Genomic DNA, 103,873 nt, shown 5'->3' on the forward strand with positions numbered 1-103,873 from the left:
CAACGATGGCCATCCGGAAATGGTGCTGTAAAACAGTCTGCTCCGCAGTCGGATTGCACATTCACAAAGCCGCCGCCATCCAGCACAATGTTTCGATCGGAACAAGGAGACACCATGAGTCACGTGCAGCTGGACATTGCCACCCTCGACGACTTGCCGCAGATCGTCGCCATCTACAACAGCACCATCGCCGGGCGCATGGTGACCGCCGATCTGGAACCGGTCAGCGTCGACAGCCGCCTGCCATGGTTCCATGCCCACAACGCCGAACGCCGCCCGCTGTGGGTGGTGCGCGAACAGGGAGCTGTCATCGCGTGGATCAGCCTGTCCGATTTCTACGGCCGTCCCGCCTACAACGGCACCGCCGAGGTCAGCATCTATCTGGCGGAAAGCTGTCGCGGGCGCGGCATGGGCAGCCGCCTGCTGCAGCAGGTACTGGACATCGCGCCGCAGTACGGCGTGGAAAACCTGCTCGGCTTCGTGTTCGGTCATAACCTGCCCAGCCTCGCGCTGTTCCAGCGCCACGGCTTTGCGCAGTGGGCGCACTTCCCGCGCGTGGCAGTGCTGGACGGCGTGCACCGCGACCTGATCATCTTCGGCAAGGCGCTGGCCTGAGAACGAGTTCGCGATCTCGCACGCTCACGCGAGGCTAGGCGAAAACGGCTGAGGAAGCGGCGTTTATCCGGATAAGCATGCCGCAGCCGTTTTCAACGCCGTATCGCCCCGAGAGATCAAGCCGCGGCAGATCGTAAACCGGTACCGAGCCGCTCACACCGCGCCCGCAAGCCTCTGATAATGCAGTCTTTATAGCAGGAGCCAATGATGCTGACCCCGGACCAAATTGTCGCTTTTCTCGCCGCCGCCATGCTGATCACGCTGTCGCCGGGGCCGGACAACCTGATGGTGCTGAGCCTCGGCATCGCGCGCGGGCGGCGTCACGGCATGGTGTTCGGGCTGGGCTGCGCGCTGGGTTGCCTCAGCCATACCCTGCTGGCCGCGGCCGGCATCAGTGCGCTGCTGGCGGCGTCGGCCACCGCTTTCCTGGCGCTGAAGCTCGCCGGCGGGCTGTATCTGGTATGGCTGGGGGTGCAGGCGCTGCGCAGCCACGGCCGGCAGTGGCAGGGCGGCGGCCAGGGCCAGCAGGACGGGCTGGCGGCGCTGTTCGGCAAGGGGCTGCTGGCCAATGCCATCAACCCCAAGGTGGTGCTGTTCTTCCTCGCCTTCCTGCCGCAGTTCATCGTCGCCGACGGCGGCGCCATCGCCTGGCAGACGCTGCAGCTGGGGGTGCTGTTCACGCTGCAGGCGGCGCTGCTGTTCGGCCTGCTCGGCTATTTTTCCGGCTACGCCGGCCAATGGCTGATGACCACGCCGCGGCGCGGCATGTGGCTGGACCGCATCGCCGGCACCGTGTTCGTCGCCCTCGGCCTGCGCCTGATCTTCAGCCGCTGAGCGCAAAAGCAATGCGGCCAACCTTGTTGCAAGGTTGGCCGCATTGCTTTTGGCGTGCCGTCACGTGCGCCACGACGGCTACTCACCGTCCGCGAAAATCAAGAAAAAACACCAACACAAGCCGGTGTTGGCGCAAAAAGACGCCTGTTGGCGACATTTTCCACGCCGATGCGTCGTGACGCGGCAGGCCGCGCCGGCTAGTCGTGATCGGAAGGCGCCGCATCCACGGCGTGGCGCTGGCTACGGAACCACTGCGCGGCACTGCCCGTCCACGCCAAGTACAGCGCCAGCGCGTCCAGCAGCAACACCAGCGCATCGGCACCGTGCTGCCACCACGGCAGCGCCGTCGCCAGCTGGCTCAGCCACGCGAACAGCGACAGCAGCAGCCAGCCGCTGAGTGCCAGCCGCGCCCACGGCCGGCCGCGCGCCAGCTCCCACACCACCCACGCCGACAGGCCGTAGGCCAGCACCACGAAGGCCAGCAGCCGCGCCAGCTCCACCAGCGGCAAGGCACTACCCAGCCACAGCCGCTCGCCCAGCTGCGTCACCGCACCCAGCAGCAGCGACAGCCACAATAACTGCGCGCTGCAGCGCAAACGCAGCGGTATTTCGGCAAACCCGAACCGGTATTCCATGACATAGACTCACTCAAACCCGAAGCGCGCATTACAACGCGTTGCGCCCGCCGCTGCAAATCGTCATGCGGCGGCGCAAAACTTCATGCGAGAATCCCTTATCGCGACTTCGTCACCGAGCGTATGCCCACCGTCCCGCGCTTTTCCCTGTCCAGCCTCACCGCCAAGACGCTACTGCTCAGTGCCGCGCTGTGCCTGCTGCTGCTCGGCCTCGGCGCGCTGGAGCTGGCCTCCTCCTACCGCAGCGCGCTGAAGCAGGGCTTCAACCAGGCCCGCGTCACCAACCTGCTGCTGGCGGAATGGATCCAGCGCGAATTCCGCGAAATCGACCTGATCCAGAGCGCGCTGGCCAAGCAGCTCGGCGCCGCCGACTTTGCCGCCACCAGCGACAGCCCGGCGCGCAGCGCGCTGGAGACGCGGCTGGTACGTGCAATGCACGGCATGCCGCAAGCCTACGACCTGATTCTGGTCGACCGCGACTGCAAGCTGGTGCTGTCCTTCAAGGTATCGCCCGGCTTTGACGCCAGCGAGCGCAGCTACTGCAAGGCGATGCTGGCCAACAACCGCGACGACCGCTTCGTCAGCGAACGCTTCCACACCATCGCCGGCGACGACGTGGTGCTGGCTACGCAGCGGGTGCGCGGCGACGACGGCAAGGTGATCGGCCTGATCGGCAGCGCGGTACGCGTCGAGCACTTCCAGACCCAGATCAACCGCGCCATGATCGGCAACCGCTACGACGTGCTGGTCTTTGCCGACAAGCGGCGCCAGCTGCTGGCGCGCCAGCCGATGCTGCCGAAACTGCCGACGCAGCCGGTGCCGGACCCGGAAGCCGAGGCGATGATCCGCAACCAGCTGAGCGAGGCGCAGTACGAGGCGACCTCGCCCTTCGACGGCCGCCGCCGCCTGCACGCCACGCGCCAGATCGAACACCTGCCGGTGATCGTGTCGGTCGGCATCGACAAGGAAACCCTGCTCGAGCCGTGGTGGAGCAAGCTGGTGCTGTTCCTTAGCAGCTGGCTGGTGATGGTGCTGCTGATCGTGTACGCCACCCGCCGTTACCTGCACAACGTGGCGCTGAGCGAGGCGCTGTCGATCCGCAGCGCGGCGATCGACTACGCCGCCGAGGCCATCGCCATCGCCGACGGCAACGGCGTGGTGCAGTACATCAACCCGGCGTTCAGCAGCCTGACCGGCTACCGCCTCGACGAGGTGCGCGGCCAGCGCCAGCTGGCGCAGTTGCTGCTGGAACAGCAACCCGAGCTGCACGAGCAGCTGGCGCAGGCGATCCACGACGGCAAGCACTGGCGCGGCGAGCTGACCAGCACCCACCGCGACGGCCACACCTATGTCGAGACGGTGTCGGTGGCGCCGGTGCGCGACCAGTACAACGAGCTGATCCACATCGTCGCCATCAAGTACGACATCAGCGCCGCCAAGAAGCTGCAGGCCGACCTGGAACGCCTCGCCAACACCGACGAGCTGACCGGGCTGTACAACCGCCGCCAGTTCCTGCAACGCGCGCAGGAGGAAATCGCGCGCGGCCAGCGCTGGCAACGGCCGCTGTCGCTGGCGATGCTGGACCTCGACTTCTTCAAGCGCCTCAACGACCGCTTCGGTCACGGCTTCGGCGACGAGGTGCTGCGCCGCTTCGCCTCCTGCATCCAGTTCAACGTGCGGCTGGAGGATGTCTGCGGCCGCCTGGGCGGCGAGGAGTTCGCCATCCTGCTGCCGGATACCGACCGCTACAACGCCAGCCTGATCATGCAGCGGGTGCGCGAGGCGGTGGAGCAGATCAGCCTCGACAACCCGCTGGGCGGCGAGGCGGTGCGCTTCACCGTCAGCATCGGCATCAGCGAGCTGTACCCCGGCGAGGAAACGCCGACGCCGCTGATCGCGCGCGCCGACGCCGCGCTGTACCTCGCCAAGCAGGAAGGCCGCAACTGCGTGCGTACCGGCTGAGCACCGGTTCGCGCTCCGGGACCTGCGGCCAACCCTGGCCGCAGCGTTCCGTCTGATCCACGTCAAACCCCGTTGCCGCCGGCGCGGCTGTGTCCTGCCGATCGCGCCGCTCTGTGCCTGTTGCCACCGAGGCACGCCGCCTAAGCTCGGGCATCGTTTCTCTTTGGGTCCGCATCATGGCAACGCCCCTGCACTTCGTCTCCAGCAAAGTCTACCCGCGCCTCACCGGCGGCCGTTTCAACACCCTGCGCGTCGCCTTCGTGCTCGTCACCCAGCTGCTCTACTTCGGCCTGCCGTGGCTGAACTGGGACGGGCAGCAGGCGACGCGCTTCGATTTCGACAGCATGCGCCTGTACCTGTTCGGCCTCACCCTGCTGCCGCAGGACTTCATCTACCTGGCGGCGGCGCTGATCGTCGCGGCGCTGGGGCTGTTCCTGTGGACGATGCTGGCCGGGCGGCTGTGGTGCGGCTTTTCCTGTCCGCAAACGGTGTACACCGAGATCATGATCTGGATCGAACGCTGGGTGGAAGGCCCGCCCAACCAGCGCCGCAAGCGCGACGCCGCACCGTGGGGCGCGGAAAAAGTGCTGCGCAAGGGCGGCACGCAGCTGCTGATGGCCGCGTTCTCGCTGTGGACCGGCCTGACCCTGGTCGGCTATTTCACGCCGATGCGCGAGCTGGCGGCCAACCTTGGCACCGGCCACATCGGGGTGTGGGAGGCGCTGTTCGCGCTCAGCTACGGCGGCTTTACCTGGCTGCTGGCCGGCGTGCTGCGCGAGCAGGTGTGCAAGCACATGTGCCCGTACGCCCGCTTCCAGGGCGCGATGTTCGACCGCGACACGCTGCTGGTGGCCTACGACGACAAGCGCGGCGAACCGCGCGGCGCGCGCCGCAAGCAGCACGCCATCATCCCGATTGCGGCCAACGTTGGCCGCGACGACAAGCCGCAGGGCGCCTGCGTCGATTGCGGGCTGTGCGTGCAGGTGTGCCCGACCGGCATCGACATCCGCGACGGCCTGCAGTACGAGTGCATCGGCTGTGCCGCCTGCATCGACGTCTGCGACGAGGTGATGGACAAGACCGGCCAAGCGCGCGGCCTGATCCGCTTCAGCACCCAGCACGCGATGGAACAGCAGCAGCCGCTGCCGTCGCTGCGGCAACGGCCGCGCGCGCTGGTCTACAGCGGCCTGCTGCTGGCCATCGTCGCGCTGTCGGCCACCGGCCTCGCGCTGCGGGTGCCGTTCAAGGTCGACATCCTGCGCGACCGCGCGGTGATGCAGCGCGAGAGCAACGACGGCTACATCGAGAACGTCTACAACGTGCGCATCATGAACACCGAGCGCGACAGCCGCCGATACCAGCTGCAGGTGGAAAGCGCCGGGCTGGTGCGGGTGGAGGCACCCCCGCTGCAGGTGGCCGGCGACAGCGTCACCAGCTTCAACGTCGCACTGGTCGCCGATCCGGCACTGCTGCCCAGCGGCAGCCACACCGTCAGCGTGCGCATCGTCAACCTCGACGACCCGAGCCAGGTGCTGCACGAGGAAGCGCGACTGCTGATGCCATAGAACGTGTTCACGATCGCGCGCGCTCACGCGAGACAAGGCAAAAACGGCTGAGGAAGCGGCGTTTAGCTGGATATAAACCCGCACGCCGAAGCCGTACTCACCGTGTAACGTGTCACGAAGCGCAGCAGATCGTATACAGGTTCTAAAGCTTGGCCGCAGGCCGGCTCAGTGCTGGCGCAGCGCGCGCGCCAGCCAGTCCAGCGCCGCCTGCTGCCGCAGCGGATCGAAATAGCTGGCGTTCAGCCGCAGCGCGCGGCGGCCGGCCTCGCCCGGCAGGCACAGGGTGCCGGGTGCCAGCACGATGCCCTCACGCTCGGCGTCGGCCGCCAGCTGCACGCTGTCGCACGGCAGCGCATCCAGCCACACGAAATAGCCGCCCTCCGCCGCGCGCAGCACCACGCCGTCCGGCAGCCGCGGCTGCAACGCCGCCTCCAGTGCGCGCACCTTTTGCGCCAGCTGGCCGCGCAGGCGCGCCAGCAGCGGCAGGTGGCGACCGCCGGCCAGCAGCTCCGCCAGCGCCAGCTGGTTGGGCAGCGGCGAGGCCAGCGTGTGCGCCAGTTTCAGCCGGCGCACGATGTCGGCGTAGCGTCCCGGCGCCAGCCAGCCGACGCGGTAGCCCGGCGCCAGCGACTTGGAAAAGGTGCTGCACAACAGCACGCGGCCGTCGTGGTCGAGCGCCTTCAGCGGCTGCGGCACCGCATCGGCAAAACCGAGATGGCGGTAGGCGTCGTCCTCGATCAGCGGCACGTCGTACTGCTGCGCCAGCGCCAGCAGCGCCTGCTGGCTGGCCGCCGGCAACGAGCGGCCGTGCGGGTGGCAGAACGCGCTCATCAGCGCGATGGCGTGCACCTCGCCGGCGGCCAGCGCCTGCGCCAGTGTCGCCAGCGGCAGGCGGTCGTCGGCATCCGCCACCAGCGGCAGCACGCGCACGCCGTGCTCGCCCAGCCAGCCGAGCAGGCCGGGAAACGCCGGCAGCAGCACCGCGACGCAGGGGTCGGCGATGCCGTGGGTGACCGCGGCGATGGCCAGCGACAGCGCCTCCATGCCGCCGCAGGTCACCAGCACGTCGTCGGCCTGCAGCCGCCAGCCCTCGGCGTGCGCCTGCTGCGCGATCTGGCGCCGCAACGCCGGCAGCCCGGCCAGCGCCGGCTCGGCCAGCGCCTGGTCGTAGCGGCGCATGGCGCCGATGAAGGCGTGCGTCAGCGGCCGGGTGTCGTACAGCGCGGTGTCGATGAAGGGCGCGCCCAGCGGTGCGGCCAACCTGTCGGCGCCGTGCAGCGCGCCGGCGGCGACCACGTAACCGCTGCGGGCATGCGCCTCGACATAGCCCAGCCGTTCCAGCTCGTAGTAGGCGCGGCGCGCGGTATTGAGGCTGACGGCGTGCTGCGCCACCAGCTGGCGCAGCGAGGGCAGCGCATCGCCGGCCTGGTAGCTGCCGTGCTCGATGCTGTCGATGACCTGCTGGACGATGGTGCCGTATTTGCTCAAGAGGTGTGCTCGTTTGCCGGGGCTGAGCCGCCATTATGACGCTTTGCCGCCGTCGCGGGCAGCGCCGGCACCACGCCGCCGCGCTGGCGGAACACGCGCGGGGTGACGCCGGTGAGGCGGCGGAAGAAGCGGATGAAGTAGGCCGGCTCGGCAAAACCCAGCACATCGGCGATCTGGCTCACCGTCAGCACGGTGTAGATCAGGTTGCGCTTCGCCTCCAGCAGCTGACGCTGGTGCACGATCTGCAGCGCGCTGTGCCCGGTCAGGCGGCGGCAGACGCTGTTGAGATAGGCGCTGGTGACGCCCAGCTGCCGCGCGTAGCGGCTGACCGGCCAGTGCGCGGCGTAGTGCTGTTCCACCAGCGCCGAGAATTTCACCAGCTGCGGCTGGCCGCGGTCGGGCCGGTCTTCGCTGGCAACCGCCTGCGGCAGCTGCCGGCTGAGCAGCACCACCAGCGCGCACATCAGCGAGCGCAGCAGCACGTCGCGGCCGGCGGCGGGGGTCGCGTATTCGCGGGCGATGGCGAGGAACAGCGCGTCCAGCTCGGCATCGGCGGCGTAGCAGCCCGGCTGCTGCAGCAGCGGCGGGCAGTTGGCCAGGCACTCCTGCAGCCACGCCACCAGCGGCGCCGCCAGGGTGATGATGTAACCGTCGATGCTGTCGTGAAACTGGAAGCCGTGCACGCACATCGCCGGCACCACCTGGATCACCGGCACCGCCACCGGCGTGCAGTGCTCCTCGATGAACAGCGTGGCCGGGCCGCGGCGCACGTACAGCAGCTGGTACAGGTCGGCGTGGCGGTGCTGGTCGATCTCCCAGCCGTGGCGCTGGCTGCGGCTGGAGATGCTTTCACAGTGCAGCAGGTCCGGCGTCGGCCACGCCGCGCCCTCGCCATACAGCTTGAATACCGGAATGTCCCTGCTGGGCTGCAACATCATATTCCCCATGCGCTTCTGCGAAAAGTCCTGTTTTTTTACCTGAAATTGCCTGTTATGTCGCCCGCTGCTGACCAAAAATACCGTCACACCAGCCAGAGCGCTGGGCTATACACAGCAAAAAGCAACACAAGAGGAACGCGATCATGAAAACACAAGTCGCCATCATCGGCGCCGGCCCGTCCGGCCTGCTGCTGGGTCAATTGCTGCACAAGGCCGGCATCGACAACATCATCCTGGAACGCCAGACCCCGGATTACGTGCTGGGCCGCATCCGCGCCGGCGTGCTGGAGCAGGGCATGGTCAACATGATGCGCGAGGCCGGCGTCGCCGAGCGCATGGACCGCGAAGGCCTGGTGCACGACGGCATCGAGCTGATCTACAACGGCCGCCGCGACCGCATCGACCTGAAGGAACTGACCGGTGGCGATACCGTGGTGGTGTACGGCCAGACCGAAGTCACCCGCGACCTGATGGAAGCGCGCGCCGCCTGTGGCGCCACCACCATCTACCAGGCCGAGAATGTGCAGCCGCACGAGCTCAAGGGCGAAAAGCCCTACATCACCTTCGAGAAAAACGGCGAAACCGTGCGCCTGGACTGCGACTACATCGCCGGCTGCGACGGCTTCCACGGCGTGTCGCGCAAGAGCATTCCGGCCGAGGTGCTCAGCCACTACGAACGCGTGTACCCGTTCGGCTGGCTGGGCCTGCTGTCCGACACTCCGCCGGTGAACGACGAGCTGATCTACGCGCAGCACGAGCGCGGTTTCGTGCTGTGCAGCCAGCGCTCGGCAACCCGCAGCCGCTACTACCTGCAGGTGCCGCTGACCGACAAGGTGGAAGACTGGTCCGACGAACGCTTCTGGGACGAGCTGAAAACCCGGCTGCCGCAGGACGTGGCCGACAAGCTGGTGACCGGCCCGGCGCTGGAAAAGAGCATCGCGCCGTTGCGCAGTTACGTGGTGGAGCCGATGCAGTACGGCAAGCTGTTCCTGGTCGGCGACGCCGCCCACATCGTGCCGCCGACCGGCGCCAAGGGCCTGAACCTGGCCGCCTCCGACGTGTGCTACCTGTACCGCATCCTGGTGAAGGTATACAAGGAAGGCCGCACCGACCTGCTGGAGAAATACTCGGAGCTGGCGCTGCGCCGCATCTGGAAGGCCGAGCGCTTCTCCTGGTTCATGACCACGCTGCTGCACGACTTCCCGGACGCCGACGCCTTCGACAAGCGCATGCAGCGCACCGACTACGACTACTACACCAGCTCGCCGGCCGGGCTGAAGACCATTGCCGAGAACTACGTCGGCCTGCCGTTCGACGAAGTAGACTGAGCCGCCGGTGATTCCCCTCTGATGATGATTGCCAGCCCCGGCCCTGCCGGTGCTGGCTTTTTTTTACGCCGCGTTCCCTGATCCGGCGTGGCGCCGCCCTGGCGGGCCTGTTGTCCCGTCTGCGGCGACGCGCCTTGGTGCAGGTACGTGGCGAGGCCTTGTCCGCCGCACTGGACTGGCTCCGTGGCAGTGGCAGAAAGTGGCACTGGGCAAGGGGCCAGCCGGGCGGCAACATCAGGGCCGATCCCAAGCCCGGAGCCAGCCATGCCCTTGTACCAGCCCCCGTCCTTTGCCGCCGCGGCCAACGTTGGCCGCAATCTCGCCGCCGAGTTTCCGTTTGCCACGCTGCTGACCCAGCAGCACGACACGCCGTGGCTCAGCCACCTGGTGTTGCTGCCCGATCCGCACCACCCCGACTGCCTGCTCGGCCACCTCGCCGCCGCCAACGGCCACAGCGCCGCGCTGCTGAGCGCACCCAGCGTCGCCATCTTCCACGGCGAGCACGGCTATGTGTCGCCGCGCTGGTACGTCACCCCCGGCATGGTGCCGACCTGGAACTACCGCGTGGCGCATGCCCACGGCCAGGCCGAGGCGGTCAGCGGCGACGAGCTGGCCGCGCTGCTCACGCAACTGGCCGCGCGTTTCGAAGGCGCCGACGGCTGGACGCCGGCGGCGATACCGGCCGCGGCGCTGGCGGCGATGCAGCGCGCCATCGTCGGCTTCCGGCTGCGGGTCACGCGCTGGGAGATGAAGGAAAAACTGAGCCAGAACCGCAAGCCGGAAGACGTGGCCGCGGTGATCGCCGCGCTGCAGGCCGGCGACGGCGAACAGCGGCAGCTGGCGGCGCGCATGGCACAGCGGCAATAAGCGCCGCCAACAAAACCTCAGCGCACCCGAGCCAGGGCGCGCCAACGCAGACAGTACCCGTCGTACGGCAAGGAGGCGCAACGCAGGATCAGGGGTTTGCTTGGCGGCGCCAAGTCAGCCGACGCCGAGGCGGGCGTACACCTGCTGCCGCGTCTGCGTGACCAGCCGCGCCAGCTCGCCGCTGTCGCGCATTTTGCGCAGTTCGCGGTTGAAGCGGGCGATCAGCTCCGCCGCCTGCGGATGCTTGCGCGACACCACCACGCACAGCGGCGTGGTCCAGTACTCGCGTGCCTGCGGCACCAGCTGCCGCGCCTGCGACTGCCGCAGCGTGCTGCGTGCCAGCAGCTGCCCGGCCTCCCACTCCATCGGGAACAGGTCGATGCGGCCGGCCAGCAGCTTGCGCAGGTTGCTGCTGTCGTCGCTGGCGATGTCGACCTTGAGCACGCCCTGCTGCTGCAGGCTGCTGAAGGCATCGGAATAGAAATTGCCGGCGGTGATGCCGAAACGGTAGGGCGCGAGATCGGCCAGCGTCTGCCACGGATAGCTTTCGCCGGCGCGCTGGAACAGCACCATGCGGAACGGCATCACCGGCTCGGAAAACAGCAGGTCGCGCAGCCGCTCCTCGTTCGGCGTCCAGCCGAGGCTGCCGTCGACATCGCCGTTGCGCGCCAGCTGGATGGCACGATGGTTGGGATACCAGTCGTAGCGGACGCTGACATTGCCGCGGCGGAACACCTCGCTCACCACCGCCGACAGGATGCCGCCGCGCGGCAGCTGCTCGCCCATGAACGGCGGGTAGGCCTGGTTGGAAAAGCGCACCCGCAGTGGCGCGTCGCCGGCCAATGCCGGCAGCGACCATGCCAACAGCAGCAAGAGCATGAAATTGCGGAACAACGTCATATTCACCCCTGGCGGCGCCATTTTGCGTTGCATAGCAGCCTATCGTAAGCAGATGCTGTCGCCAAGCGGCAATAATACCCGCCGCCACGGGCGCTGGCGGGGCAAAAGCGGTACACTGCCGGCCTTGACCGAAACCTTCCCCAGCGAAAGCCCGCCATGGCACTGAAAGCCACCATCTACAAAGCCGATCTCACCATTTCCGACATGGATCGCGGCTATTACGACAGCCATAGCCTGACCATCGCGCAGCACCCGTCGGAAACCATCGAACGCATGATGCTGCGCATCGCGGTGTTCGCGCTGCACGCCGGCGAATACATGGCCTTCACCCGCGGCATCAGCGACGACGACGAGCCGGACCTGTGGCACAAGAATTTCAGCGACGAGATCGAGGAATGGATCGAGCTGGGCGAGCCGGACGAGAAGCGGCTGCGCAAGGCCTGCGGCCGCGCCGCCAAGGTGTGGCTGTATACCTACGGTGGCCGCGCCGCCGACATCTGGTGGCAGGGCATGGAAGGCAAGGTTGGCCGCTTCGACCACCTCAACATCTTCAGCATCACGCCGGAAACGCTGGCCGAGCTGGCCGCGCTGTGCGAGCGCAGCATGCAGCTCAACGCCACCATCCAGGACGGCACGCTGTGGCTGTCGTCGGAAAAAGGCAGCGTCGCGGTAACGCCGCAGCGGCTGTACGGCAGCGGCGAACGCTGAGCGGCACTCAGCCGGCTTGATGCATCGCCATCAGCCGCACAAAACCGCGCCGCGCCAGCGCCACGCCGTCGGCGCTGTCCAGCAGCTGCTGGTCGTGGTGCGCGCTCTGCACCAGCCCGAACAGCATGAAGGCCAGTAGCGCCACGTCGCAATCCGCCGCCAGCTCGCCGGCATCGCAGGCCTGCTGCAGCAGCCGCTGCAGCGTGTCGCGCTGCCAGCGCTGGCCGGCGACCAGCGCCTCGCGCACCGCGCCGGGCTGGTCGTCGAACTCGTAGGCTGCCGCCAGCAGCGGACAGCCGCCGGGATAGCGGCCCTGTTCCATGCGCGCCAGCCAGCCGTCGAACAGCGCCGTCAGCCGCGCCATGCCGCGTGGCAACGCCAGCGCCGGCTGCACCGTCTCGGCGACGAACTGCGCCTGCGCCGCCTGCACCACCGCCAGCTGCAGCGCCTCCTTGCTGCCGAAGTGGGCGAACAGCCCGCTTTTCGACAGGCCGCTGGCCGCCGCCAGACTGCCGATGGTCAGCCCGCTGACGCCAACCTGGCTGGCCAGCGCCAGTGCCTGTTGCAGAATTGCCTCTCTCGTTGCCGCCTTTTTCGTCATCGCTGCTTGCCTTGCCGCTGTCTTCGTGCAAAATAGCACGATCGTTCTATTTTAGGAATCACACTCATGACCGCATTCAGCAAAGTCGTCGAGGTCCGCTGGGCCGATATCGACGCCAACCAGCACATGCGCCACAGCGCCTACGCCGACCTGTGCACCCACACCCGGCTGGAGTGGCTGCAGGCGGCCGGCTTCGGCGCCGACGAGTTCAAACGCCAGGGCTTCGGCCCGGTACTGTTCCGCGAAAGCACCGATTATCGCCGCGAGGTGAACCTGGGGGAACGGCTGGACATCAATGTGCTGATCGCCGCCGCCAGCCCGGACAACAGCCGCTGGCACATTCGCCAGGAGATGCGCAAGGCGGACGGTACCCTGGCCGCTGTGTACGAGGTGGCCGGCGCCTGGCTGGACCTGCGCAGCCGCAAGCTGATCGCACCGCCGCCGGCACTGGCCGCCATCCTCGTCGCCTTGCCGCGCAGCGCCGATTTCGCCGCGCTGCCGTTGCCGCAAAGCGCCTGAACGGAGCCGCCATGACGCTCGCCGCCAGTATTGCCATCACCGTGGTCGCGCTGCTCCATGTCTACATCATGGTGCTGGAAATGTTCTTGTGGACGCGCCCGGCCGGGCGCCGCGCCTTCGGCCTGACGCCGGAGTTCGCCGCCGCCAGCCGCGTGCTGGCCGCCAACCAGGGGCTGTACAACGGCTTTCTCGCCGCCGGCCTGCTGTGGAGCCTGCTGCCGGGCAGTCCGGCCGCCATCGCGCCGTTCTTCCTCGGCTGCGTGATCGTCGCCGGCGTGTTCGGCGCCGCCACCGCCAGCCGCAAGATCCTGTACGTACAGGCCATGCCGGCGGCCGTGGCGCTGGCACTGTGGTGGCTGGCCTAGCGCGCAGCCAGGGTTGGCCGCAATGTGTGGCGGCGGGTTGCGGCGACGCCACACCGGCTGCGACAGCGGTGGGGTATCAGCGTACAATTCCGCCATTCTCGGCCGGGGCAAGATGACCACCGGCCGCACTTTTTTCAGGAATTGCGAGAAGCCATGTCCACACTGCTGCCCCTGCTGCAAGCCGCCGATGCCCAGCGCACCGCGCTGCTGGCGCAACTGCACGACGAAAACACCAATGCCTACCGCCTGTTTCACGGCAGCGTCGAAGGCCGCGACGGCCTCACCATCGACCGTTACGGCGATGTGCTGCTGATCCAGACCTTCCACACCCCGCTCAGCGACGAAGAGCACCAGACCATCCTCGACCACTACGCGCCGCTGGGCCTGCACGCGGTGTACAACGACCGCAGCGGCAGCAATTCGCGCATCGGCAACCCGCTGCCGGAAGCCGAACTGGCCGAGGCGCAACAGCCGCGCGTGATCAGCGAGCTGGGCGTCAACTACCACTTCGAGGCGCGTCACGACGGCCAGGACCCGTGGCTGTTCCTCGACCTGCGCGCCGGCCGCCGCCGCGTGATGCAGCTGGCCGAAGGCAAGAGTGTGCTCAACCTGTTCGCCTACACCGGCGGTGTCGGCGTCGCCGCTGCCAAGGCCGGTGCCAGCTTCGTGATGAACGTGGACTTCGCCGAATCCAGCCTGCGTGTGGCGCGCGGCAACGCCAAGCTCAACACCCTGGCCACCCGTCCGCGTTGCGTGCAGAGCGACTTCTTCCCGGCCATCCGCCAGCTGTCCGGCATCGGCCAGGCCAAGATGGTACGCGGCAAGAAAATGCCTCCGTTCCAGCCGCTGGAAGCGCGCCAGTTCGATCTGGTGTTCCTTGATCCGCCGCGTTACGCCAAGAGCCCGTTCGGCGTCGTCGACCTGATCAACGACTACGCGGCGTTGTTCAAGCCGTCGCTGCTGGCCACCGCCGAAGGCGGCATCATCATCTGCTGCAACAACGTGGCGCAGGTGGACGCCGATGCCTGGCTGGACCAGCTCAAGCGCAGCGCGGAAAAAGCCGGCCGCACCGTACGCGACGTGGAGTGGATCTCTCCGGAAGCCGACTTCCCGTCCTTTGACGGCAAGCCGCCACTGAAAATGGTGCTGCTGCACGTTTAAGCACGCCTTCGCCGCTATCCGACAGCGCCCGCCGGGCGCTGTCCCCGTTTCCACGCCCCGAGATCGAGCACTACCCTCATGAGCCAGCCGCTAAGCTATCTGCAAGCCTATCCCGCCGAACTGCTGGACAAGGTGCGCGCGCTGCTGGACCAGGGCCAGCTCGGCCAGTGGCTCGCCCGCCGCTATCCCGAGCGCCACGACGCCGGCACCGACCGCGCGCTGTACGACTACGTGATGGCACTGAAGCAGCGCTACCTGAAGAACGCGCCGCCGCTAGCCAAGGTGCAGTACGACAACAACATGCACCCGGTCAACGGTACGCTGGGCACCAACGCCTTCGTGTCGCGGGTACAGGGCGGCAAGCTGAAGTCGAAGAACGAGATCCGCATCGCCACCCTGTTCCGCGAGGCGCCGGAGCCCTTCCTGCAGATGATCGTGGTGCACGAGCTGGCGCACCTGAAAGAAAAGAACCACGACAAGGCGTTCTACCAGCTGTGCTGCCACATGCTGCCCGATTACCACCAGCTGGAATTCGACACCCGGCTATGGCTGACCGCGCGCGAGCTGGAACGCTGACGCGCAAGGTTGGCACGCAAGATGTGCGGTCAACCTTGCGGCTGACACCCACGCGCCGCGCGCCTACAATACGCACCCTGTTGATTTGACAACGATTTGCGGCACTACCCGCCGCCCATGAAAGCCCGATTATGTTGCGACTCGCCGAAATCAAGCTGCCGCTTGACCACCATGACTCCGCGCTGCGCGAGGCCGTCTGTGCCCGCCTCGGCGTGCCCGACAGCGCCATCCGCGCGCTCACCGTTTTCAAGCGCAGCTACGACGCGCGCCGCTCCTCGCAGCAGCTGATCTACATCGTCGATCTGGACATCGCCGGCGAAGACGCGCTGCTGAAAAAATTCCGCAATGACCCGCACGTCGGCGCCACGCCGGACATGAACTACTACTACGTCGGCCAGGCGCCGGCGACGCTGCCGTGCCGGCCGCTGGTGGTCGGTTTCGGCCCCTGCGGCATCTTCGCCGCGCTGATCCTGGCACAGATGGGCTTCAAGCCGATCGTGCTGGAGCGCGGCAAGGAAGTGCGACAGCGCACCAAGGACACCTGGGGCCTGTGGCGCAAGAACGTGCTGAACCCAGAATCCAACGTGCAGTACGGCGAGGGCGGTGCCGGCACCTTCTCCGACGGCAAGCTGTATAGCCAGATCAAGGACCCGCGCTACCTCGGCCGCAAGGTGATAGCCGAGTTCGTCAAGGCCGGCGCGCCGGAGGAGATCGTCTACGTCGCCAAGCCGCACATCGGCACCTTCAAGCTGGTGACGATGGTGGAGAAGATGCGTGCCACCATCATCGAGCTGGGCGGCGAGATCCGCTTCGAGCACAAGGTCACCGACATCCTGCTGGAGGGCGACGGCGAGCAGCGCCAGCTGCGCGGCGTGGTGCTGGAAAACGGCGAACAGCTGCTGTCCGACCACGTGGTGATGGCGCTGGGCCACAGCGCGCGCGACACCTTCGAGATGCTGCACGCGCGCGGCGTGTACATGGAGGCCAAGCCGTTCTCCATCGGCTGCCGCATCGAACACCCGCAGTCGCTGATCGACAAGGCGCGCCATGGCAAGCATGCCGGCCACCCTATCCTCGGCGCCGCCGACTACAAGCTGGTGCATCACGCCAAGAACGGCCGCGCGGTGTACAGCTTCTGCATGTGCCCGGGCGGCACCGTGGTCGCCGCCGCCTCCGAGCCGGGGCGCCTGGTCACCAACGGCATGAGCCAGTATTCGCGTAACGAGCGCAACGCCAACTCGGCGCTGGTGGTCAGCATCACGCCGGAAGACTACCCGGGCGACGGCCCGCTGGCCGGTATCGCGCTGCAGCGGCAGCTGGAAGAGCTGGCGTTCAAGCTCGGCGGCGAGAACTACGAGGCGCCGGCGCAGCTGGTCGGCGATTTCCTCGCCGGCAAGCCGTCCACGCAACTGGGTGAAGTCGAGCCGTCGTACAAGCCGGGCGTGAAGATGAGCGATCTCGCCAGCATCCTGCCGCCGTACGCGGTGGAGGCGATGCGCGAGGCGCTGCCGGCGTTCGACCGCCAGATCCGCGGCTACGCGATGCACGACGCGGTGCTGACCGGGCTGGAGACGCGCACCAGCTCGCCGCTGCGCATCACCCGTGGCGACGACCTGCAGAGCCTGAACGTACGCGGCCTGTATCCGGCCGGCGAAGGCGCCGGTTACGCCGGCGGCATCCTGTCGGCTGGCGTCGACGGCATCCGCATCGCCGAAGCGGTGGCGAAAAGCATGCTCGGCCTGCACTGAAGCAGCACAAGCCATTGCCATCGAAACGCGGCGCGCCAGCCTGGCGCGCCGCATTTTTTGCTGCGACCGCCTGGCGGCCGTGGTAAAACGCCCGTATGCACACGAGTCACGTCGCGGCAATTTTTAGTCGCACGTGCTAAAACCAAGGTTGGCCACAGGGCCACACACCGGTCCTTGCCACCAACCGGGTCATAACCAGCGCCCGGCACGTATCGGGCGCCCACCTGTTGAAACCCTTGCTTGCAAAGGAACTACCGTGAAGCTTTCCATCAAATCGCTGGCCATCGCCAGCCTCGCCGTCGCCGTTACCGGTTGTGCAGTCAATCCGCAAACCGGCCAGAATGAAATGAGCAAGACCGCCACCTACGGCCTCGGCGCCGCCGCTGCCTGCGGTATCGTCGGCGCGCTGACCCATGGCGGCAAAGGCGCACGCAACTCGGCACTGGCCTGCGGCGCACTGGGTGCCGGTGTCGGCGCCTACATGGACTACCAGGAAAAACTGCTGCGCGAAAAACTGGCCAACAGCCAGGTGCAGGTGCAGCGCGTCGGCGACCAGATCAAGCTGGTGATGCCGGAAAACATCACCTTTGCCACCGGCAGCGCCACGTTGGGCAGCGGCGCGGTGAAGACGCTGGGTGACGTAGCCGGCGTGCTGGCACAGTACGCCGACACCACCATGGTAGTGGCCGGCCATACCGACAGCACCGGCAGCCAGGCGCTGAACCAGAGCCTGTCCGAGCGCCGTGCCGCCGCCGTGGCCAGCGTGCTGCAGCAGCGTGGCGTCGCCGCCGCGCGCATCCGCAGCGTCGGCTACGCCGCAAGCCAGCCGGTAGCCGACAACGGCACTGCCGAAGGCCGCGCCAGGAACCGCCGCGTCGAAATCGCCATCGACCCGATCAAGCAGTAAGCCGTCAGCGCTACCACCACCGCCCCTGCCGCCCTGCGCCAGGGGCGGTTTTTTTGCGCTTAGCGTGGCGGAATGGAGTAGGTGCCGCTGACGTGCGCCACCGGCTCGGCGGCGCCGTCGGAGTACAGTAGCACCTCGCCCACCGCCAGCCGCTGCCCCAGCTTGAGGATGCGGCCTTCGGCGATGATGTCCGCCGGCGGCGGCTTGCGCAGGAAATTGATGTTGAGGCTGGTGGTCACCGCCAGCTCCACCGGGCCGATCATGCCCAGCACCACCGCGTACAGCGTGGCGTCGGCAATCGCCATCAGCGCCGGCCCGGCGACGGTGCCGCCGGGGCGGATCTGCGCCGGATTGAACTGCATGCGCAGCCGGGCCCGGCCGTAGCCGATGTGCTCGCAGCGGATGCCGAACAGCGCGCACAGCGGCAGCGCCTCGTCGATCAGTGCCTGAAAGGCCTGCGGGGTCATGCGTGCTGCCGTGTCGCCATGCATCATCTGCCATCCCTGACTACAGTGAAGTAAGCAGCTTAACAGCCGGCCACGTTGGCCGCAGGCTTTGCGGTATCATCGCCGTCCCTTTCCCTTATCCAGCGAGCCGAACATGAGCGACCTCACGCCCGTTACCCCCAAGCCCTGCCACAAGTGCGGCGCCCCCGCCGAGGTGGTCAAAGCCGGCTCGCGCCGTTTCTGGGTGCAGTGCTCGCGCTACGCCGGCCAGGGCACCTGCTCGGCGATCGGCTCGCAGGCCGACAATCGCAAGGAAGCGATCGCCAACTGGAACAAGATCCGCTGAACGCGGGCATTGTGCCGGCCATGGTCTAGCATGAAATCAGGATACGGTCGGAGATGCCTGTGCGCTTATTCCTGTTCTGCCTGCTGCTGAGTGCGGCACTGCCGGCGCTGGCCGGCGGCTGGCGCGTGGTCGGCGACGAGCAGTTCGCGCCGTACAGTTTCCAGTACGGCGAAGACCCGCAGCCGCGCGGGCTGGACGTGGAAGTGGTGCAGGCGGTGCTGCGCGAGGCCGGCATCGAGTACCAGCTGCGGCTGTACCCGTGGGCGCGGGTGAAGCAGATGCTGGCGCTGGGCGATGCCGAGATGGCATTCCAGTTCGCCGGCACCCCGGAGCGCAAGGCGCAGTACGAACTGGTCGGCCCGCTGCGCAGCGGCGCCACCGTGTTCATGACCACGCGCAAGCTGCCGCTGGCCGACTGGCGCCGGCTGGACGACCTGAGGCCGTATGTCGTCGGCCAGGTCAGCGGCTATGCCTACGAGGCCGCCTTTGACAGTTTCGAGCTGGTGCGCGACAGCAGCGCGCAGAATCCGCGCCAGCTGGTCGCCATGCTGCTGGCCGGCCGCATCGACATCATCGTCGGCGACCGCCTGCAGCTGATGCACTTCGTGCGCGAACAGCGGGCAGAGCAGCAGGTACGCATCCTGCCGCGCCCGCTGGTGGAAATGCCGCGCTATGTCGCCTTTGCCAAGGGCGACAGCGCGCGGGCACAACGCTTTGCCAGTGCGCTGCAGCGCCTGCAGCGCGCCGGCAAGCTGGACGCCATTTACCGGCGCTGGGGGCTGTAACAGCGTGTTCACGAGCTGGCGAGCGACGGCGCGACAGGGCGACAAGGGCTGAGCAAGCGGCGTTTGCCTGCTGGCAAACACGGCTGTCGCCACTGTTTGAACGCCGTGTCGCCCGCTGCGATCCGGTCGCAGCAGAATCGTGCGCCGCTGCCAAACGCACCCGTGTCCGGACAGGAAGGGGGACACCATGCGACACCTGTCTTTGCTGCTGTGCCTGATACTGGGCTCGACGCCAGCGTTGGCCGCAGAGCCGCCGGCGGTGCCCGGCTGGCAGGACTACCGCGACGGCAAGCTGGCCAGCGCGCGCCAGCACTTCGAGGAAGCGGCCGGCGCCGGCGACCGGGTCGCCGCCTTCAATCTGGCGATGCTGTACTGGCGCGGCGAGGCCGTCGCCACCAGCAAGCCCAAGGCGCTGTACTGGCTGCGCAAGGCAGCCGAGCAGCAGCTGCCGCAGGCTGAGCACGCGCTGGGCATCCTCTACGAGAACGGCGACGCGGTACCCAAGTCGCTGACGCGCGCCACCTACTGGTTCGACCGCGCCGCCAACCACGGCCTGATCGTGGCGCAGATCGACCTCGGCACCCAGTTTTTCCTCGGCCGCGGCGCGCCGCAGGACTACGCCCGCGCCGCCTACTGGTATGAAAAAGCCGCGGAACAGGGCGACGCCGGCGCGCAATACCTGATTGCCAGCATGTACGAGTACGGCCACGGCGTGCGCCGCGATCTGGAAAGCGCGATCCGCTGGTACGCCAAGGCCGGGGTGCAGGGCGATGTCGCCGCCACGCTGAAGGCAATCGAGCTGGCGAAACAGATCAGCGGCCAGGCGCTATAGCGCACAGCATGCAAAACGGCGGGGAAACCCCGCCGTTCTGGTCTGCGCCGCGCTCAACCCAAGCTCAACCCAGGCTGAGCGCCGTCTCGTCGTCCTCCGCCTCCTCGCCGAGGAAGCCGCCGCTCTGGTGCGCCCACAGCCGCGCGTACAGGCCGCCGCGCGCCAGCAGGCTGGCATGGTCGCCTTCCTCCACGATGCGGCCCTTGTCCAGCACGATCAGGCGGTCCATCGCCGCGATGGTCGACAGCCGGTGCGCGATGGCCACCACCGTCTTGCCCTCCATCAGCCGGTACAGGCTGCGCTGGATCGCCGCTTCCACCTCCGAATCCAGCGCGCTGGTGGCCTCGTCCAGCAACAGGATCGGCGCGTCCTTCAGCATCACCCGCGCGATGGCCACCCGCTGCCGCTGGCCGCCGGACAGCTTCACGCCGCGCTCGCCGACGTGGGCGTCGTAGCCGCTGCGCCCTTTCGGATCGGTCAGCGTCTGGATGAATTCGTGCGCCTCGGCGCGCTCGGCGGCGGCGATCATCTGCGCGTCGCTGGCGTCATTGCGGCCGTACAGCAGGTTGTCGCGCACCGAGCGGTGCAGCAGCGAGGTGTCCTGCGTCACCATGCCCACCTGCGCGCGCAGGCTGTCCTGCGTCACCTGCGCGACGTCCTGCCCGTCGATCAGGATGCGGCCGTGTTCCACGTCGTAGAAGCGCAGCAGCAGGTTGACGATGGTGGACTTGCCGGCACCGCTGCGGCCGACGAGGCCGATCTTCTCGCCGGGGCGGATGGTCAGCGACAGCTCGTCGATCACCGTGCGCGTGCCGCCGTAGCTGAAGCTGACCTGCTCGAAGCGCACCTCGCCGCGGCCAACCTTGAGCGGCTGCGCCTGCGGTGCGTCCTTGATCGCCACCGCGCGCGACAGGGTGTTGATGCCGTCCTGCACCGTGCCGATGTGCTCGAACAGGCTGGACATCTCCCACATGATCCAGTGCGAGATGCCGTTCAGGCGCAGCGCCATCGCGGTGGCCGCCGCCACCGCGCCGACGCCGACCGCGCCGCGCGTCCACAGCCACAGCGTGGCGCCGGCGGTGCTGGCGATCAGCAGCATGCTCAGCAGGTGGTTGACGATCTCGAAGCCGCTGACCAGGCGCATCTGGCGGTAGGCGGTGGCCAGGAATTCCTGCATCGCGCCGCGGGCAAAGCCGGCCTCGCGCTGGCCGTGCGAGAACAGCTTCACGGTGGCGATATTGGTGTAGGCGTCGGTGATGCGCCCGGTCATCAGGCTGCGGGCGTCGGCCTGCGCGCTGGCGGCCTTGCCCAGCCGCGGCACGAAGTAGGCCAGCGTCGCCACGTACAGCAGCAGCCAGCCGATGAACGGCCACAGCAACGCGGTATCGAAGCTGCCGACCACCGCGATCATGGTGACGAAGTAGATCACCACGAACACCAGGATGTCGGTGACGATCATCACCGTGTCGCGTACCGCCAGCGCGGTCTGCATCACCTTGGCCGACACGCGGCCGGCGAATTCGTCCTGGTAGAAGCTCATGCTCTGGCCGAGCAGGTGGCGGTGGTAGATCCAGCGCAGGCGCATCGGGAAGTTGCCGGCCAGGCCCTGGTATTTGCACATCGCCTGCAAGGCGATCAGCAACGGGCTGGCCAGCAGGATGCCGGCCAGGAGCAGCAGGTTGTGCTTTTGCTCCTGCCACAGCAGCGCCGGCGGCACCTTGCCCAGCCAGTCCACCACCGAGCCGAGCATGGAGAACAGCAGCGCCTCGAAGGCGCCGATGCAGGCGGTGAGCGTGGTCATCGCCAGGATCAGCGGCCGCGTGCCGGCGGTGGCCGCCCAGATGAAGGGGAAGAAGCCCTGCGGCGGTTGCGCGGGCGGGGTCTCCGGGTACGGATTCACCCGGCTTTCAAACCATGACAGCATAAAGAACACTCCTTTTCCCGACATAACAGCAAGGTTATGCCAGTACAGGTTATAAAACGGGCTAATGACAATAGCGTTAAGCGTATTAATGCGCAACATCTTTATCGCACTGTAGCGCAGCCGGCCAAGGTTGGCCGCAAACAAAAACGGCTGCCCGCGGGCAGCCGTTTTGCCTAGTCACGCCGGGCGTCAGGCGATCAGCGCTGCGCTGAGGCGGGTACGCTGCGCCGCCAGTGCCGGCGGCAGGCGGTCGGCCAGCTTGGCGAACCATTCGTCGTGCGCCGCCAGCTCGTGCTGCCAGGTGGCGTGGTCCAGCGCCATCAGCGCGGCAAAGCGCTCGGCAGTGACTTCGTCCAGCCCTTCCCAGTTCAGGTCGCCGTGTTCCGGCACCCAGCCCAGCGGGCCGGACACCGCCGCGGCGCGGCCCTGCACGCGGCCGACGATCCACTCCAGCACGCGCATGTTGTCGCCGAAGCCCGGCCACAGGAACTTGCCGTCCTTGTCGGTACGGAACCAGTTGACGCAGAAGATGCCCGGCGCCTGGCTGACGCGCTGGCCGATGTCCAGCCAGTGCTGGAAGTAGTCGCCCATGTGGTAGCCACAGAACGGCAGCATCGCGAACGGGTCGCGGCGGGTGACACCCTGCGCGCCAAAGGCGGCGGCGGTGGTTTCCGAACCCATGGTCGCCGCCATGTACACGCCCTCGGCCCAGCCGGCGGCCTGGAACACCAGCGGCACGGTGGAAGAGCGGCGGCCGCCGAAGATGAAGGCCGAGATCGGCACCCCGGCCGGGTCGTTCCACGCCGCGTCCAGCGACGGGCACTGGGTCGCGGCCACGGTGAAGCGCGCGTTCGGGTGTGCCGCCTTGCGCCCGGTCTGCTTGCCGATTTCCGGCGTCCAGTCCTGGCCCTGCCAGTCGGTGAGGTGTGCCGGCGCTTCCTTGCTCATGCCTTCCCACCACACGTCGCCGTCATCGGTCAGCGCCACGTTGGTGAAGATCACGTTCTCGTGCAGCATCGCCATCGCGTTGGGGTTGGATTTCACCGAGGTGCCCGGCGCCACGCCGAAGTAGCCGTTTTCCGGGTTGATCGCGTACAGCTTGCCGTCGGCACCCGGCTTGATCCAGGCGATGTCGTCGCCGACGGTGCTGACCTTCCAGCCGTTGTAGCTCTTGGGCGGAATCAGCATCGCGAAGTTGGTCTTGCCGCAGGCGCTGGGGAAGGCCGCCGCGACGTAGGACTTCTCGCCCTGCGGGCTTTCCACGCCCAGGATCAGCATGTGCTCGGCCAGCCAGCCCTGGTCGCGGCCCATGGTGGAGGCGATGCGCAGTGCGAAGCACTTCTTGCCCAACAGCGCGTTGCCGCCGTAGCCGGAGCCGTAGGACCAGATCTCGCGCGATTCCGGGAAGTGCACGATGTACTTGGTGTCCGGGTTGCACGGCCACGGCTTGTCGGCTTGACCGGCGGCCAGCGGCGCGCCGACGCTATGCACGCACGGCACGAAGGCGCCATCCTTGCCCAGCACCTCGTACACCGCACGGCCCATGCGCGTCATGATGCGCATTGACGCCACCACGTACGGCGAATCGGTGATCTCGATGCCGATGTGCGCGATCGGGCTGCCCAGCGGGCCCATGCTGAACGGAATCACGTACATGGTGCGGCCGGTCATGCAGCCGTCGAACAGGCCGTTCAGCGTGCCGCGCATCTCGTCCGGCGCCATCCAGTTATTGTTGGGGCCGGCGTCGGCCTTGTGCGCGCTGCAGACATAGGTGCGGTCTTCCACCCGCGCCACGTCGGACGGATCGGAGAAGGCGGCGTAGGAATTGGCACGCTTGGCCGGGTTGAGGCGGGTCAGGGTACCGGCCTTGACCATTTGCGCCAGCAACTGCTCGTTTTCTTCTGCCGAACCATCCACCCAGTGAATGGCGGCCGGTTTGGTCAGGGCAGCCACTTGGGCAACCCAGGCGATGAGTTCGGAATGCTGAATATAGGACGGTGCTTGCAGCGACATGACAAACCTCGACAACAGGGATGGACAGAGGGGGACAGCTGAGTCCGCCATTGTCGCCGATTTGTAGTCGGCGAGGTTCATCCCGACCTGCCAAAACGCAAACAACACCAAGTTTTTGCGCGGCAAACAGGGATTTGTTGCACGAAAAACAAAAAAATCCGGTAACACTGGTGACGTAAGCCTCAAGTTACGTAAGCGTAAAACTACATCATCCTGCGCCGCACAAGCTTGGCCGCAACCGCCTGCGCAGTCCGTGTCGCGGCCGCCGGCAGCGACAACGCTTGCCGGCGGCGGCCATCGCGTGTTCAATGCAATGACAATGACAAGCCACCAAGGAGCAGACATGGCCTTTGACGAAGCAGTGCACCCCGATCACTTCAGCACCCTGCGCCGCACCCCGTTTCCGCACACACTGATCGAACAGCAGCTGATGCAGATGGGCGGCGGCGGTGTCGCCGGCAGTACCTTCCGCAAGCAGGTGCTGCTGGCCGCCGGCTGGCCGCACGATGGCCTGGTGCCGTTTGCCAAGCACCCGCAGCTGGCCAGCACCACCTTCAACCGCATCCGCCTGCTGCTGGACGGCCACAGCCAGCCGGACACGCTGCTGGCGGCACTGGCCGCTTAAGCCGCCGGCCAGCCATAAAAAAAACCGCCTGTGCATCAGGCGGTTTTTTCATGGCCGGCAACGATCAGCCGGCGCTGACCGAGGCACTCTTCAGGATCACGTACAGCTCGTCCTTCAGCTGCAGCTTTTCCTTTTTCAGGGTCTCGATCTCCAGCGGCGTGGCCGGGGTGATGTGCGCTTCCATGTTCTTGATCTGCTGGTCAAGCTCGTTGTGCTTGTCGAACAGACGGCTGAAGCGGCTGTCTTCGGTTTTCAGCTGGGAAATCAGGTCGCGGAATTCTGGAAACATGGGCAGGCTCCTTGTGGGTGGGTCGTTGCCTGAAACAGGCGGTCGATTTCATGCTACGCCGGCCAGCCCCCCCCGATTTGATCCAGCGCAAGCAAGGTCAATGCCCAATGCATGGTGGTGCCGGCAGGCCGGCGCCCGCCATCTCAGAGCCAGTCCACGATCTCGCACGCTCACGCGAGACAAGGCGAAAACGGCTGAGGAAGCGGCGTTTATCCAGATATAAACCAGCATGCCGAAGCCGTACTCACCGCGCAACGTTTCACGAAGCGCAGCAGATCGTGAGCAGGCGCTCAGGCGCCCTTGAGCAGCGCCAGCAACGCGTCGGCATCCAGCCGCGCGCTGACGTCGCCGCCTTCCAGCAGGCTGTCGGCAAGGTCGCGCTTGGCGGCGTGCAGCGCCACGATCTGCTCCTCGATGGTGTGCTCCGCCACCAGCCGGTAGATGGTCACCGGCCGCTGCTGGCCCATGCGGTAGGCGCGGTCGGAGGCCTGGTCTTCCACCGCCGGGTTCCACCACGGGTCGAGGTGGATCACGTAATCCGCGGCAGTCAGGTTGAGGCCGGTGCCGCCCGCTTTCAGGCTGATCAGGAAGATGTCGCCCTCGCCGCGCTGGAAGGCGTCGACGCGCTCCTTGCGCGCCTTGGCCGGGGTGGTGCCGTCCAGGTACTGGTAGGCGACACCGCGCGCGTCCAGATGCTGGCGCACCAGCGACAGGTGGTCGACAAACTGGCTGAACACCAGCGCCTTGTGGCCGTTTTCCAGCAGTTCGTCGGCGATGTCGGCAAACGCCGCCAGCTTGCTGCCGGCGATGGTGCTGTCCTTCAGCACCAGCTGCGGATGGCAGCAGAAACGGCGCAGCTTGGTGATCTCGGCCAGCACCTGCATCTGCTTGCCGTCGGCACCCTTCAGTTCGTCCAGCTTGGCCACCGCCTGCTGGCGCATCGCCTCGTACAGGTGCAGCTCGTCGGCCGACAGCGGCACCTTGCGCGTGATCTCGGTGCGCGGCGGCAGCTCATCCAGCACCTGGGTCTTGGTGCGGCGCAGGATGAAGGGCTGGATCAGCGCCTTGAGCGCCTTTTTCGCGCCCTTGTCGCCGCGCTCGATCGGGTTGCCGAAGCGCTGCGCGAAGCGTTCCTGGCTGCCGAGCAGGCCGGGGTTGAGGAAGCGGAACAGGCTCCACAGCTCGCCGAGGTGGTTTTCCACCGGCGTGCCGCTGGCCGCCAGGCGGAAGCCGGCCTGCAGGTCCATCACCGCCTGCGCGCGCTTGGTGCCGGCGTTCTTGATCGCCTGCGCCTCGTCCAGCACCACGCTTTGCCATTCGATGGCGGCAAAGGCGGCGGCGTCCTGCTGCAGCAGGCCGTAGCTGACCACCACCAGATCCAGCGGCCCGAGATCGACCAGCGAGCGGAACTGGTGATACGGGCGCACCTTCAGCGTCGGCGCAAAACGCGCCGCTTCCGACAGCCAGTTCAGCGCCACCGAGGTCGGTGCCACCACCAGCTGCGGCCCGCCCGGCGCGCGCGCTAGCAGCAGCGCCAGCGTCTGCACCGTCTTGCCCAGGCCCATGTCGTCGGCGAGACAGGCGCCGACACCCCAGTGCGCCAGCCGTGCCATCCAGTCGTAGCCGTCGCGCTGGTAGTCGCGCAGCTCGGCCTGCAGCGTGGACGGCAGCTGCGGCTGGAACGCCTGCAGCGACTGCAGGCGCTCGGCCTGGCCCTGCCACGCGTCGTCGGCGTCGAAGTCGCCGACCTCGCCGGCCAGATCGCCCAGCTGTGAAGCCGCCAGCGGCGACAGGTGCAGGCCGTCGCGGCCAACGTGGTCGGCCAGCAGCGCCAGCTCTTCCAGCCGCTTTTTCATCACGTCGGTCAATGCCAGCCAGTCGTCGTCGCCGAGCTTGAGGAAGCGCCCCGGCGTGTCGCGCATCAGCTCCAGCAGGTCGCGCAGTTGCAGCACGCGGCCGTCGTCCAGCTGCAGCGCGCCGTTCAGCACGAACCAGTCGCCCTGCTGCTTGATGCCCAGGCTCAGCTGCGTCAGGCCGCGGCGCGACTTGATGCGCAGGCGCTCGCCTTCCGGCCACACGCACTCCAGCAGCGCGCTGTCCAGCGCCTGCAGTTCGGACAGCACTTCCAGCGCCGCCTGCGGCTCGGCCAGCAGCCACTCCTGGCCATCGTTGTCGCTGGCGGCCAACAGTGGACAGGCGGCCAGCACGCTCTTCAGCGCCTTCTGTTCCTTTTTCAGGTTGCGACGGGTCTGGATCGCCTTGCCGTCGCTGTCGCCGACGATGTTCTCCAGCCCGGCACCGGGCTTGCACCAGTTGCCGCCCGGCAGCGGCCGCACCAAGAGCTGCAGGCGCAGCCCCTCGCTCAGCGGCAGCAGGTGCGCGTAGATGCGGCCGTCGGCCGGCACGCTGTCGATGTGCGCCGCCAGCTCCGGCATGTCGGTGTGCACCGGCACCAGCGGCGCGATGTCGCGCACCGCCTCCAGCAGCTGCGCCTTGGCCGCGCGCGGCACGGTCAGCTCCTTGCCGAGAATGGTGGCGATCTGGCGCACCTCCTTGCTGATGCTGTACACCGCCAGCCGCGTCGGCGTCGCCTTGTCCCACACGATCTCGCTGTCCGGCGCGATCTTGCCCGGCACCAGCTTGATGCGGATCAGTTCACCGCTTTCCTGCAGCTGCAGCGCCACGCTGCCGGCGACGATGTCGATGCCGACATCCGGCGCATCGCTCCAGTACACCGCCGGATGGCCGATCAGCTGTGGCAGCGCCTTTTCGGCATCGATCTCGTAGATGCTGCTGGCGTGGTAGTGGTGCTCGTGCTGCGCGCGCAGCACCTTGATGATCTGCTGGTCCTGCGACAGCAGGTAGTCGAGGCTGTCATCGCCGTCGAACAGGCGGCGCCACGACACGGTGCGGCCGCGGCTCCACTGGTTCTTGGCCGAGCGCTTCTGCTCGCGCGCTTCCAGCATCACGCCGTGGGCGCCGGCGCTGAGCAGCCACGCCAGCCGCGTCTGGCCCTGCGCCGCCGCGCTGCGGCTCTCGCTCTTGTTGGGGCCGAGCTGGCGCAGCGCGTGCAGCGCCTGCTGCCACGCCTCCTGGCGCTGGAACGCCTCAAGCAGCGGCTTCAGCCGGTGCTGGCGGTGCCACTCCGGCTGCTGCCGCGGCTGGCCGAACTGCGCCGCCAGCAGCGCGTCCAGCTCGGCGGCCACCCACAGGTAGCCCTCGTCCTGCATCTGCTCGCGGAAATTCTGCAGCGCCGCCTGCCACTGCGGCGTGCGCGCCTGTTTCACGTCCAGCCAGTACATCGCCAGCGCCAGCAGCAGGCCGTCGACGCCGGCCAGCGTCGACGCGTCCGGCAGCGTCAGGTTATTGCTGATGGCGCCGCCCTCGTGCTGCAGCACCAGATGCTGCAACACGTAGTAGCTGTGGCCGAAGTGCTGGCGGATGCCGCTGCTGATCGCCTGCTTCAGCGCACTGCTGCGCTGCGGGCTGTCCGGGCTGCCCAACAGCGCGATGCAGTGGAAGGCGTTGAGATCGGCCGGCAGCTCGATCTTGCGTTTCTGCGTCTGCTCCTTCAGCTCGTCCAGCCACTGCTGCAGCGTGGACAGCGCCTCGCCGTAGCGGCCGGAGACGGTGTGCAAAAAGAACAGGCTGCTGATGGCGAAGCCCTCGCCGGCGGCGGCCTCCTGCAGCAGGCGCTGGATGTCGCCGCGCCACAGGAACTGCAGCATCAACAGGCTGGTGAGCTGGTCCCAGTCGCGGTAGCCGTCGTCCAGCCGCGACAGCGCGTAGCGGTAGCCCTCGCGGAAGGTGTCGAAGCGGTAGTTGGCCTCCGGCAGGTAGTCCAGCAGCAGCAACACCTGGATGTCGTCGACCAGCTGGTCGAACAGCTGGCGCCCGGCGGCGTTGGCGAACAGGCGCTTGAACGGCGCCTGCGGCAGGCTGCCGCTGTGCAGTGCCGCCGCCTGCTGGTAGCGCTGCAGCCAGTCCTGCGCCGCGCCGACCTGGCCGTGCAGGATCGCCAGCCACAGCCGCAGCTGGATCTGCGCCAGGTCCGGCTTGCCGCGCGCCGCCGGCGACATCGACAGGTGCTCGGTGAGCAGCTCGTCCCACGCGGTGCGCTCCTGGCGGTCGTGCAGCAGCTGCAGCAGCACGGTATTGCGCGCGCCCGCCGCGATGCGGTACGGCAGGCCGGCGGTGCGCACGATCCAGCCCTGGTGCTCCAGATCGCCGAGAATCTCGCCAAGCTTGTCATTGTTCACCGCCTTGCCCTGCTCGTCGCGGATCAGGTTCAGCTGCAGCAGCGTCAGCAGGTTGGGCCTGGATTCGCCGGCCGGCAGCAAGGCCAGCGCGTGCAGCACGGCCAGATGCGCCGGTGCGAGTTGATCAATGGTGTGGGCGGCAAACAAATCGGTCATTGGCGGCGATCGGGAAATACAAAAACAAAAAAGCCGCACACCCGGTCAAGGGCATGCGGCCAACCTTGGGCAGGGCAAGATTATACGCGGCTCAGCGCACGGCGTGCGGCGGAGATGGTCTGCTCCACCAGCTCGTCGGTGTGGGCGATGGAGATGAAACCGGCCTCGTACGCCGATGGCGCCAGGTACACGCCCTCGTCCAGCATCGCGTGGAAGAAGGCCTTGAAGCGGGTGATGTCGCAGCGCGTCGCCTCGGCGTAGCTGGCCGGCACCGTGTCGCTGAAGTAGAAGCCGAACATGCCGCCGACGCTGTCGGTGGTCATGGCGATACCGGCGTCGCGCGCGGCGTCGGCGAGGCCTGCGGCCAACCTTGCGCTGCGGCGGCCGAGGGTGTCGTGGAAGCCCGGCTGCTGGATCAGGCGCAAGGTCGCGAGACCGGCGGCCACCGACAGCGGATTACCGGACAGCGTGCCGGCCTGGTACACATTCCCCAGCGGCGCGATCTTGCCCATGATGTCGGCACGGCCGCCGAAGGCCGCCAGCGGCATGCCGCCGCCGACCACCTTGCCCAGCGTGGTCAGGTCCGGCGTGATGCCGTGCAGAGATTGCGCGCAGCCCAGCGCCACGCGGAAGCCGGTCATCACCTCGTCGTAGATCAGCACCGCGCCGTACTGCTCGGTCAGCGCGCGCAGCGCCTGCACGAACTCGGCCGATGGCTTGATCAGGTTCATGTTGCCGGCGATCGGCTCCAGGATCACGCCGGCGATCTTGTCGCCCAGCTCCTTGAAGGTGTCGCTCAGCTGCTGCACATCGTTGTACTGCAGCACCAGCGTGTGCTTGGTGCAGTCGGCCGGCACGCCGCCGGAGGACGGGTTGCCGAAGGTGAGCAGGCCGGAGCCGGCTTTCACCAGCAGGCTGTCGGAGTGGCCGTGGTAGCAGCCCTCGAATTTCACGATCAGGTCGCGGCCGGTAAAGCCGCGCGCCAGACGGATCGCCGTCATCGTCGCCTCGGTGCCGGAGCTCACCAGCCGCACCTGCTCCACCGACGGCAGCAGCTTGCAGATTTCCTCGGCGATCTCGACCTCGCCCTCGGTCGGCGCGCCGAAGGACAGGCCACCGACGGCCGCATCCTGCACCGCCTTCACCACCTCGGGGTGGGCGTGGCCGAGAATGGCCGGGCCCCAGCTGCCGACATAATCCAGGTACTGCTTGTCGTCGGCGTCCCAGAAATAGGCGCCCTCGGCACGCTTGACGAAGCGCGGCGTACCGCCGACCTGACCAAAGGCACGCACCGGCGAATTGACGCCGCCGGGAATCACTTGCTTGCCACGTTCAAACAGTTCGAGATTGCGGGACATCGTTTTCCTTTCTGGCGGCATCACACACCGCGCTGGCTAAATGGGCAACGGGCCGCCCGTGGCAGCCCGGCAAAATCCTGTCGGTCACGATACGGCAGCGCGCGCGTCGCGGCGTTGACCTGTATCCAGAAGCGTGCGCCCTGCGCGGGCGTCTGTTATCGAGGCAGGATTGTCCGGCAAATCGCCGCGCAAGGCCACCACCGGGCAGAAACGCAGCGTTCGGCTGGCGTGATGGCGGCTGGCGGCCTGGATTTTTGCCACAGAAGTACACGGAAAGACACGGACAAAGACAACAACTTCTTTAGCCACGAAACCCACGAAAAGACTCGAAAATGAAAACGGAAAGGTTGGCCGCAAGCGATCTTCATTACTAGCCAACACCGATGCGACGCACCCGATCCCGTTGGTGCAAGCCGTGAAAACTGGCTCCAGCCCGGAAACAAGCCGCCCGCTTTTGAGCGCAGCGTATGGGCGGCGCCGGGATGGCGCCAGTTTTCACGGGAATTCTTGCGCCTCCGGGAAGAGCGGTCTGCGTGCGAATCTCTGATTCGCTCAGCGATGTGAAAAGGGGGATGCGGTATCCCCCCTTTCCCGCCGCCGCGCGGCAAGCGGCAGATAAGAAATATCCGCGCAGCGGATACACCAGACAGAACAAGGTTGGCCGCAAAACCCGACGCGGCTTGCGGCCAACGTTGGCGCGGCAAGCGGTCTTGGTTTTTGCCACGGAAGCACACGGAAGACACGGACAAGGGCAAAGGCGGCTTTGGCCACGAAACCCGCGAAAAAACACGAGGACAAGGTTGGCCGCAAAGCATGTCGATCGCCAGAACGATAGGGTGCGTCACCCGCAGGGCGACGCACCGTCAAAGGCGAGTCCGCGGCAGCGCCGCATCACAGCGCCAGCAGCGGCGCCACCTCGTCCACCGTCAGCGGCCGCACCACGCGGCCGAGCTCCACCCCGTCGCGCAGCAGGATCAGCGTCGGCCACAGCTTGACGCGGAAGCTGCGTCCCAGCCGCCGCCCGGCGCCGTCCTCCACCTTGATATGGGTCAGCGCCGGCTGCGCCGCCAGCGCCTGTTCGATCGCCGGCTGCGCCGCCTGGCAGTGCGGGCACCAGTCGACGCCGAACTCCAGCAGCAGCGTGCCGGTGTCGAGGCTGGCGCGCTCGGGTGCGGCGGCGGGGTAAGTGGCAACGTAGGGCATCGCGGGTTTCCTTCTGCTATCGGTCAGGCGGCGGTACCGGCCTGATGGCCGGCGGGCACCGCTCATGATAGCCGGAAACGCGCAACGGCCTGAACGCAGCCTGGCCGCAAACCCGGCACGGCTTGCGGCCAAGCTTGCCTGCTTGGTGCGGTGCGCTTCAGCCCGCGTGGCGCAGCGGCTCAGTCATGCGGCCGCTGGCCGCGCGCCACCGCCCAGAACACATGCGTGTACACGCGCCAACCGTGGCCGAAATCCTGCACATAGGTTTCCACCATGCCATCACGCTGGCTGCGCAACAGCCGGCCCCACTGCCCGGGGGTCGCCAGTTCCAGATTGGCCATCGCCGCCGGCATCGCCGCCAGCGTGGTGCTGTCGTCGTCGTGACTGTAAATCGCCTCCAGCTGCTCGTAGTCATGGCGATTGGGGTGCTGGTTGCTGTCCGGACTGCGGGTGTAGTCCATGCAGGAGCCGAGGTTTTCGTTATTGAAGTTCTCGTCCTGATGCCCCAGCCCGAAATTGTGGCCCACCTCCTGGCACATCACCAGCTGGCGCCAGGCCGGCGTGTTGTAGCTGGCGGTCTTGAAGTAGCTGTCGTTGAGCTTGGTGGTGCCCTGCACGATATGGCTGCCGCTGGCCCAAATCTGCGCCAGCCCCAGCCAGCCGTTATTGCCGTACGCCGAATTGCAGACCTCGACCCGACCGCTCGTCGGCCGGCAACGCTTGGCGGTGGTGCCACCGGCCACCATCTGCGTGTCCAGCACCGCGGAGCTGGTCCAGTCCGCCGCCGCCGTTTTGAAGAATTCCAGCCAGTTGCTGTCGACGTTATTGCCCAGCGGCACGGTAAACGGATTGCCGGTGCGCGCCCAGTGGTAATTGCCCCAGGCATGGCTGGCCTGCGCCAGCGGTGCCGCCAGCAAGGAAGCCAGCAGCGTGCCGGCCAGAAGCGTAGTGCGTGACATGATGCAAGCCCCCGTGAAGTGTCCCCTTCACAGTAATGACCAGCCGCAGCGCAAATACAAATGCCATCCAGGCAAAAATCTGTCTTTCATCATGCAATAAAATTAGGCGGGCATGCTGCACCGCCGGCCGGCCGCGCCAAGCGGGAAGCGGAAAGCGGAAAGCGGAAAGCGGAAAGCGGAAAGCGGAAAGCGCCGGATCAAGACATCCACGCAGCGGAGTCGCCAGACAAAACAAGGTTGGCCGCAAACCGGGCAAGGCTTGCGGCCAACCTTGATCACTCCATCGCGGTAAACGCTGGGCTTCGCCAGCTAGCACCAGCCTACATGCCCGACTTGCCGCGTTGCGGTTACACCAGCGTCTGGTGCGTCGCCCCTTCGGGGTGACGGCACCCTACACCCCGCCTCGTCCAATCGCCCGCCAGCATCGAACCGATGCGCCCGCTCCCGTTGGCGCAGGCCGTAAAAACGGCCGCCAGCCCGGAAACAAGCCGCCCCCTTTTGAGCGCAGCGGATGGGCGGCGCCGGGCTGGTTGCCATTTTTACGGGAATTCCTGCGCCGTCGGGAGAGCGGGGATTGAAAAGGGAGATGCGGTATCCCCCTTTCCCGCCGCCGCGCGGAAAGCGGCAGATAAAAAACATCCGCGCAGCGGATACCAAACCCAAAACAAGGTTGGCCGCAACACCACTACGGCGTGCGGCCAAGCTTTGCCACTCGCTCGCGGTAAACGCTGGGCTTCGCAGGCTCAGCACCAGCCTACGCGCCCGGCTCGCCGCATTCTCAAATTAAGAAAAGGGCAAGCCAGCCGGCTTGCCCTTGTCCACATCACCTTGCGGCCAACCTAGGCCGCCACCTCAGCCGCTCACCACGACCCAAACGGATTCTTCGACAAATAAGCATTGGTAAAGCGCCCGTCGAAGGTCACCTCCTCGCCGACCCATTCCGGCTTGTCGAAGGCGGTGTCTTCCGACGGCAGCTCGATCTCGGCCAGCACCAGGCCGGCGTTGGCGCCGAAGAACTCGTCCACCTCCCACACAAAGCCGCCGAAGCTGATGCGGTAGCGCAGCTTGTCGACCACCATCGGGCACATCGCGTCCATGATGGTCTGCGCCTCCGCTACCGGAATCAGGTATTCGAACTCGTGGCGGCTGATGTCGCTGATCTGGCCCTTGAGCGTCAGCCACGCCTGGTCACCGACCACGCGCACACGCACGGTACGTTCCTTTTCCACCGACAAATAGCCCTGGCGGTAGCGCACGCCCTCGGCCAGACCGCGCCAGGCGTCACCGTTTACCTTGAAGCGACGTTCAATTTCCACTGCCATCGTGTTTTTCCATTTCCTTGACGAGACGGGCCGGCGCTTTCAGGCGCCAGTCCGCGGGGCGATAGGGGTGCACGTCGTCCGGCCAGCGCGCGTCGGTCTGCCACACCGACCAGGCGCCGGGCACGGCGATGCGGCCGGCGCGGGCGCTGTCGACATAGTCGCTGCGCGCGGCGGTGACGTTGCAGTAGGCCTTGCGGCCGGCGTAGGAGCCGTCGGACGACAGCTGGCCGCGCGGGAAGCCGGCCGGCAGCTGGGCCGGGGTCATCTTGCCGGGCACGCTGGCGCCGGCGGCCAGGCCCTGGGCCAGCACGTAGACGTGGCCGTCGCAGTCTTGCTGGCAGCCGGTGAGCAGCGCGGCCAGCGCGAGGGGGAGCAGGAGCTTGATCAAAACGGTTTCACCACCACCAGGATCAGCACTGCCAGCAACAGCAGTACCGGTACTTCGTTGAAAAAACGGAACCAGACATGGCTCCGGCGATTGCGCTGCTGCACGAAATCCTGCAGCAGCTTGTAGCAGTAGCCGTGGTAGCCGACCAGCACCGTCACCAGCGCCAGCTTGGCGTGCAGCCAGCCGCCGCCGACGCCGTAGCCCAGCCACAGCAGCAGGCCGAGCGCCAGCGCCAGTAGCGCCAGCGGCGTCATGAAGCGGAACAGCTTGTACGCCATCAGCAGCAGGCGGTCGTATTCCTTGCCCGGCTCGGCCAGCGCCAGGTTGACGTACAGTCGGGGCAGGTAGAACAGGCCGGCAAACCAGGACACCACGAAGAACAGGTGGAAGGCCTTGATATAGAGGTAAGTCATTCAGAGTCCGTATTGCGCGCGGGTGGCTTTTGACAGCCGGGAAAGCACGATGAGTCGTGCTGCGGCCAACCTTGCCTCGACCTGCGCCACGCTGAAGCTCTGCAGCGTGTGCAGCTTGATCCAGCGGGCGCGGGCGAGGTAGGGCGCCGGGGTGACGCCGGGCAGGTCGCACAGCGCGAGGAAGTCGTCGGCGTCGACCTTGAACGCGACGCCGCCATCGTGGAAGGTGGCGAACATCTTGCCCTCGATCTGCAGCACGCGCACGCCGCCCCACTTGATGTCGAGCACCACGCCGGGCAGCGCCAGCGCGTGCTGCTCCAGCTGTTGCAGCAGCGCGGCATCAAGTGACGGCGACATCGCTCAGCGCGCCTTGCGGGCGGCGTTGTACAGCGGCAGCACGCGCGGGATCTGGCGTTGCAGTTCCTCGATGCGTGCCGGGCCGGACGGGTGGGTGGACAGGAAGCTCGGGCCGGTGCCGGCACCGGCCTGCATCATCTTCTGCCACAGCGTCACCGATGCGTTCGGGTTGTAGCCGGCGCGCGCCATCAGCTCCAGGCCGATGATGTCGGCCTCGGACTCCATGGTGCGGCTGTTGGGCTTGGTCAGCGCCACGTCGGTGGCGATGGCGGCCAGTTCCATCGAGCCTTGCGACAGGCCGGCGAGCTGGCCGACGATGCCGAGACCCATCTGCTGCGCGTAGGCCTGGCTCATGGTCTCGCGCGAGTGTTCGCGCAGCGCGTGCGAGATCTCGTGGCCGATGATGGCCGCCATCTCGTCGTCGCTGAGCTTGAGACGGTTGACGATGCCGCTGTAGACCATGATCTTGCCGCCGGCCATCGCGTAGGCGTTCAGGTCGTCGGACTGGGTGACGTTCACTTCCCACTTCCAGCTGCGCGCGTCGGCGCGGAACACCGGCACCTGCGCGATCAGGCGTTGCGACACGGCGCGCACGCGGGCGGTCAGCGCGGCGTCGGTATTGAGCTTGCCGGCGCTGCGCGCCTTGCCCACTTCCTGCACATAGGACTGCGCGGAGGCCTGCTCCACTTCCTGCGGCGACAGCAGCATCAGCTGCTTGCGGCTGGCACCTACGGCGCCGGTGGCGGTGGTGTTGACACAGCCGGCAACGGCCGCGGAAAGCATCAGGACACATCCGGTCCGGGTCAGCCAGTTAGCCATTTTTCTGTTTCCTCTTGCAGCGGCGTCACTCAGAACGCCATCATCTCGAAATCGTCTTTACGCGCGTCGCAATCCGGGCAGGTCCAGTTCATCGGCACGTCTTCCCACTTGGTGCCGGGCGGGATGCCGTCTTCCGGGCGACCCGCCGCTTCGTCGTAGATAAAGCCGCAGATCAGACACATCCAGGTTTGCATAGTGTTAAGCCTTCGCTCGGTTAAAATCCGTATTGTAAATCCTGTGAGACCAGAGAGGTTAAGCCTTGAGCCAAGACATCATTCTCCCGCCTATCGTGCTGACGCTGGCGGGAGCCGATCCCACCAGCGGTGCCGGCATCCAGGCCGACATCCTGACCCTGGCCAGCATGGGCTGCCATCCGCTGTCGGTGATCACCGCCATCACGGTGCAGGACACCCGCGGCGTGCAGGACTTCATGGTCATCGACGACGAATGGGTGCTCGACCAGGCGCGCGCGGTGCTGGAAGACATGCCGGTGGCCGCGTTCAAGGTCGGCATGATCGGCAGCATCGATAACGTGGTCGCCATCGCCGAGCTGATCGCCGACTACCCCGACATCCCGCTGATCTACGACCCGGTGCTGGCCAGCGGCGCCGGCGACGAGCTGGCGCGCGAGGACATGATCCACGTGCTGCGCGACGTGCTGCTGCCGCAGGTGACGGTACTGACCCCCAACAGCATCGAGGCGCGGCGGCTGGCGGCCAACGACGCCGACGACGAGGAAGAGCTGTCGGTGGCCGACTGCGCCAAACGTCTGACACGGCTGGGCTGCGACTACGTGTTCATCACCGGCACCCACGAGCCGACGCGCGACGTGGAAAACCGGCTCTACGACCTGGGCGGCGAAATCCGCGTCGACACCTGGCCTAGACTCAACGGCAGCTTCCATGGTTCCGGCTGCACGCTCGCCGCCGCCATCGCCGGGCTGGTGGCGCGCGGGCTGGCGGTGCCGGAGGCGGTGAAAGAGGCGCAGGACTACACCTGGCAGGCGCTGCGCTACGGCTTCCGTCCCGGCATGGGCCAGTTCATTCCCGACCGCCTGTTCTGGGCCAATGACGACGCCGGCGACGACGATGCCGACAAGGAGCAAGATGCAAACGTTTAACGGCCTGTACGCGATCACCCCGGACACCGACGACAGCGAACGCCTGATCGAGCAGGTCGGCGCCGTGCTCGACGGCGGCGCGCGCATCCTGCAGTACCGCAACAAGGGCAGCGACGCGGTGCGGCGGCTGTGGCAGGCCAGCATCCTCGCCAGCCTGGCGCGCAGCCGCAATGTGCTGTTCATCGTCAACGACGATGTCGAGCTGGCGCGCGCGGTCGGCGCCGACGGCGTGCACGTTGGCCGCGACGACGCCGGCATCGCCGCCGCCCGCGCCGCGCTCGGCCCCGGCGCCATCGTCGGCGCCAGCTGCTACGACAGCCTGGATCTGGCACGCGCGGCGGTGGCCGCCGGCGCCAGCTACGTCGCCTTTGGCGCGGTGTACCCGTCCGCCACCAAGCCCGGCGCGGTGGCGGCGCCGCTGTCGCTGTTCGCAGATAGCGCCGATCTGGGCGTGCCGCGGGTCGCCATCGGCGGCATCACCGCCGCCAATGCCGGCGCGGTGGTGGCCGCCGGCGCCGACGCCATCGCGGTGATCGGCGGCCTGTTCGAACAGGCCGATCCCGGCGCTGCGGCGCACACGCTGGCGGCGCTGTACCGCTGAGCGGCGCGTCCCGCGCGGCGGCTGCGGCTTGCTGACCGCGACGCTACAGCATCGCAAACGGCTGCGGCAGCGGCGTTTATCCAAAGATAAACCCGCCTGCCGCAGCCGTTTTCACCTGTGCTTGCGTGAGCGCGCGATCAGGAGCCGGCGTCAGGCCACCGCGTCGATGATGCCGCCGACGAGCTGCAGACCGCTGGCCAGCGCCGCGCCGGTGGCGGAGAAGCCGCCATACAGCGCGTCGCCGCTTTCCTCGATGCCGCTGACCACGCCGGTGGCCACCTGCAACGCGCCGGCGCTGATGTCGCCGACGCCGGAGGCGATCTTCACCACCCCGCTACCCACGCTGCCCAGGCCGTAGGCCACGGTGGACCCCGCTGCCGCGATGCCGGAGAGACTCATATTGCTGTCCTTTGCTGTGCTGTTGCCGCCCCTGCGGCATGACGATTTGTAGCCTAGCGTCAGCGCAACTTATCCATGCTGCGGTTTTGCATCCGCCCTGTTACAAGACGGCAACATGGCGCGGCCAACCTTGGCCGCAAAAAAACCGCCACGCGGCGGCGTGGCGGTCTGGACCCGAAAGGCGCGGCTCAGCCCAGCTTGTTGTCGGCGATGTGGTAGTGCGGGTCCTCGAACTGGTTGACCTCCACCATGCCCTTGGCCTTGTCCAGCAGCTCCAGGCAGTCCGGGCTCAGGTGGCGCAGGTGCAGCGTCTTGCCGGCCTGCTGGTAGCGCGCGGCCAGCGCGTCGATGGCCTCGACGGCGGAGTGGTCGACCACCCGCGCACGGCGGAACTCGATCACCACGTGCTCCGGGTCGCTCTTCGGCGCGAACAGCTCGCTGAAGTTGGCCGCGGAGGCGAAGAACAGGCTGCCTTCCAGCTCGTACACCTTCCAGCCCTGCGCGTCGGTGCGGGTCTGCACGCGGATGGTCTTGGCGTGCTGCCAGGCGAACACCAGCGCGGCAAATACCACGCCACACAGCACCGCCACCGCCAGATCGGTGAGCACGGTGATCAGCGTCACGCCGACGACGATGATCGCGTCCTGGCGCGGGATCTTGCGCAGCGCCTGCAGGCTGCCCCAGGCAAAGGTCTTCTGCGACACCACCAGCATCAGCCCGACCAGCGCCGCCAGCGGGATCTGCTCGATCCACGGTGCCAGGAACAGGATGAAGCCGAGCAGGAACAGCGCGGCGACGATGCCGGACAGGCGGTGGCGGGCGCCGTTGTTGATGTTGATCATGCTCTGCCCGATCAGCACGCAGCCGCCCATGGTGGCGAACAGGCCGGCCACCACGTTGCCGCCGCCCTGCGCCAGCGCCTCGCGGTTGGGCTGGCCACGGCTGTCGGTGATGTCGTCGATCAGGTTCAGCGTCAGCAGCGATTCCAGCAGGCCGATGGCGGCCAGTACCAGCGAGTACGGCAGGATGATGTAGAGCGTGTCCAGCGTCAGCGGCACCTGCGGCAGGTGGAACTGCGGCAGGCCGCCGGCGATGGAACCCATGTCGCCGACGGTCTTGGTGTCGATGCCGAAGCCGGCCACCACGCCGGCCACGATCAGGATCGCCGCCAGCGCCGCCGGGATGGCACGGCTCAGGCGCGGCAGCAGGTAGATGATGGCCATGGTCAGCCCCGTCAGCGCCGCCATCACCGCCAGCTGCGGCGCGGCCAGCCACTGGCCGTCTTGCTTGAAATGGCCGGCCTGCGCCACCGTCATCACCAGCGCCAGGCCGTTGACGAAGCCCAGCATCACCGAGTGCGGCACCATGCGGATGAACTTGCCGAGCTTGAACACGCCGAACAGCAGCTGCAGCCCCCCCATCAGCACCACGCTGGCGTACAGGTATTCCACGCCGTACCGGGTGACGATGGACACCATCACCACCGCCAGCGCGCCGGTGGCGCCGGAGATCATGCCCGGCCGGCCGCCGAAGCTGGCGCTGATCAGGCACAGGAAAAAGGCGGCATACAGCCCGGTCAGCGGGCTGACGTGGGCGACCAGCGCGAAGGCGATCGCCTCCGGCACCAGCGCCAGCGCCACGGTGATGCCGCTGAAAAAGTCGGTCTTGATCGCCGACGGGGTCATTTTGGTCAACACGCTACTCCGCAACAGGGCGCGCGCCGGCAGGCGCACCACAGCGGGCGGCAGCGCAAGGCGGCGGCAAACTCACGACAGACAGGGGAAAGGACGCAGCGGCCGGCACACGGACCGGACCGGCCGCGACGGGCGAAGGCGGCGATTATCCCACGCCCGCCAGCGCCTGTCGCCGGCGCTCAGCCGGCGGCCAGGGTTGGCCGCAAGGCACCGCTGCCCGGCGGCTGCGGGCGGAACAGCGGCTGGCTCTGCCCCGGCAGGCGGTAGCGCTGCGCCAGCGTCTGGTACAGCCCGGCCTGCGCCTGCTGCTGCAGCGCCTTGTTGAAGCGGTCGCGCACACGCGGGTCGCGGAAGGACAACGCGTACTGCGTCGGCGGAAACAGCGCGTGGGTACACAGCGCCTGGCGGTTGTTGAGCGGTACGTCCGGCTGCTGCGCGAAGTGCAGGAAGATGAACAGGTCGGAGATGACGACATCGGTGCGGCCGGTGAACAGCAGGTTGTTCAGGATGGGCTGCGGCGACGATTCGACATAGTCGACGTTGGCCTTGGCCATCGCCGCGAATTCGGCACCGAGGAAGCGCTGCGCGTTGTGGAACGCCGCCACCCGGTACTGGCCCAGCTCGGCGATGTGCTTGGGCTGCAGGTGACGGTGGCACAGCGTGATCGCCATGTTGCGGTAGGCGATGTAGGGCTCGGACACGAACGGGCCGTTGTTGGAGATGGCGGCATCGATGCGGCCGTCGGCCAGCGCCAGTTGTGCGCGCTGGTTGGGCAGCAGCAGTATTTTGGGCTGATAGCCGGCGGCGCGCAGCACGCTGCTGACCAGCTCGTACTCGATGCCGCGCGCCTCGTCGGCGATGATGTATGGCGGCTTGTTTTCGCCCAGCGCCACCTGCAGCACCGGCAGCAGCGGCGACTCCACCGCCGGTGCCGGCAGCGCCAGACACAGCAGCGCCGCCGTCAGCAGCCGGCGCGGCCAACCTTGGGCCGGGTAGCGCGCCATGCTCAGGTGTTGTAGCCGAGGTTGGGCGCCAGGTCGCGCTCGGCCTGCGCCACGCTGACACCGCGGCGCAGCGCGTAGCTTTCCACCTGGTCGCGGCTGATCTTGCCGACGCCGAAGTAGCGCGAGTCCGGATGGCTGAAGTAGAAGCCGGACACCGCCGCCGTCGGCAGCATGGCGTAGCCTTCGGTCAGCGTCATGCCGATGGCCGGCGCGTCCAGCAGCTGGAACAGTTCCTTCTTCACGGTATGGTCCGGACAGGCCGGGTAGCCCGGTGCCGGACGGATGCCGACGTACTTCTCGTCGATCAGCGCCTCGTTGTCCAGCGCCTCGTCCGCGGCGTAGCCCCAGAACTCGGTGCGCACGCGGCGGTGCATCAGCTCGGCGAAGGCCTCGGCGAAGCGGTCGGCCAGCGCCTTCAGCAGAATGGCCGAGTAGTCGTCGTTGGCGGCCTCGAAACGCGCCACGTGCGGGTCGATGCCCAGGCCGCCGGTGACGGCAAAGGCGCCGATATAGTCGTCCACACCGCTGTCACGCGGCGCGATGAAGTCGGCCAGACACCAGTCCGGATTCCGATTGCCGTCCTTGTCGGTCTTCACCAGCTGCTGGCGCAGGCCGACCCAGGTCAGCAGCGGCGCCCGCGTTTCCGGATCGAGAATCTCGATGTCGTCATGATTGACGCTCACCGCCGGGAACAGGCCGATCACCGCGTTGGCGCTCAGCCATTTCTCGTCGATGATCTGCTTCAGCATCGCCTGCGCGTCGGCCCACAGTGCGGTGGCGGATTCGCCGACCACTTCGTCGCTGAGAATGGCGGGATAACGGCCGGCCAGCTCCCAGCTCTGGAAGAACGGCGTCCAGTCGATGACCTCGGCAATCTCGGCGAGGTCGTAATTGACGTAGCGGCGCACGCCCAGCCACGCCGGCACCGGCGGGGTGTAGTTGGCCCAGTCGATGCGGTGGCGCTGCTCGCGCGCGGCGGCGATCGGCAGCAGCTTGGCGTCGCCGCGGCTCTCGAAGATGGCGCGGGCGCGGGCGTAGTCGTCGGACACCTCTTTGACGAAGGCATCGCGCAGGGTGTCGGACAGCAGGTTGGAGCAGACGCCGACCGCGCGGCTGGCGTCCGGCACGTAGATCACCGGGCCGCTGTAGTTGGGCGCGATCTTGACCGCGGTGTGCACGCGGCTGGTGGTGGCGCCGCCGATCAACAGCGGGATGTCGAAGCCCTGGCGCTGCATTTCCTTGGCCACGTGCGCCATTTCTTCCAGCGACGGGGTAATCAGGCCGGACAGGCCGATGATGTCGGCGTTGTGCTCGCGCGCGGCGTCCAGAATGGTCTGGCACGGCACCATCACGCCCAGGTCGATCACCTTGTAGTTGTTACAGCGCAGCACCACGCCGACGATGTTCTTGCCGATGTCGTGGACGTCGCCCTTCACCGTGGCCATGATGATCACGCCCTTGGCCGGCGCGTCCTGCAGCCCCATGCGGATCTTTTCTTCCTCAATGAACGGCTCCAGGTGGGCGACGGCGGCCTTCATCACGCGCGCCGATTTCACCACCTGCGGCAGGAACATCTTGCCGGCGCCGAACAGGTCGCCGACCACGTTCATGCCGTCCATCAGCGGGCCTTCGATCACGTGGATCGGGCGCTCGCACTTCAGGCGCACCTCTTCGGTGTCTTCCACGATAAAGCTGGTAATGCCCTTGATCAGCGCGTGCTCCAGGCGTTTTTCCACCGGCTGGTTGCGCCAGGCGAGGTCTTCGCCCTTGGCCTCCTTGGCGTCGCCGCGGAAGCTTTCCGCCAGCGTGATCAGTGCCTCGGTCACCGCCATGATGTCGTCGCCGCGCATCAGCACCACGTCCTCGATGCGCTCGCGCAGCACCGCGTCGACCTCGTCGTACACCTCCAGCGCGCCGGCGTTGACGATGCCCATGGTCATGCCGTTCTTGATGGCGTGGTACAGGAACACGGCGTGAATCGCCTCGCGCACCTTGTTGTTGCCACGGAAGGAGAACGACACGTTGGACACGCCGCCGGAAATCTTGGCGTGCGGCAGGTTCTGCTTGATCCAGCCGGTGGCCTCGATGAAGTCCAGGCCGTAACGGGCGTGTTCCTCGATGCCGGTGGCCACCGCGAAGATGTTGGGGTCGAAGATGATGTCTTCCGGCGGGAAGCCGACTTCATCGACCAGGATGCGGTAGCTCTTCTCGCAGATTTCCACCTTGCGCGCGTAGGTGTCGGCCTGGCCGACCTCGTCGAAGGCCATCACGATCACCGCCGCGCCGTAGCGGCGCAGCAGGCGCGCCTGCTCGATGAACTTGTCGACGCCTTCCTTCATCGAGATGGAGTTGACGATGCCCTTGCCCTGGATGCACTTCAGGCCGGCCTCGATCACGTCCCATTTCGAGCTGTCGATCATGATCGGCACGCGGCTGATGTCCGGCTCGGCGGCGATCAGGTTGAGGAAGCGCACCATCGCGGCGTGGGCGTCGAGCATGCCCTCGTCCATGTTGATGTCGATGATCTGGGCGCCGTTTTCCACCTGCTGCCGCGCCACGTCCAAGGCGGTCGCGTAGTCGCCGTTGAGGATCAGCTTGGCGAAGGCCTTGGAGCCGGTGACGTTGGTGCGCTCGCCGACGTTGACGAACAGGTCCTTGTCGCCGATGTTGAACGGCTCCAGCCCGGACAGCCGGCACTTCGGTTCGATCTGCGGCAGCGGCCGCGGCGGCAGGTCTTTGACTGCTTCGTAAATGGCCTTGATGTGCTCCGGCGTGGTGCCGCAACAGCCGCCGATGATGTTGACCAGCCCGGCTTCCGCCCACTCGCGCACCTGCGGCGCCATGTCTTCCGGCGTCAGGTCGTAGCCGGTGGGCGCCAGCGGGTTGGGCAGACCGGCGTTGGCGTGCACCGACACGAAGGTGGCCGAGATGCGCGACATTTCTTCCACGTACGGGCGCAGCAGGTCCGGGCCCAGCGCACAGTTCAGGCCGAAGCTCAGCGCATTGGCGTGCGACAGGCTGTTGTAGAACGCCTCGGTGGTCTGGCCGGTCAGCGTGCGGCCGGACTGGTCGGTAATGGTGCCGGACACCATGATCGGCAGCCGGGTTGTCTCCGGATGCTCGTCGAAGTACTTGTGGATCGCGAACACCGCCGCCTTGGCGTTCAGCGTATCGAAGATGGTTTCCACCAGCAGGAAGTCGGCGCCGCCCTTGACCAGACCGTCGATGGCCTCGGTGTAGGTTTCCACCAGCTCGTCGAAGGTCACGTTGCGGTAGCCGGGGTCGTTCACATCCGGGCTGATGCTGCAGGTGCGGCTGGTGGGGCCGAGCACGCCGGCACAGAAGCGCGGCTTGTCAGGGTTGGTCGCCGTCATCGCCACGCACAGGTCTTTTACCAGCTTGGCGGCGGCGTAGTTCAGCTCCCACACCAGCGCTTCCATGCCGTAGTCGGCCATCGCGATGGCGGTGGCGTTGAAGCTGTTGGTCTCGATGATGTCGGCACCGGCGTCGAGATAGGCCTGGTGGATGCCGGCAATGATCTGCGGCTGGGTCAGCACCAGCAGGTCGTTGTTGCCCTTCACGTCGCGCGGCCAGTCGGCAAAGCGCTCGCCACGGTAGTCCGCCTCTTCCAGCCGGTGGCGCTGGATCATGGTGCCCATGCCGCCGTCCAGAATCAGGATACGGCGGGCGAGCAAGTCGTAGGCGGGGTGTTGGGCAATTTTTGACATGGCAAAGGCGGCTTTTTTAAGTAAAACTAGGTAGATGCGGGGCTGGTTATCTTAACATTGCGCACGCGGCTGCGAGATCCAATCCTTAGATCGAGCATTTATAACCATCTGGCTGGTGCTTCATATGAAAACCCCACTTCTGGTGCTAACCATTGTCGCTACCGGCCTGCTGGCCAGCACGGCCCAGGCAGCGCCGGCGCTGCGCATCGGCGTCGCCGATTCCGACTCCGCCCCGATCGTGGTACTGGCCGGCAGCCAGCTGGTCGGGGGGCTGTCGAAGGAGCTGGGTGAAGAGCTGGGGCGCACGCTGAAGGCACCGGTGGAGTTCATCGTGGTGTCGCGCAAGCGGGTGGAGATGTCGATCGACAACGGCAGCATCGACATCGTGTGCAACACCAATCCGGCGTGGTATGTCGGCGCCTCGCGCGTCGGCTGGACGCGCGAGTTCTACCCGCAGATCGAACGGGTGATGTCGCTGAAACCGCACCCGCGCACCATCGACAGCGTCGACGAGCTGGCCGGCCAGCGCATCGGCGTCATCGGCGGCTACCACTACACCACGGTGGAGCCGCTGTGGCAGGGCCAGCGCGCCACCCGCGTCAACCAGCCACGGCTGCCGCTGCTGATGCGCGCGCTGCAGACCGGCATGGTCGACGTGGTGATCAATTCCGAGCTGGAGATGAGCGCCTGGGCGCGCGCCAATCCGGCGCAGGCGGCCAACCTGCGGCTACATCCGCTGGTGGTGTCGGTGATGCCGACGCGCTGCGCGGTGTCACCGGGCAGCCGCTACAGCGAGAGCCGGCTCGACCAGGCCATCGGCGAGATGGAACAAAACGGCAGCATCCGGCGTATCCTTGACCGCTATGAATGGAAAAACCGCTAAACGTTGGCCGCAACGGCTGGCCGGCGCACTGTGCCTGCTGGCCGTGACCCTGCCTGCCACCGCCGACGACCACACCCTCACCGTCGGCGTCACCGAGAACGACGCCGCGCCGTCGATGATCTTTTCCTACAGCCCGCAGCCACAGCTGGACGGCGGGCTGTGGAAGGACCTGCTGGACAGCATCGCCCACCAGCTCGGTCTGCGCGTGCAGTACCTGCCGCTGGCGCGCAAGCGCATGGACAGCTACCTGCAGGGCGGCCAGATCGACATGGTGTGCAACACCAACCCGGCGTGGTGGGAGGCGCCGGAACGCTTCCACTGGTCGCTGCCGCTGTCCGAGCAGGTGGAACGCTTCGTGTCGCCGCTGACGCTGCACGAACGCATCACCTCGCTGAGCCAGCTCAATGGCCGCCGCATCGGCACCGTGATCGGCTACCACTACCCGGCGCTGGCGCACGCCTTTGCCCACGGCGCGCAGCGCATCGACCAGCAGCAGGGCAACCTGCAGCTGCGCGCCGCCGCCAGCGGCGTGGTCGATGTCGCGGTGGTCGACGAGCTGAGCTTTGCCTGGTGGCTGAAAAACAACCTGCGCGAGGCGCACCAGGTACAGCTGCAGCCGCTGGTGCTGTCGCGCATGCCACTCAGCTGCGCGCTGTCGCGCCGCTCGCACCTGGCGCCGGCCAGCCTCAACCACGCGATCCGCACCCTGCAGCAGCAGGGCGTGCTGGCCGCCCGCCTCAAGCCCTACCAGGTGCCATGAGCCAGCGTTACCTGTACCTGCACGGCTTCCAGTCCGGCCCGCAATCGCTGAAGGCGCGCGAGACCGCCGCCTGGCTGCAGCAGCACCCGGCCGCCGGCCAGCTGCTGTGTCCGCAGCTGTCGCCGTATCCGGCGCAGGCGATGCAGCAGCTGCAGTTGCTGATCGCGCAGCAGCAGCCGACGGCGCTGATCGGCAGCTCGCTGGGTGGTTTTTACGCCACCGCGCTCGCCGAGCAACACCGGCTGCCGGCGGTACTGATCAACCCGGCGATCTGGCCGGAACGCGAGCTGCAGCATTTCCTCGGCCCACTGCACAACCCGTACACCGGCGAGCACTACCGCCTCGGCCGCGAGCACATGCAGCAGCTGGTGGCGATACGGCCAGCGCGGCTGACCCCGGCGCGCTACTACCTGCTGCTGGGCACGGCCGACGCGGTGCTGGACTGGCGCGAGGCGGTGCGCCACTACGCCGGCGCCCGCCAGCTGGTACGCAACGGCGACGACCACCGCCTGCAGGCGTGGCCGCAGCTGCTGCCTGGCGTCGCGCGCTTTGTCGACGACTACTACCGCCGCCTGGCGTCGGCCGCCGGCTAAGAGCGTGTACCCGATCTCGCGCACTCACGCGAGGCAAGGCGAAAACGGAGGGGCGCGGCGTTTAGCTGGAAATAAACCCGCAGCCGAAGCCGTTTTCAACGCGGTACGCCCCATCGGGATCCCCCATCAGGATTAAGTGCAGCAGATCGTGCACAGGCTCTGGCGAACACTGTGTTCCCCCGCGCCACGCGCGCTTTGCGGCACACTGCCGCTGTTACCGACCCCACGCTCCGGAGGCCCCATGAACCTGACCATCCGCCTGTCGCACTGCGGCGGCCCCGATGTCCTGCGCGCCGAACAGGCCGCCATCCCCGCACCGGCCGCCGGTGAAGTGCTGCTGCGCCACACCGCCATCGGCGTCAACTTCATCGACACCTACTACCGCAGCGGGCTGTATCCGCTGCCGCTGCCGTCCGGGCTGGGCTCCGAGGCCGCCGGCGTGGTGGCGGCGGTCGGTGACGGCGTCAGTCACCTGCAGGTCGGCGACCGCGTCGCCTACGCCGGTGGCGCACAGGGCGCCTACAGCCAGTACCGCACGCTGCCGGCGGCGCTGCTGGTGAAGCTGCCGGACGACATCGCCGACGACACCGCTGCCTGCGTGATGCTGCAGGGCATGACCGTGGAGTACCTGATCCGCCGCACCTACGCGGTGGAAGCCGGCCAGACCGTGCTGTGGCACGCCGCCGCCGGCGGCGTCGGCCAGATCGCGGTGCAGTGGCTCAGCTCGCTGGGCGTCAACGTGATCGGCACCGTCGGCAGCGCCGACAAGGCCGCCATCGCGCTGCGGCTGGGCTGCAAGCAGGTGATCAACTACCGCGAGGAAGACGTGGTGGCGCGGGTGCGCGAGCTGACCGGCGGCCGCGGCGTGCCGGTGGTGTACGACTCGGTGGGCAAGGACACCTTCGAGATGTCGCTGGACAGCCTCGCGCCGCGCGGCATGCTGGTCAGCTTCGGCAACGCCTCCGGCGCGGTGCCGCCGTTCGCGCCGCTGCTGCTGTCGCAGAAGGGCTCGCTGTTCTTCACCCGCCCCAAGCTGGGCGACTACGTGGCCACCCGCGCCGAGCTGGAAACCAGCGCCGAGGCACTGTTCGAACGCATCCGCGCCGGCGCGGTGAAGGTGCAGCCGTCGGCGCGCTACGCGCTGGCCGACGCGGCGCAGGCACACGCCGACCTGGAAGCGCGGCGCACCACCGGCTCCCTCATCCTGCTGCCCTGAGAACCTGTTCACGATCTGCTGCGCTTCGTGAAACGTTACACGGTGAGTACGGCTTCGGCATGCTGGTTTATCTCCAGCTAAACGCCGCGCCCCTCGGTTTTCGCCTTGTCTCGCGTGAGCGCGCAAGATCGTGAACACGTTCTGAGCGCGACGCTTCCGGACGACAAAAAGGTTGGCCGCATCGCTGCGGCCAACCTTTTCCTTGTGTCACTGTCCCAGCCTAGTCGCGCTCGGCGTCCTGCTGCTGACGCCAGCGCTGGTGGCGCGACGGTTTGTCGCGTCGCTCCGGGCGCGGGCCGCGCTCGGCGCCGTCGCCATCCGGCGGCAGGTAGTGCCAGCGGCGCAGCCGTTTCAGCGCCCGCGCCTCTTCCCGCGTCAGCTCGCCGCGCTCCACCGCCTCGCGCAGGCGCAGGTCGCGCAAGCGATGCGGTGGCGCCGCCTCGGCCTGCCACGCGGGCGGGCCGTTGTCGGCGCGCCAGGGCGGGGCCGCCAGCGCGCTGTTGCCGGCCAGCAGCGCCAGCAGGAGCAGGAAAAGGGCTTTCATGGGTGCATTTTATCCTGCACACCGCGCGGCGGCCATGCCGGCAGCAGCGGTGTGCTCAAAGGTCCCCGGATCAGTTGCCTTTGGCGGCAGGCGGGGTCGCCTGCGCACCGCAATGCGCGTCACCGCGATGATGGCGCATCTTGTGGCCACCGTACTGCTTGCCGGCCACCGCTTCCGGCCACGCCTCGCGCTTGGCGGTGCGCTCGTTGTTGGCGATCAAGGCGCGGGTCTTGGCCTGCAGCTGCTCGTGCAGCTTCTGCATCTGCGCGTGCGCGGCGTCGCGTTCCTTCTTCAGCTGGCCCAGCTCGGCATCGGTCAGCGCGCCGGACATCACCGCCTCGTGGTAGGCGCGCATGTTCTGGCGCATTTCCTCGCGCTGCGGCTTGCCGTCGCCACCAAAGGCGAAAGCAGTCAGCGATACGCCGGCCAGCAGGCTGGCGAGCAGGGTCACGGCAACGGTACGTTTGGCATTCATGGTCAGACTCCTCGGTTACGACATCAAAAGGGGATGAGCTGACTGTACGTGGCAGGTTTTGCGCGGGTATTGCCGCGACGGCGGCAAGTGTTAATAGGTGTTAACCACCGCCGCCGCGTTAACGGCTGTTCATATCCGGGCTGACTTGGCGCGGCAGGCGCGTTACGCTTGGCAGATAAAGACTCGGGATGTGACGGATGGAAAACCACAAGATACTGGTCGTCGACGACGATGTGCGCCTGCGCGAGCTGCTGCAGCGCTACCTCGCACAACAGGGCTTCAGCGTCGATACGCTGCCGGACGCGCGCGACCTGGACCGCAAGCTGGCACGCAACCGCCCGGACCTGCTGGTGCTGGACGTGATGATGCCCGGCGACGACGGGCTGGCGGTGGTGCGCCGCCTGCGCGCGCAGGGCGAGCAGATCCCGGTGATCATGCTCACCGCGCGCGGCGAGGACATCGACCGCATCCTCGGCCTGGAAATGGGCGCCGACGACTACCTGGCCAAGCCGTTCAACCCGCGCGAGCTGGCAGCGCGCATCCACGCGGTGCTGCGCCGCCACGCGCAGACGCCGGTGGTGATGGCGCAGCACGACGACGCCGACGAGGTGCTCGGCTTCGGCCGCTGCGAGCTGCACCCGGCGCGGCGCGAGCTGCTGCGCGACGGCCAGCCGGTGGCGCTGACCACCGCCGAGTACGCGGTGCTGCTGGCGCTGGCCAGCCACCCGCGGCGGCCGCTGACGCGCGAACAGCTGATGGAGCTGGCGCTGGGCAAGGGCGGCGGCGAATCGCAGGACCGCAGCATCGACGTGCACATCTCGCGGCTGCGCAAGCTGATCGAGGACGACGGCGCGCCGCGCTACCTGCAGACGGTGTGGGGCTACGGCTACGTGTTCGTGCCGGACGGCAAGGCAAGGGAAGCGACATGAGCCTGGCGCGCTTCGGCGGCACGCTGTTCCTGCGCCTGGCGGCGCTGGTGGTGCTGGCGGTGCTGGCCAGCCAGGTGTTCACGCTGTGGCTGACCGAACAACAGAAAAGCGCGCTGCTGGCGCGGCAGCTGTACGCGCAGGTGCTGGACACGCTGGCCGACTACGAGGAAGCGCTCGACCGGCTGCCGGCGGCGGAGCGCGATGCCTTCCTGCTGCGCAACAACCTGCCCGGCCTGCCGCGGCTGCTGCCGCTGGCCCAGGCGCCGGCGCAGACCTTTCCCGCGCCCGCCGTCGCCAACCCGCTGCAAGAATGGCTGAGCAGCGCCGTCGGCGAGCCGGTCAGCGTGCGCATGAGCCGCGCCGAACGCCGCGAGCTGTGGATCAAGGTGCCGGTGCTGGACAGCCACTACTGGCTGGTGATGCCGCTGCGCCGCTACCTGCCGCCGGCACTGCAGCCGACGCTGCAGGCCGCCGGACTGGTGGCGCTGCTGTCGGTGCTGGCCGCCTTCGCGCTGGCGTGGCGCACCACGCGGCCGCTGAGCCGGCTGGCCAATGCCGCGCGCCATCTCGAAGCCGGGCGCATGCCGCAGGCGGTGCCGGTCAGCGGCCCGCGCGAGGTGCGCGACGTGATCGAGCGCTTCAACACCATGGCGCTGGCACTGGACAAGGCCGCCAGCGAACGGCGGCTGATGCTGGCCGGGCTGTCGCACGACCTGCGCACGCCGCTGACGCGGCTGAAGCTGGCGGTGGAGCTGCAGGACGACCTCGGCGACAAGCCGGGCATGCTCAACGACATCGACGAGCTGTCGCGCATCGTCGGCCAGTTCATCGACTTCGCGCGCAGCGAGGAAACGCGGCCGCTGACGCCGCTGGCGCTGGGCGAGCTGGTCGACAACGTGCTGACCAAGTTCCGCCGCGACGACATGGAGGTCGCCTGGCAGCGCCGCGACGCCACCATCAACGGCGACGCGCTGGCGCTGCAGCGGCTGCTGTCCAACCTGCTGGAAAACGCGCGCCGCTACGGCCGCGCGCCGTTTCGCGTCAGCCTGCAGCCCGCCAGCGGCCACTGCGAGCTGCGCGTGCACGACCACGGCGCCGGCATCGCGCCGGAGTTGCAGCAGGCGGCGCTGACGCCGTTTGAAAGGTTGGCCGCACACCGCGGCAGCGACGGCGGCAGCGGCCTCGGCCTCGCCATCGTCAGCCGCGTGGTGGCGCAGCACGGCGGCAGCCTGCGCTTCGACTACCCGCCGGACGGCGGCTTCGCGGTGGTGATCACACTGCCGACGCTGGCCGACGCCGGCTGAGGCCGCGCGCTGTGCGCAAACAAAAACCGGCCGAAGTGGCCGGTTTTTTCATGGTGCTAACGGAGCGCTTACGACTTGTGCTTGCAGGTGTTGATGCCCAGCATCGCATACGGCGGGCACCAGCCGAACACGCCGGTGGCGACCGGCACCAGCCCCAGCAGCGCCCACGGCGACGCCGGGCCGATGAAGGCGAGGCTGGTGATCGCCAGTCCCACCACGATGCGGATCACGCGTTCGGTATTGCCGATATTCTGTTTCATCGCCCTGCTCCTTGTTGTCGATAATTCATTATATTCATATATAAATTATTTTCCAATATACAAATTGCAAGTCAGTCGCCATCGCGGCGGCCGCAGCGGCCAAGCAGCCACGGCGCCAGCAGCAGCACCAGCATGCCCAGCCCGAGATAACCGCCGGCGCGCGGATCGTAATCCGCCAGCAGCCGCTCAGGCGGGTAACCCAGCAGCGTGCCGAGGCCGAACTCGAACAGCAGCATCAGCAGCAACCACAGCGCACCGGCCTGCAGCTGTTGCGCCGGCGTGCGCAGCCGCAACCAGCGCCGCGTGACCCAGGTAATGAGCAGGATCAGCAGCACACCGCTGACCACCCCCAGCTGCCGCGCCGGCAGCTCGCCCAGCCACGGCACCAGCCACAACTGGCGCAGCACGCCCTGCAGCGTCTCCACGGCCACGATCAGCCCCCACACCGCCAGCACCCGCCGCCAGCGCACGCCGTTTCCTTTTGCCATTCAGCTACGGCGCTGCCAGCCCAGCAGCAACACCCCGGCCAGGATCAGCACGCCGCCGGCCAGCATCGCCGCACTCACCACCTCGCCCAGCCACAGCGCGCCCCACAGCACGCCGAACACCGGCACCAGATAGGTAACGCTGCTGGCGCGGGTGGCGCCCAGCTTCTCGATCAGGCGGTAGAAGATCACGTAGGCAAACGCGGTGCAGGCCAGTGCCAGCAGCAGCACCGCGCCCCACACCGTGGCCGTCGGCGCCTGCGGCGGCCACGTCCACAGCGCCAGCGGCAACAGCAGGATGGCGCCGGAGGCCAGGCTGCCGGTTGCCGTCACCAGCGGCGGCAGCCCCGGCAGCCAGCGCTTGGCCATGTGCCCGGACCAGCCGTAGCAGGCGGTGGCGCCCAGCATCGCCAGCACCGGCAGCGCGCTGTCCAGCCCGAAGGCGGCGCCGCGCCCCAGTGTCAGCACCAGCACCCCGGCCAGCCCCAGCGCCAGCCCGGCGGCGCGTTGCCGCGTCATCGCCTCGCCGGCCAGCGGCATCGCCCACAGCGCGGTCATCAGCGGCGTGGTGGCGTTCAGCACCGACGCCACCCCGGCCGGCAGCGTCAGCGTCGCCCACGCGATCAGGCAGAACGGCAGCGCCGACAAGAACACGCCGACCACGGCGATGGCGCGCCAGTGCTGCCGCCACAGCCCGAAACCGCCCGGCTGCCACCACAACAGTGGCAACAACGCCAGCGTCGCCACGCCGAGGCGCAGCGCGATCAGCGGAAATGGCCCCAGCGCCGGCACCGCCACGCGCATGAACAGGAAGGAACCACCCCACATCGCCGCCAGCAGCAGCAACCACAACCAGTCGCGCGGCTCCGTCATCGCCGCCCCCCCGCCATCAGCCCGTTCATCACCGTCATCACCACGCCCTCGCGAAAATCACAGTGTAGGCAAAGGCGAGCGTCATGACGATCCGATTCTTGCTTTGCAATCCGGACGACGGCGGCTTACGGCCAACCTTGTCGCGGCAAGCGGTCTGGATTTTGGGCCACGGAAGCACACGGAAAGACACGGACAAGGGCAAAAGCGGCTTTGACCACGACACCCGCGAAAAGGCACGAAAGTAAAAACAAGGTTGGCCGCAAGCCCGTTACGGCCTGCGGCCAACCTTTGAGCGTCAGCGGTGCGTCGCCCGGCAAGCCGGCTGACGACACCCTACGCCTAACACGCAGTAGCCAACATTAGTCGCAAGCAAAACCACCACCGGTCAAGCCACCGAGCCGTTAGCCAGCACCGAACCGGCGCACCCGTTCCCGTTGGCGCAAGCCGTGACAACGGCCGCCAGCCCGGGAACAAGCCGCCCTTTTTTGAGCGCAGCGTATGGGCGGCACCGGGATGGCGGTAGTTGTCACGGGGATTCTTGCGCCTTCGGGAAGAGCGGGGATTCAGCAGACCCAAACAAGGTTGGCCGCAAACCTTCTACGGCTTGCGGCCAACCTTGGTCATTCAATCGCGGTAAACGTTGGGCTTCGCAAGCTCAACCCAACCTACCGTACTGAACCGGTAGCCAGCATCGAACCGACGCACCCGTTCCCGTTGGTGCAAGCCGTGACAACTGGTGCCAGCCCGGGAATAAGCCGCCCTCTTTTGAGCGCAGCGTATGGGCGGCGCCGGGATGGCGGCAGTTGTCACGGGAATGCTTGTGCCTCCGGGAAGAGCGGGGATTGAAAAGGGGGATGCGGTATCCCCCTTTCCCGTCCGCCGCGCGGAAGCGGCAAGACAAATAAGCATCCGCGCAGCGGATACAGACCCTCAAAACAAGGTTGGCCGCAAACCTCCTACAGCTTGCGGCCAACCTTGGTCATTCAATTATGGTAAATGTTGAGCTTCGCAAGCTCAGCCCAACCTACCCTGTTTTCCAAGAAAGAATAATCTATTAATTATAAAAATAAAAATCGAGGATGTTATTTCAACAACAAAACCAATAATCGGCAGAATCCAAGTGCCAAACAACATCCACAAGCTCAAAAATATTGCGCCACTCGACTCTCTTCCCCATTTTGGCACATTCAAATACTCAAGCTCATCAACAAATCCGTCTCCATTGAGATCAAATTTATAATATTCATACTCAAAATAAAAATAATAACCAAATGCAAACAAAAGTCCAACCACAAGCAAACCAGCAGAAAAAATCAATATTCTCCGATAAATTTTCACTTCTTGCAGCCTAGGAAAAAAACATCCAAAAGCAACTCTAGTAACAATTAATCCACAAAAAAAATAATAATACGCATAAGGCAAGCCAAAGAAAATACTTAATCCAAATTTTAAGACTTCCATTAAGCACCTCTGCATTTAATAACTAAAAAACTGTCAATCGGCTCTTTAGCTCATTTAACTAACGTCACTTCGAGCTTTTTATATATGAAATATATATGTTTCAATTCATGCAAATGGATATGGATGATCTCCTGCTGATTCGGTCCCAGGTTCATTTTGTTCAACCTAATGCTTCTACCATTCTGATTACATGATGCTAAGTCTAACTTATGATCCAAAATATTCCAAAGGCATTTCGTTGCTCGCCATGACAAAAGGGCAAGCCACTGGCTTGCCCTTTCCTGTTGCCTCTTGCGGCCAACCTCGGCCGCTAACTCACGATCTCAACTCCCCTCCGACAACTGCGCCAGCAGCTCCGCCTGGCGCTCGGCCACCAGCGCGTCGGTCAGTTCGTACAGGTCGCCGTCCATCGCCTGGTCCAGCTTGTACAGGGTGAGGTTGATGCGGTGGTCGGTGATGCGCCCCTGCGGGTAGTTGTAGGTGCGGATGCGTTCGGAGCGGTCGCCGGAGCCGATCAGGCTCTTGCGCTCGGCCGCTTCCTTCTGGTTCTTCTCGCGCAGCTGGATGTCGTAGATGCGCGCCGCCAGCACCTGCATCGCGCTGGCCTTGTTGGCGTGCTGCGAGCGGCCGTCCTGGCATTCGGCGACGATGCCGGTCGGCAGGTGGGTGATCCGCACCGCGGAGTCGGTCTTGTTGATGTGCTGGCCGCCGGCGCCGCTGGCACGATAGGTGTCGATGCGCAGGTCAGCCGGGTTGAGCACCACTTCGGCGATCTCGTCGGCCTCGGCCATCACCGCCACGGTGCAGGCGGAGGTGTGGATGCGGCCCTGGGTTTCGGTGGCCGGCACGCGCTGCACGCGGTGGCCGCCGGATTCGAATTTCAGCTTGGAGTAGGCGCCCTGGCCGACCAGGCGCACGATGACTTCCTTGTAGCCGCCGAGGTCGGATTCGCTGGCGGAGACGATCTCGGCCTGCCAGCGGTTGCGTTCGGCAAAGCGGGTGTACATGCGCAACAGGTCGGCGGCGAACAGCGCCGCTTCGTCGCCGCCGGTGCCGGCGCGGATTTCAAGAAAGATGTTCTTGTCGTCGTTGGGGTCTTTCGGCAGCAGCAGTTTCTGCAGCTCGACATCCAGCGCGGCGAGCCGGTTTTTGGCGTCGCCGATTTCTTCCTGCGCGAATTCCTTCATGTCCGGGTCGTCCAGCAGTTCGCTGGCGGTGGCGATGTCGGCTTCGCACTGGCGGTAGGCGTTGAACGCCTCGACCACCGGGGTCAGTTCGGCGTGTTCGCGGGTGAGCTTGCGGAAGGTGTCCATGTTGGCGGTGGCCTGTTCGGACATCAGCAGTTGCGTGACTTCTTCCAGCCGGTCATCGAGCTGGGCCAGTTTCGCGGCAATCGAGGGTTTCATTACGACTCCGGGTGCAAACGATACAGGCTGGCGATCAGCGCCACCTGTGCGTCGTGCGCCGCGCCGCTGCCGGAAGACAGCGCCTGCGTCGGCGGATGCATCAGTTTGTTGGTCAGTTGTACCGACAGGACTTCCAGCACTTTTTCCGGCGGCGCGCCTTTGGCCAGCTGCTTCATGGCGGCCTCCAGCGCGTTGCGGCGGGTGCGCTCCGCTTCGTCGCGCAGCGCTCGGATCAGCGGCACGCTTTCGCGGCGCTTGAGCCAGTCGGTGAATTCGCCGACGCGGTGGGCGATGATGGTTTCGGCTTCTTCCGCCGCCTGGCTGCGCGCCTGCTGGCCGACTTCGACGATGCCGGCGATGTCGTCGACGGTGTAGAGGTAGACGTCGGACAGCTCGCCGACTTCGGCCTCGATATCGCGCGGTACGGCGAGGTCGAGCATGAAGATCGGGCGGTGGCGGCGGGCCTTGATGGCGCGCTCGACCATACCCTTGCCGATGATGGGCAGCTGACTGGCGGTGGAGCTGACCACCACGTCGTAGTGGTGCAGGTGATCGGGCAGCTCGGCGAGGGTGATGGCGTTGCCGCCGAATTGCGCCGCCAGTGCCTGGCCACGCTCCAGCGTGCGGTTGGCGACGGTGATACAGGCCGGGTTGCGCGCGGCGTAGTGGGTGGCGACCAGTTCGATCATCTCGCCGGCGCCGATGAACAGCACCTTCAGCTCGCCGACCGAGGCGAAGATCTGCTCGGTGAGGCGCACGCCGGCGGCGGCCATCGACACCGAGCTGGCGCCGACCGCGGTCTGGCTGCGCACGTCCTTGGCCACGGCAAAGGTTTTCTGGAACAGGCCGTTGAGCAGGCTGCCCAGCGTGCCGGCGCGTTCGGCGGTGCGCACCGCGTCCTTGATCTGGCCCAGGATCTGCGTTTCGCCCAGCACCATGGAATCCAGCCCGGAGGCGACGCGGAAGGCGTGGCGTGCCGCTTCGGCGGCGTCGAGCTGGTACAGGTAGGGCCGCACTTCGTCCAGGCTCAGGCCGTGGTAGTTGGCCAGCCACGCCAGTGCCGCGTCCGGCTGCTGCGTGGCGCAGTACAGCTCGGTGCGGTTACAAGTGGAGACGATGGTCGCCTCGCGCGCGGCCTGCGAATCCACCAGCTGCGCCAGGGCGCCCGGCAGGGTTTCTGCAGGGAAGGCCAGCCGTTCGCGTATCGCCAGCGGGGCGGTGTGGTGGTTCAGTCCAAAGGCAACCAGGTGCATGAGTGCAAGGAAAAGCCGCAGTGGGAAACGGGCTATTCTAGCCCAAAACCTGCCGCCCGAGGGGCTGGCCGCGTGGCGGCCAGCCCGGCTGCAGGAATGCGCTTGACCTGCATCAGGCGAACAGGTGGCCGGCGTGGAAGCGCAGCTGCGCCTCGATGAAGCTGGCGATGAAGTAGTAGCTGTGGTCGTAGCCGTCGTGGCGGTGCAGTTGCAGCGGGTAGCCGCTGGCGGCGGCGGCGCGTTCCAGCGCTTCCGGCTGCAGCTGCTCGGCGAGGAAACCGTCGGCGAGGCCAATGTCGACCCGGCACGGCAACTGCGCGTCGGCAGCGGCGGCGGCCATCAGCACGCTGGCGTCCCATTCCTGCCACGCGGCGCGGTTATCGCCGAGGTAGGCGCTGAACGCCTTCTGCCCCCACGGCGCGTTGAGCGGGTTGGTGATCGGGCTGAACGCCGATACCGACACGTAGTCCTGCGGCCGCTTCAGCGCGCACACCAACGCGCCGTGGCCACCCATGGAATGGCCGGCGATGGCGCGACGGCCGCTGACCGGGAAGTGCGCGGCGATCAGCGCCGGCAGCTCCTGGCTGACGTAGTCGTACATGCGGTAGTGGCGCATCCACGGCGCCTCGCTGGCGTTGACATAGAAGCCGGCGCCCTGGCCGAGGTCGTAGCCGGCGTCGTCGGCGACGTCGTCACCGCGCGGACTGGTATCCGGCGCCACGATGGCGATGCCCAGCTCGGCGGCGACGCGCAGCGCGCCGGCCTTCTGCATGAAGTTCTCGTCGGTGCAGGTCAGCCCCGACAGCCAGTACAGCACCGGCACCGGCTGGCCGCTGGCGGCCTGCGGCGGCAGGTAGACGGCAAAGCGCATGCGGCAGCCCAGCACCGCCGAATCGTGGCGGTACTGCTTGTGCCAGCCGCCGAAGCTCTTGCTGCTGCTGATCATTTCCAGGTTCATCTGTCGTGTCTCTCCCGGTGGCGGCTGCGGCCAACCTTGGCCGCAGCCCCCGGTGGTTTACTGGCCGTAGTGGATCACCGAGCGGATGCTCTTGCCTTCGTGCATCAGCTCGAAGGCGGTGTTGATGTCCTGCAGTGGCATGGTGTGGGTGATGAAGTCGTCGAGGCGGAATTCGCCTTTCAGATAACGCTCGACGTAGTCCGGCAGCTCGGAGCGGCCACGCACGCCGCCGAAGGCCGAACCGCGCCACACGCGGCCGGTGACCAGCTGGAACGGACGGGTGCTGATTTCCTGGCCGGCACCGGCGACGCCGATGATCACCGATTCGCCCCAGCCCTTGTGGCAGCACTCCAGCGCCGAACGCATCACGTTGACGTTGCCGATGCACTCGAAGGAGAAATCCACGCCGCCGTCGGTCATTTCCACGATCACGTCCTGGATCGGCTTGTCGAAGTTTTTCGGGTTGATCACGTCGGTGGCGCCCAGCTTCTTCGCCAGCTCGAACTTGCTCTCGTTGATGTCGATGCCGATGATGCGGCCGGCGCCGGCCATGCGCGCGCCGATGATGGCCGACAGGCCGATGCCGCCGAGGCCGAAGATGGCGACACTGTCACCGGCCTTGACCTTGGCGGTGTTGACCACCGCGCCCATGCCGGTGGTGACGCCGCAGCCGAGCAGGCACACTTCTTCCAGCGGCGCCGCCGGGTTCACCTTGGCCAGCGAGATCTCCGGCAGCACGGTGTACTCGGAGAAGGTGGAGGTGCCCATGTAGTGGTAGATCGGCTGGCCGTCCTTGCTGCGGAAACGGGTGGTGCCGTCAGGCATCAGGCCCTTGCCCTGGGTGGCGCGGATCTTCTGGCACAGGTTGGTCTTGCCCGACTTGCAGAACTTGCACTCGCCGCATTCCGGCGTGTACAGCGGGATCACGTGGTCGCCGACGGCGACGCTGGTGACGCCTTCACCGACCGATTCCACGATGCCGCCACCCTCGTGGCCGAGGATGCAGGGGAAGATGCCTTCCGGATCTTCGCCGGACAGGGTGAAGGCGTCGGTGTGGCACACGCCGCTGGCGACGATGCGCACGCGCACCTCGCCGGCTTGCGGCGGCATCACTTCGATGTCTTCGATGGACAGTGGCTGGCCGGCGGCCCAGGCCACCGCGGCCTTGCATTGGATGATCTCGCTCACGACGTGCTCCTTGAGTGCGACAGACTAAAGCGGCATTGTATTACCGCTTTTTTCACCGATAATCGCCACTATCGGTAAATGATTTTTTACGAGGAGCAACAATGCTGGCATGGGAAGGGGTGTGCGAGTTCGTCAGCGTGGCCGAGCAGGGCAGCTTTACCCGCGCCGCGCTGGCACTGTCGCTGTCGGTGGCGCAGGTCAGCCGCCAGGTGACGCGACTGGAGACGCGACTGGGCGCGCAGCTGTTGTACCGCACCACCCGCCACGTGACGCTGACCGAGACCGGCCAGCTGTACCTGCAGCACTGCCGCCAGCTGCTGGATTCGCTGGCCGACGCCGAGCGCGCGGTGTCGCAGCATCTGGCGGTGCCGCAGGGCACGCTGAAGCTGACCGCGCCGCTGGCCTACGGCGAGAGCCACATCGCACCGCTGATCACCGCCTTCGGCCAGCAGTACCCGGCGCTGGAGATCAACCTCAATCTCAGCAACCAGCTGCTGGACCTGGTGCACGACGGCTACGACCTGGCGATCCGTATCGGCCACCTCGCCGACTCCTCGCTGATGGCGCGGCGGCTGGCGTCGCGGCGGCAGTTCATCTGCGCCGCCCCCGGCTACCTGGCGCGCCACGGCATCCCCAACAGCCTGTCGGAGTTGGAGCAGCACAACTGCCTGCTCGGCAGCAACGAGGTGTGGCACGTGCAGGAGCAGGGACGCCGCCGCCTGCTGCGCGTGCGCGGCAGCCTGCGCTGCAACAGCGGCCACGCGCTGGTGCACGCCGCGCTGCAGCAGGTCGGCATCGTGCAGCTGCCGGACTACTACGTGGCGCGCCACCTGCAAAGCGGCGCGCTGGTGGCGCTGCTGGGCGCCTACCAGGAGCCGGACGAGGGCATCTGGGCGCTGTACCCGCACAACCGCCAGCTGTCGCCCAAGGTGCGCATGCTGGTCGATTTCCTCGCTTGCGAGCTGCCGCAGCGGCAGCTGCCGTAAGAACGTGTTCACGATCTCGCGCGCTCACGCGAGACAAGGCGACAACGGCTGCGGCGTTTATCCGGATATAAACAAGCATGCCGCAGCCGTACTCACCTCGTAACGTTTCACGAAGCGCAGCAGATCGTGAGCAGGTTCCAAGCGGCGCCGCCCATCGCGGCAACGGCCTGCGGTATCATGGCGGCCAACCTTGCCGCCTTGCGGCCACTGCCGTCATTCATTCAGGAGCCAGCCATGGCGCTCAATCTCGCCGACATCCGCCTGGAATACAGCCAGCATGAACTCTCGCCCGACGACTGCCTGCCGGACGCCGTTGCCCAGTTCGAACAGTGGCTGCACGAGGCCATCGCCGCCGAAGTCAACGAGCCGACCGCGATGCACGTCGCCAGTGTCGACGAACACGGCCGGCCATCGGCGCGCATCGTGCTGCTGAAAGGGGTGGAACACGGGCAACTGGTGTTCTATACCAACTACCTCAGCCGCAAGGGCCGCCAGCTGGACGCCAATCCCTACCTCGCGCTCACCTTCTTCTGGCCGGAGCTGGAACGGCAGGTGCGCATCGAGGGCCGCGTGGCGCGGGTGGCGCCGGAGGTGTCCGACGCCTACTTCGCCAGCCGGCCGTACACCAGCCGCATCGGCGCCTGGGCCAGCGAGCAGAGCAGCGTGATCGACAGCAAGACGGTGCTGGTCAGCCGCGCCGCCGGCTTCGGCCTCAAGCACCCGCTGTCGGTGCCGCGCCCGCCGCACTGGGGTGGCTACGCGGTGGTGCCGGACCGTGTCGAGTTCTGGCAGGGCCGCCCCAGCCGCCTGCACGACCGCGTGCTGTACACCCTGCAAGCCGACAGCAGCTGGCTGCGCCAGCGCCTCGCCCCCTAACCCGACATTGGCCGCCTGCGGCCAACCCTGAAGACATCCCATGATCAATAACGACATCCTGCGCAGCGTGCGCTTCATCATCGATTGCCCCGACAACCGCATGCTGGCGATCCTGCGTCACGTCGAGCCGCTGGCCGACGACGACTTCGCGCCGCTGCTGAAGAAGGACGACGACCCGGCGTTCCGCCAGTGCAGCGACGAGCTGCTCGGCGCCTTTCTCGACGGGCTGATCATCGAACGCCGCGGCCGCCGCGACGGCGCACCGGCACCGGCGCCGCTCTTGCGCCTCAACAACAACGAGATCCTGAAGAAGCTGCGCATCGCCTTCGACCTGAAACAGGAAGACATCGAGGCGCTGATGGCGCGCAGCGACTTCAAGGTGTCCAGCAGCGAGATCAGCGCGCTGTTCCGCAAGGCCGACCACAAGCACTTCCGCCCCTGCGGCGACCAGTTCCTGCGCTACCTGCTGAAGGGTCTGGCGCTGCGCGAACGCCCGGACAGCCCGGCACCGGACAAGGCGTAAGAACCTGTTCAAGGTCTGCTGCGCTTCGGCGATACCGCGTTGAAAACGCCTTCGGAATGCTCATTTACCCCACGTAAACTCCGCTTCCTCAGTCGTTTTCGCCTTGTCTCGCTCTAGCTCGCGAGACTTTGAACAGGTTCTAAGCCACCCGCCGCCAGACACGCAGACCGGCAGCAAAAACACTGCGGCCAACCTTGGGCAAGGTTGGCCGCAGTGTCGTTCAGCCGGCGCCGGCGGTCAGCTGCCGCGGGCGCGGCGCACGGTAACGCTCTCGCCGCCTATGCCCCAGTTGTCGGTATCGACCTCGTCGATCACCACCACGGTGGTGGCCGGGTTCTTGCCCAGCACGTCGCGCAGCAGGCCGGTGACGCCGGCGATCAGTTCCGCCTTCTGCTCCGGCGTGGCGCCCTCGCGGGTAATCTTGATATTCACGTACGGCATGGTTTCTCCTCGGTAAGGGTTGGCCGCAAGCCGCGGTCGCGGCCGCTCGCCACAGGCAATGCCGGACGCGCCACCCACCACGCGCCCAGCGACACACTCAACAACGCCCCGGCCAGCGCCGGCGTCAGCGGCTCGTGCAAGAGCGGCACCGCCGCCACCCCGGCCACCACCGGGATCAGCGCCATCAGCGCCGCCACCCGCGACGGCCCCAGCAACGCCACCGCGCGCAGGTAGCACAGCATGGCGACAATCGCCGGGCTGATGCCGTGGAACAGCGCCTGGCCGGCGATCACCGGCCACGCCGTCTGCGCCAGCCCCTTGGGCAGCCACAGCAGGTAGACCGGCAGGTACAGCAGCGCCGACGCCAGCGTGACAAAACTGGTCATCTGCCACGCATCATACGGCCGCCGCTTGGCCAGCAGCGCGTACAGCGCCCACAGCACGCCGGCCAAGAGCAGCATGCCGTCACCCAGCCACTGCCCCGGCGCTGCCTGGCCGGCAAACAGCGGCCACGCCAGCAACAGCAAGCCCAGCGCCATCAGCGCGTAGCCCGGCCACGTCGCGCGTTGCGGCCAACCTTGCCGCCACAACAGCAGCAGCAGGGCGAGCAAAAACGGCTGCAGCCCGGCCACCAGCAGCGCCAGGTGCGCCGCCGGCACCCAGCGCACCGCACCGTAGCACAGCAGGCAGAAGGCGACGCAGCCGATCAGCGCCAGCCCCCACATCCAGCCGTCTCGCCACGCGGCGGCCGGCGGCTTCGGCAGCCAGCACAGCACCGCGCTGGCGGTGGCCAGCCGCAGCGCCAGCACATCAAACGGCGTCAGCGGCGTCTTGCCGCCGAGGCGGGCGATCAGCATGAAGCTGCTCCACAGCAGCACGCAGGCCAGAATGTAGAGGTAACCACGACGCGGGACGGCAGGGGGCATGGCAGGCTTTCGGCAACGACAATCAGGCGCCCACTATGCCGCAGCGCGTTCATCCTGAAAAATGAATTAACATGATCAAAATCATCTCATAGAGAGAACGATCATGGATCTCGGTGACCTTGCCATTTTCCAGGCGGTGCTGCAGGAAGGCGGCATCACCGCCGCCGCGCGCCGTCTGAACCGCGTGCAGTCCAACATCACCACCCGCATCCGCCAGCTGGAAGACGACCTCGGCGTGCCCCTGTTCCAGCGCGAGGGCCGTCGCCTGCAGCCGACGCCGGCGGCGCGCATCCTGCAGGATTACGCCGGCCAGCTGCTGGGGCTGGCGCAGGAGGCGCGCGACGCGGTGATCAGCAACGCGCCGCAAGGCCAGCTGCGGCTGGGGGCGATGGAAAACACCGCCGCGGTGCGGCTGCCGCCGCTGCTGGCCGACTTCCACCAGCGCTATCCGGCGGTGCAGCTGGAGCTGCGCACCGGCGCCACCGCGCGGCTGATCGCCGAGGTGCTGGCCGGCAGCCTCGATTGCGCCCTGGTGTGCGGCCCGGTGGAAGACGCGCGGCTGGAAAGCCAGCCGTTCTGCCGCGAGACGCTGCTGCTGATCGGCGCGCGCGGGCGGCCGCCGCTGCTGGACGACCGGCCGCACACGCTGCTGGCCTTCGACAGCGGCTGCGCCTACCGCCAGCGGCTGGAGCTGTGGCTGCGTCATAGCGGCTGCGCGGTGGACCGCATCGTGGAGCTGGATTCCTACCACGCGATGATCAGCTGCGCCGCCAGCGGCATGGGGCTGGCGCTGGTGCCGCAGGCGTTGCTGGCCTGCATGCCGGCCGGCGACAGCGTGACCTGCCACGCGCTGCCGGACGATATCGCCATCGCCGACACCGTGCTGATCCGCCGCCGCCAGCAGCGCCATGCCGCGGTGGACGCCTTTGCCGCCTTGTTGGCAGCTTGTGCCACCATCGTCGGCGAAAGCGCAGCCTGATGCGCAGTGCGGCGCACGTTTGAGAAAAATCTTTCCAATCAAAAGGATAAGCAGTCGCAGTTGACAAAAATCAACATGTCATCGTCACACCACGGCTAGCATCCGGCCCATTGTTGCCATAACAAGGCTTTTTTATGACAACAACCACCCACCACCACCGGATGTCGCCATGCCCCGTCTGCAACTCGCCGGATTGTCTCTGGCCCAAAAGCTCAGCCTGTTGCTGAGCATCGCCCTTTTCGTGGTTCTCGGCATCGCCGGGATCGTCCTCAGCAGCTGGCTGGGCGAGCGCATGGAGCAGCGCTCGGTCGCCGCCATGAGCCAGACCAACCAGCAGGTGGTAGACACCATCGACGCCTACGCCAGCGTGCTGGAAAACAATGCCCGGACCAGCGCGGCACAGCTGGCGGCCAGCCTGCCGCAGCCGCTGCGCAGCGACAGCAGTGCCCCGGTCAGCGTCAGCGGCGTCAACACCCCGGCGCTGTACGGCGGCGAGCTGCTGCTCAACGGCAACGACGCCCTGGTCGACCGCTTCAGCACCGCCACCCGCGGCGTGGCGACGCTGTTCGTGCGCGAGGGTGACGACTTCGTGCGCGTCGCCTCGTCGCTGAAGAAGGAGGACGGCACCCGCGCCGTCTCCACCCGCCTGGACCACGACCACCCCGCCTACGCGCAGCTGCGCAGCGGCCAGCCCTACACCGGCACCGCCAACCTGTTCGGCCGCGACTACATGACCCACTACCTGCCGCTGAAGGATGGCAGCGGCGCGGTGGTCGGCGCCATGTTCGCCGGCATCGACTACAGCGACGGGCTGCAGGCGCTGAAGCAGAAGATCCTGTCGCTGAAGATCGGCGACAGCGGCTACGTGTACGTGGTGGACGCCCGACAGCGCCCCGGCGAGCTGCTGATCCACCCGTCGGCGGCCGGCAAGAACCTGCTGGACAAGACCGACGCCGACGGCAACCCCTTCATCAAGACCATGCTGGCGCAGAAAAACGGGCAGAGCAGCTACCTGTGGCTGGACCCGGGCGCCAGCGAGCCGCGCCGCAAGCTGGCCACCTTCCTCACCTATGAGCGCTGGGGCTGGCTGGTGGCCACCGGCGCCTACCAGGACGAGCTGGTGCGCGAGCCGCACGAGATGCAGCTGAAGATGCTGCTCGGCACGCTGCTGGTGACGCTGCTGCTGGTGATCCTGGTGTACTTTTCCATGCGCTACTGGGTCAGCCGCCCGCTGGCGCAGCTGGTGGACATCTCGCGCCGCGTCGCCTCCGGCGACCTGACGGTGCGCATCGACAGCAGCCGCCGCGACGAGATCGGCGAGGTGCTGGCCGCCAGCAACCACATGTGCCAGGCGCTGCGCCAGCTGATCAGCGAGGTGAACCAGAGCGTGGACAGCCTGGCGCACAACGCGCACAACCTGGCGGCGCTGTCCGACGACGTGTCCGGCAGCTCGCGCGAGCAGAGCGCGGCGGTGTCGGCGATGGCCGCCTGCGTCGAGGAAATGACGCAGAGCATCCAGCAGGTCAACCAGCACGCCGGCAGCGCACGCGAACTGGCGGTGCAGTCGGACGAGGTATCGCGCAGCGGCGAGGCCACCGTCAGCCGCACGGTGCAGACCATGCGCGAGATCGCGGCGGCGTCGGGCAGCACCGCCGCCACCGTCACCCAGCTGGGCGAGCGTTCGGAGCAGATCAGCCGCGTGGTGACGGTGATCCGCGACATCGCCGAGCAGACCAACCTGCTGGCGCTGAACGCGGCGATCGAGGCGGCGCGCGCCGGCGAGATGGGCCGCGGCTTTGCCGTGGTCGCCGACGAGGTGCGCAAGCTGGCGGAGCGCACCACGCAGTCGACGCTGGAAATCAGCGACACCGTTGGCCGCATCCAGAGCGAGGCGCGCGAGGCGGTGGACAGCATGAGCAGCGGCGTGCTGCAGGTGGAGGCGGGGGTGAAATCGGCCGGCGAGGCCGGCGCCAGCCTGCAGAGCATCCGCGACGGCGCCAAGCAGGTGGAGCTGGCGGTGGCCGGCATCTCCGACGCGCTGCGCGAGCAGAGCACCGCCAGCTTCGACATCGCCCACAACGTGGAGCGGGTGGCGCAGCAGGCCGACCAGAACCACCAGAAGGCGCACGACGCCTCGCTGGCCGCCTGCGAGATGACGGCGATGGCGCAGCAACTGCGGCAGTCGGTGGCACGCTTCCACGTGTAAGCCGCCGCGCACGACAGCAACAAGGCAGCAAAAAGGCGTTACCGCAGCGGTAACGCCTTTTTCATGCGGCCAACGTTGGCCGCAACACTGCGGCGCCGGCGCTCACTTCATGCCCAGCCGCTCCAGCCGGTAGCGCAGCGAACGGAAGCTGACGCCGAGCAGCCGCGCCGCCTGGGTGCGGTTGCCGTCGCTGGCCTGCAGCGCCTTGTCGATGGCGGCGCGCTCGACGCGGTCGAGGTAGTCCTGCAGCGTCTCGCCGCCGTCCTGCGGCTGCGCGCCGGGCAGCGCCGCCTCCGCGCCGCTGGCGCCCAGTTGCAGGTCGCCGGCGCAAATGCAGCCGTCGCTGGCCAGCGCCACCGCCCGCTCCAGGATGTTCTCCAGCTCGCGGAAGTTGCCGGGATAGTGGTAGGCCAGCAGCGCCTGCAGCGCGGCGTCATCCAGCTGCGGCAGCGCGCTGCCGGCGCTGAAACGCTGCAGCAGGCGGGTGACGAACTGCGGCAGGTCGTCGCGCAGCTCGCGCAGCGGCGGCATCGCCAGCCCGATCACGTTGAGGCGGTAGTACAGGTCCTGGCGGAAGCGGCCCTGCTCCACCAGCTGCACCAGATCGTGGTGGGTGGCGCTGAGCAGGCGCACGTCGACCGCCTCTTCCTGCGCCGCGCCCAGCCGGCGCACCTTTTTTTCCTGGATCGCGCGCAAGAGCTTGACCTGCATCGCCAGCGGCAGGTCGGCGACCTCGTCTAGGAACAGCGTGCCGCCGTGGGCGAGCTGGAAGAAACCGTCGCGGTCGGCATCGGCGCCGGTGAAGGCGCCCTTGCGGTAGCCGAAGAACTCGCTTTCCATCAGCGCTTCCGGGATCGCACCGCAGTTCACCGCGACAAAGGGTTGGCTTGCGCGCGCGCTCTGCTCGTGGATCTGCCGCGCCGCCTGCTCCTTGCCGGTGCCGGACTCGCCGCTGATGTGCACCGCCGCCTGCGTGCGCGCCAGCTTGTCTATCATCGCGCGCACGTCGCAGATCGCCGCCGCGCCGCCCAGCAGCCGTGGTTCGCTGCCGCCGGCGGCCGTGGCGACCGGCTCGCGCACCGCCAGCGCCGACTTCACCAGCGCGCGCAGCGCGGCCAGGCTCAGCGGCTTGGCCAGGTAGTCGAAGGCGCCGGCCTTCATCGCCGCCACCGCGTTCTCGGTGCTGCCGTAGGCGGTGATCACCGCCACCGGGATGTCCAGCTGCTGTTGCTGGATGTACTGCACCACCTGCAGCCCTTCGCCGTCCGGCAGCCGCATGTCGGTGAGCACCAGGTCGCAGCGCTCGCGCGCCAGCAGGCGACAGGCGTCGGCGACGTTGGCCGCCGCCAGCACCTGCAGCCCCATCTTGAGCAGGGTCAGCTGCAGCAGCTCGCGCAGGTCCGGCTCGTCGTCAACGATCAGTACGCAGGAAGTGGTCGGGGTCATGGCTTTCCGGGAAGGTCAGTTGAAAGCAGCCGCCGGGCGGCTGGTAGGACAGCTGCGCGCCATTGGCCTGCGCCAGCTCGCGCGCGATGTACAGGCCGAGGCCGGTGCCGCTGCTTTCGGTGGTGAAGAAGGGTTCGAACAGGCGGCCCTGCGCCGCCTCGGACAGGCCAGGGCCGTCGTCCAGCACCGTCAGCCGCTGCGCGGTGGCCACCAGCTGCACCGCGCCCGGCTGCGCGCTGCCGTGGCGGCAGGCATTGGCCAGCAGATTGGTGAGGATGCGCTGCAGGTGGCTGCGGTCGAAGCGCACCGCCACCGTGGCCTCCACCTGCCAGCCGAGGCGACCGTGGTATTCCGGGTGCGCCAGCAGGAAGCTGGCGATCAGTTCGTCGACAAACGGGCGCAGCAGGAACACCTCGCCGTGCACGCGGTCGCGGCGGCCCAGCTGCAGCACCTCGGCCACCAGATGCTCGATGCGCGCGCAGTTGTCGCGCACCATGCAGCTCAGCCGCTGCGTCACCGGCGCCACCGCCTCCTCGCCCAGCAGCTCGGCGGCGTGGCTGATCGCCGCCAGCGGGTTGCGGATCTCGTGCGCGATATTGGCGGTCAGCCGCCCCAGCGCCGCCAGCTTCAGCTGCTGCGCCTCGGCGGCCAGCTGTTCCGCCGGCTGCAGGAACACCACCAGCAGCAGGCTGTCGTCCTCCGCCAGCGGCACCATGCGCCCGATCAGCTGCTGGCCGCGCAGCACCAGGTCGATTTCCTGTTCCTGCAGCGGCATGCCCTGCAGGTGCCAGCGCCGGATCAGCGGTTGCAGCACCGGCTGCAGCCGGTCGCGCTGCAGTTCGCCGAGCAGGCGGCTGGCGGTGGCGTTGAACTGGCGCAGCACGCCCTGCGCGTCCAGCACCAGCACCGCCTCGCGCAGCGCCTGCAGCGCCAGCGCATTGACGCGGTTGAGGCTGGCCAGCTGGCTGCCGCGCAGCGCCGCCAGCAGCTCCGACTGCCGCGCCTTGCGCGACAGCAGCCAGGTGGTGGCGCTGGTGACGAAGCCGGCGATCGCCAGCAGCGCCGCCTGCAGCAGCTGGTTGCTGTCCAGCCCGTCGTGCCAGGCGTTCAGCGCCACGCTGGCGAACAGGCTGAAGGTGGCCAGCGCGGCGTAGAACAGCGCCAGCCGGCCGCTGACCAGCATGCCGGCCACCGCCAGGAAGGGTAGCAGCAGCATGCCGAAGCCGCTTTTCACGCCGCCGTAGAGATGGGTAAAACTGCTGATCAGCACGATGTCGGCGGCCAGCGTCGCCGTCAGCAGCCATGACAGCGGCAACGCCAGGCGGCCGACCACCGCCCCGGCCACTACCAGCGCGGCGTAGGCCAGCGCCCACAGCCACAGCGCAGCGTGATCCAGCGCCTGCGCCGGCAGCACCCACTGCGTCATCAGCAGCAGCACCGCCACCAGCGCGATGCGGAACAGGTTGAAAAAGCGCAGCGCCTTGCGGGTCGACAACAGCGCGGCGGGCGGCGGCGTCATCGCGTTCAGTCCGGCTGGCGGATGGCGCCGACCGTCCATTTCTTCGGCAGCAGCTTGCCCTTGGCGCCGCGCTTGCCGTCGAACTCGGCCAGCGCCAGCTTCTCGTCCGCGCTCTTGCCGCGCACCGACACCGTGGACAGCAGCGCCTTGTCACCGGCCACCAGCCCGATGGCGGTCAGCGCCTCGCCCGCGGCCAGCGACATCAGCATCAGGCCGCGGCCCTTGGCCAGCTCCTTCAGCTCGCCGGCCGGGAACGCCAGCGCACGGCCGCCGTCGCTGGCGGCCACCAGGCGCAGGCCGTCAAGGTTGGCCGCAATGCGCACCGGCGCGAGCACCGTCTCGCCGGCGTCCAGCGTCAGGAAGGCCTTGCCGGCCTTGACGCGGCCGCTCATGTCGCCAAGCTTGGCGATGAAGCCGTAGCCGCCGCTGCCGGCCACCACGTAGCGGGTGGCGTCCGGCGCGGACAACAGCTGCGCCGGCTTGGCGCCGTCCTGCAGCTCGACCAGGGACGCCACCGGCACGCCGTCGCCGCGCCCGGTCGGCACGTCGGCGGGGTCGATGGTGTAGGCGCGGCCGCGGCTGTCGAGCACGATCAGCGACCACACCGTGCGCGTCTCCACCACGGTGTGCAGGCCGTCGCCGTCCTTGAAGGTCAGCGCCGACAGGTCGACGTTGTGGCCGACGCGGGCGCGGATCCAGCCCTTCTGCGACAGGATCACCGTCACCGGCTCGTCGGCGGTGGTCTGCGTCAGCACCGCGCGCTCGGCGACCTTGATCTCGCTGCGGCGCGCGTCGCCGTATTTCACCGCATCGCTGCGGATTTCCTCGGCCATCAGCCCGCGCAGCGCCGCCTCGCTGGACAGCAGGTGGCGCAGGTTGTCGCGCTCCTTGCGCAAGTCGGCCAGCTCCTTCTCCAGCTTGAAGCCTTCCAGCCGCGCCAGCTGGCGCAGGCGGATCTCGAGGATGTCTTCGGCCTGTGCCTCGGACAGGCCGAAGGCCTTGATCAGGTCCGGCTTCGGCTCGTCCGATTCGCGGATCACGCGGATCACTTCATCGATGTGGATGAAGGCGATCATGCGCCCTTCGAGAATGTGGATGCGCTTGTCGACCTGGCCGAGACGATAGTTGAGGCGGCGGGTGATGGTGTGCTGGCGGAAGGACAGCCACTCGGCGAGGATGGCTTTCAGCCCCTTCTGCGCCGGACGGCCGTCCAGGCCGATCATCACCAGGTTCATCGAGGCGTTGCCTTCCAGGCTGGTCTGCGCCAACAGGATGTTGATGAACTCGTCCGGGTCCTGGCGGCTGGATTTCGGCTCGAACACCAGCCGCACCGGCTGCTCGCTGTCGGACTCGTCGCGCACGCGGTCGAGCAGCGACAGCATCAGGCTCTTCAGGTTCTGCTGTTCCTGGGTCAGTGCCTTCTTGCCGGATTTCAGCTTCGGGTTGGTGGCTTCCTCGATCTCGGCCAGCACCTTCTGCGCGCTGGAGCCGGGCGGCAGCTGGCTGACGATGATGCGCCACTGGCCGCGCGCCAGCTTTTCCACTTCCCACTTGGCGCGCACGCGCACGCTGCCGCGGCCAACCTCATAGGCGGCGAGGATGTCGTCGTGGGCGGTGATGATCTGGCCGCCGCCGGGGAAATCCGGCCCCGGCACGTGCTGCATCAGCTCGGCGGTGCTCATGTCCGGATCGGCCAGTAGCGCCAGCGCGGCGGAAGCGACTTCCTTCAGGTTGTGCGGCGGGATCTCGGTGGCCATGCCCACCGCGATGCCGGAGGCGCCGTTGAGCAGCATCATCGGCAGGCGCGCCGGCAGCAACGCCGGCTCCTCGAAGGCGCCGTCGTAGTTGGGCACGAAGTCCACGGTGCCCATGTCGATCTCGCCCAGCAGCAGCTCGGCGATCGGGGTCAGCCGCGCCTCGGTGTAACGCATCGCCGCGGCGCCGTCGCCGTCGCGCGAGCCGAAGTTGCCCTGGCCGTCGATCAGCGGGTAGCGCAGGGTGAAGTCCTGCGCCATGCGCACCAGCGCCTCGTAGGCGGAGCTGTCGCCGTGCGGATGGTATTTACCGAGGATTTCGCCGACCACGCGCGCCGATTTCACCGGCTTGGCGCCGTGCACCAGGCCCATGTCGCGCATCGCGTACAGGATGCGGCGCTGCACCGGCTTCTGGCCGTCGGCCACCTCCGGCAGCGCGCGGCCCTTGACCACGCTCATCGCGTATTCGAGATAGGCGCGCTCGGCGTACAGGTCGAGCGCCAGCTGGCCGTCGTCGTCGACCAGATCGGCCGCCGGCGGCGCGGGCGGGGCAGGGGGCACGCTGGCGTCGGGCAGCGTGCCGGCAAACAGATCGTCGTGATTCATAAGGGTCCGTACGGCGTGCAGTCAGCACATCGTGCTATGGTGTGGGTCACAAAACTGGCAATGGGGCAAATTGTACTATGGCAAGTCAAGTGAAGTGGCACTGCCACGGTTTTGGCGATTTCAGCGTGCAGCAGCTGTACGAGGTGCTGCAGCTGCGCGATCAGGTGTTCGTGGTGGAGCAGCAGTCGATCTACGGCGACCTGGACGGTCTCGACCAGCGCTGCTGGCATCTCAGCGGCCGCGACGGCAGCGAGCAGCTGGTGGCCTACGCCCGGCTGCTGGCGCCGGGCGTCAAGTATCCGGACGCGGTGGCCATCGGCCGGGTGGTGATCGCGCCCTACCGCCGTGGCGGCGGGCTGGGGCGGCAGCTGGTGCAGCAGGCGATCCACCACTGCGAGCAGCTGTATCCGGGGCGCGCCATCATGCTGTCGGCGCAGGCCTCGCTGCAGCGCTTCTACGAGGGTCTCGGCTTCGTGGTGCTGTCCGAGCCCTACGACGACGGCGGCATCCTGCACCTGGACATGCGCCGCCACAACGCCTGCGCCTGACAGGGCGCGGCACGGCCGCCGGCGCAAAGGTTGGCCGCAACCGCGACCGTCTAGCGGTGGCGCGGCATGCCCTCGCCGCAGACATCGTGCCAGGCCATGAACACGGTGACGAACATCACCGGCAGCCACAGCAGCAGGCCAAGGCCGAACGGCAGCAGCGCCAGCCCGAACAGCACCGCCAGGATCAGGCCGCAGTACAGCATCGCGCCCCAGTTCGCCATGCCGGCGCGCGCGCTGTAGCGCATCGCCGGCAGCGGCTCGCCGTCGCGCAGCACGATTTCCGCCGGCGCGAACCAGTAGCTCAGCGACGCGACGAACAGGCTGCCGCCCATCAGCAGCGTCATCAGCAGCATCAGCACCGGCGAGCGCTCGAACGCCTGCCCGGTCTGCAGCGTGTCGCCGAACAGCAGCAACAGCAGCACCGCCATCATCATCAGCAACAGCACCAGCAGGCCGAAGTAGGCGATGCCCAGCATCACCAGCCGCTGCCAGTGCGGCTTCAGCATCAGGAACAGGTCCAGCGGACGCAGCTGCTCGCCGCGCATCGCCTTGGCCGCCGCCAGCACGAAGCCGCCGGCGAACACCGGCACCAGCACCATGCTCAGGAACTGGCCGACCACCGGCAGCGCAGCCACGGTGAGCTGGATCATGCCGTACATCGCGGCAAACAGCAGCCAGGTCAGCGGCTGTTCGCGCACCAGGAAAAACGCATGCTGGATCCAGGTGGCACCCTGGCGAAACGGCACCTTGTGCGGCACCGGAATGGATACGGACTCCACGGCTGACAACTCCCCTGTTGTTGATGTGATGGCCGTCCGCCTGTGCACAGTGGCGGCATAAGCCCCGGCAAATGACTCACCATTGGCATGGTTATACCTGCTGGCACCACCTTTCTGCCGAAAATCACGCCCTTTGCCGTGCCGCAGCCTGCGGCCAACCTTGCCTGAAAAGGCCGAATTCAGCGATAATTCCATGATTTCGCAACGGTTACCCCGTCGGCAAAAGCGATGGCGTCACTGTTGTTCCGGTTCCCTACAAATTGAGGTTCTTCCCGAATGGTCTCCCGAACCGAGCTTGCCAATGCCGTGCGCTTCCTGTCGATGGACGCGGTGGAAAAGGCCAAATCCGGTCACCCCGGCGCCCCGATGGGCATGGCGGATATCGCCGAAGTACTGTGGCGCGATCACCTGAAGCATAGCCCTGTCAATCCAGACTGGTCCAACCGCGACCGCTTCGTGCTCTCCAACGGGCACGGCTCCATGCTCCTCTACAGCCTGCTGCATCTCTCGGGCTACGACCTTTCGATCGACGATCTCAAGAATTTCCGCCAGCTGCACAGCAAGACTCCGGGTCATCCGGAGTACGGCTACGCACCGGGCGTGGAAACCACCACCGGCCCGCTGGGCCAGGGCATCAGCAACGCGGTGGGCATGGCGCTGGCCGAGAAGATCCTCGCCGCCGAATTCAACCGCGACGGTTTCCCGGTTGTCGACCATCACACCTACACCTTCCTCGGTGACGGCTGCATGATGGAAGGCATCAGCCACGAAGCCTGCGCGCTGGCCGGCACCTGGGGCCTGGGCAAGCTGATCGCGTTCTACGACGACAACGGCATCTCCATCGACGGCGACGTCGAAGGCTGGTTCACCGACGACACCCCGGCCCGTTTCGAAGCCTACGGCTGGCAGGTGATCCGCCACGTCGACGGCCACGACGCCGAAGAGCTGCAGATCGCCATCGCCACCGCCAAGAAGGAAATCGCGCGGCCAACGCTGATCTGCTGCAAGACCGTGATCGGCAAGGGCGCACCGAACAAGCAGGGCGGCCACGACGTGCACGGCGCCCCGCTGGGCAGCGCCGAAATCGCCGCCGCGCGCGCCAACCTGAAGTGGGCGTACGAGCCGTTCGTGATCCCGCAGGACATCTACGACGCGTGGAACTACCGCGCCAAGGGTAGCGAGCTGGAAGCCGGCTGGAACCAGCTGTTCGCCGACTACGCCGCCGCGCATCCGGAACTGGCCGCCGAGTACACCCGCCGCATGGCCGGCGAGCTGCCGGCCGGCTGGGACGCGCACGTCGCCGCCAAGATCGCCGCCGCCAACGACAAGGGCGAGACCATCGCCACCCGCAAGGCGTCGCAGAACGCCATCGCCGCGCTGGCCGAAGTGCTGCCGGAACTGCTGGGCGGCTCCGCCGACCTGACGCCGTCCAACCTGACCAACTGGCCGGGGTCGGTTGCCGTCACCGCCGAAGCCGGCGGCAACTACATCCACTACGGCGTGCGCGAATTCGGCATGGCCGCGATCATGAACGGTCTGGCCCTGCACGGCGGCGTGAAGCCGTTCGGCGCCACCTTCCTGATGTTCAGCGAATACGCGCGCAATGCACTGCGCATGGCGGCACTGATGAAGATCAACCCGGTATTCGTGTTCACCCACGACTCCATCGGTCTGGGCGAAGACGGCCCGACCCACCAGCCGGTGGAACAGATCGCCACCCTGCGCCTGATCCCGAACATGGCGGTATGGCGTCCGTGCGACACCGTGGAATCCATGGTGGCGTGGGCCGACGCGCTGGCCGCCAAGGACCATCCGTCGTGCCTGATCTTCAGCCGCCAGAACCTGCCCTTCGTCAGCCGTGACGCGACGCAGATCGCCGGCGTGAAGAAGGGCGGCTACGTGCTGCGCGATGCGGTGAGCCCGCAGGCGGTACTGATCGCCACCGGCTCGGAAGTGGAGCTGGCACTGAAGGCACAGGAAATCCTGGCTGCCGACGGCATCGCCGTACGCGTGGTGTCAATGCCGTGCACCAACGCCTTCGACAAGCAGGACAAGGCCTACCAGGCCAGCGTACTGCCGGCCGGCGTGCCGCGCATCGCCATCGAAGCCGGCGTTACCGACGGCTGGCGCAAGTATGTCGGCCTGGAAGGCGAAGTGATCGGTATCGACCACTTCGGCGAATCCGCACCGGCCGGCGTGCTGTTCAAGGAATTCGGTTTTACCGTGGAAAATGTCGTCGCCACTACCAAGAACGTCATCCGCGCATAACACACCAGGCCGTCCCCGCTAAGAGGGACGGCCGTTTCACATTTTCTTGGGAGAGAAAATTATGACCATCCGCATCGCGATCAACGGCTACGGCCGTATCGGCCGCCAGGCGCTGCGTTCGATCTACGAATACAACCTGCGCAACGATTTCGAAATCGTGGCCGTCAACGCCTCCGGCGACCTGGCCACCAACGCGCACCTGACCAAGTTCGACACCGTGCACGGCCGCTTTGCCGCCGAAGTCAGCCACGACGAAAACACGCTGATCGTCAACGGCGACCGCATCCCGTTCTTCTCCACCCGCAACCCGGCCGAACTGCCGTGGGACGCACTGCAGGTGGATCTGGTACTGGAATGCACCGGTGCCTTCACCAGCAAGGAAAAGTGCCAGGCACACATCAACGCTGGCGCCAAGAAGGTGCTGATCTCGGCCCCGGGCGGCGACGACGTTGACGCCACCATCGTCTACGGCGTCAACCACGACGTGCTGACCGCCGACATGACCGTGGTGTCCAACGCGTCCTGCACCACCAACTGCCTGGCCCCGGTGGCCAAGGCGCTGAACGACGCCATCGGTATCAAGAAGGGCCTGATGACCACCATTCACGCCTTCACCAACGACCAGGTGCTGACCGACGTGCGTCACAAGGACCTGCGCCGCGCCCGTTCCGCCACCGACAACCTGATCCCGACCAAGACCGGCGCCGCCAAGGCCGTCGGCCTGGTGCTGCCGGAACTGAAAGGTCGCCTGGACGGTTTCTCGGTACGCGTGCCGACCATCAACGTGTCGCTGGTTGACCTCACCTTCACCGCGTCCCGCGACACCACCAAGGACGAGATCAACGAGATCGTCAAGGCCGCGTCCGAAGGCAGCATGAAGGGCACGCTGGGTTACAACACCCTGCCGCTGGTTTCCAGCGACTTCAACCACAGCACCGAAGGCTCCATCTTCGACGCCACCCTGACCAAGGTCACCGGCGGCAACATGGTGAAAGTGCTGGCCTGGTACGACAACGAGTGGGGTTTCTGCCAGCAGATGCTGAAGACCGCGCGCGCGATGTTTGCAGCAAAATAAAGCCAGACCATGCCGCCGGCCGCAAGGTTGGCCGCATGCCTGGTAGGGTGGGCCGGACACGTCCGGCCCACACCGTTGTTTGAACGGCAATGCGACGATCTGCCTGCGGGCAGATCGTCGCATTCCGGGCGATGGTGGGCCGAACCGCCCACCCTACCTAGCTGAGGAGATGAAATTGCAATTCAAGAAACTGACCGACCTGGCACTGTCCGGCAAGCGCGTACTGATCCGCGTCGACATGAACGTGCCGCTCAAGAATGGCGTCATCGGTGACGACACCCGCATCCGCGCCAGCCTGCCGTCGATCGAACACTGCCTGAAGGCCGGTGCCAGCGTGATCCTGATGACCCACCTCGGCCGTCCGACCGAAGGCGAGCCGCAGCCGGAAGACAGCCTGGCCCCGGTGGCCGCGCGCCTGTCCGAGCTGCTGGGCCAGGCCGTGACCGTGGCTGCCGACTGGCAAGCCGGCGTGACGCTGGCCGCCGGCGAGGTGGTGATGCTGGAAAACGTGCGCCTGAACAAGGGCGAGAAAAAGAACAACGAAGCACTGGGCCGTGCCTACGCCAGCCTGTGCGACATCTTCGTCAACGACGCCTTCGGCACCGCGCACCGCGCCGAAGCGTCCACCCACGCCGTGGCGCAGTTCGCGCCGGTCGCCTGCGCCGGCATCCTGCTGGCCGCCGAACTGGACGCTCTGGGCAAGGCGCTGCTGGCACCGGCCCGACCGCTGGTGGCCATCGTCGCCGGCTCCAAGGTCTCAACCAAGCTGACCATCCTCGAGGCGCTGGCCGACAAGGTTGACCAGCTGATCGTCGGCGGCGGCATCGCCAACACCTTCCTGCTGGCCGAAGGCAAGACCATCGGCAAGTCGCTGGCCGAAGCCGACCTGGTCGACGACGCCCGCCGCGTGATCGCCAAGATCCGCGCCCGCGGCGGCGACGTGCCGCTGCCGAGCGACGTGGTCTGCGCCAGCGAGTTCTCCGACACCGCCACCGCCACGCTGAAGAACGTGGCCGAGGTCGGCGCCGACGACATGATCCTCGACATCGGTCCGGACTCGGCCAAGGTTCTGGCCGACATCGTCGCCAAGGCCGGCACCGTGGTGTGGAACGGCCCGGTCGGCGTGTTCGAGATCGAGCAGTTCAGCCACGGCACCCAGGCCCTGGGCCAGGCGATTGCCGGTTCGGCGGCGTTCTCCATCGCCGGCGGTGGCGACACCCTAGCGGCGATCGCCAAGTACGGCCTGACCGAGCAGATCAGCTACATCTCCACCGGCGGCGGCGCCTTCCTCGAGTTCCTCGAAGGCAAGGAACTGCCGGCGGTCGCGATGCTGGCCGCGCGCGCTTGAAAACCGGCTAACGACCTCGCGAGCTCGCGCGAGACAAGCTGAAGACGGCTGAGGAAGCGACGTTGACATGGCGTCAATGCGCATCACCGGGTCGAATTCAACGCGGTATCGCGCGCAGCGCAGCAGGTCGTTGCTGCGGCCAACGTTGGCCGCAGCGGCCATACTGTAACTTGCCGGGTACAGGCGTTGCGCCTAGACTCGGCAACACCCCCCATTACCGATGCAAGGAGCAGCGCCCATGGCCTTCGATACCTGGCTGATCTTCGTCGTCACCGTGTTTTTCGTGTCGGCGACCCCCGGTCCCAATATGCTGCTGGCGATGAGCCACGGCATCCGCTTCGGCCTGCGCGGTGCGCTGCCGACCATGGCCGGCCTGCTGCTGGCGCTGGGCCTGATCATGGGCGGTTCCGCCGCCGGTCTCGGCGCGCTGCTGGCCACCTCGGAGCAGCTGTTCTCCTTCGTCAAGTACGCCGGCGCCGCCTACCTGGTGTGGCTGGGCTACCAGGCCTGGCGCGCGCCGGTCAGCGAGCGCATGGACAGCGACAGTGACGACGATGGCGTGGCCGCCGTCAGCAACTGGCAGCGTTTCCGCACCGGTTTCCTGGTGGCGATGAGCAACCCGAAGGCCTTCGTGTTCTTTGCCGCGCTGTTCCCGCAGTTCATGCGCGCCGATGCGCCGCAAATGCCGCAGCTGGTGGTGCTGGCCGCCACCTTCTACGTGATCGAGAGCAGCTGGCAGGTGGTGTACGCCTTCGGCGGCGCCAAGCTCAAGCACTGGATCACCAGCCCGCTGCGCCAGCGCATGATGAACCGCTTTGCCGGTGGCTCGTTCATGGCCGCCGGTGTGGCGCTGAGCACCGTCAGCCGCGCCTGACGCGGTCAACCTTTTTCCGCGCCGGCCACGGCGGGCGCGACAAGCATTCAACTACTGGAGACTCACCCATGGCACTCGTTTCGATGCGTCAGCTGCTGGACCACGCAGCAGAATTCAGCTACGGCCTGCCGGCCTTCAACGTCAACAACCTGGAACAGATGCGCGCCATCATGGAGGCCGCCGACAAGGTCGACGCGCCGGTGATCGTGCAGGCCTCGGCCGGCGCCCGCAAATACGCCGGCGCACCGTTCCTGCGTCACCTGATCCTGGCGGCGGTGGAAGAATTCCCGCATATCCCGGTGGTGATGCACCAGGACCACGGCACCAGCCCGGACGTGTGCCAGCGCTCGATCCAGCTCGGCTTCTCCTCGGTGATGATGGACGGTTCGCTGAAGTCCGACGGCAAGACCCCGGCCGACTACGACTACAACGTTGACGTGACCCGCACCGTGGTCAACTTCGCCCACGCCTGCGGCGTGTCGGTGGAGGGTGAGATCGGCTGCCTGGGCTCCTTGGAAACCGGCATGGCCGGCGAGGAAGACGGCGTCGGCGCCGAAGGCGTGCTCGACCACAGCCAGCTGCTGACCGATCCGGAAGAAGCCGCCCAGTTCGTGAAGGACACCGGCGTGGACGCGCTGGCCATCGCCATCGGCACCAGCCACGGCGCCTACAAGTTCAGCAAGAAGCCGACCGGCGACGTGCTGCGCATCGACCGCATCAAGGAAATCCACGCCCGCATCCCGAACACCCATCTGGTGATGCACGGCTCCTCCAGCGTGCCGCAGGAATGGCTGCAGATCATCAACGAATTCGGCGGCGAGCTGGGCGAGACCTACGGCGTGCCGGTGGAAGAGATCGTGGAAGGCATCAAGCACGGCGTGCGCAAGGTGAACATCGACACCGACCTGCGCCTGGCCTCCACCGGCGCCATCCGCCGCTTCCTGGCGCAGAACCCGAAGGAATTCGACCCGCGCAAATACCTGGCCGCCAGCACCGTGGCGATGCGCGACATCGTGATCGCCCGCTACGAAGCGTTCGGCGCCGCCGGCATGGCCAGCAAGATCAAGCCGGTCAGCCTCGACACCATGGCCAACCTGTACCTGAAAGGCCAGCTGGCGCAGATCGTGAAGTAAGCTGCACCCGCCATGCAAAACGCCACTCCGCGGAGTGGCGTTTTTGTTTGTGGCTTGCGGCCAAGGTTGGCCGCATCAACCGGCATGCAGCCGGTCGCGGAACAACGCGGCGATCAGGTCGGACTGGCTGATCACGCCGGCCAGCGTGCCGTCGGCGGCCAGCACCGGCACATGGTGCAGACCGCGCTCGGCGAACAGCGGCACCAGCTCCACCAGGTGCAGATCCTCGCGCACGCTGATCAGGGTGCTGCTCATGATCGCCGCCACCCGGCTGTCGCCGGCACGGCCGCTGAGCAGGCGCGCCAGCCGTTCGCGCAGCCCCTGCGGCGAACCGTCCAGCCGCTTGAGGAAGTCCACCAGCGACACCATGCCCAGCACCTGGCCGCTATCGGTGACCACCGGCAAGGCGCGCACCTTGTGCTGGCGCAGCAGCCGCCACGCCTCCTGCAGCGCGGTGTCCGGGCGCAGGCTGATCACGTCGCGCGACATGATGTCGCGGCAGCGGATATCGCCCAGCCGGCGGCGGTAGGCGTGCATCTCCGCCAGCGTCATCACCTGCTCCAGATCGCTGCGGCTGATGTCGAGCAGGTGGTTGAAGCCGGCCAGCGCTGCTTCCATGTCCTCCTCGCGGATGCCCAGCCGCGCCAGCGGCGCCGGATCGCGGATCAGGTGACGGTTGGGCGGCGGCAGCGCGCGCGGGTAGGGGCGGCGCAGCAGGTAGTTGTTGAGCAGCCACGCCAGCGCCAGCATCAGCAGCGCGTTGCACAGCACCAGCGCGACAAAGCCGTAGCCCATCGCCTGCACCGCCGGGCCGCCGACCACCGCGTTCAGCGCGATGGCACCACCGGGCGGGTGCAGGCAGCGCAAGGCGATCATGGCGAAGATGGCCAGCCCGACCGCGACGCCGGCCGCCAGCCACGGCCACGGCAGCCACTGCGCGCAGGCGACGCCGATGGCAGCCGACACCAGGTGGCCACCCAGCAGTGGCCACGGCTGCGCCAGCGGGCTGCTGGGCAGTGTGTACAGCAGCACCGCGGCAGCCCCCATCGACGCCACCAGCAGCGGTGCCGGCCCCAGGGTCAGCGCGGTGAGCAGGCCGGTCAGCGCGATGGCAAACAGGGCGGCGGCGGCGACCGCCAGCTGTTCGCGGCGGCCGATCACCAGCGGCTCCGGCCACCAGCGCTGCAGACGCCGGCGCAGTCCGGCCGGCAACAAGGCAAGAGATGTCATCATCCCGCCATTGTATTTGAAGATGTATTTGGTTTGCCACTTTGCAGCCACCATCCGCCACTTGGCCGCCGCCGCCGCGCTGCGTACACTATGCCGATGAGCGAACTTTTCTCCCCCCTCGAATGGGTCTTCGTGGTCATCCTCGGCCTGGTGCCGCTGGCCGGCATCGTGTTCCACCTGTGGATCATGCTGCTGCGGCCGCCGAAACAGCCGCCGGCCGACGCCGCCCCGCCGACGCAGGATCGCGAGCCGCACTGAAGCGGCGCGGCTGCCTCATCCCGCTTTGCATTTGGCATGGCCAGCCGCTAGCATGAACGCATGCCGGCAATGATGCCCAAGGAGAGCGAGATGGCAATGGATGTGATCGACTACCAGATCTTCGGCGACGACATGCAGTACGTCGAAGTGGAGCTGGACCCCGGCGAGGCCGCGGTCGGCGAGGCCGGCGCGCTGTACTACATGGAAGACGATGTCAGCATGGACACCGTCTTCGGTGACGGCTCGGCGGCGCAGGGCGGGCTGATGGGCAAGCTGCTCGGCGCCGGCAAGCGGCTGATCACCGGCGAATCGTTGTTCACCACCGTCTACCTCAACCAGGGCCAGCGCAAGCGCCGCGTCGCCTTTGCCGCCAGCTATCCCGGCAAGATCGTGCCGGTGCACCTCTTGGAGCTGGGCGGCACGCTGTACGCGCAGAAGGACAGCTTCCTCGCCGCCGCCAAGGGCGTCAGCCTCAGCCTCGCGTTCCAGAAGAAGATCGGCACCGGCCTGTTCGGCGGCGAGGGCTTCATCATGCAGAAGCTGGACGGCGACGGTTACGTGTTCCTGCACGCCGGCGGCACACTGACCAGCCGCCAGCTGCAGCCGGGCGAGGTGCTGCGTGTCGATACCGGCTGCGTGGTGGCCTACCAGCCGACGGTGGATTTCGACATCGAGTACGTCGGCAAGCTGAAATCGGCGCTGTTCGGCGGCGAAGGGCTGTTCTTCGCCAAACTGACCGGCCCCGGCCGCGTGTGGCTGCAGTCGCTACCGCTGTCGCGGCTGGCCGACCGCATCGTCGCCGCCAGCCCCAAGGCCGGCGGCAACAGCAGCGAGCAGGGTTCGCTGCTCGGCGGTCTCGGCAATATCCTGGACGGCAAGGACTGAGCCACGCCAGCCTCCGCCCGCGGCGGACGGCAGCATGAAAAAAGCCCGGAGCACGCTCCGGGCTTTTTTTGTCGGCGGCAGGCTTACTTGCCGGACGGCACACCGACCTTGGCGCGGCGCGCCTGGACCGCGTCGGCCAGCGTCTGCAGCAGCGCTTCGGTATTGTCCCAGCCGATGCAGGCATCGGTGATGCTCTGGCCGTAGGTCAGCTCGCAGCCCGGTTTCAGGTCCTGACGGCCCTCCACCAGGTGGCTTTCTACCATCACGCCGAAGATGTGCTGATCACCGGCCGCCAGTTGCGCGGCGATGTCGTCGCACACTTCCATCTGGCGACGGTAGTCCTTGCGACTGTTGGCATGGCTGAAGTCGACCATCAGCTTCTGCGGCAGGCCGACGGCGGCCAGCTCGGCGGCGGCGGCCTGCACATAGCGGGCCTCGTAGTTCGGCTCCTTGCCGCCACGCAGGATCACGTGGCAGTCCGGGTTACCGCCAGTCTCGACGATGGCGGAATGACCGGTCTTGGTCACCGACAGGAAGTGATGCGACACACTGGCAGAGCGGATGGCGTCGACCGCGATCTTCAGGTTGCCGTCGGTGCCGTTCTTGAAACCGACCGGGCAGGACAGGCCGGAGGCCAGTTCGCGGTGCACCTGCGATTCGGTGGTGCGCGCGCCGATGGCGCCCCAGCTGATCAGGTCGGCCAGATACTGCGGCGTGATCATGTCCAGGAATTCGGTGGCGGCCGGCATGCCCATGCTGTTCAGGTTGAGCAGCAGGCGACGCGCCAGGCGCAGGCCGGTATTGATGTCGTAGGACTCGTCGAGGTGCGGATCGTTGATCAGACCTTTCCAGCCGACGGTGGTGCGCGGTTTTTCAAAGTAGACACGCATCACGATCTGCAGGTCGTTGGCGTACTTCTGGCGCAGCGGCAGCAGGCGACGGGCGTATTCTTCCGCCGCGGCCGGATCGTGGATGGAACAGGGGCCGATCACCACCAGCAGGCGGTCGTCCTCGGCACGCAGCAGACGGGCAATGTCACGACGGGCGTTGAAGATCAGCTCGGCGGCGGATTCGTTGATCGGCAGCTCGTACAGGTGAGCAATCGGCGGGAGCAGTTCTTTGATGTCTCGGATTCTGACGTCGTCGGTCTGGCGGTGCATTGCTGTGTCCTTGGTCTCTTTTGTTTGCATAGCAACATTACCCGCTTCACCCTGCCATGCCAAGCCCTAAACCGTATCGCGTCCGGCGATTTTTTGGCGCCGCTGCGTCACGCCGTCGTGGCATGACCTGCCAAATGGCCGGCAATAAAACGGCGCCATTGGCAGGCTTTGCCAAAATAATGGCCAATAAAAAGCAAAAGCACCCCGAAGGGTGCTTTCGTTGGGTAATGCGGCCAACCTGGTGCTCAGTCGGCGTACTGGCGCTTCATGCGTTCGCGACGCTCCTGTGCTTCCACCGACAGCGATGCCGTCGGGCGGGCCAGCAGGCGCTTGAGGCCGATCGGCTCGCCGGTGTCTTCGCAATAGCCGTAGCTGCCGTCTTCGATCAAACGCAGGGTGGACTGGATCTTCTGCAGCAGCTTGCGCTCGCGGTCGCGGGTGCGCAGCTCCAGCGCATACTCTTCTTCCAGTGTGGCGCGATCCGCCGGATCGGGCGTGGCTTCCTGCTCCTGCAGGTGGCTAGCCGTGGCACTGGCGTTGCTCAACAGCTCTTGTTGCATGTTCAACAAGCGCTCCTTGAAGAACTCAAGATGGTCGGCGTTCATGTAGTCATCGCCGGACCAGTTGATGATGTCTTGTTCAGTCAGCTTGGCCATAGTTTGATGCTTCCAGCTATAAAGTTGTGGCAACAGGCGTGGAAGATTACCGACGGCATAAGGAAAGTGCAACACAATCCGTACGCCATCTCCGTCACAACTGTCTTTTATCTTGTGTATATAGTGCCGAACGGGGGTGAACTCAAGAGGGCAGGCCGATTAAGGCCCGACTTAAGACATTGGCAAGAAACACGGAAAGCGGCCGCGGCGGCAAATGGCACCGCGCCAACGCAACAAAAGCGCCTCGCGGCGCTTTATGTTGCATAAAACATGATTACTTCTGGCTCAAGACCCACTTCACCAGCGTTTTCAGATCGGCATCGCTGACCTGAGGGTGAGCTGGCATCGGGATCGGGCCCCAGACGCCGGAACCGCCGGCCTTGACCTTGGCCACCAGCTTGGCTTCGGCACTCTTGTCGCCCGCGTATTTCTTGGCGACATCCTTGTAGGCCGGGCCGACAATCTTCTTGTCGACCGCGTGACAGGCGACACAGGCGTATTTCTGCGCCAGCTGCAGGTTGGCAAAAGCGGGGGTGGCCAGCACGCCCAGGGCCACAGCGGCCAATAGCATTTTTTTCATGCAAAGTTCTCCACAGGATCAAACCCTTGACCTGACTCCGTAGCCAGGCAAGGCGACGCTACTTGATAACTGAATGCTCATACTGCCATCTTGAGTTGCATCAAGAAAGACATTTCCAGCATCCGGACCGGCAGCATCAGGATCACCTGGATCACCAGCAGCAACACCAGTGGCGACAGGTCGACGCCGCCGATCACCGCCCGCTGGAACGGGCGCAGGTAGGGTCGGGTCAGCGCTTCCAGTACCGGGCGCAGGCCGTTGTAGGGATTGACCCAGCTGAGGATCGCCAGCACGAACACCGCGCCCATCAGCAGGTACAGCGACAGGCGGAACACGTCGAGCAGCGCCAGCAGCGTCAGCGCCAGCCAGCTCTGCGGGTGCAGCAGGTCGTAGGGCAGCGGGTTGAGCAGCAGGATGCTGATCAGTGCCAGCAGCGATACCACCCAGGCCAGCACCATGGTGGCGGTGTCATAACTGCGCCACGCCGGAATCCAGCGCCGCAACGGCAACACCGCAAAATTGCTGACCGCGATCACGAACTGGGTCAGCGGATGCTTGAACGGCGCCCGCGCCACCTGCAGGTAAAAGCGCATCAGCAGCACCAGCACGAACAGCTCGCTGATGGTCTTGATCAGGAATTGCAGTGTTTCCAGCAGCATCATTCGCCGTCCTTGCTCAACAGGTCACCCAGCTCCACCGAGCGGGCGCGGCAGTCCAGCGCCCCGGCGATGATCGCCGCCTTGACACCCTCGGCCTCGAAACGGGCGATGGCACGCTCGGTGGTCCCGCCCTTGGACATCACGTTGGTGCGCAAGGTTGCCACCGGCAGCGGGCTTTGCTTGGCCAGTTCCACCGCGCCCTCGAAGGTGCCCAGCACCAGTGCCCGCGCCTCCTGCTCGCTGAAGCCGACCTGGCAGGCGCCCTCGATCATGCTCTCGATAAAGTAGAACACGTAGGCCGGGCCGCTGCCGGAGACGCTGGTGATGTCGTCGATGCCACCCTCGGTCTCCAGCCAGCTGGTGATGCCGACCGCCTGCATGATGCCTTCCGCGGTGCGGCGATCCGCTTCGCCGATATCGGCGGCGGCGTACAGCCCGGACACGCCCTTGCCGACCATGGCCGGGGTGTTGGGCATGACCCGCACGATGCGTGAGCTGCCCAGCCAGCGGCTCAGCGCCTCCAGGCGCACCCCGGCGGCGATCGACACCACCAGCGCGCCGTGCAGCCGTGGCGCCAGTTGCTGGCACACCGCCTGCAGTGCCTGCGGCTTGACCGCCAGCAGCACCACCTCGTCGGCGGCAAAGCGGTCCGGCAGCGCCGCCAGCGCGGTGACGCCGAATTCGGCCTGCAGGCTGGCGCGCTTGTCTTCGTGCAGCTCCACCACGCTGATCTGCTGGCCGGGCTGCTGGCAGAGACCGGAAATGATGGCGGAGGCCATATTGCCGCCACCGATGAACGTGATACGCATGGTTTTCCCCTGGTTCTTGTTACTTCGCCCGCTGGCGAAACATGGTTGGATGGTTAGCCGTAGTGGCGCGCGCCGAAGATCGCGGTGCCGACGCGCACCATGGTGCTGCCGGCGGCGATCGCCGCCGCCATGTCGGCGGACATGCCCATCGACAGCGTGTCGGTGGCGATGCCGGCCGCCGCCAGCCGCTGCTGCAGCGTCGCCAGCACGCCGAAGCGTGCGGCCAACGTTGCCGCATCCTGCGTCGGCTCCGGAATGCACATCAGCCCGCGCAAGCGCAGGCCGGGCAGGGCGGCGATCGCCTGCGCCAGCGGCAGCACCTCGTCCGGGGCGCAGCCGCTCTTGCTGTCCTCGCCGGAAACATTGACCTGGATGCAGACATTCAGCGCGGGCAGCGCCGCCGGACGCTGCGCCGACAGCCGTTCGGCGATCTTCAGCCGCTCTACCGAGTGCACCCAGTGCGCCAGCTCCGCCACCGGCCGCGTCTTGTTCGATTGCAGCGGGCCGATGAAATGCCACTCCAAGGCCAGATCCTGCAGCACGGCGGCCTTGGCCTGCAGTTCCTGCACGTAGTTCTCGCCAAAGCGGCGCTGGCCGGCGGCGTAGGCTTCACGCACCGCCGCCGCCGGAAAGGTCTTGCTCACCGCCAGCAAGGTCACGCTGTCGCCATCGCGGCCGGCCGCCTGTGCCGCACTGCCGATCGCCGCGCTCACCCGTTGCAGGGCGCTGCTGATATCTGTCATCGTCTGCTCGCTCTCTCTTCCGCCGGTGGCCGCGGCCTCAGTGGGCAGCGGCACCCGGCGGCGTTACAATCGTCCGCATCACTCGATGAACCCGGCATTGTTGCGGACGCGGAGAAATTATATGGAAATTTCCGAACTTCTGGCCTTTACGGTCAAAAACAAGGCATCGGACCTGCACCTGTCGTCCGGACTGCCACCGATCATACGGGTACACGGCGACATCCGCCGCATCAACCTGCCGCCGATGGCGCACCATGACGTGCACGACATGGTGTACGACATCATGAACGACCACCAGCGCAAGGCCTTCGAAGAAATCTTCGAGTGCGACTTCTCCTTCGAGCTACCGGGCATCGCCCGTTTCCGCGTCAACGTGTTCCAGCAGAACCGCGGTATCGCCGCGGTATTCCGCGTGATTCCGTCCAAGGTGCTGTCGCTGGAAGACCTCAACGCGCCGAAGATCTTCCGCGAGATCGCCGATCTACCACGCGGCATCGTGCTGGTCACCGGCCCGACCGGCTCCGGCAAGTCCACCACGCTGGCGGCGATGGTCGACTACGTCAACGAGAACCAGTATTCGCACATCCTGACGGTGGAAGACCCGATCGAATTCGTGCACGAAAGCAAGAAGGGCCTGATCAACCAGCGCGAACTCGGCGCCCAGACGCAGAGCTTCGCCAACGCGCTGAAGAGCGCGCTGCGCGAGGACCCGGACGTGATCCTGGTCGGCGAGATGCGTGACCTGGAAACCATCCGCCTGGCGCTGACCGCCGCCGAAACCGGCCACCTGGTGTTCGGCACGCTGCACACCAGCGGCGCCGCCAAGACCGTCGACCGTATTGTCGACGTGTTCCCGGCCGGCGAAAAGGAAATGGTGCGCGCGATGCTGTCGGAAAGCCTGCGTGCGGTGATTTCGCAGACGCTGCTGAAGACCAAGGACGAAAGCGGCCGCGTCGCCGCCCATGAAATCATGATCGGCACCCCGGCGATCCGCAACCTGATCCGCGAAAACAAGATCGCGCAGATCAACTCGATGATCCAGACCGGCCAGCAGTACGGCATGCAGACCATGGACATGTGCCTGCAGGAACTGGTGCGGCGCAATGTGATTTCGATTCAGGAAGCCCGGCAAAAGGCTTCCAACAAGGACGCGTTCTAAGCGAGGAAGTAGCGCATGGAAAAGGACCAGGCATCAAAATTCATCCACGATCTGCTCAAGCACGCTGCCAGCAAGAACGCTTCCGACATCTTCATCACCTCCGACTTTCCGCCGGCGATGAAGATCGACGGCAAGATCACCCCGGTGGCGCCGCAGGCGCTGACCGCGCAGCACTGCAAGGAGCTGGTGCGCTCGGTGATGAATGACCGCCAGATGGAGGAGTTCGAATCCAGCTCCGAGGCAAACTTCGCCATCAGCCCGCCCGGCATCGGCCGCTTCCGCGTCAGCGCCTACATGCAGCAGGGCAAGGCCGGCATGGTGCTGCGCAAGATCAACACCGAGATCCCGACGCTGGACCAGCTGAAAATGCCGGCGGTGCTGAAGGACGTGGCGATGATCAAGCGCGGGCTGGTGATCTTCGTCGGCGGCACCGGCTCCGGCAAGTCCACCTCGCTGGCGGGGCTGGTGGACTGGCGCAACAGCACCGCGGCCGACCACATCATCACCCTGGAAGACCCGATCGAGTACGTGCACCAGCACAAGAAGAGCATCATCACCCAGCGCGAGATCGGCGTGGACACCGAGAGCTGGGAGGTGGCGCTGAAGAACACGCTGCGCCAGGCGCCGGACGTGATCCTGATGGGCGAGATCCGCGACCGCGAATCGATGATGTACGGCCTGCAGTTCGCCGAGACCGGCCACCTGTGCCTGGCCACGCTGCACGCCAACAACGCCAACCAGGCGCTGGACCGCATCCTCAACTTCTTCCCGGAAGAGCGCCACCAGCAGGTGCTGATGGACCTGTCGCTGAACATGCGCGCCATCGTGTCGCAGCGGCTGATCCCGCTGAAGCAGGTCAAGGGCCGTGTCGCGGCGGTGGAAATCCTGCTCAACAGCCCGCTGATCGCCGACCTGATCTTCAAGGGCGAGGTGTCCGGCATCAAGGAGGTGATGTCACGCTCGCGCGAGACCGGGATGCAGACCTTCGACCAGGCGCTGTTCGAGCTGTACGAGAGCGGCCAGATCAGCTTCGAGGACGCGCTGCGCAACGCCGACTCGGTCAACGACCTGCGCCTGAAGATCAAGCTCTACGGCGAAGAGAGCAAGCACAGCGATCCGCTGGGCGGGCTCGATCACCTCGACATCGTCTAAGCACAAGGTTGGCCGCAACGGCTTGCGGCCAACCTTGCACCCTCCCGGCCTCGCCGCTCAGGTGAGGAAGTCGTCACTCCACATCTTGCGTACCCACTCCAGCGCTTCCAGCTGCACCTGGTTGAAGTTGTCCGCCGCCAGCGTCGGCAGCGGCGCCTGCGCCTCGCGGCACTCGGCCAGCTCGGTCTGCGCCAGCAGGTCGCCGAGCATGCCCTCGCGGTACAGCAGTGCCTGCAGCACCTTGTCGCGCAGCGACAGCGACGCCACCAGCGACTGCATGCTCATGCCCAGCAGGCTGTCGGCCAGCGACAGGATGCCGGTCATGAACGCCTCGTCGCGCTCGGCCGGCGGCGCCAGCAGCTCCATCATGCGGCCGCGCACCGCCGCCATTTCCAGCAGCGGGCTGGGGCCGCTGTCCGGGCGGCAGTCGGCGGCGAACAGGATGACCAGCGCCCAGCGCTTCAGCCGTGACGAGCCGAGCATGGTCAGCGCCTCGCGGATGGAGCGCACCGGGCGACCGTAGTTTTCCGCGGCGTTGACCAGCTTCAGCAGGCTGACCACCATGTCCGGCGCGCCCTTGAATACCTCTTCCAGTTCCAGCAGCTCGGCGTCCTGCATCACCAGCCCCAGCAGGCGCAGCATCAGCGCGCGGTGCGGATGGGCGCGGTTCTGCTGCATGATGGTCGGTTTGGCGAAGAAGTAGCCCTGGAACAGGCGGATGCCCAGCTCGCGGCAGCGCTCGAACTGCTCGTAACTGTCCACCTTTTCCGCCAGCAGCTGGCCGCGGTAGCCCTGCAGCCGCTGCAGCAGTACCGGCAGCCGCGCCAGCGATACCTGCTGCAAGTCGATCTTCAGGTAGGACACCAGCGGCAGCATCGCCTGGATTTCCGGGGTGACGTCACTGACGTCGTCCAGCGCCAGCCGGTAGCCGCGCGCCTGCAGTTCGCGGCAGCGCTCACGCACCGAGTCGTCCAGCGGCACGCTCTCCAGGATCTCGAGGATGATGCTCTCCGGCGGCAGCAAGTCCAGCACCGGGCTTTTCAGCAGCCGTTCATTGACATTGATGAAGCCGGGACAGCCTTCCAGCACCCGCGACATGCCCAGATCGATGAAGGTGTGGCGGATCACCGAGGCGGTGGCGTTGACGTCATCCTGGAACAGCGCGCGGTTTTCCGGCCCGGAGCGGAACAGCAGTTCGTAGGCCACGCGCTGCTGCTGGACATCGACAATCGGTTGGCGGCCAAGATAGATGGTGGTGTACATGTCGGCGATATTAGCGGATGCCATCGTCAAACAAAACCGCGATCATGGGCGCTCGATGTCAGGCATGACCCAGCGCAACCATGACGGGGGAAAAAACCACACCCGCGGCCGCAGGCGTAAAAAAACGCCACCGCGAGGGTGGCGTTGTCGGTGCAAGGTTGGCCGCAACGGCGGCGGCCAGGTGCTTGCTCAGTGCGCCAGGATCTTGGACAGAAACTGACGCGCACGCTCGGAGCGGGCGTCGATATTGCCGAAGAACTCTTCCTTCTCGCAGTCCTCGACGATGGCGCCGCGGTCCATGAAGATCACGCGGTTGGCCACCTTGCGCGCAAAGCCCATCTCGTGGGTCACGCACATCATGGTCATGCCTTCGTGCGCCAGCTCCACCATCACGTCCAGCACTTCGTTGACCATCTCCGGGTCCAGCGCCGACGTCGGTTCGTCGAACAGCATCGCGATCGGGTCCATCGCCAGCGCGCGGGCAATCGCCACGCGCTGCTGCTGGCCGCCGGACAGCTGGCCGGGGAACTTGTTGGCCTGCGCCTTGAGGCCGACGCGGTCGAGGTAGTGCATGCCTTTCTGCATCGCCTCATCCTTGCTGCGGCCGAGCACGCGCTGCTGCGCGATGGTCAGGTTCTCGGTGATCGACAGGTGCGGGAACAGTTCGAAGTTCTGGAACACCATGCCGATGCGGGCACGCAGCTTGGGCAGGTCGGTCTTCGGATCGCCCACCGAGATGCCGTCGACGATGATGTCGCCCTTCTGGAACGGCTCCAGCGCGTTGACGGTCTTGATCAGCGTGGACTTGCCGGAACCGGACGGGCCGCACACCACCACCACTTCGCCTTTCTTGACGTCGGTCGTGCAATCGGTGAGCACCTGGAAGTCACCGTACCATTTGCTGACGTTCTTGATCTCGATCATGCTCATACTGCCAACCTCTTCTGCAGACGCTTCACCAGAGTGGACGCGCCGAAACTGATAACAAAGTACACCGCACCGGCAAAAATCAGGAACTCGTGCGATTGCCCCATGATGTCGCCGCGCGCGCGCGCGGCATTGAGGAAGTCGATCAAACCGACTGCATACACCAGCGAGGTGTCCTGGAACAGGATGATGGTCTGCTGCAGCAGCAGCGGGGTCATCTTGCGGAACGCCTGCGGCAGGATGATCAGGCGCATCGCCTGGCTGTAGGTCATGCCCACGGCGTAGGCGGCGTTGATCTGCCCCTTGGAGATCGACTGGATACCGGCACGCACGATCTCGCAGTAGTAGGCCGCCTCGAACATCACGAACGCCACCAGGCAGGAGGTGAAGGCGCCGACGGCGACGAACTCGCCGGTGATCCAGTTCAGGATCATCGGCACCGCCAGGTAGAACCAGGTGATCACCAGCAGCAGCGGGATGGAACGGAAGTAGTTGACGTAGGCCTTGGCGAAACCGGACAGCAGCGCGCTGTTGGACATGCGCGCCAGTGCCAGCACGGTACCGAGGGCGATGCCACCCGCGACCGCCAGCAACAGCAGCTGCAACGTCAGTTTCATGCCGTCCCACAGGCTGGGCAACGACGGGATAATCTGGCTGAAATCCATTATTTGGCCCCTCCCATCATGCCGGGAATGCGCACTTTCTTCTCCACCAGGCTCATCAGCGTCATCAGGCTCATGTTGAGCACGAAGTAGATCACCGTGGCCAGGGTAAACGCTTCAAAGATGTTGGCACTGAATTCCGCGGTCTGCTTGGTCTGCGCCAGCAGCTCCATCAGGCCGATCAGCGACGCCACCGAGGAGTTCTTGAAGATGTTGAGAAACTCGCTGGTAAGCGGCGGGATGATGATGCGGAACGCCTGCGGCAGCAGCACGTGGCGATAGGTCTGCCCGATGCTGAAACCGACCGCCAGCGCGGCGGCACTCTGGCCACGGGGCAGCGCCTGGATGCCGGTGCGCACCTGCTCGCACACCCGCGCCGCGGTAAACAGCGCCAGGCACACCACCACCGAGATATAGGCCGAGGTCGCCGGGTTCAGGTCCTGCTTGAACCAGATCTGCAGCGGCTCCGGCAGGTAGTCCGGTACCACGAAATACCACATGAACAGCTGCACCAGCAGCGGCACGTTGCGGAACAGCTCGACATAGGCGGTGGCAATCGCCGGCAGCACCTTGCCCGGCAGGGTGCGCATCACGCCCAGCACCGACCCCAGCAGCAGGGCGATGATCCAGGCCATCAGCGCCACCGCGATGGTCCAGCCCAGACCGGAGACGAACCAGTCGAGGTAGATTTCGCTGCCGATGCCTGTGGACTTGAAGAAGATGTTCCAGTCCCAGTTGTAATTCATTGACTTCTCCAAAAGAAAAGGGGCGCCAGCAGCGCCCCTCCGGGAGCGGGTTTCCGGGCGTTGCCGCCCGGTCCCGGTCTCGTTTCACGCTTGCTTCAGAAAACCCGCTCCGTCATTACCAACAAGCTGCTTACATTTCCTCGGCAGACTTGTCTGTCGGCTTGGCTACCAGCGCCTTGAACTCGTCGGACATCGGGAAGTTCAGGTTCAGGCCTTTTGGCGGTACCGGCGCCATGAACCACTTGCTGTAGATCTTGTTCACTTCGCCGGACTTGAAGGTGGCCTTGATCGCGTCGTCGACCACTTTCTTGAAGGCGGCATCTTCCTTGCGCAGCATGCAGCCATAGATTTCGAACGACTGTGGCTTGCCGGTCACCACCCAGTTGCCCGGGTTCTTGGCCTTGGCCATTTCACCGTACAGCAGCGCATCGTCCATCATGAAGGCGACGGCACGGCCCGATTCCAGCATCAGGAACGACTCGCCGTGGTCCTTGGCGGAGATGATGTTCATGCCCATCTGCTTCTCGGCGTTCATCGCCTTCAGCAGACGCTCGGAAGTGGTACCGGCGGTGGTCACCACGTTCTTGCCCTTCAGGTCCGGGAAGTCCTTGATGCCGGAAGTCTTGGCGGTCATCAGGCGGGTACCGATTTCGAAGATGCCGACGGAGAAGGCAACCTGCTTCTGGCGCTCCAGGTTGTTGGTGGTGGAGCCGCACTCCAGGTCCACGGTGCCGTTCTGTACCAGCGGGATGCGGGTCTGCGAGGTCACCAGGTTGTAGCGCACCTGCAGGTTAGGCATCTTCAGCTGTTTCTTGACCGCCTCGACCACCTTCAGCTGCAGGTCGTGCGAGTAACCGATCGGCTTGGTCGGGTCGTTCGCCAGGTAGGAGAACGGGATCGAGGCATCACGGTGACCGAGCACGATCACGCCGGAGCTCTTGATCTTGTCCAGGGTACCTTCGGCCATGGCCGGAGCGGCAAAGGCGGAAGCGATGACAGCAGTAGTCAGCAGACGAGTCGTAAAACGCATTGGTTTCTCCATTTTCTCTTGGGTTTTGCTGCTTTTATCAAGCCGTACCGGCTAGGTATGGCCCGGAAACCTGACACCGCCAGTGCGGCGGTGCCGGCAGGCAATCAGCTCATCGGGGTGAGCAATTGCCGTAAAAACTGTTGTGCCCGTTCGTGTTGCGGGTTCTTGAAAAACTCTTCCGGCGGCGCCTGTTCCACGATCTTGCCGTGGTCGATGAACACCACCCGGTCGGCCACTTCGCGGGCAAAGCCCATTTCGTGGGTGACCACCATCATGGTCATGCCGGATTCGGCCAGATCCTTCATCACCTTCAGTACTTCGCCGATCATCTCCGGGTCCAGCGCGGAGGTCGGTTCGTCGAACAGCATCACCCGCGGTTCCATCGCCAGGCCGCGGGCGATGGCCACGCGTTGCTGCTGGCCGCCGGACAGCTGCGCCGGGAAGGCATCCTTCTTGTGGGCGAGGCCGACCCGCTCCAGCAGCGCCACCGCCTGCTTGTCGGCGGCGGCCTTGTCCATGCCCTTGACCTTGATCGGCGACAGCGTGATGTTGTCCACCACCGACAGGTGCGGGTAGAGGTTAAAGTGCTGGAACACGAAACCGACTTCGGCGCGCAGCGCGTTGAGATCGGTTTTCGGATCGGCGACGTTCTTGCCGTCGACCCAGATCTCGCCCTCGTTGATGCTTTCCAGCTGGTTCACGGTGCGGATCATGGTCGACTTGCCGGAGCCGGACGGCCCGCACACCACCACCACTTCACCCTGCGCCACCTGCAGGTCAATCCCGTTCAGTACGTGCAAGTCCTTGAACCACTTGTGGACATTGTTGAAACGAATCATCGCTTTTCCTTTAATTCCTGTGACAGCCAGCATCGTGGTGCGGCACGGTCCGCATCATTCAGAACGGATTGTGCTGCGGCCAACCTGGTACAGCAAGCCGCAGCGCAACATGGTCAGCCGCGCGCGGCGGCCAGATGGTTGGCCAGCGCCACATACTGCTGCACGCTCAGCGTCTCGGCACGGGCGGCCGGGTCGATACCCAGCGACTGCAATGCCTCGTCGCTGATCACGCCCTTGAGGTTGTTGCGCAAGGTTTTGCGCCGCTGGCCAAAGGCCTGCGCCACGATCTCTTCAAGCAGCGCCTCGTCGGTTGCCACCCCACAGCGACCGGCATCAGGAATCATCCTTACCACCGCGGAATCCACTTTCGGTGGCGGGTAGAATGCACCCGGCGGTACCAGCAAGATCTGTTCCATGTCGAAACGGTACTGCAACATCACCGTCAGACGGCCGTAATCCGGGGTCGACGGCGCCGCCACCATGCGGTCGACCACCTCTTTTTGCAGCATGAAATGCATGTCGGTGACGCGGTTGCCGTAACAGGCGAGGTGGAACAGCAGCGGAGTGGAAATGTTGTACGGCAGGTTGCCGACCAGCTTGAACGGGCCGTCGCAGACGCTGCCAAAATCGAAGGCCAGCGCGTCGCCCTCGTGAATGGTCAGCCGCTTGGGCGAGATCTCGCCGCGCAGGCGGCTGATGATGTCGCGGTCGATCTCCACCACATGCAGATGGTCTAGACGCTGCAGCAGCGGCTTGGTCAGCGCACCGAGGCCGGGGCCGATCTCGATCACCACATCGCCCGGCTGGGCACCGACGGCGCTGACGATGTCCTCGATCACCTTGCTGTCCTGCAGGAAGTTCTGGCCGAAGCGCTTGCGCGGAATGTGTTTGCTCATTGCTACTTTCTGGATGAAAAACGGCGACAGGCTCGGCCGGCGATGGCGGGCAAATACTGTCGCACAAAGATAAAGTCATAACTCAAGCATAGCGGCGATCGTGCCGCGCGCCAGTACAACGCCATGGTGATGCCGCCACCGGCATGGCGTCCGGAAATCCGGACAGCGGCCGGCCGGCGCGTACGCCTCACCGGATAAGACCCAGCATTCCCCACGCCAGCAAGGCGTAACGGCTGGCCTTGCCCAGCGTAATCCACAGCACGCAGGGCCAGAACGCCAGCCGCAACCAGCCGGCGGCCAGCGGCAGCGCGTCGCCGGCCAGCGGCACCCAGCTCAGCCACAGCGCCGCCGGGCCGAAACGGGCGAACCACGCCGCCGCCCGCGGCGGTAGCGGCCTCGGCGGCACGCAGCGCCCCAGCCACAGGCTGCTGATGCTGCCCAACGCATTGGCGGCGGTGGCGACCAACAGCGCCGGCCACAACAACTCCGGACGCTGCAGCAGCAAGGCGCCCAGCGCCAGCTCGGAATTGCCCGGCAGCACGGTGGCGGACAGGAACGCCGACGCCGCCAGGCCGCCCAGCAACAGCCAGCTGCTCACTCAGACGGCAAACACGAAATCGCAGCCGGCAGCGTGGCTGACCACCGCCGACAGCGTGGCGCCGAACTCCTTGCCATCGCGCGCCGCCAGCCACTGGCCGTCGCGCAGCGCGAAGTGGAAACCGCCGCTCTTGGCCGCGATCCACAGTTCCTGATTCGGCACGTGGCGGTTGACCACCACCTTCTCGCCGCTGTCGAACTCGATTTCCAGCACATTCCCCATCTTCAGGCAGTCCAGATCCAGCTCCGCCTCATCCAGTGCCGCTTCGATGCGCGTGAAAATACCGTCGGTGAGGGTCAGGAATTCGCTTTCAGTCATGGAAAAGTCCTAAAGGTTGGCCGCATGGCTTGGGGTGGGAGGCTCGCGCCTGTTAGACTGCGATTTTGCCATAGCTACCGGATTCCGTATGCGTACTGCGCTGATGTTTGTCCTTGTCGCCACCGTTGTCACCGCCTGCGGCTTCAAGGGTCCGCTGTATCTGCCCGCCCCGGCTAGCCAGCAGCAGGCCGCGCCGTGAGCGCACTGCAACTGCGTGCGGCCAACCTTGCCGACGCCGGCGACTGCCTGTTGCTGGCACGGCTGACCGATGCCTATGCCCGCGATGCGATGGGTGGGGGCGAGGGGCTGGCACCCGCGCGCCAGCAGCAGCTGGCGCAGGCACTGGGCGATCATCCCGGCCTGTTCGCGCTGATCGCGGAGCAGGACGGCGAGGCGGTCGGCCACGCGCTGTGCGTGCTGGGTTTTTCCAGCTTCTACGCGGCGCCGGTGTGCAATCTGCATGATCTGTCGGTGCTGTCCGCCGCGCGCGGCCAGGGCCTCGGCCGATGCCTGCTGCAGGCCGTGGCCAGCGCCGCCGCCCAGCGCGGTTGCGCCAAGCTGACGCTGGAAGTGCGCGACGACAACACGGTGGGGCGCACGCTGTACCACAGCGAAGGCTTTGCCGAAGCCGGCCTCGGCGGCACCCACTACCGGCTGCTGGAAAAGGTGCTGACCCCGGCCTGAGCCATAGTACGAGCCGGCCGCCCGCGCCGTGACCGCCGGCTACAGCGCCGGCACCACCTCCAGCCGGTTGCGGCCCTTGTGTTTGGCCTGGTACAGCGCCAGGTCGGCGGCGCGCAGCACCGCCTGCCAGTCCTGCGGCTGGTTCTGCCACGCCATGCCGAGACTGGTGGTGACGTGCAGCAGCGGGTGCAGCGTGCTCCAGTCGTAGTCCATCAGCGCCAGCCGCAGGCGCTCGCAGGTCGCCACCGCCGCCTCCTGCGAGGTCTCCATCAGCAGCAGCACGAATTCCTCGCCGCCGTAGCGCACCACCAGATCGACCGAACGGGTGTGCAGCACCACCAGCTGCGCCACCTTGCGCAGGGTGTCGTCGCCGATGGCGTGGCCGAAGCGGTCGTTGATCGACTTGAAGTAGTCCAGATCCAGCACCACCACCGCCATGCCGTCAAAGCCGCCCTGCAGCTGCGCCAGCCGCTCCGGGCCTTCGCGGTCGAGGCAGCGACGGTTGCCGACCCCGGTCAGCGCGTCGACCAGCACCGCCTGTTCCAGCTCGCTCATGCGCGCCTCGGCCACCGATTTCTCCGCCTCCAGCCGCACCGCGCGCAGGCGCTCATGCTCCGCCTTCAGCCGTTCGCGCTCGGTTTCCAGCCGCGCGCTGGTGATCTCCAGCTCCTTGCGGATCGCCCAGCCCTGGGTGCTGCTGCGCTTGTCGGCCAGCGACTGTTCCAGCTGGCGCAGGCGCTCCAGCTGCCGCAGCGCCGGCTCGAACTGGCCGCCGTCCTTGTACACGCGGTACAGCGCCTCGTGCGCCAGCACCCGCATCTCGTATTCGATCTGCTCGGCCGGCAGTGCCAGCACCCGCTGCAGCACCGCGATCGCCGCCGGCAGCTGCCCGGTACGGTGCAGGATGATCGCTTCCGCCAGGTCGGCACGGTGCTGCAGCGCGGTGAAGTCGCCACACCGCGCCAGCTCGCGGCCCTGCGCCAGCTCGGCCAGCGCCTCGTCGTAGCGGGCGAGATCGGTGAGGATTTCCGCCAGATTGATGATGGCGGTGGCTTGCAGGTGCGGGTTGTCCGTCGTGGTCGCCAGCGTCGCCGCCTGCTGGAAGTAATCCAGCGACTGCGCCAGCAGTGCCGCGGCGCCGGCTTGGGCCAGTGACTGCGCCAGCTGGCCGGCGGTGCGGTAGCTGGAGCCGAGATTGTTGATGGCGCTGAACAGCGCAATGAGATGGCCGTGCTGCACCGCCAGCTCGCGCGCCTGCTGCAACAGCGCCACGCTCTGCTCCAGATCGCCGACCGCGCTGAAGGTGCACAGCCCGGCGCGGTTCAGCGCCCAGCTCAGCATCAGCGGCTGCTGGCAGAGGCGGGCGGCGCTCAGCGCCTCCAGTGCGTACTTCAGACCGTCGTGCGCCAGCCCCAGCTCGTTGCAGGCCATCGCCACCGTGCACAGCACCTCGGCGCGGGCGGCGGCATCGGCGGGCCGCTCCAGCAGCGATGCCGCTTCCAGCCCCGGTGGGATGGCGTCGGCCAGCTGGCCCAAGCGGAAGCGGTGCAGCGCCAGCAGGGCCAGCGCCTCGCTGCGCAGGTGCTCGAAGCCATGCTCGCCGGCCAGTTGCAGCGCCGTTTCCGCCGCCTGCAAGCCGTGATGGTGACGGCCGCTGCTGCCGGCCTCGCGCGCGCTGCGCAACAGCCGTAACAGAGCCTGGCGCTGCGACCCCGTGCTGCCGGCCGCAGCCGCCGCGGCAAGCACGGTGGCCGCCGGCTGGCGGCGGCGCGATGCGTGCACCGGGTCACGGGATTTGTCAGCGCCAATCATAAAAACCACCGGAGATTCAGATGGCTGAATTTATATACCGATTTATGGCGAGGGCGTAGCAGAAGGTTGGCCGCAATGACGGATTGGCGGCGGCAACGTGCAAAAAACAACAATCGCAGCGCAACAAGCGGCACCGCGATGACGGCCGGACTGGCGCGGCGGCGAGCGCTGCCGCCTCAGTCCGGCGCCAGGCTCTGCGCCGCCTGCAACAGCAGGTCCAGCGACAGGCTGCCACTGCTCTGGCGCAGCGCCAGCAGCTCGTCGCGGTGCGCACGCGCCAGCAGCTGCACCAGCTCCTCGCCCTTCGGCGCCAGGCTGATCTCGACACAGCGGCGGTCTTCGCGCCCCGGCTTGCGCACGATCAGCTGCTGCGCCTCGCAACGGCTGACCAGGCCGACCACGCTGTGGTGGTGCGACTGCAGCCGCTGCGCCAGCTCCGCCACCGTCGCCCAGTCGCGCCCGGGGTAGCCGCGCAGTTGCAGCAGCAGCTGGTACTGCAGCGGGGTGATGCCGTTGCTCTGCGCCAGCTCCTCGCTGAAACGCAGGAACAGGCGCAGCCGGTAGCGGAAATCGGCCAGACGCTCGAAGTCGTCCTTGGACAGCGGAGTCGGGGGGGAAGGGTTCATGGTGGCAACAGCGGGCAACAAGCCCGCCAGCGTAGCAGATTTCCGCGCCGCCGCCGTGGCGGCACGTCCGGTCATTGTCGTCGCCATGCTCAGTGCGACCGGCCGGCGTAACACACCGGCGAGCTGCGCAGCGCGGCGTCGTGCCAGTAACTTTGCGCCGCCAGGCGGGCTTCGAGGAAGCGCGCCAGCGCACGCACCGGGTTGAGCAGACCGTCCTCGCCGTCGTACAGCAGCACCACGCCACCCGCGGCGGCGGCCTGCAGCAGCGCCTGCCAGCGCGGCGGGTTGGCGCCCAGATCGGCCCAGTAGGTGTCGCAGAACAGCGCGTAGCGCAGCGGGTCGCGCCGCAACCAGGCCAGCAACCCCGGCGCCGGCAGTGCGCGCGGCAACCACTGTGCCCGTGGCAGGCTGCCGCGGGGCAGCGCCGCCGGCCAGCGCGCGGCGAGCAGGAACACGTTGTCGCGTTGCGCCGGGCACTGGCTGGCCGGCAGCAGCTGGATGGCGGAACTCATCTCTGAACTCATCTCGGGCGCCCTCATAGCAGCGGTACCGCGATCAGCGCCACCAGCACCGCCCACAACAGGGCGCCGACGGTAAACACGGTGTAGGCCAGCGACTCGGTGCGCACCGAGTCCTCATGCTCGAACAGCGCGTCCAGCCCGTGATAGATCAGCAGTCCGGAAGCCAGCAGCCCGAGCAGGCCGATCGCCATATTGAAGAACGGCAGCGGCACCAGCAGCGACAGCGCTGACAGCCAGATCGGCAGCGGCGCCAGCGCCGCCAGCCGGTAGCAGTCGGCGTACGGCGGCCGCGCCTCGGCGTGCACCGCCAGCCGGATGAAGCTGGCCATCAGGTGCACGCTGAACCAGTTCAGCAGCAGGAACAGCACGATCACCGCCTGCCATTGCGCCAGCGGCACCTGCGGCGCGTACACCTCGCCGTTGAAATAGGCGGCATACAGCAGCATGGCGGCGGCGAACAGCGAGGCCGGCAGCACGATGCGGAAAAATGAACGGGCGGTCGAAGCATGGTGGTGGGCGATTTCGTCCCAGCCGTGGTGCGAGGACAGCAACATGCGAAGCGGGGTAAGCGGGGTCATGGTGACACTCCTTGCTGACGTGGCGGACGGGCACGACAGGGCGCGTCCTCTCCTGAAATATATCGTATTACGATATAAATACAAGGCACCAGAAGACGTAGTCGTGCCTTATCCCGGTGCAGAGTCTCTTTCGTTGCACCGCAGCATCACAGTACAGCCAGTGACGGCAAGGCCGGTGCCGGCCTGAGCCTGGCACGGCTTTTGCATTGCAACAGCATTGTCTTGATGGAGTCTTGCCATGCGATCCCCGCCTGCCAGCAGCAGCAAACCCCCGGTTACCAGCGACGCGGTGGTGTTCAATTACCAGCGCCCGACCCGCGCGCGGCTGATCGCGCTGGGCACCGGCGGCCGGCTGTGGCTGGTGGAAGCGTTCGACCCGCTGCACAAGGTGTGGGTGTGGCAGGACGAAAGCAACAATATGGAGCAGGCGGTGGAAGGCGCGCGCCGGCTGAGCCTGTTTCCGTCCTGAGACGGCGCCATAAATTCCTTACCGCCCCTCGCAACGGGACAACGCCTTGCGGGCGCTGGGGATATCCTTGTATTTATTGGGGTTGCCGAGGCAGCGGTCGTCCTGGATCAGTGCCAGCTTGCCGTTTTGCTCACTGAATCTCACCAGTACCGTCATATAGCGCCAGCCCTCTCCGATATCCTCAGCACACTGCGCCGGCTTTTTCCCGGTCATGACAGTTCTGCAAGTCTTGCAGACTTGAAATAAGTCCGAAGTTGCTTTCCAGCCATGGTTTTTGCTGTGTAAACATCTGGCCCGTTCCGTAGGGGTCGTCGGATGTGCACTGGCCGATACCGGCCTTGGCGTCTTCCTTGAAGCAGATCAGGATGGGCTGCAGCTTGAAGAGAAAGGGGTATCAACATGCCCCGGTGATCATGGTCAGGGCTTGATGATTTTCTCAATCATGATCCAGCCGTTATTGACGTCCTTGCATTTCGCCAAGGCCTTACGCGCACTTGGGATATCGGCGTAGCGGTTGGGATTACCCAGACAGCGATCATCCTGCACAAGGCGGATCTTGCCGTTAGCCTCCTTTTGCAGCCGTAGCAGCACGGTCATATGGCGCCAGCCCTTGCCGATGTCTGCGGCACGCTGCGCCGGCTTTTCACCGGTCAGGTAGTAACTGATCGTCAGCAACAGGCCATCGATGCCCTTGCCCGCGCTGCCCAAGGCATAAGTGCCATTGCACCAGGTGCCGTAGTTGTTTTCGGGCAGAGCGATCTTGACCGACGCGACTGGTTTGAGCTGCTTGTCATGCAGGAAGACCGCACAAATACCACCGCCTGGAATGACTGGACGATCTATTTTTAAACGGACATCTTCCTCATTTCTTCGATCTTGCTCTGAGGATAAGTAATTTGCCGCCAACGCATAATAATCAACACCATTCCAGATTAAATGCGCCGAATCCCGCCCACCAAAACCACTATTTGGGGCAACGCCCTCATTGCTGGCCCCAATTTCGCGGATGACCGCATCTTTGAATTGATAATAAAAACTGTCTATACGATATCTTCCAGGGGAAACCTCTATGACTTTTTTCTTTCCGAAATCCTGGTCAATCCGCAGATCCGCGTACGCATTTGAACCTAAAGATGCAATCAAAATCAATCTTGCCAGTTTATATTTTTTCATAGATATTTTTTAATTCCGTGTCGTAGTTGTTTTTCCGGTATCTAGGGCCATTAAAATTAAAGGCAATCGCCTGCCAGTTCTTTGTCTTGACTGCATCCCATAATGAAATTTCTTTGCCCAGTGCCTTGTTCTTTGGATTTTTCCAGGCCCTTGGCTTGTGGCGAATGAAGTTCGCCAGCGCTTCGAGCTGCCCTTTTTCGTTGGCGCACATAATCTTGACCATCTCATCGGCATTTCCATAGCCGCAGTATGCATAATTGGCACCCATGATCTGGAACTTCCCCCAGGATGCACTTTGCAAGGCGGCGTCCGGATTCAGCCTATAGGCATTGATCAGGCGTAAATACTGCACCGAATAGTCGCCATAGTTACTGCGCGGAGGCCCGGACAAATCGGGGTGGCTGTGATCGTAGTGCGCCTTGGTCAGCCGGCTGAAATAATGGCGCTCGTACAGGATGACGGGTACGTGCGCGCCCTGTCCGTCGTTCAATCGCCAGAACGCCTTGCCCTTGCTCTCCTTCTGGGCTATCGCCTTGAGCACATTGATTTCGCAGCCCAAAAATTCAGCGTAGTCTTTCCAGTCTTGTTCAGAAATTGACACGTCTTGATAAGCCTGCATATAAACCAACAAATCGTTGGGCAGGTCGATGCCGATCTTAATCACGGACTCCCCATTCTTGCCCTTCTTCTTATGGGGCTTCGCTGCCGGATTGTTCTTGCTCGGCGCGCCCTGTGGCTTGGGCGGCAATGGTATTGACCCTTGCTTGGGTTTGGGCGGCAGTGTACGCGGCGTAGGCGTGGTCGGCGCCTCGGATGGATGCGGTTCCAGCTTGTCCTTGAATGATACGTAAGGGCTAAGCACCGTAATCAGCTTCTGCCCGTAACCGGAAACCGTCGTCCCCAGTAGTTGCCAGTTTCCCAGGAAATCACGCATGTGGATTTCGACTTTGGAGCGCGCATCGCGGCTGACCTGTTGCACGGACAGGCCGTTGGCCCCGGTCTTGCCGGGGTAAGCCTTGCCGTCGATGACCAGCTTGTAGGCCAGGTTCTCAATTGGATGTCGCAGCGCGTCAAGGAATAGCGCCTGCAGCGCGAAAGCTTTTTCCTTACTCAAATAGAGCGCTTGCCCAACAGCCAGCTTGTTGGGGTCCTTGAGATCGTTCAGACGAATCAATTCGCCCAACGACTTGCCTGTCTTGCGGGCGATGCCACTAAGGGTGTCGCCCGACTTCACGATATGGATATCAGAGGGTAGCTGGTTCATCTTCATCGTCCTGTAGTTCTTCCTGGTAAATCGCGATGTCCTCTTCCAGGCGGTAGCCATCACCAAGCATCACCATGTGCAACACTTCCTCGGCCTGCAAGGACGTCAGCGCCGCGCTCTCGCCTCCATCACCCCCTGCTCGCAAGCCTGCTTGTCGCTGGCTGGCAAGCAGACTTGCCGCCCGGGCACTGCCAGCGAACGGTAGCCACTGCTGAGGATAGTCAGACCAGTCCAGTTTCTGGCTATAACGGACCTCTTCCTTGGGAATGGGTAATGTTGGCATAGGCGACTGCAAGCTTGTCCCGCCGCTCATCAAATGCTCCTCCCCCTTCACGCTCACCGTGCCGGGGCAGTGCACTTCGATATTTCCACCCGCCATGCGGATGTAGGCGCCACCGCCGACGTTAAGCAGGATTTCCTCTTTCGCGGCGATGGTGATGCTGTCCTTGCATGAGGCGATGGTGATTTCCTTATCCGCCGTCAGCTCCATCGCATCGCTCTGCGCCTGAACCTGCACCTTGCCCTTGGCCGCGATCAGTTTCAG

At 66.3% G+C, this 103,873-nt stretch carries 106 protein-coding genes; 43 read left to right on the top strand and 63 right to left on the bottom strand.

Going from position 1 to position 103,873, the window contains the following annotated elements; translation table 11 throughout:
* The first annotated feature begins 114 nt into the window (after positions 1–114).
* Together NOM55_RS07585 and NOM55_RS07590 are read left to right on the top strand one after the other, a co-directional pair.
* Complete coding sequence (locus NOM55_RS07585) at positions 115–615, top strand: GNAT family N-acetyltransferase (protein ID WP_047968127.1); 501 nt, start codon at positions 115–117, stop codon at positions 613–615.
* A 204-nt stretch (positions 616–819) separates the two neighbouring features.
* Positions 820–1,449, top strand: a complete 630-nt coding sequence (locus NOM55_RS07590; RefSeq protein ID WP_255908106.1) for a LysE family translocator — start codon at positions 820–822, stop codon at positions 1,447–1,449.
* A 197-nt stretch (positions 1,450–1,646) separates the two neighbouring features.
* Here NOM55_RS07590 and NOM55_RS07595 read toward each other — a convergent pair whose 3' ends face one another.
* Positions 1,647–2,084 (bottom strand): hypothetical protein, encoded by a 438-nt coding sequence (locus tag NOM55_RS07595; protein ID WP_255908107.1) that lies wholly within the window; start codon positions 2,082–2,084, stop codon positions 1,647–1,649.
* A gap of 123 nt (positions 2,085–2,207) precedes the next feature.
* On the opposite strand from NOM55_RS07595, the gene NOM55_RS07600 reads away from it, so the two are divergent.
* Positions 2,208–4,046 (top strand): diguanylate cyclase, encoded by a 1,839-nt coding sequence (locus tag NOM55_RS07600; protein WP_047968130.1) that lies wholly within the window; start codon positions 2,208–2,210, stop codon positions 4,044–4,046.
* Between the two features lie 176 nt (positions 4,047–4,222).
* Positions 4,223–5,611 carry a cytochrome c oxidase accessory protein CcoG gene (gene ccoG / locus NOM55_RS07605; RefSeq protein ID WP_255908108.1) on the top strand — a complete coding sequence of 463 codons (1,389 nt, stop codon included), beginning with the start codon at positions 4,223–4,225 and terminating at the stop codon, positions 5,609–5,611.
* 165 nt (positions 5,612–5,776) lie between these two features.
* On the opposite strand, the gene NOM55_RS07610 is transcribed toward ccoG, so the two are convergent.
* Entirely contained in the window at positions 5,777–7,099 is a 1,323-nt protein-coding gene (locus NOM55_RS07610; RefSeq protein ID WP_255908109.1) for a PLP-dependent aminotransferase family protein, read from the bottom strand.
* A complete protein-coding gene (locus NOM55_RS07615) occupies positions 7,096–8,037 on the bottom strand; it encodes a helix-turn-helix domain-containing protein (RefSeq protein WP_255908110.1) in 942 nt (313 codons plus the stop codon). The genes NOM55_RS07610 and NOM55_RS07615 overlap by 4 nt, the downstream gene beginning before the upstream one ends.
* Positions 8,038–8,180: 143 nt before the next feature.
* Here NOM55_RS07615 and pobA point away from each other — a divergent pair, with 143 nt between their 5' ends.
* Both pobA and NOM55_RS07625 read left to right on the top strand, forming a co-directional pair.
* Positions 8,181–9,365 carry a 4-hydroxybenzoate 3-monooxygenase gene (gene pobA / locus NOM55_RS07620; protein WP_255908111.1) on the top strand — a complete coding sequence of 395 codons (1,185 nt, stop codon included), beginning with the start codon at positions 8,181–8,183 and terminating at the stop codon, positions 9,363–9,365.
* Between the two features lie 264 nt (positions 9,366–9,629).
* On the top strand, positions 9,630–10,232 hold the full coding sequence (locus NOM55_RS07625; protein WP_255908112.1) for an FMN-binding negative transcriptional regulator: 603 nt from the start codon (positions 9,630–9,632) through the stop codon (positions 10,230–10,232).
* A gap of 114 nt (positions 10,233–10,346) precedes the next feature.
* Here the strand turns inward: NOM55_RS07625 and NOM55_RS07630 are convergent, their stop codons facing one another.
* Positions 10,347–11,132 carry an ABC transporter substrate-binding protein gene (locus NOM55_RS07630; RefSeq protein ID WP_255908113.1) on the bottom strand — a complete coding sequence of 262 codons (786 nt, stop codon included), beginning with the start codon at positions 11,130–11,132 and terminating at the stop codon, positions 10,347–10,349.
* A 156-nt stretch (positions 11,133–11,288) separates the two neighbouring features.
* On the opposite strand from NOM55_RS07630, the gene NOM55_RS07635 reads away from it, so the two are divergent.
* Positions 11,289–11,840: a YaeQ family protein gene (locus tag NOM55_RS07635; RefSeq protein ID WP_255908114.1), complete on the top strand. Its 552-nt coding sequence runs from the start codon at positions 11,289–11,291 to the stop codon at positions 11,838–11,840.
* Positions 11,841–11,847: 7 nt separating this feature from the next.
* On the opposite strand, the gene NOM55_RS07640 is transcribed toward NOM55_RS07635, so the two are convergent.
* Positions 11,848–12,441, bottom strand: a complete 594-nt coding sequence (locus NOM55_RS07640) for a TetR/AcrR family transcriptional regulator (RefSeq protein WP_255908115.1) — start codon at positions 12,439–12,441, stop codon at positions 11,848–11,850.
* Positions 12,442–12,507: 66 nt separating this feature from the next.
* Here NOM55_RS07640 and NOM55_RS07645 point away from each other — a divergent pair, with 66 nt between their 5' ends.
* The 6 genes from NOM55_RS07645 to NOM55_RS07670 all read left to right on the top strand — a co-directional run bounded on the left by NOM55_RS07645 (position 12,508) and on the right by NOM55_RS07670 (position 17,717).
* Entirely contained in the window at positions 12,508–12,960 is a 453-nt protein-coding gene (locus tag NOM55_RS07645; RefSeq protein WP_255908116.1) for a thioesterase family protein, read from the top strand.
* 11 nt (positions 12,961–12,971) lie between these two features.
* The gene (locus NOM55_RS07650) at positions 12,972–13,325 is read left to right on the top strand and encodes a DUF1304 domain-containing protein (RefSeq protein ID WP_255908117.1); all 354 of its coding nucleotides are present in this window, start codon (positions 12,972–12,974) and stop codon (positions 13,323–13,325) included.
* Between the two features lie 153 nt (positions 13,326–13,478).
* On the top strand, positions 13,479–14,486 hold the full coding sequence (locus NOM55_RS07655; RefSeq protein WP_255908118.1) for a class I SAM-dependent rRNA methyltransferase: 1,008 nt from the start codon (positions 13,479–13,481) through the stop codon (positions 14,484–14,486).
* Between the two features lie 78 nt (positions 14,487–14,564).
* On the top strand, positions 14,565–15,062 hold the full coding sequence (locus NOM55_RS07660) for a M48 family metallopeptidase (RefSeq protein WP_255908120.1): 498 nt from the start codon (positions 14,565–14,567) through the stop codon (positions 15,060–15,062).
* A gap of 131 nt (positions 15,063–15,193) precedes the next feature.
* Positions 15,194–16,810: an NAD(P)/FAD-dependent oxidoreductase gene (locus NOM55_RS07665; RefSeq protein ID WP_255908121.1), complete on the top strand. Its 1,617-nt coding sequence runs from the start codon at positions 15,194–15,196 to the stop codon at positions 16,808–16,810.
* A 256-nt stretch (positions 16,811–17,066) separates the two neighbouring features.
* The gene (locus NOM55_RS07670) at positions 17,067–17,717 is read left to right on the top strand and encodes an OmpA family protein (RefSeq protein WP_245961099.1); all 651 of its coding nucleotides are present in this window, start codon (positions 17,067–17,069) and stop codon (positions 17,715–17,717) included.
* Positions 17,718–17,776: 59 nt separating this feature from the next.
* Here NOM55_RS07670 and NOM55_RS07675 read toward each other — a convergent pair whose 3' ends face one another.
* Positions 17,777–18,211 carry a PaaI family thioesterase gene (locus NOM55_RS07675; protein WP_245961100.1) on the bottom strand — a complete coding sequence of 145 codons (435 nt, stop codon included), beginning with the start codon at positions 18,209–18,211 and terminating at the stop codon, positions 17,777–17,779.
* A 106-nt stretch (positions 18,212–18,317) separates the two neighbouring features.
* Between NOM55_RS07675 and NOM55_RS07680 the strand changes: the two genes are divergently transcribed.
* The 3 genes from NOM55_RS07680 to NOM55_RS07690 all read left to right on the top strand — a co-directional run bounded on the left by NOM55_RS07680 (position 18,318) and on the right by NOM55_RS07690 (position 20,126).
* Complete coding sequence (locus tag NOM55_RS07680) at positions 18,318–18,509, top strand: Lar family restriction alleviation protein (RefSeq protein ID WP_047968144.1); 192 nt, start codon at positions 18,318–18,320, stop codon at positions 18,507–18,509.
* A 53-nt stretch (positions 18,510–18,562) separates the two neighbouring features.
* Entirely contained in the window at positions 18,563–19,294 is a 732-nt protein-coding gene (locus tag NOM55_RS07685) for an ABC transporter substrate-binding protein (RefSeq protein ID WP_156168058.1), read from the top strand.
* A gap of 187 nt (positions 19,295–19,481) precedes the next feature.
* Positions 19,482–20,126, top strand: a complete 645-nt coding sequence (locus tag NOM55_RS07690; protein ID WP_047968145.1) for a tetratricopeptide repeat protein — start codon at positions 19,482–19,484, stop codon at positions 20,124–20,126.
* A 64-nt stretch (positions 20,127–20,190) separates the two neighbouring features.
* Here NOM55_RS07690 and NOM55_RS07695 read toward each other — a convergent pair whose 3' ends face one another.
* Complete coding sequence (locus tag NOM55_RS07695; RefSeq protein WP_255908122.1) at positions 20,191–22,050, bottom strand: ABC transporter ATP-binding protein; 1,860 nt, start codon at positions 22,048–22,050, stop codon at positions 20,191–20,193.
* Positions 22,051–22,239: 189 nt separating this feature from the next.
* Complete coding sequence (locus NOM55_RS07700) at positions 22,240–24,063, bottom strand: phosphoenolpyruvate carboxykinase (GTP) (protein WP_255908123.1); 1,824 nt, start codon at positions 24,061–24,063, stop codon at positions 22,240–22,242.
* Between the two features lie 343 nt (positions 24,064–24,406).
* Between NOM55_RS07700 and NOM55_RS07705 the strand changes: the two genes are divergently transcribed.
* Positions 24,407–24,688 carry a hypothetical protein gene (locus NOM55_RS07705; RefSeq protein ID WP_047968510.1) on the top strand — a complete coding sequence of 94 codons (282 nt, stop codon included), beginning with the start codon at positions 24,407–24,409 and terminating at the stop codon, positions 24,686–24,688.
* A 64-nt stretch (positions 24,689–24,752) separates the two neighbouring features.
* On the opposite strand, the gene NOM55_RS07710 is transcribed toward NOM55_RS07705, so the two are convergent.
* The 11 genes from NOM55_RS07710 to NOM55_RS07760 all read right to left on the bottom strand — a co-directional run bounded on the left by NOM55_RS07710 (position 24,753) and on the right by NOM55_RS07760 (position 36,405).
* Positions 24,753–24,977 (bottom strand): YdcH family protein, encoded by a 225-nt coding sequence (locus NOM55_RS07710; protein WP_047968488.1) that lies wholly within the window; start codon positions 24,975–24,977, stop codon positions 24,753–24,755.
* Positions 24,978–25,267: 290 nt separating this feature from the next.
* Positions 25,268–29,392 carry a DEAD/DEAH box helicase gene (locus NOM55_RS07715; RefSeq protein WP_255908124.1) on the bottom strand — a complete coding sequence of 1,375 codons (4,125 nt, stop codon included), beginning with the start codon at positions 29,390–29,392 and terminating at the stop codon, positions 25,268–25,270.
* A gap of 80 nt (positions 29,393–29,472) precedes the next feature.
* Complete coding sequence (gene hemL, locus NOM55_RS07720) at positions 29,473–30,750, bottom strand: glutamate-1-semialdehyde 2,1-aminomutase (RefSeq protein WP_255908125.1); 1,278 nt, start codon at positions 30,748–30,750, stop codon at positions 29,473–29,475.
* Positions 30,751–31,641: 891 nt separating this feature from the next.
* Complete coding sequence (locus tag NOM55_RS07725; RefSeq protein WP_255908126.1) at positions 31,642–31,953, bottom strand: thioredoxin family protein; 312 nt, start codon at positions 31,951–31,953, stop codon at positions 31,642–31,644.
* Positions 31,954–32,132: 179 nt separating this feature from the next.
* On the bottom strand, positions 32,133–32,912 hold the full coding sequence (locus tag NOM55_RS07730; protein WP_255908127.1) for a hypothetical protein: 780 nt from the start codon (positions 32,910–32,912) through the stop codon (positions 32,133–32,135).
* An 860-nt stretch (positions 32,913–33,772) separates the two neighbouring features.
* Positions 33,773–34,234, bottom strand: coding sequence for a CYTH domain-containing protein (locus NOM55_RS07735; protein WP_255908128.1), 462 nt, complete (start codon positions 34,232–34,234; stop codon positions 33,773–33,775).
* Positions 34,218–34,622, bottom strand: a complete 405-nt coding sequence (locus NOM55_RS07740; RefSeq protein WP_255908130.1) for a DVU_2496 family lipoprotein — start codon at positions 34,620–34,622, stop codon at positions 34,218–34,220. Before NOM55_RS07740 ends, NOM55_RS07735 begins: the two co-directional genes overlap by 17 nt.
* The gene (locus NOM55_RS07745; RefSeq protein ID WP_255908131.1) at positions 34,619–35,035 is read right to left on the bottom strand and encodes a CopD family protein; all 417 of its coding nucleotides are present in this window, start codon (positions 35,033–35,035) and stop codon (positions 34,619–34,621) included. The genes NOM55_RS07740 and NOM55_RS07745 overlap by 4 nt, the downstream gene beginning before the upstream one ends.
* Positions 35,036–35,392 carry an MmcQ/YjbR family DNA-binding protein gene (locus NOM55_RS07750; protein WP_047968503.1) on the bottom strand — a complete coding sequence of 119 codons (357 nt, stop codon included), beginning with the start codon at positions 35,390–35,392 and terminating at the stop codon, positions 35,036–35,038. It abuts the gene before it with no gap.
* 3 nt (positions 35,393–35,395) lie between these two features.
* A complete protein-coding gene (locus NOM55_RS07755; protein ID WP_245961101.1) occupies positions 35,396–36,175 on the bottom strand; it encodes a M48 family metallopeptidase in 780 nt (259 codons plus the stop codon).
* A 65-nt stretch (positions 36,176–36,240) separates the two neighbouring features.
* Complete coding sequence (locus NOM55_RS07760) at positions 36,241–36,405, bottom strand: rubredoxin (protein ID WP_047968505.1); 165 nt, start codon at positions 36,403–36,405, stop codon at positions 36,241–36,243.
* Positions 36,406–36,470: 65 nt separating this feature from the next.
* On the opposite strand from NOM55_RS07760, the gene thiD reads away from it, so the two are divergent.
* Both thiD and thiE read left to right on the top strand, forming a co-directional pair.
* The gene (gene thiD, locus NOM55_RS07765) at positions 36,471–37,331 is read left to right on the top strand and encodes a bifunctional hydroxymethylpyrimidine kinase/phosphomethylpyrimidine kinase (protein ID WP_047968506.1); all 861 of its coding nucleotides are present in this window, start codon (positions 36,471–36,473) and stop codon (positions 37,329–37,331) included.
* The gene (thiE, locus tag NOM55_RS07770; protein ID WP_255908132.1) at positions 37,318–37,932 is read left to right on the top strand and encodes a thiamine phosphate synthase; all 615 of its coding nucleotides are present in this window, start codon (positions 37,318–37,320) and stop codon (positions 37,930–37,932) included. The genes thiD and thiE overlap by 14 nt, the downstream gene beginning before the upstream one ends.
* Positions 37,933–38,082: 150 nt before the next feature.
* Here thiE and NOM55_RS07775 read toward each other — a convergent pair whose 3' ends face one another.
* The 4 genes from NOM55_RS07775 to metH form a co-directional block, all read right to left on the bottom strand.
* On the bottom strand, positions 38,083–38,331 hold the full coding sequence (locus tag NOM55_RS07775; RefSeq protein WP_255908133.1) for a hypothetical protein: 249 nt from the start codon (positions 38,329–38,331) through the stop codon (positions 38,083–38,085).
* A 188-nt stretch (positions 38,332–38,519) separates the two neighbouring features.
* Positions 38,520–40,016 (bottom strand): SulP family inorganic anion transporter, encoded by a 1,497-nt coding sequence (locus NOM55_RS07780; RefSeq protein WP_255908181.1) that lies wholly within the window; start codon positions 40,014–40,016, stop codon positions 38,520–38,522.
* A gap of 188 nt (positions 40,017–40,204) precedes the next feature.
* A complete protein-coding gene (locus tag NOM55_RS07785) occupies positions 40,205–41,029 on the bottom strand; it encodes an ABC transporter substrate-binding protein (protein WP_255908134.1) in 825 nt (274 codons plus the stop codon).
* A gap of 2 nt (positions 41,030–41,031) precedes the next feature.
* Positions 41,032–44,757, bottom strand: a complete 3,726-nt coding sequence (metH, locus tag NOM55_RS07790; RefSeq protein WP_255908135.1) for a methionine synthase — start codon at positions 44,755–44,757, stop codon at positions 41,032–41,034.
* A gap of 124 nt (positions 44,758–44,881) precedes the next feature.
* Here metH and NOM55_RS07795 point away from each other — a divergent pair, with 124 nt between their 5' ends.
* The 4 genes from NOM55_RS07795 (at position 44,882) to NOM55_RS07810 (ending at position 48,209) form a co-directional block, all read left to right on the top strand.
* Positions 44,882–45,640: an ABC transporter substrate-binding protein gene (locus tag NOM55_RS07795; protein ID WP_047968479.1), complete on the top strand. Its 759-nt coding sequence runs from the start codon at positions 44,882–44,884 to the stop codon at positions 45,638–45,640.
* Complete coding sequence (locus NOM55_RS07800) at positions 45,621–46,400, top strand: ABC transporter substrate-binding protein (protein WP_255908136.1); 780 nt, start codon at positions 45,621–45,623, stop codon at positions 46,398–46,400. The genes NOM55_RS07795 and NOM55_RS07800 overlap by 20 nt, the downstream gene beginning before the upstream one ends.
* Entirely contained in the window at positions 46,397–46,993 is a 597-nt protein-coding gene (locus NOM55_RS07805) for a YqiA/YcfP family alpha/beta fold hydrolase (RefSeq protein WP_255908137.1), read from the top strand. Before NOM55_RS07800 ends, NOM55_RS07805 begins: the two co-directional genes overlap by 4 nt.
* Before the next feature lie 241 nt (positions 46,994–47,234).
* Positions 47,235–48,209, top strand: a complete 975-nt coding sequence (locus NOM55_RS07810; protein ID WP_120810349.1) for a quinone oxidoreductase — start codon at positions 47,235–47,237, stop codon at positions 48,207–48,209.
* 220 nt (positions 48,210–48,429) lie between these two features.
* Here the strand turns inward: NOM55_RS07810 and NOM55_RS07815 are convergent, their stop codons facing one another.
* Both NOM55_RS07815 and NOM55_RS07820 read right to left on the bottom strand, forming a co-directional pair.
* Positions 48,430–48,753 (bottom strand): hypothetical protein, encoded by a 324-nt coding sequence (locus tag NOM55_RS07815; protein ID WP_120810350.1) that lies wholly within the window; start codon positions 48,751–48,753, stop codon positions 48,430–48,432.
* A gap of 70 nt (positions 48,754–48,823) precedes the next feature.
* Positions 48,824–49,228 carry a hypothetical protein gene (locus tag NOM55_RS07820; RefSeq protein ID WP_255908138.1) on the bottom strand — a complete coding sequence of 135 codons (405 nt, stop codon included), beginning with the start codon at positions 49,226–49,228 and terminating at the stop codon, positions 48,824–48,826.
* Between the two features lie 197 nt (positions 49,229–49,425).
* Between NOM55_RS07820 and NOM55_RS07825 the strand changes: the two genes are divergently transcribed.
* A complete protein-coding gene (locus NOM55_RS07825) occupies positions 49,426–50,157 on the top strand; it encodes a response regulator (protein ID WP_047967754.1) in 732 nt (243 codons plus the stop codon).
* Complete coding sequence (locus NOM55_RS07830; protein WP_255908139.1) at positions 50,154–51,461, top strand: ATP-binding protein; 1,308 nt, start codon at positions 50,154–50,156, stop codon at positions 51,459–51,461. The genes NOM55_RS07825 and NOM55_RS07830 overlap by 4 nt, the downstream gene beginning before the upstream one ends.
* 68 nt (positions 51,462–51,529) lie before the next feature.
* Here NOM55_RS07830 and NOM55_RS07835 read toward each other — a convergent pair whose 3' ends face one another.
* From NOM55_RS07835 to NOM55_RS07870, 8 genes are all read right to left on the bottom strand, one after another.
* Positions 51,530–51,721 (bottom strand): DUF2892 domain-containing protein, encoded by a 192-nt coding sequence (locus tag NOM55_RS07835; RefSeq protein WP_120810353.1) that lies wholly within the window; start codon positions 51,719–51,721, stop codon positions 51,530–51,532.
* Between the two features lie 71 nt (positions 51,722–51,792).
* Positions 51,793–52,209, bottom strand: coding sequence for a hypothetical protein (locus tag NOM55_RS07840; protein WP_255908140.1), 417 nt, complete (start codon positions 52,207–52,209; stop codon positions 51,793–51,795).
* The gene (locus NOM55_RS07845; protein ID WP_255908141.1) at positions 52,210–53,079 is read right to left on the bottom strand and encodes a DMT family transporter; all 870 of its coding nucleotides are present in this window, start codon (positions 53,077–53,079) and stop codon (positions 52,210–52,212) included.
* A 1,014-nt stretch (positions 53,080–54,093) separates the two neighbouring features.
* Positions 54,094–54,540: a hypothetical protein gene (locus NOM55_RS07850; RefSeq protein ID WP_255908142.1), complete on the bottom strand. Its 447-nt coding sequence runs from the start codon at positions 54,538–54,540 to the stop codon at positions 54,094–54,096.
* A 323-nt stretch (positions 54,541–54,863) separates the two neighbouring features.
* Entirely contained in the window at positions 54,864–55,946 is a 1,083-nt protein-coding gene (prfA, locus tag NOM55_RS07855; protein ID WP_047967750.1) for a peptide chain release factor 1, read from the bottom strand.
* Positions 55,946–57,199, bottom strand: a complete 1,254-nt coding sequence (hemA, locus tag NOM55_RS07860) for a glutamyl-tRNA reductase (RefSeq protein ID WP_047967749.1) — start codon at positions 57,197–57,199, stop codon at positions 55,946–55,948. Before hemA ends, prfA begins: the two co-directional genes overlap by 1 nt.
* A 112-nt stretch (positions 57,200–57,311) precedes the next feature.
* The gene (gene fghA / locus NOM55_RS07865) at positions 57,312–58,151 is read right to left on the bottom strand and encodes an S-formylglutathione hydrolase (protein WP_255908182.1); all 840 of its coding nucleotides are present in this window, start codon (positions 58,149–58,151) and stop codon (positions 57,312–57,314) included.
* 63 nt (positions 58,152–58,214) lie between these two features.
* Positions 58,215–59,336: an S-(hydroxymethyl)glutathione dehydrogenase/class III alcohol dehydrogenase gene (locus tag NOM55_RS07870; RefSeq protein WP_370687868.1), complete on the bottom strand. Its 1,122-nt coding sequence runs from the start codon at positions 59,334–59,336 to the stop codon at positions 58,215–58,217.
* A gap of 110 nt (positions 59,337–59,446) precedes the next feature.
* On the opposite strand from NOM55_RS07870, the gene NOM55_RS07875 reads away from it, so the two are divergent.
* The 3 genes from NOM55_RS07875 (at position 59,447) to NOM55_RS07885 (ending at position 61,730) form a co-directional block, all read left to right on the top strand.
* Complete coding sequence (locus tag NOM55_RS07875; RefSeq protein ID WP_047967746.1) at positions 59,447–60,331, top strand: LysR substrate-binding domain-containing protein; 885 nt, start codon at positions 59,447–59,449, stop codon at positions 60,329–60,331.
* Between the two features lie 234 nt (positions 60,332–60,565).
* Positions 60,566–61,207: a pyridoxamine 5'-phosphate oxidase gene (pdxH, locus tag NOM55_RS07880; protein WP_255908143.1), complete on the top strand. Its 642-nt coding sequence runs from the start codon at positions 60,566–60,568 to the stop codon at positions 61,205–61,207.
* 40 nt (positions 61,208–61,247) lie between these two features.
* Entirely contained in the window at positions 61,248–61,730 is a 483-nt protein-coding gene (locus NOM55_RS07885) for a DUF1456 family protein (protein ID WP_255908144.1), read from the top strand.
* A 237-nt stretch (positions 61,731–61,967) separates the two neighbouring features.
* On the opposite strand, the gene NOM55_RS07890 is transcribed toward NOM55_RS07885, so the two are convergent.
* Together NOM55_RS07890 and NOM55_RS07895 are read right to left on the bottom strand one after the other, a co-directional pair.
* The gene (locus tag NOM55_RS07890) at positions 61,968–62,171 is read right to left on the bottom strand and encodes a 2-hydroxymuconate tautomerase family protein (protein ID WP_047967743.1); all 204 of its coding nucleotides are present in this window, start codon (positions 62,169–62,171) and stop codon (positions 61,968–61,970) included.
* Positions 62,159–63,097, bottom strand: a complete 939-nt coding sequence (locus NOM55_RS07895; RefSeq protein WP_255908145.1) for a DMT family transporter — start codon at positions 63,095–63,097, stop codon at positions 62,159–62,161. Before NOM55_RS07895 ends, NOM55_RS07890 begins: the two co-directional genes overlap by 13 nt.
* A 103-nt stretch (positions 63,098–63,200) precedes the next feature.
* On the opposite strand from NOM55_RS07895, the gene NOM55_RS07900 reads away from it, so the two are divergent.
* A complete protein-coding gene (locus NOM55_RS07900) occupies positions 63,201–64,076 on the top strand; it encodes a LysR family transcriptional regulator (RefSeq protein WP_255908146.1) in 876 nt (291 codons plus the stop codon).
* 169 nt (positions 64,077–64,245) lie between these two features.
* Positions 64,246–66,282 carry a methyl-accepting chemotaxis protein gene (locus NOM55_RS07905; RefSeq protein ID WP_255908147.1) on the top strand — a complete coding sequence of 679 codons (2,037 nt, stop codon included), beginning with the start codon at positions 64,246–64,248 and terminating at the stop codon, positions 66,280–66,282.
* A gap of 102 nt (positions 66,283–66,384) precedes the next feature.
* Here the strand turns inward: NOM55_RS07905 and NOM55_RS07910 are convergent, their stop codons facing one another.
* From NOM55_RS07910 to parC, 3 genes are read right to left on the bottom strand one after another with little or no spacing between them, the layout of a single operon-like run.
* Positions 66,385–67,728, bottom strand: a complete 1,344-nt coding sequence (locus NOM55_RS07910; protein WP_255908148.1) for a sigma-54 dependent transcriptional regulator — start codon at positions 67,726–67,728, stop codon at positions 66,385–66,387.
* Entirely contained in the window at positions 67,694–69,247 is a 1,554-nt protein-coding gene (locus NOM55_RS07915; protein ID WP_255908149.1) for a PAS domain-containing sensor histidine kinase, read from the bottom strand. Before NOM55_RS07915 ends, NOM55_RS07910 begins: the two co-directional genes overlap by 35 nt.
* Positions 69,248–69,252: 5 nt before the next feature.
* Positions 69,253–71,607, bottom strand: coding sequence for a DNA topoisomerase IV subunit A (parC, locus tag NOM55_RS07920; protein ID WP_255908150.1), 2,355 nt, complete (start codon positions 71,605–71,607; stop codon positions 69,253–69,255).
* Between the two features lie 77 nt (positions 71,608–71,684).
* On the opposite strand from parC, the gene NOM55_RS07925 reads away from it, so the two are divergent.
* Positions 71,685–72,155 carry a GNAT family N-acetyltransferase gene (locus NOM55_RS07925; protein WP_047967737.1) on the top strand — a complete coding sequence of 157 codons (471 nt, stop codon included), beginning with the start codon at positions 71,685–71,687 and terminating at the stop codon, positions 72,153–72,155.
* 50 nt (positions 72,156–72,205) lie between these two features.
* Here the strand turns inward: NOM55_RS07925 and NOM55_RS07930 are convergent, their stop codons facing one another.
* Positions 72,206–72,934 (bottom strand): BPSS1780 family membrane protein, encoded by a 729-nt coding sequence (locus NOM55_RS07930; protein ID WP_255908151.1) that lies wholly within the window; start codon positions 72,932–72,934, stop codon positions 72,206–72,208.
* A gap of 276 nt (positions 72,935–73,210) precedes the next feature.
* On the opposite strand from NOM55_RS07930, the gene tkt reads away from it, so the two are divergent.
* The 5 genes from tkt (at position 73,211) to fba (ending at position 79,632) form a co-directional block, all read left to right on the top strand.
* Positions 73,211–75,202: a transketolase gene (gene tkt / locus NOM55_RS07935; protein WP_255908152.1), complete on the top strand. Its 1,992-nt coding sequence runs from the start codon at positions 73,211–73,213 to the stop codon at positions 75,200–75,202.
* A gap of 61 nt (positions 75,203–75,263) precedes the next feature.
* Positions 75,264–76,277, top strand: coding sequence for a type I glyceraldehyde-3-phosphate dehydrogenase (gap, locus tag NOM55_RS07940; RefSeq protein WP_255908153.1), 1,014 nt, complete (start codon positions 75,264–75,266; stop codon positions 76,275–76,277).
* Between the two features lie 175 nt (positions 76,278–76,452).
* Positions 76,453–77,625, top strand: a complete 1,173-nt coding sequence (locus NOM55_RS07945) for a phosphoglycerate kinase (RefSeq protein WP_255908184.1) — start codon at positions 76,453–76,455, stop codon at positions 77,623–77,625.
* Positions 77,626–77,863: 238 nt separating this feature from the next.
* Positions 77,864–78,499 carry a LysE family translocator gene (locus tag NOM55_RS07950; RefSeq protein WP_255908154.1) on the top strand — a complete coding sequence of 212 codons (636 nt, stop codon included), beginning with the start codon at positions 77,864–77,866 and terminating at the stop codon, positions 78,497–78,499.
* A 68-nt stretch (positions 78,500–78,567) separates the two neighbouring features.
* The gene (fba, locus tag NOM55_RS07955) at positions 78,568–79,632 is read left to right on the top strand and encodes a class II fructose-bisphosphate aldolase (RefSeq protein WP_047967732.1); all 1,065 of its coding nucleotides are present in this window, start codon (positions 78,568–78,570) and stop codon (positions 79,630–79,632) included.
* Positions 79,633–79,707: 75 nt separating this feature from the next.
* Here the strand turns inward: fba and NOM55_RS07960 are convergent, their stop codons facing one another.
* Entirely contained in the window at positions 79,708–80,865 is a 1,158-nt protein-coding gene (locus NOM55_RS07960; protein WP_255908155.1) for an HPP family protein, read from the bottom strand.
* 93 nt (positions 80,866–80,958) lie between these two features.
* On the opposite strand from NOM55_RS07960, the gene NOM55_RS07965 reads away from it, so the two are divergent.
* On the top strand, positions 80,959–81,120 hold the full coding sequence (locus tag NOM55_RS07965) for a hypothetical protein (RefSeq protein ID WP_255908157.1): 162 nt from the start codon (positions 80,959–80,961) through the stop codon (positions 81,118–81,120).
* Between the two features lie 90 nt (positions 81,121–81,210).
* The gene (locus tag NOM55_RS07970; protein WP_255908158.1) at positions 81,211–82,005 is read left to right on the top strand and encodes a TIGR00266 family protein; all 795 of its coding nucleotides are present in this window, start codon (positions 81,211–81,213) and stop codon (positions 82,003–82,005) included.
* A gap of 83 nt (positions 82,006–82,088) precedes the next feature.
* Here the strand turns inward: NOM55_RS07970 and aroG are convergent, their stop codons facing one another.
* From aroG to NOM55_RS08000, 6 genes are all read right to left on the bottom strand, one after another.
* Positions 82,089–83,165, bottom strand: a complete 1,077-nt coding sequence (aroG, locus tag NOM55_RS07975; protein ID WP_255908159.1) for a 3-deoxy-7-phosphoheptulonate synthase AroG — start codon at positions 83,163–83,165, stop codon at positions 82,089–82,091.
* 245 nt (positions 83,166–83,410) lie between these two features.
* Positions 83,411–83,821, bottom strand: a complete 411-nt coding sequence (gene dksA, locus NOM55_RS07980) for an RNA polymerase-binding protein DksA (protein WP_047967729.1) — start codon at positions 83,819–83,821, stop codon at positions 83,411–83,413.
* 274 nt (positions 83,822–84,095) lie between these two features.
* A complete protein-coding gene (locus NOM55_RS07985) occupies positions 84,096–84,401 on the bottom strand; it encodes a c-type cytochrome (protein ID WP_047967728.1) in 306 nt (101 codons plus the stop codon).
* Between the two features lie 77 nt (positions 84,402–84,478).
* Positions 84,479–85,063: a YggT family protein gene (locus tag NOM55_RS07990; protein ID WP_238377330.1), complete on the bottom strand. Its 585-nt coding sequence runs from the start codon at positions 85,061–85,063 to the stop codon at positions 84,479–84,481.
* Positions 85,060–85,869, bottom strand: a complete 810-nt coding sequence (gene proC / locus NOM55_RS07995) for a pyrroline-5-carboxylate reductase (RefSeq protein WP_255908160.1) — start codon at positions 85,867–85,869, stop codon at positions 85,060–85,062. The genes NOM55_RS07990 and proC overlap by 4 nt, the downstream gene beginning before the upstream one ends.
* Positions 85,870–85,922: 53 nt before the next feature.
* Positions 85,923–86,612, bottom strand: coding sequence for a YggS family pyridoxal phosphate-dependent enzyme (locus tag NOM55_RS08000; protein ID WP_255908161.1), 690 nt, complete (start codon positions 86,610–86,612; stop codon positions 85,923–85,925).
* 121 nt (positions 86,613–86,733) lie between these two features.
* Between NOM55_RS08000 and NOM55_RS08005 the strand changes: the two genes are divergently transcribed.
* Positions 86,734–87,771 (top strand): type IV pilus twitching motility protein PilT, encoded by a 1,038-nt coding sequence (locus NOM55_RS08005; RefSeq protein WP_047967725.1) that lies wholly within the window; start codon positions 86,734–86,736, stop codon positions 87,769–87,771.
* Between the two features lie 15 nt (positions 87,772–87,786).
* The gene (locus NOM55_RS08010) at positions 87,787–88,923 is read left to right on the top strand and encodes a PilT/PilU family type 4a pilus ATPase (protein ID WP_255908163.1); all 1,137 of its coding nucleotides are present in this window, start codon (positions 87,787–87,789) and stop codon (positions 88,921–88,923) included.
* Between the two features lie 57 nt (positions 88,924–88,980).
* Here NOM55_RS08010 and NOM55_RS08015 read toward each other — a convergent pair whose 3' ends face one another.
* The 9 genes from NOM55_RS08015 to cyaY form a co-directional block, all read right to left on the bottom strand.
* Positions 88,981–90,210 (bottom strand): EAL and HDOD domain-containing protein, encoded by a 1,230-nt coding sequence (locus NOM55_RS08015; protein ID WP_255908164.1) that lies wholly within the window; start codon positions 90,208–90,210, stop codon positions 88,981–88,983.
* A gap of 165 nt (positions 90,211–90,375) precedes the next feature.
* Entirely contained in the window at positions 90,376–91,110 is a 735-nt protein-coding gene (locus NOM55_RS08020; protein WP_047967758.1) for an amino acid ABC transporter ATP-binding protein, read from the bottom strand.
* A 2-nt stretch (positions 91,111–91,112) separates the two neighbouring features.
* Positions 91,113–91,778, bottom strand: a complete 666-nt coding sequence (locus NOM55_RS08025) for an ABC transporter permease subunit (protein ID WP_047967722.1) — start codon at positions 91,776–91,778, stop codon at positions 91,113–91,115.
* The gene (locus tag NOM55_RS08030) at positions 91,778–92,521 is read right to left on the bottom strand and encodes an amino acid ABC transporter permease (RefSeq protein WP_120810376.1); all 744 of its coding nucleotides are present in this window, start codon (positions 92,519–92,521) and stop codon (positions 91,778–91,780) included. Before NOM55_RS08030 ends, NOM55_RS08025 begins: the two co-directional genes overlap by 1 nt.
* A 130-nt stretch (positions 92,522–92,651) precedes the next feature.
* Positions 92,652–93,551 carry a glutamate/aspartate ABC transporter substrate-binding protein gene (locus tag NOM55_RS08035; RefSeq protein WP_047967757.1) on the bottom strand — a complete coding sequence of 300 codons (900 nt, stop codon included), beginning with the start codon at positions 93,549–93,551 and terminating at the stop codon, positions 92,652–92,654.
* A 104-nt stretch (positions 93,552–93,655) separates the two neighbouring features.
* On the bottom strand, positions 93,656–94,390 hold the full coding sequence (locus NOM55_RS08040) for an amino acid ABC transporter ATP-binding protein (RefSeq protein ID WP_047967720.1): 735 nt from the start codon (positions 94,388–94,390) through the stop codon (positions 93,656–93,658).
* A 113-nt stretch (positions 94,391–94,503) separates the two neighbouring features.
* Positions 94,504–95,286: a 16S rRNA (adenine(1518)-N(6)/adenine(1519)-N(6))-dimethyltransferase RsmA gene (gene rsmA / locus NOM55_RS08045; RefSeq protein WP_047967719.1), complete on the bottom strand. Its 783-nt coding sequence runs from the start codon at positions 95,284–95,286 to the stop codon at positions 94,504–94,506.
* A 187-nt stretch (positions 95,287–95,473) separates the two neighbouring features.
* Complete coding sequence (locus NOM55_RS08050) at positions 95,474–95,884, bottom strand: DedA family protein (RefSeq protein WP_255908165.1); 411 nt, start codon at positions 95,882–95,884, stop codon at positions 95,474–95,476.
* Positions 95,885–96,202, bottom strand: a complete 318-nt coding sequence (gene cyaY, locus NOM55_RS08055; protein WP_047967717.1) for an iron donor protein CyaY — start codon at positions 96,200–96,202, stop codon at positions 95,885–95,887.
* A gap of 103 nt (positions 96,203–96,305) precedes the next feature.
* Between cyaY and NOM55_RS17425 the strand changes: the two genes are divergently transcribed.
* Both NOM55_RS17425 and NOM55_RS08060 read left to right on the top strand, forming a co-directional pair.
* Positions 96,306–96,401 carry a lipoprotein gene (locus NOM55_RS17425; protein ID WP_370687869.1) on the top strand — a complete coding sequence of 32 codons (96 nt, stop codon included), beginning with the start codon at positions 96,306–96,308 and terminating at the stop codon, positions 96,399–96,401.
* Entirely contained in the window at positions 96,398–96,886 is a 489-nt protein-coding gene (locus tag NOM55_RS08060; RefSeq protein WP_255908166.1) for a GNAT family N-acetyltransferase, read from the top strand. The genes NOM55_RS17425 and NOM55_RS08060 overlap by 4 nt, the downstream gene beginning before the upstream one ends.
* 39 nt (positions 96,887–96,925) lie before the next feature.
* On the opposite strand, the gene NOM55_RS08065 is transcribed toward NOM55_RS08060, so the two are convergent.
* The 4 genes from NOM55_RS08065 to NOM55_RS08080 all read right to left on the bottom strand — a co-directional run bounded on the left by NOM55_RS08065 (position 96,926) and on the right by NOM55_RS08080 (position 100,423).
* The gene (locus NOM55_RS08065) at positions 96,926–98,698 is read right to left on the bottom strand and encodes a GGDEF domain-containing protein (RefSeq protein WP_255908167.1); all 1,773 of its coding nucleotides are present in this window, start codon (positions 98,696–98,698) and stop codon (positions 96,926–96,928) included.
* A gap of 176 nt (positions 98,699–98,874) precedes the next feature.
* The gene (locus NOM55_RS08070; protein WP_255908168.1) at positions 98,875–99,324 is read right to left on the bottom strand and encodes a MarR family transcriptional regulator; all 450 of its coding nucleotides are present in this window, start codon (positions 99,322–99,324) and stop codon (positions 98,875–98,877) included.
* 89 nt (positions 99,325–99,413) lie between these two features.
* Positions 99,414–99,836, bottom strand: coding sequence for a DUF488 family protein (locus tag NOM55_RS08075; RefSeq protein WP_255908169.1), 423 nt, complete (start codon positions 99,834–99,836; stop codon positions 99,414–99,416).
* A 23-nt stretch (positions 99,837–99,859) separates the two neighbouring features.
* On the bottom strand, positions 99,860–100,423 hold the full coding sequence (locus NOM55_RS08080; protein WP_255908170.1) for a DUF1282 domain-containing protein: 564 nt from the start codon (positions 100,421–100,423) through the stop codon (positions 99,860–99,862).
* Positions 100,424–100,661: 238 nt separating this feature from the next.
* Between NOM55_RS08080 and NOM55_RS08085 the strand changes: the two genes are divergently transcribed.
* Positions 100,662–100,892, top strand: coding sequence for a hypothetical protein (locus NOM55_RS08085; protein ID WP_255908171.1), 231 nt, complete (start codon positions 100,662–100,664; stop codon positions 100,890–100,892).
* 18 nt (positions 100,893–100,910) lie between these two features.
* Here NOM55_RS08085 and NOM55_RS08090 read toward each other — a convergent pair whose 3' ends face one another.
* From NOM55_RS08090 to NOM55_RS08105, 4 genes are all read right to left on the bottom strand, one after another.
* On the bottom strand, positions 100,911–101,105 hold the full coding sequence (locus NOM55_RS08090) for a hypothetical protein (RefSeq protein ID WP_255908172.1): 195 nt from the start codon (positions 101,103–101,105) through the stop codon (positions 100,911–100,913).
* Between the two features lie 204 nt (positions 101,106–101,309).
* Positions 101,310–102,065: a hypothetical protein gene (locus NOM55_RS08095; RefSeq protein ID WP_255908173.1), complete on the bottom strand. Its 756-nt coding sequence runs from the start codon at positions 102,063–102,065 to the stop codon at positions 101,310–101,312.
* A complete protein-coding gene (locus NOM55_RS08100) occupies positions 102,052–103,329 on the bottom strand; it encodes an N-acetylmuramidase domain-containing protein (RefSeq protein ID WP_255908174.1) in 1,278 nt (425 codons plus the stop codon). The genes NOM55_RS08095 and NOM55_RS08100 overlap by 14 nt, the downstream gene beginning before the upstream one ends.
* The coding region (locus NOM55_RS08105; RefSeq protein ID WP_255908175.1) for a DUF2345 domain-containing protein at positions 103,310–103,873 on the bottom strand (564 nt) is incomplete at its 5' end. The genes NOM55_RS08105 and NOM55_RS08100, both read right to left, overlap by 20 nt.

Source organism: Vogesella sp. AC12 (assembly GCF_024437575.1).
Taxonomy (GTDB): domain Bacteria; phylum Pseudomonadota; class Gammaproteobacteria; order Burkholderiales; family Chromobacteriaceae; genus Vogesella; species Vogesella indigofera.

What these genes read in the sequence shown, in the direction of transcription:
- NOM55_RS07710 (WP_047968488.1), bottom strand. Translation starts at nt 24,977, where the DNA reads ATGTTTCCAGAATTCCGCGACCTGATTTCCCAGCTGAAAACCGAAGAC.
- NOM55_RS07850 (WP_255908142.1), bottom strand. Translation starts at nt 54,540, where the DNA reads ATGGAAGTCTTAAAATTTGGATTAAGTATTTTCTTTGGCTTGCCTTAT.
- NOM55_RS07960 (WP_255908155.1), bottom strand. Translation starts at nt 80,865, where the DNA reads ATGATGACATCTCTTGCCTTGTTGCCGGCCGGACTGCGCCGGCGTCTG.
- NOM55_RS07895 (WP_255908145.1), bottom strand. Translation starts at nt 63,097, where the DNA reads ATGCCCCCTGCCGTCCCGCGTCGTGGTTACCTCTACATTCTGGCCTGC.
- NOM55_RS07695 (WP_255908122.1), bottom strand. Translation starts at nt 22,050, where the DNA reads ATGCTGTCATGGTTTGAAAGCCGGGTGAATCCGTACCCGGAGACCCCG.
- NOM55_RS07730 (WP_255908127.1), bottom strand. Translation starts at nt 32,912, where the DNA reads ATGTCACGCACTACGCTTCTGGCCGGCACGCTGCTGGCTTCCTTGCTG.
- NOM55_RS07990 (WP_238377330.1), bottom strand. Translation starts at nt 85,063, where the DNA reads ATGATGCTGCTGGAAACACTGCAATTCCTGATCAAGACCATCAGCGAG.
- parC (WP_255908150.1), bottom strand. Translation starts at nt 71,607, where the DNA reads ATGAATCACGACGATCTGTTTGCCGGCACGCTGCCCGACGCCAGCGTG.
- NOM55_RS07675 (WP_245961100.1), bottom strand. Translation starts at nt 18,211, where the DNA reads ATGATGCATGGCGACACGGCAGCACGCATGACCCCGCAGGCCTTTCAG.
- NOM55_RS08040 (WP_047967720.1), bottom strand. Translation starts at nt 94,390, where the DNA reads ATGATTCGTTTCAACAATGTCCACAAGTGGTTCAAGGACTTGCACGTA.
- hemA (WP_047967749.1), bottom strand. Translation starts at nt 57,199, where the DNA reads ATGCACCTGGTTGCCTTTGGACTGAACCACCACACCGCCCCGCTGGCG.
- NOM55_RS07750 (WP_047968503.1), bottom strand. Translation starts at nt 35,392, where the DNA reads ATGTCGCCGTCACTTGATGCCGCGCTGCTGCAACAGCTGGAGCAGCAC.
- ccoG (WP_255908108.1), top strand. Translation starts at nt 4,223, where the DNA reads ATGGCAACGCCCCTGCACTTCGTCTCCAGCAAAGTCTACCCGCGCCTC.
- hemL (WP_255908125.1), bottom strand. Translation starts at nt 30,750, where the DNA reads ATGTCCCGCAATCTCGAACTGTTTGAACGTGGCAAGCAAGTGATTCCC.
- NOM55_RS07590 (WP_255908106.1), top strand. Translation starts at nt 820, where the DNA reads ATGATGCTGACCCCGGACCAAATTGTCGCTTTTCTCGCCGCCGCCATG.
- NOM55_RS08100 (WP_255908174.1), bottom strand. Translation starts at nt 103,329, where the DNA reads ATGAACCAGCTACCCTCTGATATCCATATCGTGAAGTCGGGCGACACC.
- gap (WP_255908153.1), top strand. Translation starts at nt 75,264, where the DNA reads ATGACCATCCGCATCGCGATCAACGGCTACGGCCGTATCGGCCGCCAG.
- NOM55_RS07900 (WP_255908146.1), top strand. Translation starts at nt 63,201, where the DNA reads ATGGATCTCGGTGACCTTGCCATTTTCCAGGCGGTGCTGCAGGAAGGC.
- NOM55_RS07820 (WP_255908138.1), bottom strand. Translation starts at nt 49,228, where the DNA reads ATGAATGCCAAACGTACCGTTGCCGTGACCCTGCTCGCCAGCCTGCTG.
- fba (WP_047967732.1), top strand. Translation starts at nt 78,568, where the DNA reads ATGGCACTCGTTTCGATGCGTCAGCTGCTGGACCACGCAGCAGAATTC.
- NOM55_RS07805 (WP_255908137.1), top strand. Translation starts at nt 46,397, where the DNA reads ATGAGCCAGCGTTACCTGTACCTGCACGGCTTCCAGTCCGGCCCGCAA.
- cyaY (WP_047967717.1), bottom strand. Translation starts at nt 96,202, where the DNA reads ATGACTGAAAGCGAATTCCTGACCCTCACCGACGGTATTTTCACGCGC.
- NOM55_RS07725 (WP_255908126.1), bottom strand. Translation starts at nt 31,953, where the DNA reads ATGCCCTACGTTGCCACTTACCCCGCCGCCGCACCCGAGCGCGCCAGC.
- NOM55_RS17425 (WP_370687869.1), top strand. Translation starts at nt 96,306, where the DNA reads ATGTTTGTCCTTGTCGCCACCGTTGTCACCGCCTGCGGCTTCAAGGGT.
- NOM55_RS08085 (WP_255908171.1), top strand. Translation starts at nt 100,662, where the DNA reads ATGCGATCCCCGCCTGCCAGCAGCAGCAAACCCCCGGTTACCAGCGAC.
- NOM55_RS07800 (WP_255908136.1), top strand. Translation starts at nt 45,621, where the DNA reads ATGAATGGAAAAACCGCTAAACGTTGGCCGCAACGGCTGGCCGGCGCA.
- NOM55_RS07910 (WP_255908148.1), bottom strand. Translation starts at nt 67,728, where the DNA reads ATGACCCCGACCACTTCCTGCGTACTGATCGTTGACGACGAGCCGGAC.
- NOM55_RS07655 (WP_255908118.1), top strand. Translation starts at nt 13,479, where the DNA reads ATGTCCACACTGCTGCCCCTGCTGCAAGCCGCCGATGCCCAGCGCACC.
- NOM55_RS07630 (WP_255908113.1), bottom strand. Translation starts at nt 11,132, where the DNA reads ATGACGTTGTTCCGCAATTTCATGCTCTTGCTGCTGTTGGCATGGTCG.
- NOM55_RS07635 (WP_255908114.1), top strand. Translation starts at nt 11,289, where the DNA reads ATGGCACTGAAAGCCACCATCTACAAAGCCGATCTCACCATTTCCGAC.
- pobA (WP_255908111.1), top strand. Translation starts at nt 8,181, where the DNA reads ATGAAAACACAAGTCGCCATCATCGGCGCCGGCCCGTCCGGCCTGCTG.
- NOM55_RS08075 (WP_255908169.1), bottom strand. Translation starts at nt 99,836, where the DNA reads ATGAGTTCCGCCATCCAGCTGCTGCCGGCCAGCCAGTGCCCGGCGCAA.
- NOM55_RS08095 (WP_255908173.1), bottom strand. Translation starts at nt 102,065, where the DNA reads ATGAAAAAATATAAACTGGCAAGATTGATTTTGATTGCATCTTTAGGT.
- NOM55_RS08025 (WP_047967722.1), bottom strand. Translation starts at nt 91,778, where the DNA reads ATGGATTTCAGCCAGATTATCCCGTCGTTGCCCAGCCTGTGGGACGGC.
- NOM55_RS07735 (WP_255908128.1), bottom strand. Translation starts at nt 34,234, where the DNA reads ATGGCAGTGGAAATTGAACGTCGCTTCAAGGTAAACGGTGACGCCTGG.
- NOM55_RS07970 (WP_255908158.1), top strand. Translation starts at nt 81,211, where the DNA reads ATGGCAATGGATGTGATCGACTACCAGATCTTCGGCGACGACATGCAG.
- NOM55_RS08010 (WP_255908163.1), top strand. Translation starts at nt 87,787, where the DNA reads ATGGAAAAGGACCAGGCATCAAAATTCATCCACGATCTGCTCAAGCAC.
- NOM55_RS07915 (WP_255908149.1), bottom strand. Translation starts at nt 69,247, where the DNA reads ATGACGCCGCCGCCCGCCGCGCTGTTGTCGACCCGCAAGGCGCTGCGC.
- NOM55_RS07760 (WP_047968505.1), bottom strand. Translation starts at nt 36,405, where the DNA reads ATGCAAACCTGGATGTGTCTGATCTGCGGCTTTATCTACGACGAAGCG.
- NOM55_RS07775 (WP_255908133.1), bottom strand. Translation starts at nt 38,331, where the DNA reads ATGAGTCTCTCCGGCATCGCGGCAGCGGGGTCCACCGTGGCCTACGGC.
- thiE (WP_255908132.1), top strand. Translation starts at nt 37,318, where the DNA reads ATGCAAACGTTTAACGGCCTGTACGCGATCACCCCGGACACCGACGAC.
- NOM55_RS07615 (WP_255908110.1), bottom strand. Translation starts at nt 8,037, where the DNA reads ATGATGTTGCAGCCCAGCAGGGACATTCCGGTATTCAAGCTGTATGGC.
- NOM55_RS07835 (WP_120810353.1), bottom strand. Translation starts at nt 51,721, where the DNA reads ATGAAACAGAATATCGGCAATACCGAACGCGTGATCCGCATCGTGGTG.
- NOM55_RS07885 (WP_255908144.1), top strand. Translation starts at nt 61,248, where the DNA reads ATGATCAATAACGACATCCTGCGCAGCGTGCGCTTCATCATCGATTGC.
- NOM55_RS07650 (WP_255908117.1), top strand. Translation starts at nt 12,972, where the DNA reads ATGACGCTCGCCGCCAGTATTGCCATCACCGTGGTCGCGCTGCTCCAT.
- aroG (WP_255908159.1), bottom strand. Translation starts at nt 83,165, where the DNA reads ATGCACCGCCAGACCGACGACGTCAGAATCCGAGACATCAAAGAACTG.
- NOM55_RS07595 (WP_255908107.1), bottom strand. Translation starts at nt 2,084, where the DNA reads ATGGAATACCGGTTCGGGTTTGCCGAAATACCGCTGCGTTTGCGCTGC.
- NOM55_RS07985 (WP_047967728.1), bottom strand. Translation starts at nt 84,401, where the DNA reads ATGAAAAAAATGCTATTGGCCGCTGTGGCCCTGGGCGTGCTGGCCACC.
- proC (WP_255908160.1), bottom strand. Translation starts at nt 85,869, where the DNA reads ATGCGTATCACGTTCATCGGTGGCGGCAATATGGCCTCCGCCATCATT.
- NOM55_RS07815 (WP_120810350.1), bottom strand. Translation starts at nt 48,753, where the DNA reads ATGAAAGCCCTTTTCCTGCTCCTGCTGGCGCTGCTGGCCGGCAACAGC.
- NOM55_RS08005 (WP_047967725.1), top strand. Translation starts at nt 86,734, where the DNA reads ATGGAAATTTCCGAACTTCTGGCCTTTACGGTCAAAAACAAGGCATCG.
- NOM55_RS08000 (WP_255908161.1), bottom strand. Translation starts at nt 86,612, where the DNA reads ATGACAGATATCAGCAGCGCCCTGCAACGGGTGAGCGCGGCGATCGGC.
- NOM55_RS07965 (WP_255908157.1), top strand. Translation starts at nt 80,959, where the DNA reads ATGAGCGAACTTTTCTCCCCCCTCGAATGGGTCTTCGTGGTCATCCTC.
- NOM55_RS07665 (WP_255908121.1), top strand. Translation starts at nt 15,194, where the DNA reads ATGTTGCGACTCGCCGAAATCAAGCTGCCGCTTGACCACCATGACTCC.
- NOM55_RS07685 (WP_156168058.1), top strand. Translation starts at nt 18,563, where the DNA reads ATGCCTGTGCGCTTATTCCTGTTCTGCCTGCTGCTGAGTGCGGCACTG.
- pdxH (WP_255908143.1), top strand. Translation starts at nt 60,566, where the DNA reads ATGGCGCTCAATCTCGCCGACATCCGCCTGGAATACAGCCAGCATGAA.
- NOM55_RS07825 (WP_047967754.1), top strand. Translation starts at nt 49,426, where the DNA reads ATGGAAAACCACAAGATACTGGTCGTCGACGACGATGTGCGCCTGCGC.
- NOM55_RS07640 (WP_255908115.1), bottom strand. Translation starts at nt 12,441, where the DNA reads ATGACGAAAAAGGCGGCAACGAGAGAGGCAATTCTGCAACAGGCACTG.
- NOM55_RS07705 (WP_047968510.1), top strand. Translation starts at nt 24,407, where the DNA reads ATGGCCTTTGACGAAGCAGTGCACCCCGATCACTTCAGCACCCTGCGC.
- NOM55_RS07660 (WP_255908120.1), top strand. Translation starts at nt 14,565, where the DNA reads ATGAGCCAGCCGCTAAGCTATCTGCAAGCCTATCCCGCCGAACTGCTG.
- NOM55_RS07845 (WP_255908141.1), bottom strand. Translation starts at nt 53,079, where the DNA reads ATGACGGAGCCGCGCGACTGGTTGTGGTTGCTGCTGCTGGCGGCGATG.
- NOM55_RS07785 (WP_255908134.1), bottom strand. Translation starts at nt 41,029, where the DNA reads ATGGCGCGCTACCCGGCCCAAGGTTGGCCGCGCCGGCTGCTGACGGCG.
- NOM55_RS07600 (WP_047968130.1), top strand. Translation starts at nt 2,208, where the DNA reads ATGCCCACCGTCCCGCGCTTTTCCCTGTCCAGCCTCACCGCCAAGACG.
- NOM55_RS07830 (WP_255908139.1), top strand. Translation starts at nt 50,154, where the DNA reads ATGAGCCTGGCGCGCTTCGGCGGCACGCTGTTCCTGCGCCTGGCGGCG.
- NOM55_RS07700 (WP_255908123.1), bottom strand. Translation starts at nt 24,063, where the DNA reads ATGTCGCTGCAAGCACCGTCCTATATTCAGCATTCCGAACTCATCGCC.
- NOM55_RS08035 (WP_047967757.1), bottom strand. Translation starts at nt 93,551, where the DNA reads ATGCGTTTTACGACTCGTCTGCTGACTACTGCTGTCATCGCTTCCGCC.
- NOM55_RS07680 (WP_047968144.1), top strand. Translation starts at nt 18,318, where the DNA reads ATGAGCGACCTCACGCCCGTTACCCCCAAGCCCTGCCACAAGTGCGGC.
- metH (WP_255908135.1), bottom strand. Translation starts at nt 44,757, where the DNA reads ATGTCAAAAATTGCCCAACACCCCGCCTACGACTTGCTCGCCCGCCGT.
- tkt (WP_255908152.1), top strand. Translation starts at nt 73,211, where the DNA reads ATGGTCTCCCGAACCGAGCTTGCCAATGCCGTGCGCTTCCTGTCGATG.
- NOM55_RS07745 (WP_255908131.1), bottom strand. Translation starts at nt 35,035, where the DNA reads ATGACTTACCTCTATATCAAGGCCTTCCACCTGTTCTTCGTGGTGTCC.
- dksA (WP_047967729.1), bottom strand. Translation starts at nt 83,821, where the DNA reads ATGGCCAAGCTGACTGAACAAGACATCATCAACTGGTCCGGCGATGAC.
- NOM55_RS07715 (WP_255908124.1), bottom strand. Translation starts at nt 29,392, where the DNA reads ATGACCGATTTGTTTGCCGCCCACACCATTGATCAACTCGCACCGGCG.
- rsmA (WP_047967719.1), bottom strand. Translation starts at nt 95,286, where the DNA reads ATGAGCAAACACATTCCGCGCAAGCGCTTCGGCCAGAACTTCCTGCAG.
- NOM55_RS07625 (WP_255908112.1), top strand. Translation starts at nt 9,630, where the DNA reads ATGCCCTTGTACCAGCCCCCGTCCTTTGCCGCCGCGGCCAACGTTGGC.
- NOM55_RS07925 (WP_047967737.1), top strand. Translation starts at nt 71,685, where the DNA reads ATGGCAAGTCAAGTGAAGTGGCACTGCCACGGTTTTGGCGATTTCAGC.
- NOM55_RS07905 (WP_255908147.1), top strand. Translation starts at nt 64,246, where the DNA reads ATGCCCCGTCTGCAACTCGCCGGATTGTCTCTGGCCCAAAAGCTCAGC.
- NOM55_RS08080 (WP_255908170.1), bottom strand. Translation starts at nt 100,423, where the DNA reads ATGACCCCGCTTACCCCGCTTCGCATGTTGCTGTCCTCGCACCACGGC.
- NOM55_RS08020 (WP_047967758.1), bottom strand. Translation starts at nt 91,110, where the DNA reads ATGATCGAGATCAAGAACGTCAGCAAATGGTACGGTGACTTCCAGGTG.
- NOM55_RS08030 (WP_120810376.1), bottom strand. Translation starts at nt 92,521, where the DNA reads ATGAATTACAACTGGGACTGGAACATCTTCTTCAAGTCCACAGGCATC.
- NOM55_RS07585 (WP_047968127.1), top strand. Translation starts at nt 115, where the DNA reads ATGAGTCACGTGCAGCTGGACATTGCCACCCTCGACGACTTGCCGCAG.
- NOM55_RS07645 (WP_255908116.1), top strand. Translation starts at nt 12,508, where the DNA reads ATGACCGCATTCAGCAAAGTCGTCGAGGTCCGCTGGGCCGATATCGAC.
- NOM55_RS07795 (WP_047968479.1), top strand. Translation starts at nt 44,882, where the DNA reads ATGAAAACCCCACTTCTGGTGCTAACCATTGTCGCTACCGGCCTGCTG.
- NOM55_RS07890 (WP_047967743.1), bottom strand. Translation starts at nt 62,171, where the DNA reads ATGCCGTACGTGAATATCAAGATTACCCGCGAGGGCGCCACGCCGGAG.
- NOM55_RS07810 (WP_120810349.1), top strand. Translation starts at nt 47,235, where the DNA reads ATGAACCTGACCATCCGCCTGTCGCACTGCGGCGGCCCCGATGTCCTG.
- NOM55_RS07755 (WP_245961101.1), bottom strand. Translation starts at nt 36,175, where the DNA reads ATGCTTTCCGCGGCCGTTGCCGGCTGTGTCAACACCACCGCCACCGGC.
- NOM55_RS08090 (WP_255908172.1), bottom strand. Translation starts at nt 101,105, where the DNA reads ATGACCGGGAAAAAGCCGGCGCAGTGTGCTGAGGATATCGGAGAGGGC.
- prfA (WP_047967750.1), bottom strand. Translation starts at nt 55,946, where the DNA reads ATGAAACCCTCGATTGCCGCGAAACTGGCCCAGCTCGATGACCGGCTG.
- NOM55_RS08065 (WP_255908167.1), bottom strand. Translation starts at nt 98,698, where the DNA reads ATGATTGGCGCTGACAAATCCCGTGACCCGGTGCACGCATCGCGCCGC.
- NOM55_RS07690 (WP_047968145.1), top strand. Translation starts at nt 19,482, where the DNA reads ATGCGACACCTGTCTTTGCTGCTGTGCCTGATACTGGGCTCGACGCCA.
- NOM55_RS07840 (WP_255908140.1), bottom strand. Translation starts at nt 52,209, where the DNA reads ATGGCAAAAGGAAACGGCGTGCGCTGGCGGCGGGTGCTGGCGGTGTGG.
- NOM55_RS07950 (WP_255908154.1), top strand. Translation starts at nt 77,864, where the DNA reads ATGGCCTTCGATACCTGGCTGATCTTCGTCGTCACCGTGTTTTTCGTG.
- NOM55_RS07780 (WP_255908181.1), bottom strand. Translation starts at nt 40,016, where the DNA reads ATGACCCCGTCGGCGATCAAGACCGACTTTTTCAGCGGCATCACCGTG.
- NOM55_RS08015 (WP_255908164.1), bottom strand. Translation starts at nt 90,210, where the DNA reads ATGGCATCCGCTAATATCGCCGACATGTACACCACCATCTATCTTGGC.
- NOM55_RS07875 (WP_047967746.1), top strand. Translation starts at nt 59,447, where the DNA reads ATGCTGGCATGGGAAGGGGTGTGCGAGTTCGTCAGCGTGGCCGAGCAG.
- NOM55_RS08070 (WP_255908168.1), bottom strand. Translation starts at nt 99,324, where the DNA reads ATGAACCCTTCCCCCCCGACTCCGCTGTCCAAGGACGACTTCGAGCGT.